This is a genomic window from [Muricauda] lutisoli (nom. illeg.) (assembly GCF_017313105.1).
Classification (GTDB): domain Bacteria; phylum Bacteroidota; class Bacteroidia; order Flavobacteriales; family Flavobacteriaceae; genus Flagellimonas; species Flagellimonas lutisoli.
Map to the genome: position 1 here is coordinate 173015 of NZ_JAFLND010000001.1, position 115343 is coordinate 288357.

Genomic DNA, 115343 nt, shown 5'->3' on the forward strand with positions numbered 1-115343 from the left:
GTTGGCCTAAGGTAAAACCGATGAGCTAAATAAGTATGAGTATTCTGGCAAAAAATATATGGAGTAGTATTATCCCGATGTTGTTTTTGGGGACAAGCCTTGTTTTTGCGCAAGAAGAATACAGGTTGTCCATCAATACGGATATTTCATATCAGACCATAGATAATTTTGGCGCTGCTGCATGCTGGTTTGGTGAAGGCATTGGAAAGTATTGGCCAACGGCCAAGAAAGAAGAAATTGCCAAATTGCTGTTTAGTAAAGAGAGCGACTCCAGCGGTAACCCTAAGGGAATAGGACTATCTGCTTGGAGGTTTAATATTGGAGCTGGAACCTTCGAGCAAGGCGAGCAAAGTGGTATCAGCGACTTTAGGAAACGAGTAGAGTGCTTTCAAAACCCGGATGGAACTTATGACTGGAGCAAGCAATCCGGTTATATGTGGTTGGTTCAAAAAGCAAAGGAATATGGAGTCGAAAAATTGATTGCATTTTCCAATTCGCCGCCTGTTCAATTCACTAAAAACGGTTTAGGTTTTAAAACCGAAAAAGATAAAAAGACCAATCTAAAGGAAGATAGGTTTGATGACTTTGCCGAGTTTTTGGCAACTGTTATTGATCATTTTGAAGGGGAAGGAATTCATTTTGATTATGTGAGTCCTGTAAACGAACCTCAATGGGATTGGTTTGGCGAAGTAGGTAAGGCCAAACAGGAAGGGTCTCCTTGGAGCAACAAAGACATTTCAAGACTTGCCAAATTGCTTAATGCAAATTTGGCTGATCGCGATTTGGACACCAAGATTTTATTGTCCGAGTCGGCCCAACTCAACTTTCTATATGATGGATACGGAACCGCAGCTGAGCAAGTGTCCTCATTGTATTCACCGAAGAGTTCGTTATATGTTGGGCATTTGAGCCACGTAGCTCCAGTAGTCGCTGGCCATAGTTACTTTACCGATACTCCGGATACTACCATGATCAATATTCGACAAAAGGTTCAAAATGTGATAAAGTCACATGAAATTGATTTTTGGCAATCCGAATATTCCATGTTGGCCAATGGATTTCGAGAGGGCGAAGAAGGAAAGCGTACTGCAATGGATTGTGCATTGTTTTTGGCCAAGGTCATTCATTTTGATTTGACAGTGGCAAATGCCAGTGCATGGCAATTTTGGAACAGTTTAGAACCTGGTAGCCCTGATTTTGATACCAGATATTATTTCATAGCCCTCGACCCTAACGAAGAACATACGGATGGTGAGTTTTACCCTGTAAAAACATTATGGGCCATGGGACATTACAGCTATTTCGTAAAACCCGGAATGAAACGCGTCCATGTTTCAAGTGGATCACAGCCCGAAGAGGAGGCCCAAAATTTAATGGTTTCTGCGTATTTGGACCCAACTAACGATGCTTTGACCATGATTCTGGTCAACTATTCCGAAGAGGAAGCTAAAGTGGCATTGGAAGGGAAGCAATGGAAAAACTATAAGTATTACAAGCATTACTTAACAAATGCTGATGAAAATATCAATTTGGATAAACAGGATGAAGGGGCAATGCCCGAACAAATAGAATTGCCTAAAAGGTCCATTTCGACTTTGGTACTCCAAAAAACGGATGAACTATGAAGAAGACAGTACTGGTCATATTCGGTATTTTCTTTGGGGCTGTGCACATGTTCGCACAGGGTCCAGGTGTTTTGGAGAAAGACTTGAGCGGATACTTGTTTACCTATTTTACAGGTAATAACGTAGAAAACGAATCGATTCATTTTGCAGTGAGTCCGGATGGGTTTAATTACTATGCCCTCAATGGGAACGAACCCGTATTGGATTCAAAAAAAATCAGTTCTACAGGAGGAGTACGGGATCCACATATACTAAGGGGCGAGGACGGAAAAATGTTCTACATGGTTGTTACGGACATGACATCCCATAAAGGATGGGACTCCAATAGGGCCATGGTATTGTTGAAATCAAACGACCTGGTCAATTGGGAATCCAGTGTAGTGAACATTCAGGAAAGGTTCGATGGACATGAAGATTTGAAACGTGTTTGGGCACCTCAAACCGTTTACGATAAAAGGGCAGGAAAGTACATGGTGTATTTCTCCATGAAACATGGGAATGAGCCAGATATAATATACTATGCCTACGCCAATGGGGATTTTACGAATTTGGAGAGTGAACCAAAGCAATTGTTCTTTCCCAAAAATGGGAAATCCTGTATTGATGGCGATATTGTAGAGAAGGATGGCATCTATCATTTGTTCTATAAGACCGAAGGACACGGAAATGGCATAAAGCACGCGACAACTCGGGATTTGACTTCAGGGAATTGGGTAGAGGATGATGATTACAAACAACAGACTACCGAAGCAGTGGAAGGCTCTTCCATTTTTAAGCTGAACAATACAGATACTTACATTTTGATGTACGATGTGTACATGAAAGGGAGCTACCAATTTACCAGTAGCACCGATTTGAATAGTTTTGAGATCATAGATGATAAAATATCCATGGATTTTCATCCGCGGCACGGTACCGTTTTGCCCGTTACAAGAACGGAGTTAAAGCGGCTGTTTGGTAAATGGGGCAAACCTTCAGCATATCCGGAATTAAAGGGCAATCCAATCTTGGAAGGCTATTATGCCGACCCTGAAATTTTGTATTCCAATAAAACCAATAAATTTTATCTGTATCCAACATCCGATGGTTTTACAGGTTGGAGCGGGGATTATTTCAAGACATTTTCTTCGGAAAACCTTATGGATTGGAAAGATGAAGGAACAATCTTGGATTTAAAAAAGGATGTGGCCTGGGCAGACAGGAATGCATGGGCACCCTCCGCCATTGAAAAAGTCACCAATGGCGAAACAAAATATTATTATTACTTCACCGCGGCCCAAAAAATTGGTGTTGCAGTTTCGGACAATCCGAATGGTCCATTTTTAGATTCCGGCAAGGCATTAATCGATTTTAAACCCAAGGGGGTTAAAGGCGGACAAGAAATAGATCCGGATGTGTTCACCGATCCCAAAACAGGAAAATCATATCTCTATTGGGGCAATGGCTATATGGCGGTGGCAGAACTTAACAACGATATGGTCTCCATAAAAAAGGAAACCATTAAAGTATTGACCCCGGATGCTACTTATAGGGAGGGAACAGAGGTTTTTTACAGAAATGGCATCTATTATTTCTTGTGGAGCGAGGACGATACCCGTAGCCCCGATTATAAGGTCAGGTATGCCATGTCGGATAGCCCAATAGGACCACTAACGATTCCTGAAGATAACATTGTATTGGAGAAAGCCCCGGAAAAAGGGTTTTATGGAACAGGACATAATTCGGTGATCAATGTTCCGAATACCGATGAATGGCATATCGTATATCACCGATTTTCGGTGCCAAACGGCATCAATATGGGAGATGCTGCCGGCTATCACCGGGAGGTATGCATGGACCAATTCAATTTTAAACAAACTGGACACATAATAAAGGTAAATTTTAATGATCAAGGACAATGAGAGCAATCAAGCACATACTATTAACCGCTACTACCATTGGACTATTCATTAGCTGTAGGCAAGAGGCCAAGCAGGATGTAGTTGAAGACAAAGGACCGGAAATGGCCGTGAGTTCCACGGGCTATCCTATTGAAGCTGTAGATATCAGAAACGTAAAGCTCAAGGATGAGTTTTGGCTTCCCATAATTGAAAGGGTGCAGAACAAGACTATTGAGTATGCTATCGAAAAATGTGAGGAAGAAGGAAGGTTCGACAACTTTTTGATAGCTGGTGGTGAAATGCAAGGTACCGTTAGAGGGGAAATGCCTTTTGATGATACCGACGTTTATAAAATTATTGAAGGTGCTTCCAATTCCTTGATCAGTTCACCAAATCCGCAGCTGGAAAAGTTAATGGATTCTTTGGTGTCCATTATCAAAGTGGGACAGGAAAAAGACGGTTATTTGACCACTTGGAGAACAATCGACCCTGCCAACCCACCTGCAGAGTGGGTAGAAGTGAAAAACGGAGAGCGATGGGAGTCCCTTTTTATGAGTCACGAATTGTACAATGCAGGTCACTTGTTCGAGGCTGCCGTAGTTCATTACAAAGCTACAGGTAAAAGAAACTTCCTGGATATCGCCATTAAAAATGCCGACTTAATGGTAGAGACTTTTGGCGATGGCGAAGGTAAAATTGCTGCTGTACCAGGTCACCAAATCATTGAAACAGGGTTGATCAAATTGTATCAGATTACCAGAAAAGAAGAGTATCTAAAACTCTCTAGATACTTTTTGGACAACAGGGGGAATCCTGAAAACCATGAACTCTTCGGCCCGTATTCGCAAGATCATGTTCCAGTAGTAGATCAGGATGAAGTAGTGGGTCACGCTGTACGTGCTGTTTATATGTACGCTGCAATGACGGATATTGCCGCCATTGAAAAGGATACGGCTTATTTAAAGGCTGTTAATGCTTTGTGGGACAACATGGTGAACAAGAAAATGTACGTAACCGGTGGTATAGGCGCATTGCACGAAGGAGAAGCCTTTGGAGAGAACTATGAATTGCCCAACCTTACTGCCTATAATGAGACCTGTGCTGCTATTGGAGATGTATATTGGAACCATAGGTTACACAATTTGACTGGGGATGTCAAGTATTTTGATGTAATCGAACGTACCCTTTATAATGGACTGATTTCCGGTCTTTCTTTGGACGGTCAAAAGTTTTTCTACCCAAATGCGTTGGAATCGGATGGAGTTTATAAGTTCAATCAGGGAGCATGTACTCGAAAAGATTGGTTCGATTGTTCTTGCTGCCCTACCAATGTGATCCGTTTTATTCCTGCTATGCCCGGTTTGATCTATTCCAAAAAAGGAAACACCATATATGCAAATCTTTACGCAAGCAATGAAGCAAGGGTGGAATTGGAAGAACAAGATGTATTGGTGACCCAGGACACATCTTACCCATGGGATGGGAAAGTGAAACTTACTGTAAAACCAGAAGAGGCTGGTGAGTTCACTATTAAACTTAGAATTCCAGGATGGGCCAGAAATGAAGTACTGCCAGGTAATCTATATCACTATGCCTCCCAAATGGAAGAAAATAATGTGGTTAGTGTAAATGGTGAAAAGGTTGAAGCTGCTGAAGAAGATGGATACTTTACTATTACAAGAACCTGGGAAAGCGGTGACGTTGTAACCTTGGATTTCCCAATGGAAGTAAGGAAAGTGATTGCAAATCCTTTGGTTGAGGAAGACAAGGGGGAAATGTCGTTGGAGTATGGCCCCATAGTGTATGCAGTGGAGGAAATCGATAACAAAAACTCTTTTGACCATATCCAATTAACGGCAAACGAAGAATTCAAAGTAGTAATGCAGCCCGAATTATTGGGGGGTGTCAACACGATATCAAACGAAATATTAAACGCAATCCCATATTACACATGGTCCAATCGTGGAATTGGCAAAATGAAGGTATGGTTGCCAACAGAAGGAAATTAAAATCTACAAACTAAACAACATGAAAAATATAACTAGAGTACTGCTTTTGGCACTGGTTACGGTTTCAAGTTTTTATAGCTGTAAAAATCAAGAGGAAACCAAGACCAATATTAACGAAGGAGAAATCAATCGGGGATTGGTGGTCAACATGGAAGATACGGGCATAAAAATTCAACCCACGATGTACGGAATCTTTTTTGAGGATATCAACTTTGCCGCAGATGGTGGGTTGTACGCCGAAATGATCAAAAACCGCTCTTTTGAGTTTACCCTCCCGAAAACGGGTTGGGTGGAGCCCAATAGTGATAGGCATTCCTATAACAATGAGTCGGGAATTTTATCGGTCATCAAATATTCGGAAGAAGGAACCAATCATAATTTTGCCCGTGTTGAGGTCAAGAACGATGAAGGCTACGTGCTTATAAATGAAGGCTTCCGTGGAATGGGAGTTAAAGAGGGTGCTCAATACGACTTCTCGGTAAATGCTGCCAAGCGTTCTGGGGACATCCAAAAAATTAAACTCCAAGTGATTGATTCCCTTGATAATGTTCTGGGAGAGACTTCAATTAGTCCCGATAGCGATTCTTGGAAAACTTATGAGTCAACCTTCGAAGTATCCGAAACAGAGATGAAGGCCAAGGTCAAAATCACTTTCGAGGGTGAAGGTGAAATCGACTTGGACATGATTTCCCTTTTTCCTCAAGATACATGGAAAGGCAGAAAGAAAGGGCTACGTAAGGATCTAGTTCAATTGTTGGACGATTTGAATCCTGGGTTCCTTCGTTTTCCTGGAGGATGTATTGTAGAGGGAAGAACATTGGCCAGAAGATACCAATGGAAAAAAACGGTTGGGGATATCGAGGATAGGGAAATATTGGTGAACCGTTGGAACACCGAATTTGCACACCGACCAACTCCGGATTACTATCAGAGTTTTGGTCTTGGGTTCTTTGAATATTTTCAATTATCGGAAGATATGGGAGCGGAGCCCCTTCCCATTTTGGGGTGTGGGATTGCTTGCCAATTCAACACGGGGGAACTGGTTCCAATGGATGAGTTGGGACCATACGTACAAGATGCCCTCGATTTGATTGAGTTCGCCAATGGGGACACCGACACGCCTTGGGGTCAGGTACGTGCAGATATGGGCCACCCAGAACCCTTCAACATGAAATACATTGGAATCGGGAATGAGCAGTGGGGACCAGCTTACATAGAAAGATATAAAGTTTTTGAAAAGGCCATCAAATCCGAATATCCGGAAATCATCATTGTTTCGGGTAGTGGCCCCTTTCCAGAAGGCGATTACTTTGAATATGGTTGGGAACAATTGAAGCAAATGAATGCCGAAATTGTAGATGAACATTATTACAAACCCCCAGAATGGTTCCGTGAAAATGCAGACCGTTACGATAGTTATGATCGTAATGGACCCAAGGTTTTTGCAGGGGAGTATGCTGCTCAAACCGTGGCTATAGCAAGCCCCGAAAATAAAAACAATTGGGAATCAGCACTTTCCGAGGCAGCCTTTATGACCGGTTTGGAAAGAAATGCAGAAGTGGTTCACTTAACTTCTTATGCACCGTTGATGGCCCATGCCGATGGTTGGCAATGGACGCCGGACATGATTTGGTTCAACAATTTGGAATCGTTCGGAACGCCTAACTATCAGGTACAAAAAATGTACTCCACCAATCCAGGAACAGACCTTTTAAAAATAACGGAAGATGGTGATAAGATCATTGGAAAGGATGGGCTTTATGCCAGTGCGGTTAAAGATTCCAAAACCAATGAACTTATTATCAAGATTGTGAATACATCCGAACAAAGTCAAAATCTTTCTGTTGAGGTAGCAGGAGGTAGCGTAAATGATAATGTTACGGTGTTGACAATGGGAATGGACGATTTAGAGGCCGAAAACTCCTTTGAAGAACCGATGAAAATCAGTCCTAAGGAAGGAACCGCTTCTATAAATGGTGACGTACTAGAAGCAGAAATCCCATCGATGACATTTTCAATCTATAAAATCAGCATGTAGAAAATGAAGCATAGGGTTGGTAACATCATGTGGCTGTTTGTTCTAACAGCATTCTTTTTCGGTTGTGAACCGGAAGGAAGTGGTGTGTCCATGACCAACCAAGAAGGAACGCTTCGGGCAGAGTTGTTTTTGGATAATGAAGGAAAACCTTTTTACCAACTGTTCCATAAGGACAGTATGGTTTTGGATACTTCATATATCGGGCTCATTTTGGAAAATGTTGATTTATCCAAAAATCTCACGCTTGACAAAAAGCAACCTGTTCAGCAAATCTCTGAATCCTACACCATGTTTCATGGAAAACAAAAGGATATTAGCTATAGTGCAAATAAATATGTGGTTAGCTTTTCTTCAGAAAGTGGAATAACATTGGAATGTCAATTTAACTTGTCCAATACAGGTTTTGCGTTTAGATATCGAGTTTTGGGAGCAGAGGATAAACCTATCACCATTACTGGAGAATCTTCCAGCTATGGTTTTCCTAAAAATACAATTTCTTGGATGCAGCCTATGTCAAAGGCAAAAACAGGATGGAGTGAGACCAACCCTTCCTATGAGGAACATTATATAATGGAGATTCCCGTAGATGAGCCATCACCTATTGGAGAAGGGTATGTTTGCCCAGCCTTGTTCAAAACTGGGGATTCTTGGTTATTGGTGAGCGAAACCGATTTGCATGAAGACTATTGTGGAACAAGACTCATTTATGAGGAGGATAAAAACGGATTAGCTGTCAGCTTTCCTCAAAAAGAAGAAGTATTCCCTGGAGGAGGTTTGTTGCCGAAAGGCGAATTGCCCTTCACAACCCCATGGAGAATCATTAGTGTTGGTGATTTAGATCAAATTGTAGAAAGTACCCTTGGAACTGATTTGGCAGCTCCGGCAATTACAATGGATACCGCTCCCGTAAAAGGTGGTTTGGCGACATGGAGCTGGGTGTTGTTGAAAGATGATAGGATCGATTATGAAACATCACATCAATTTATTGACTATGCCGCTTCGATGAACTGGCCCTATACCTTGATCGATGTGAATTGGGACCAAAAAATCGGATTTGATCGGATGCAGGAACTTATCGATTATGCAGACTCAAAAGGAGTAAAAGTTATCCTATGGTACAATTCTTCAGGGGATTGGAACAGTACGGAATATACCCCAAAAAGTAAACTGCTGAATTCAAAAGACAGAAGGGAAGAATTCGCCAAGCTTAAAAAAATGGGTGTGGGCGGATTAAAAATTGACTTTTTCGGAGGCGACGGACAATCCATGATTGCTTACTATCACGATATTTTGAAGGATGCCGCCGATTTTGGCCTGTTGATCAACTTTCATGGGGCTACTTTACCACGGGGATGGCACCGAACTTACCCAAACCTGATGACCATGGAATCCATAAAAGGGGAGGAGTTCGTTACATTTGATCAGGCAGTTGCCGATCTTCAACCTAGCCATTCTGCAGTAATTCCATTTACAAGAAATGTTTACGACCCCATGGATTTTACACCCATGGTATTGGATAGTATACCTCATATTGACCGAAGAACAACAACGACTTTTGAATTGGCACTGCCCATTTTGTTAACATCCGGCATACAGCATATTGCTGAAATACCTGATGGAATGGCCAAAATGCCCAAAGCAGTGGTCGAAATGTTAAAGCAAGTGCCTACCCAGTGGGATGAGATCAAATTTATCCAGGGTTATCCAGGTAAAGAAGTCATAATGGCCAGGCGCAAGGGACCTGAGTGGTATGTGGTTGGAATAAACGGTGAAAAAGTCCAAAAATCGTGGACAGTGGACCTTTCTTTTGCAGAAAATCAAGAGGGTACGCTATTTTACGATAATGGAACAAAAATTCCTGGAATTAAAGACATAGACAAATCCTTCACGAAAATAGAAGTGGAGCCCTATGGAGGATTCGTTATAAAAATATAAAGAACAATAGAAGTTAGTTAAAGAGCAATGAAAAAATACGTAATAGGACTTGATTATGGTTCCGACTCGGTAAGAGCGGTAATGATTGACGCCCAAAATGGGGCGGAGTTGGCGTCCGAAGTATTCTGGTACCCCAGATGGAAAGCACAAAAGTACTGTAAGCCTGCTATAAATCAATTCCGACAACACCCTTTGGACCATATTGAGGGACTGGAACACACCATAACATCGGTAATGGAGCAAAGTGGAGTTTCCCCAGAAACTGTGAAGGGTGTCTGTATTGATACCACAGGCTCTTCCCCAATGCCCGTGACCAAAGATGGTACGGCATTGGCCTGTGTGAAGGGATTTGAGGAAAATCCAAATGCCATGATGGTACTTTGGAAAGACCATACTGCTGTAAAGGAAGCAAACGAAATAAACGAATTGGCCAGAAATTGGGGAGGAGTGGATTATACCATGTTCGAAGGTGGAATATATTCTTCCGAGTGGTTCTGGGCCAAAATTCTACATGTGGCCAGAGAAGACAAAAGCGTAATCGATGCCACGCATACCTGGATGGAGCATTGTGATTTTATCACCTATCTCCTAGGGGACGAAAAGGATTTAAAGGATTTTAAAAGAAGTAGATGTGCGGCAGGGCATAAGGCCATGTGGCACGAGAGCTGGGGCGGACTTCCGGATAAAGAGTTTTTATCCAAATTGGATCCATACTTGGCATCACTTCGCGATGATTTGTATGAAGAAACATTTACATCCAACGAAATTGCTGGCCATTTAAATAAGGAGTGGGCGGACAAATTGGGACTCACTACCGACACAGTAATAGCCGTAGGAACCTTTGATGCCCATGCGGGAGCGGTAGGGGCCAAAGTGGACCATCATGCCCTAGTTCGGGTAATGGGAACCTCTACCTGCGATATCATGGTGTCCTCCAATGAAGCTGTGGGAGACAGAACCGTTAAGGGAATATGTGGACAGGTCGATGGTTCCGTAATTCCAGGAATGGTGGGTCTTGAAGCAGGTCAATCCGCTTTTGGCGATGTGTTGGCATGGTTCAAAAGCGTATTGCAATGGCCAATGGACAACCTTGTTTTAAATTCCAAGGTCCTTTCCGAAGCTCAAAAAAAAGAACTTAAGGCCGAAGTGGAATCAAAGTTTATTCGCTCCTTGGCCGAACAGGCTGAGGGAATTCCCTTGTCCGAAGCAATACCTGTTGCCTTGGATTGGGTGAATGGGCGAAGAACACCGGATGCCAATCAAGAATTGAAGAGTGCGATTTCAGGAATCTCGTTGGGAACCAAGGCACCACATATTTTTAAATCTTTGGTAAATGCCATTTGTTTTGGCGCCAAAATGATCGTGGATCGTTTTGAGGAAGAAGGCGTGAAAATCGAGACCGTAATCGGTATCGGTGGAGTGGCCAGAAAATCTCCGTTCATTATGCAAACTTTGGCAAATGTGTTGAACATGCCCATTAAAGTAGCTGAATCGGACCAGGCACCTGCATTGGGTGCGGCAATCTATGCAGCTGTTGCCTCCGGAATCTATGACAATGTGATCGAGGCCAGTAAAGTCATGGGAAGTGATTTTGAAGCAGAATATTTTCCACAATCCTCCCAAGTGGAAGTGTATGCCAAATTATTGGAAGAATACAAACAACTTGGAAACTTTGTGGAAGAACAAACCAATAAAAATAAGTAAGCATGAGCTCAAAATATAAATCGCTCAAAGAAGAATGCTATGAGGCCAACATGGAGCTCAATGCCCTAGGTCTTGTTATATATACCTTCGGTAATGTGAGCGCTGTGGACAGGGACAATGCTGTTTTCGCCATAAAACCCAGTGGCGTACCTTATGAAACTCTAAAACCAGATGATATTGTGATCATGGATTACGATAATAATGTGGTAGAGGGAGGATTGAGGCCATCATCCGATACGAAAACCCATAGCTATCTCTATAAAAACTGGGGAAATATTGGAGGTGTGGCCCATACGCATGCTATGTATTCCGTTTCTTGGGCACAAGCCCAAAAGGACATTCCAATTTTTGGAACTACACATGCCGATCACCTTACACAGGATATCCCTTGTGCACCACCAATGGCAGATGAATTGATCGAGGGAAATTATGAACACAATACGGGAATCCAGATTTTGGACTGTTTTAAAGAAAGAAATTTGGATTATAACGAGGTTGAAATGGTGCTTATCGGAAACCATGGTCCATTTGCTTGGGGAAAAAACGCTGCCAAGGCGGTTTATAATACCAAAGTACTGGAAACTGTGGCCCAAATGGCCTATTTAACCTTACAGATAAATCCTGAGGCACCTAGATTAAAAGATTCACTAATAAAAAAACACTACGAACGTAAACATGGCAAAAACGCCTATTACGGTCAATAATCAAATTACAGTTAAATGAAAATATCCGAAAAAGAAATCTGGTTTGTAACAGGAAGCCAACATTTGTATGGACCAGAGACTTTAAAACAAGTAGCCAGCAATTCAAAAGAGATCGTTGATGGTTTGAATGCAGCAGGTAAGTTGCCGGTTTCCTTGGTTTTTAAACCTATAGTTACTACCCCACAAGAGATCACCTCCTTTTGTCGTGAAGCAAGTAACAATCCATCCTGTATAGGTGTTGTTGCATGGATGCATACCTTTTCCCCAGCAAAAATGTGGATAGCGGGTCTTAAGATTTTAAGCAAGCCCATGTGCCATTTGCATACACAGTTTAATGCAGAAATTCCGTGGGATAGCATTGATATGGATTTTATGAACCTGAACCAGTCCGCACATGGTGACCGTGAGTTTGGATTTATGATGTCCAGAATGCGTAAAAACCGTAAAGTAGTGGTAGGTCACTGGAAAGATGAACGCGTTCAGAATAAACTTTCCATATGGGCACGTGTAGCGTTAGGCGCAAACGAGTTAAAGCACATGAAAGTTGCTAGGTTTGGTGACAATATGCGTGAAGTAGCCGTTACCGAAGGAGATAAAGTGGCTGCTCAAATGCGTTTTGGGGTGGCGGTAAACGGTTACGACTCCTCTGATATCACCAACATTATTGATGGATTGGACCAAAAAGCAGTGGATCAATTGTTGGAAGAATACGAAACCAGTTACAATTTGTCAGAATCACTTCAAAAGAATGGAGCGCAAAGACAATCTTTGATTGATTCAGCTAAAATAGAATTGGGACTTAGAACCTTTTTGGAAGATGGTGGATTCAAGGCTTTTACGGATACTTTTGAAAATCTAGGTGTTTTAAAGCAACTTCCTGGTCTCGCGGTTCAGCGTCTAATGGCCGATGGCTATGGTTTCGGAGCCGAAGGTGATTGGAAGATGGCGGCTTTGACAAGAGCAATGAAAGTGATGGCGGAAGGATTGGAAGGAGGAACTTCGTTTATGGAGGATTATACCTATCATTTCACCCCCAAAAAGGATTATGTTTTAGGTTCCCACATGTTGGAGATCTGCCCTTCCATTGCAAGTGCAAAACCCTCCTGTGAAGTACATCCGTTGGGTATTGGAGGCAAAGAGGATCCCGTAAGATTAGTTTTTGATTCCCCTGCTGGTGACGCATTGAACGCTTCATTGATCGATATGGGAAACAGGTTCCGTTTGATCGTAAACGAAGTAGAGGCCGTGGAACCAATGTCCGATTTGCCAAAACTGCCGGTGGCGCGTGTGCTTTGGGACGCCAAACCTAATTTGGAGGTTGCAGCGACTGCGTGGATCCATGCAGGAGGTGCGCACCATACGGTATATACCCAGGCATTGACTACGGAATATATGGAAGATTTTGCCGATATTTTCGGAATAGAACTATTAGTAATAGATTCGGACACCAAACTAAGAACATTCAAAGACCAACTCCACGCCAATGAGGCTTATTATCATTTGTTTCAACACGGCATGTAGTCAACTAATTTAAACCTAAGACAATGAGGATAACCAAACCTTCTATATTTTATTTCGTTTTATTTGTGGTCCTTATAAATATGGGCTGTAAGCAAAACAAAAAAGAAAGCCAGTCAGAAATGGAAACTGTAAAAACCGAGAGCAAAGAAAACCCCATTGAGGAATCAGTCTTTGGCGAAATGCCCGATGGGACCAAGGTGAAGAAATTCACACTTAAAAATGAAGCAGGAATGGAAGTTGATGTCATCACCTATGGTGGTATCATAACCCGTTGGACGGCCCCTGATAAAAATGGAGTTTACGATGATGTAGTGCTGGGCTTTGATAACCTGGGTCAATATCTGGAGAGCAACCCATACTTTGGTGCACTTATTGGCAGGTACGGAAATCGTATTGCCAATGGGAAGTTTTCTTTGGATGGAAATACGTATGATTTGGCAACCAATGATGGGGATAACCATCTGCACGGAGGTGAAAAGGGATTCGATAAAGTGGTCTGGAACGCTGTTGCGAAGAACACTGATGACGGCGCGGCAGTTGAGCTTTCCTATACAAGCAAGGATGGGGAAGAAGGATACCCGGGTAAATTGGATGTCAAGGTGACCTATACACTTACTGATGATAACGAATTGGATATACAGTACGAAGCTGTAACCGATAAACCCACCATTGTAAATCTTACGCAGCATAGTTATTTTAATCTTTCCGGAATGTTTACCAAAAAGGTATTGGACCATAAATTATACCTGAATGCCGATACTTTTCTTCCGGTAGATGGAGGTTTGATCCCGACCGGTGAGATGAGACCGGTGGTAGGAACACCTTTTGATTTTAAGGAACCCAAATTAATCGGACAAGAGATAGGAACAGATAACCAACAGCTCGACCTTGGTAAAGGATATGATCATTGCTGGGTGCTAAATGAAGAAGAAGAAAATTTCCGTTTGGCAGCGACCGTACATCATCCAAAAACCGGCCGTTTCATGGAAGTGTACACCGATGAACCAGGAATACAGTTTTATAGCGGGAACTTTTTGGATGGAACCTTGCCGGCAAAAAACGGAGGTACATATGTTCAAAGATCGGGTTTCTGTTTGGAAACCCAACATTTCCCTGATAGCCCTAATCAAAGTGATTTTCCTTCAGTAAGGTTAAATCCTGGAGAAACATATTCTTCTAGGACTTTATACAAACTATCAACCAAATAAAAAACTACTATGAAGACATTGGATACTTTTGATTGGATAACCATATCCATCTACTTTTTGGTCCTATTGGGTATAGCCCTTTGGGTGATCCGCAAAAAGGAGAACAACACAGAGGATTATTTTTTGGCAGGTAGAAATGTGGGCTGGTTTGTGGTCGGTGCTTCTATATTTGCTTCCAATATTGGGTCGGAACACGTTGTGGGCCTTGCGGGAGCTGGAGCGGGTAACCGATTGCCCATGTTGATTTATGAGATCCAGGCATGGGTAGTTCTGATTTTGGGTTGGGTATTCCTTCCATTTTATGCAAGGGCAGGAGTGTTTACCATGCCAGAATTTTTGGAAAAGCGTTTCGACGCCAGAGCTAGATGGATTTTATCGGTATTCTCCATTGTAGCCTACGTGCTTACCAAAATATCGGTAACCATTTATGCAGGTGGGGTAGTAGTTTCTGCCTTATTAGGTATTGATTTTTGGACAGGTGCAATCGCAACTGTGGTCTTGACAGGGGTTTATACGGTGCTGGGAGGTATGCGTGCAGTAGTTTATACTGAAACCCTCCAAGCTATTATTTTGGTTATAGGCGCCGCAGCATTGACCATAATAGGTCTTGATCATGTAGGTGGTTGGGAAAGTATGAAGCAAACAGTGACCCCAGAGTATTTAAATATGTGGAGGTCGGCTTCCGACCCCGATTTTCCTTGGCCATCGCTTTTGATTGCCAGTACCATTACAGGTATTTGGTATTGGTGTACCGACCAATATATTGTTCAACGGGCATTAACAGCAAAGAATATAAAAGAGGGTAGGAGAGGTACAATTTTCGGCGCTTTGTTGAAATTGTTGCCAGTATTCTTATTCTTGATCCCCGGGGTTATTGCATTGACCTTAAAAATGAGAGGGGAATTGGAATGGGATTCACCAGACCAAGCATTCCCTGTTTTGATGAGTAATTTATTGCCATCTGGATTAAGGGGGTTGGTGGCAGCTGGGCTCTTGGCAGCTTTAATGAGCTCTTTGGCATCGGTGTTCAATTCCTGTTCTACCCTGTTTACGGTGGATATCTATAAAAAATTGAGACCTAATACTCCCGAGAAAAAATTGGTGAGAACAGGTCAGATTGCAACTGTGATCGTTGTGTTCATTGGTATTATTTGGATACCGATTATGGCCAATATCTCTGGAGTATTGTATGAATATCTGCAAAGTGTACAGTCTTACATCGCCCCCCCGATTACCGCTGTTTTCTTATTGGGTATTTTCCATAAACGAATCAACGCCCAAGGAGCTTTTGTCACCATGGTTGTTGGATTTATCGTGGGTGCGTTGAGAATTGTACTGGAATTGGTAAAGGATTCGTTGGACCCTGGAAGCTTCTGGTTTCTACTCGGCGACATGAACTTCTTGTCCTTTGCGGCCTGGTTCTTCCTTTTCTGTATTATTCTGATATTGGTCGTGAGCTATGCTACCGCACCACCATCAGACGAGAAACTGAAGAATCTTACCTATGCTACCATTTCTGAAGAAGAAAGAAAGGAGAACAAAAGCAGTTACAATTGGAAAGATATTGCCATCTCACTTGTAATCATTGCTATTGTGGTTTATGTGATGATATGGTTTAACGGAAAATAATAAAGTTTAACTTCTAGTTTACAGCGCCCCTCTTTTAAGAGGGGCTTTTTTTTTAAAATCCGATTGAAGCATATTTCAAAGCTTTGTAGATTGACCAATGTCATTTTTTACATGTTCTCATAGGTATATCTTTGATAAAAGCCGTGCTACGATGAAAACAGTTTTGATTCCTACCGATTTCTCCAAGAATTCTCTGCATGCCCTGCAATATGCACAAGAACTATTTAAATGTGAACGTGCGTGCTTTTTTGTCCTACACGCTTATGGTGAAGAAGTATATGGGGAATACAAGACAGTGGACAAGGAGAATGCACAAAAGCTAAAAGAAGAAATAAAAACGAAAACAGAAAAAAAATTAGATGAACTAATTGACTCTGTAATAGGTGAACCCCCAAACCCGCTCCATAATTTTGAGACCATCGCATCTTTTGATAGTTTAATTGATGCTGTTAACGACTTTGTGGATGAAATGAACATTGATTTGGTGATCATGGGAACCAAAGGAGAGACCAGTGATCATAAGACCACCTTTGGTAGTTATACTATAGAAATTTTTAAATATGTAAAGTGTCCGGTATTGGCAGTGCCCGAAGATTTTGAGTATCGCCAACCCAAAGCAATACTTTTTCCAACAGATTATCTGCTCCCATACAAACGTAGGGAACTTAAACTCTTGGGTGACTTGGCCGGTAAATTCAAGTCCAAAGTGCATTGCTTGTACATCACGGATTTTGATGAGCTCAGCCCAAGGCAAGAGGATAATAAGTTGTTTTTGGAAGAAACGCTTACCAGACCTTATTTATATTTTGAGACAACCCCCATTAAAAATAAAGCCGAGGTTATCTTGGAGCAAATAAAAAAGAAGGATGCAGGGATGCTGGTAATGATGAATTCAAGACACTCTTTTTTCGAGGACATGCTCTATAGGTCAACCGTAGATCTACTTGGCTTAAAGATTAAAATACCATTTTTGGTAATGCAAAACCTTAAGCGATAAGCAATGAAAAAGAAACGAATTATATTGCCTACCGACTTTTCCAAAAACTCTTGGAATGCCATTGCCTATGCCTTAAAGGTTTTTAAAGATGTGCCTTGCGACTTTTTTGTACTCAATTCATATCAGGTAGGAGCTTCCGGTCTGTCTACCAAAATGGCCGGCGCCAACGATACCCGATTGTACAATTTAATAAAGGAGCAATCCGAGCGGGATTTAAAAAGGGAGCTGGAAAAGATAAAAAAGTTGGACAAAAACCCTGAGCATACATTTATTACAAGATCCTTGGCCGATACCTTGGTCAATGCCATTGGAAAAACAGTGTATAATGAAGAGATAGATTACATTATAATGGGAACCAAGGGAGCTTCTGGGTTAAAAGAAGTTTTTATGGGAAGCAATACCTATAAAATAATCAAGGAAATTGATTTTTGTCCTGTGTTGGCTGTTCCGGACGATTATGAGACCGATGGGAAAATAGATTCCATATTATTGGCAACCGGTTATGAGCATCTTTTTGAAAGCTACGAGCTAAAACCAGTGCTGAACTTTGCAGAATATTTCAATGCCAAACTTTGGATAACACATGTGGGAAGTTTGGATGCACTGACCTCCGAACAAAAAGCCTCTAAAATTTCACTGGAAAAACGTTTAAAAGCTATCAATTTTGAGTTTGTGGAGGTGGAAAAAGATACCTCCGTTAACCAGACCATTCAAAATGTAGTTGACAAGGACAATACCATAGATATGGTGGTGATGATCAATCAAGACCATTCATTTTTCGAAAGGCTTACCCGAGAACCTGTTATCAAAAAAGTGAGCTTCAACTCCAAAGTGCCTTTTTTGGTAGTCCATTTGTTTGAATAGGGAACAAGTATTTATAAAAAAGACTTTGCCAACTGCACAATTTCACCTTTTTGTAGTACTCCGGACTTTCTCCAGAGCTGTTCACCGTTTTTAAAGAATATCATGGTAGGCACACCTCTTACTTGGTAGGTGTTGGCAAGGCCTTGGTTCTTGTCGACATCAATTTTTACAATTTTCAAAGAATCTCCCATTTCATCTTTTACTTGCTTTAAAATGGGTGCCAACATTTTACAAGGACCACACCACTCTGCGGAAAAGTCGATAAGTGTTAATTGGTCACTGTTGATTAAAGCTGCAAAATTTCCTTTCATTGTTCTAAAAATTATACCCTGCAATTTATAAAAACCCGCATTTTTTAAAAGTGACTTATGTCACCTTGACCGCTAAAGTTTTTTAAGGCAGATAGAAGAGCGAGTTGGGTCGAATACTTTTTCTATCTTTAATCACTGCACAACTAATCAAACTACTTTGAACATGCACACTAAAATTACTGGATCTATCCTTGTCTTGTTTTTATTGGTATCCTGTAAAAGCGATAAGAAAAAAGAAGAACCCGATACTTGGCGCACCAAAAAAGCAGCAGTGGAAAACGCCACCCATAACCAATTACTGGATGTCGAAAAAGAGCAGGGCTGGGAGTTGCTGTTTGACGGAAAAACCATGGATGGATGGCATTTATATAATGACCCGAATGCCGATTCTGTTTGGGAGGTTGTTGATGGTGAGCTCCACAGTAATGCCAACGATGAATCATTGACCGCTGGTGACCTAGTGACTGATAAGGCGTACACCAATTACGAACTTTCGTTGGAATGGAAAATATCCGGAAATGGAAATAGTGGGGTCTTTATCAATGTACAGGAATTGCCGGAGGTTCCAACGGCATGGCAAACAGGACCGGAATATCAGATTTTGGGTGCTGACCATATGGATTATGATGTTCCTGAAAAACGACCAGGCTGCCTTTATGTTTTCTTGCCCCAGCAAAATGAAGTGGAAGTAAAACAAGGAGATTGGAACAAAACAACAATAAAGCAAGTAGATGGGAAAATATCGTTCTATTTGAATGGAGTTCTGACAGCTGAGCAAGATTTCAACTCACCTGAGTGGAAACAAATGATTGCGGAAAGCCGTTTCTCAAATTATCCTGAATTCGGTAAAACCACCGAAGGCAAAATAGCGCTACAATACTGGTATTTTGAAACTTGGTTCCGTAATATAAAAATCAGGGAGCTCTAAGTTTTTGTGCTTCGATAATATTTCTAGTTAGCGTCGTGTTTCAATAATCTTGGTTGGTCAATTCCAATAAGCCATCCAATATCTCATCATCTTCGTCCAGTAAATGGTCTTTGATGTATATGTCGGGAATTACACCTTCTTCTTTGGTACTTCCATTAACGCGGACCATTTTTCCTTTGGAAACATTCACGGAAATTCTGGTGTTCGGTAGCTCAAATTGAAATATGGAAGCATAAAGTGAGGGATATTCCCCGGTCTCCTCCCCAACAATGGTCCCAAACCCATAATCCTGGATTTGCGCTGCGGTCACCGTAGCCTGTGAGTGCGATTGTCGGTTGACCAAAACATAGACATTGCCCAGGAACCTTTTGCTTTCTGGTTGCGGTTGGTAGGTTTCGATTTCATATTCGTAAACCTCACCATTTTCATGGTTGAGCACACTTTGCCAAAATGTGCTGGTTGTATCGTAGTTTTTCCGGGTGTGTTCCTTTAAAAATGCACTGGTTTTTAACTGAAAGCTTGAATTCCATTTGAATGGCCTGTCGGCAAAATAGGAAACCAGATAATCACTATAGGAATCGTCGCCGCCTCCATTGTTCCTAAGGTCCACAACGAGATTTTTACTCTCTTTCTTTTTTATTGTAATGAACGCAGAATCAATAAACTTTTGATATTCTTCTTCATCCCCGCCAAAGTTGCCTGGCTTTAGATAGGCAGATTCCCCCAAGAATTTTAAGTTCCGTTCTGAATCGATCAATTCCCTTCTTTTCATTTCATAACCTTGGATTACGTCAACGGCATCAATCATATAGGTTTTTGTAACCCCGTTAGATTTTATTGCGACCTCAAAACTGTCCTGTTTACCATATACCTGCCAGTAATATCTAGGAAAGGAGTACAATTCCAATTTGGCGTTTTTAAAATAGGTGCGTTCAGCCGAAATCAAAGGGTATATGTCCGATAGGATATTGGCCATAGTAATACCATTGATACTAAGTATTTCAGAACCAATTTTAATTTCCTCGTTGTTGGACCAATTTTTCCGTATCAGGGATTTACCGTTTTCAAAGGCAATTTCCAATGGAAAAAGCGTACCCTTGGAATTTGCAAATTCACCGTAAGATTTTCCTGGAAAACCAATTTCGGTATGACCGTTATTTGCCTTGGAAATAATTTTTTGAAATAGGGAGGTAGCTTCCAATAAGCTAAAGCTATCTTTTTTCATTTCTTGTTTGATTTGGTCATAGTTTGCATCAAACTCCGATTTTGGGGTATAGGCATACAGGTTGTAATGTGTCTCTTCCAATGATTCTTTCAAAAATGCCATGTCTTCCAATAGTTCCTTTTTTGAGAAATGATTTTGAGCAACAAGGTTTGTACAGCAGAATAGGCCTGTGGCGAGTAAAAGTTTATACAACGGGATTGAGGTCGAAAAAATCGTTTTCATCAAATTCAAATTTTCCGCAAAACTAGATGTATGCTTACTACGGTGCGACCGAATGCTTCTTTTCGGACTCTTTTTTTTGTTGATTAGCATATTGGCTTGGGGTTTTACCCGTAGTTTTTTTGAAGGCATCGTTGAAAGTGGATTTGGATTTGAACCCACATTCAAAAGCAAGACCGAGCAAGGTCAATTTTCTATTTTCGGGCTTTGCCACAAGCTGTTTAAATTCTTCCACACGATACCCGTTGACGTACTCGTAAAAGTTTTTCGAAAAGCTACGATTAATGGTATGGGAAACTTGTTTGGGATTTAGGTCCGCAAGTTCGGATAACTTGGTCAGATCTAGTTCTGGGTCAAGGTATGGCTTTTTGCTTTCCATCACTTTGGTAATTTTACTGGCCCATTTGGGATTGTGTGTGCTGTCATCGGATTTTGTTTTTCTTGATGAGTAACCCGAAGTTTTGGTTCGTGCCTTTACATAGCCTTTGAAACCGATCCAATAGCTTACAATGGCCACTCCCACAAAAGCAGGTAGGAAATACATCTCTCTCAGGCCCCGGTCAAAAACAAAACGATCAATTTCGGACAAAATATTCCACCCGATCCAAAACGCAGAATAAATGATTATCGGAGCTTTTAACCAATTCAAGGATTTGTTTTCCAAATTGGAAAAGCGTTGTTTTAGCCAATTTTGATATCGGAACAAAACTACAAGCGATATTATGGTATAGAGGGTAATGGATAAAACCCCTAACCATTGCTCGGCCAAATAGTATTTGGTGTAGGGGTGTGCCGGTGTTTGATAGAGTCCATCGGAACCAAGTCGGTAAAATGCAGTTCTGTAGAAAATAAATTCCAGTACTACCGGAACAAAATGAATCAGGTCTTTTTTGGAAAATCTGAAATCATTGTCGGTAATACTTTTGGTATAGAAATACAATGCTGGGCCAATACCGTAGAGCAGTTCCAATTGCACATACCTAAATGTATCCATCATGTTATAGCTTCTCAGTACATTGACCAAGGCAATATTCAATGCCATCAAAGCAAAAAAGAAGATAAGGAGCGATAAAAAGGTGTTGGATTGGCTTCGCGGACGTTTGGTCAGCAATAAAACACCCAATACAATGGCCTGCGCGGCAAAAACAAATATAATTGTTGTTAAAATTGGATTTGGCGAACTCATCAGGTCGCTAAGTTAACCAATTCCCTAGGTAACTTAGTATTCCAATCTTTTCCGGTTCAGCAATACTTTGGCATAGTCACGGGCCATTCTATCCCCGAATTCTTGATAGGCACGTTGTGCCCATTCCAAAGCCAAATCGGTCTCACCCCTTACCTCGTAAGCCACGGCAACATTGTGCGCGGCTCTTCCTGCCGATTTACCTCGATTGTTGGCTACATCGGTCCATATTTTAATGGCATTGTCCCAGTTGGCCACTTCGCTGCTTCTCCAGCCCGCGGCAAATAGGTTTTTATCTCTCCCTATCCCTTTTTTGTACATATCACGCCTTACTCGATAGTAACTGGTGAAAAATCGACTGGTGTAGTCCATTCCTGCGGCATAGGCGGTTTCTGGGAGTGCGGATAAAGGTGCGGCCCCGCTAAAAAGGTCGAAATCCATAAAATAGGTCTGTTGATATTGATCCATAATGGTCTTGGAATATGGATCGTAAAGTCTCCAAAAGCTTCTAACGTTGACCCTTGCCCGTCTCGGAAACCGGGTATTGGTGCGCCCTGTCTCCAAAACCGAAGTAACCTGATTCACCGCATTGGCAATTACAAAATCTGAATTGGAATCAAAGTTTTCGAGCACCAAGAGTACATCGGCATCAGAGGATTCACAAATGTCGTTTACTTGTTCCCAGCTTAATATTTCAGGGGTTTTTCTCGTGCCGGTACCATACATACGAACTGTTGGGGGAATTACAGCTTTTAGATGGTTGCTGTTTTGAAGTCCATCAAAAATACCTTTAACAGCCTCGTCGGAGGCCAATTTGTCCGAACCAGCTATTTCTCCCGTAGCTATGGATTCCAGTGTTTTGTTGCTTTTGTCCTCTTCTTTGGTCAAGGAACGGTTCACTACGGCCACTTTTTCTATTTCTTGCGGTAAGACCAGTTCTGGTTCTTGTGGGTAATCCAAATAAACAAATCCTGAACTAGCGCAGGAAACCATACTTACGGTCGCTATGGAAAGCAATACAAGGTTGAAGTTTTTCATAATTGTAAGATTTTGGAAGGCATAGAGTGCAACAAGTGTGCCATTACATATTGCAAATGGCTTTCCTATACGCTTTAACGGAGAAGTATGTGTATTATTTTCAAGAGGTTATATGTATATGAAAAGGAAAAACCTGCAAATTTTATTTGCAGGTTTTACGCTAAAAAACAAACATGCTCTGTACTAACAAGAACAATCCGTTATACCAAAACTTCTTCTGGAATGTTTCTTTTGAGCGTTTTTTGCTTTGGTGTAACCTTCCCATTATCGGTTGATGACCATCCCTCACCCTTTTTATAGCGATAGAAAGTTCCTTCTTCCAATGGATCCATCACTATAAGATAAATCCATTCATTATCTGCCAATGTTTTTAAATTTTCATTTTTGGCCAGAATGGATTCAACTTTTTTCAAAGGTGCTTTAATAACCACTGAGAGTCGAAGGGGTGGGTGGTAAGGTGTGTCTTTGGAGGTATAAAGTGACTCCCATGGAAGCCCGGTTTTAAGGTCGCCTCCGTTACCTTGGACCACTCCGAATTTTCCGGTAATATTATGAGTGACTTTGGTTCCTCCTCCAAATTTATCATTATCTACTGTGGAGAAGTAGTAATGGTTGTTTATCCATTGTGTAACCACCATGGGGCCTTGCATAATGGTTTCCAAGATTTGCCCTTCTTTGTCGGTTTCCCAATCATAAGAATGAAGAAAGGAACGCCCATCCAGTGCTTGTGCTTTGGTTGCATTTCTGGGTGCAATTATAAAGCTGGCATTTTTGGCCAACCCCCATTCCGGTCTTGTCTCTCCCCAATTGCTGGCATTGGTGTTGGCATGTAAGACACTACTTTTGTTAACTCCCAATCTTTCTTGAGTGGCTGTTTCCTGTACGGTTTGCAGGTCTCTTTTCAATGAAAGCACTCTTTTTTGATGCGATTCGGGCAAACTGCTATCAAAAAGTACAATTTCGTCGGTTGTTGTGTTGTGTTCAGCACCTAGGAAAAAAGTGGCTTCAGGAATCTCTATTTGATATTCTTCTTTCAAAATGCGCCTTACTTCCAAGTCGTTGGCCAACTTGGCCAGCATTCGTGCGTTATGTCTTCCAGGGCTTGCAGCGCAAGCGCCACAATCCAGACTGGAACCAAAAGGATTGTTAGCTGAATGGCTTCCATGGCCTACGAACAGTACAAGTGGCGAGAACTGTTTCCATCCCATTAACTCAAAAGCCGACTTCACAATGATCGCTTTTTCTTCTTTTGGGATATTTATTTCTTCTCCGTTGGATTTATGAAGTTCTGGTTCACAAACAGACTCATATATGGAGTTATTTCTTTGCGAAATGCGATAAAGTGATGCAGGTGCCATGGTTCTCAACATCAATTGCGCCCCGTAGAAGACGCCCGAGCCTTCCACAAAACCGAATGTAGAGGGCAACATATTCTTCATTCGCTTTAAAAAATAGTTCCAGAACTTTCTTGTCTCGTTTTTCTTGTCTTGGACTTTTTTCTGGTCACCTTTATTTTTTTGCGCTATTTCGGTAACCGAATAAGATGAGTCTACAATTGGTGGGCACGACTTATGTGAGATGCCATCCTTGGAACTTTTATAGTCCATGGGAATTCCAAAAAAGCCGGCGTAACCGAAAGTTTCGTATTCCCCTACAGATTCTATGTGCCTTCTTATAAGTTCTGATCTGGTATCGATGCAAAAGACAAATTGAGCATCAGGTGTTTTGTTCAAAAATGACTCTTTTTGGGTAGATATGGACTCTTTGTCAAGCAGTTGTATAAGACGGTTTTGCCAGCTTCTCTCCCAAGCAGTTAGCCAAAGATGTTGTAGTTGCGTTATTTCCGAACCACTACTTTTTTCGACAATAGTTGGCAAGACCTCCATATTTAATTGTTTGGCAGTCCAGATTCTAACGGCTAGATAATCTTTCAGTTCAATAGGGTATACCTCTTGCCTTTCATTTTGCTGTGCGCTTCTATGTTTAATATACCCTGTCCAACCAGGTAGGGCTGCCAAATGATGGGTGAAAATTTTCAGTATTTCCTCTTCTGAATAGTTCGATAGTATTTCCGAAAGTGCGTTCTCACTTGTTTTTGGTATATCCTTAAGTTTTACTTTTCCGATTTCAGCATCATATGGGATGAGTTGCCTCCAGGCTGCGTAAAATCCTGATTTTTTAAACGGCATTTCCCATTCGGCCAAACCTTCGTCCATAAAAGCGGATAACCATTTCACCATGATCCGGTCCAAATCGTGGTTGTCGTTTTTGGTTTCTGTAGGCTTTTCGGATTCCAATTGGTCGAGATAGAATTCGGGTGTCTCCTCAAATCCATTTTCCTTTAAAGCTGGTAGCAGTTCAACTTTTTGGATATCACCTTTTTCCCATGCCTTCCGATAAATGGATGCATTTGGATATACCCGGGCATTCAATAGCTGTTTTGCTTGATCAACCGCCTCTGAAAATGGTAATTGCTCGTAGCCGCTCAATGGATTGGAAGTCACAAAGGAATACAGGGGCCATGTGTTTCCAACAATCTTGGAGGCTTCTTCAATATGACGTTTCAGGTGTATTAGCTTCATTGAAATTTGGATTTATACATTAAAATTGTTCGATTCTTGGGCTGTGACAGGTTGAGCAATTTGACATATAACCAAGGAATTCTGCGATAGATGCCAAGTTTCATCAAAAAGAAACCAACCAAGAATACGATTCCGAATACAATTTGTGTTGTTGATAGTTGAATGGGAGATACCACGAACGGCATGTCCGCCAGAAGTGCTGTAACTCCATTGTAGAACAGTGAATAGACCCCAATTCCTGAAATAAAAAGAACAGGAGGAAGCACTATTCGCTGGATTCCCGATAGAGGGTTTTGTTTTACGATATTATACGTGGCTTGCCCTACTGTTGTTGATACGATAAGGGTAAGGAAAATGCCACTGTCCATATGCATTCCCTTGCCGGTCAACAGGACAAAAAGGTATGCACCCAATAGACTGAACAATAGCACAACAAGGGCCTGTAGCCATTTTATTCGAATTACCGGCGGTTCGGTCGGTGTTGATTGTTCAATTTCTTCTCCAGAGGAAAGAAAAAGGTAAGCTTTGTAGAACCCGTGCAGAATCAAATGGGCAATTGCCGCATTGAAAAAGCCCAATCCACATTGCATTATCATGAAACCCATCTGGGCAATCGTGGAACATGCCAAACGTTGCTTTACATTAACCTGGATCAGCTTGGTAAATTGAGCTAAAATCGCTGTAAGCCCCCCTACGATCAGAAGAATTTCCAATGTGTTGGAAGCGAACAATAAAGGAGCGAACAGGGTTAGTAATATTCCGGAACCATTTACAAAGCCAGCATGCATTAATGCGGATGCCGGTGTAGGTGCGGTCATGGCGGAAAGCAACCATTTGTGAAATGGAAATATGGCTGATTGTACCAATGCGGCCATAATAATGCACAAGGCCGAAATAATTTTTATATAGCTCGGTGTTTGCGCAATGGAAGCGACCCATTCACTTAATGTGATGGTATTATTGTAAGATGCAGGCAACAGCAGGCCTATGCTTAAAAAAATAGTGCTGATGATAAAATATTGCCGTGTAAATCTTTTGGCTTCCCGTGCATCGCCCCATTTGGAATCCAGACCTATCAATGCCGACATGATGGTACCCATTAGCAACCAGCTTAGCAATAGTAAAACGAGGTGCTCGGATATCACAAATAGCATTACTCCTAAGGTGAATCCTAGGGACAATAACATAAATTTGGATTTTTGGTCCTTGTCCTTGAAGTAGGAGTTTGCATAGCTACCGATGATCGCACTAAAAAATGTTACGGTAGTCCAAAGCAATGCAGAAAATCCGTTTATCCTAAAAAGATTATCCCATCGCCAATCTGGAATATTGGGATAATATAAAACTGTAAAGATCAGATTCGTCAAAAAGATTGTCCAAAATAAAACCGGGATAATCCCGGTAATATCAATTTTTTTGGAAGAATTTCTGATTGTACGTGTTAACAATGTCATTATCTCTTGTTTTTAAAGAGTTATCGATTCTTTTTCTCTTCTTCGGGGATAACTCTACGAACCCCGCTTCGAATATTCGCCAATAGCACAGCACCTAGTATAAAGCTGCACAATAAAATACGATCTAGGAACAAGGATTCCTCCATGTAAGAGAGTAAAATAAACGATGCTATAAGCAGCACGCCAAGAAGGGTTGTTGTAACTTTTTTAAAGGATTGCATATGAAATTAAATTGAATTTATGTTGTGGTTTAGTATAGCTTATAAGTCAGTAGATCTCTCTCTGAACAGTGATGGTTCAATCTTCCAACGTAATTTCTAAAATGCCGTTTATCGTTAAGTTCTTTCCTTTGGTTCTAGCTTGGTTTATAATATCTCGTGCAATTTGTTTCTCTTGTTCCAATTCTTCAATGCGATTGTTGAGTACATTGGTATTGCAATGGTGATTACCTTCCCAAATTTTTAATCTTTGGATTTTGTGGAAGTTGATTTTTTCATCAATTAAGGAGGTAATGACATCAGAGGCTTCGGTTGGGTTGAATTTCCCATCTACCAATTGAATTCTTTTTGTGTCGATCACGATTTCAGCTAATTCTTTTGTTTCCATTCGTTTTTGGTTTTAGCAATAATTCGTTTGCAAAGGTTATAGATATTTATCATTAATTTTTATTTATATTTATAATATTAAACATTAATAATATTTATGGACTATACCTTGCACCAACTTCAAATCTTCCTTAAGATAACTGAATTACAGAGTATTACGAAAGCTTCGGAAGAGTTGCATTTAACCCAGCCAGCCGTATCCATACAGCTAAAAAATTTTCAGGATCAGTTTCCAATTCCACTGACAGAGGTGGTCGGTAGGCGACTTTTTATCACCGATTTTGGTAAAGAAATTGCCCGGGCGGCAGAAAAAATTCTCAATCAGGTTCATGAAATTAATTATAGGACCATGGCGTATCAGGGTAAGCTATCGGGACGCCTAAAAATATCAGTGGTCTCAACAGGGAAGTATGTGATGCCCTATTTTATGTCGGGTTTTATGAAAGAGAACGATGGAGTGGACCTTGTGATGGACGTTACCAACAAAAGCAAAGTAGTAACAAGCTTGGAACTCAACGAGGTTGATTTTGCCCTGGTCTCTGTTCTTCCGGATAAATTGAATGTTCAAGGAGTGGAATTAATGCCGAATAAACTCTTTTATGTAAGCGATTACCGCAGGGAATTCCCCAAGAGTATTACCAAAAGAAAATTGTTCGAACAAATACCATTGATTTACAGGGAACCTGGTTCGGCCACTCGAAATGCAATGGAAGGGTTTATCGAGCGCAACGATTTTAAGGTGCAAAAGAAAATGGAGTTGACCTCAAATGAAGCTGTTAAACAAGCCGTGGTTTCTGGACTTGGTTGCTCCATTATGCCTTTGATAGGGATAAAAAATGAGCTGCTCAACAAAGATTTGAAAATTGTACCGGTCAAAGGTTTGCCAATAATTACCACATGGAATTTAATATGGTTGAAGGCAAAAAATCTTTCTCCTGCTGCCGTTGCATTTTTGGAATATCTGGAGGTGAAAAAGGAAGAAATAATCCAAAAGAAGTTTGATTGGATCGATGATTTTTAAAGATATGGATCACCGTAATTGTAAGCGAGCTTTTTGGATGAGATTATCCCAATAAAGTTGTGTTGGAGGAATAATTTTACCCCGTAAAATGTGTAAATTTACGTTAGCTGTTCCTAGAAAAATTATGGATACAACCTTTCCACTAACCGCTGGACTTATAGCTTCCATACTTCACGTAATTGCCGGTCCAGATCATTTGGCTGCAGTGGCTCCTTTTGCCATAGAGTCAAAACGCAAAGCATGGAAAATAGGACTTTTTTGGGGCATCGGGCACTTGGTGGGAATGATTGCCATAGGCTTATTGTTCGCTATATTCAAGGAAATAATTCCCGTTGAGGAAATTTCCATGTATAGTGAGCAATTGGTGGGAGTTGTTTTGGTAGGAATTGGTTGTTGGGCTTTGTATCGCATCTTTAAAAAACGAAAAAGGCACAAACATTTCCACGTTCATGCCGAAAATGAACCTGTAATCCATTCTCACGAACACCACCATGACCATAACAGTTCGCACCACCATGTGCATAGTGGAAAATTAAAGCAGAACAATCTTGCATCGTTTTCCGTGGGTATTTTACATGGTCTGGCAGGAATTTCCCATTTTTTACTGTTCCTGCCTGTTTTGGGGTTCGAAACACAGTCCGATTCCATTGCTTACGTTATCGGTTTTGGGGCTGGAATACTTGTGGCAATGATCACATTTGCTTTTGTCATCGGTAAGGTGTCTTCCATTGCAAAGAACGGACATAGTGATATGTTTTTTAACGGTATCCGGATGGCAGGAGGACTCTTTGCCATCGTAATCGGTATTTATTGGATTTTTAGTTTTTAGCAGATTCGTGGCAATTGCTCTCCGATCATGGGAGTAACCATTCGTTTTCCTCCGATAACACTGTGCATTACAACCTTTTTGGGATGTTCCGTTGTAAATTCCCCAATGCAGACCGCCCTGGGACTTTTTTCGTGTTTCTTCATTAGTTCCTCTACTGCGTCAGCCACATCTGCGCTCACGATAGTAACGAAAATACCCTCATTCGCCACGAAGAGGGGGTCGAGACCTAAAATTTCACATGCTGCGGCTACTTGGTCATCCAATGGAATATCCGTTTCCTTAAGTGAAATACCCAAATTGGTGTCATCTGCCAATTCCGAAAGTACACTGGCCACACCACCTCTGGTAGGATCTCGGAACAAGTGGATTTTGTTTCCAAAGGCATCCAGGAGCTCATTTACCAAATAGTTGAGGTTGGTCGTATCGCTTTCAATGGTAGATTCAAATTCAAGTCCGTCCCTTTGGGACATAATGGCCATACCATGTTGTGCTATGGGTCCGCTGATGATTATTTTATCTCCAGGCCTTATTTTATCGGGAGAAATATGTGCCTTTGGATGAACCTTGCCAAATCCTGTGGTATTGATGAAGATTTTGTCTCCTTTTCCACGTTCCACAACCTTGGTATCACCCGTAATGATTTGAACTCCTGCAATATCTGCCGTTTCCTTGATGGATGTAACAATTTTCACAAAATCCTTCATGGGCAATCCCTCTTCCACTATAAATGCCAATGATAAAAATTTAGGGTCTGCTCCGCACATGGCTACATCGTTTACGGTACCGTTGACGGCCAGTTCACCAATGTTCCCTCCTTTGAAAAATATGGGGGATACCACAAAACTGTCGGTGGAAATGGCCATTTCACCATCCATTTTTATTATTGAACCGTCATGTTTTTGATTGAGATAGGGATTGTTGAAAGTTTCAAAAATAATGCGGTCCAACAAATCGCGGGTCATCAATCCTCCGCTTCCGTGTCCCAAGTTGATGGTATCGAACCCAAGGTCTTTATTGCTCATGGTTAGGATGTGATTAAGTTGTTAGAAAAATGATAGTATGCCGCACAAGCACCTTCGGAAGACACCATGGGGGCTCCTAAGGGATTTGAAGGTGTGCAGGCCTTTCCAAATTGTTCACATTGGTGCGGTTTTTTGATGCCTTTTAAAATCTGACCCGCTATGCATGCCGAATTTTCTGGGGTTGTAATGGAACTGATTCCGAATTTGGTTTCGGCATCATACGCAAGAAATTCTTCTTTAAGACGGTAACCACTATCGGGTATGGACCCGATGCCTCGCCATTCACGGTCTGAAATTTCAAAAACAGCTTCCATCATTTTTTTGGCCTCAACATTTCCTTCTTCTTTTACTACTCGAGAATATTGGTTTTCCAATTTATACTCACCTTTTTCCAGTTGCAAGAGCGCCATATAGATGCCTTGAACAAGATCTAAGGGCTCAAATCCGGTAATGACAATGGGTATTTTATATTTTTCGACCAATGGGTAATATTCTTTCATTCCCATAATAGCGCAAACATGACCTGCCCCTAGGAATGCGTCGATGGTACAGAGTTCGTCGTCCAAAATTCCTTCCATGGCCGGAGGAACAAGCACGTGGGAGACCAAAATGGAATAATTGGTAACGTTTTCCTTTTTGGCATGCATAATAGATAGGGCGTTTGCCGGTGCCGTGGTTTCAAACCCAACGGCAAAAAATACCACTTCTTTGTCCGGGTTTTGTTTGGCAATGTTCACAGCTTCCAATGGAGAATAAAGGATACGTAGGTCACCACCATCTGCTTTTGCTTCCAACAGGCTTTTTTTGCTACCGGGAACACGAACCATATCGCCAAATGAGCAAACGATGACCCCATTTTCCAATAGTTCAATGGTCTTGTCTATCAGGTTCATCGGAGTAACACAGACAGGGCACCCTGGACCATGAATCATTCGGACATTTTCAGGTAGCAGGTCAATGATGCCATTTTTTACCAATCCATGGGTCTGTCCACCACAGATTTCCATGATATTCCATGTTTGCTTGGCGGTTTTTGCTATCAGGTCCAAATACTTTTTGGTGTCCTCCAAGTTTCGATATTCGCTCAAATACTTCATCGTTCAATTTTTATATGTTGGTTATACATCAACTGCCCGAAAGAAATGTTTTCATCGTTTGGACTTAAGTTACGATTAAAATATAGCTTGTATTCGCCTCCGGATAATTCTTTTATCATATCCACCAAAACGGTGTTTTGAAACACCCCGCCGCTCATGGCAACCTGTTGAAGGTTCATTTGCTCTGCCATTTTTAAAACTACCGTTGCCAAGGTGTACAGAAAGTTCGTTACAATTTCTTCTTTCTTTTTACCAGTTTTAAAATCCAAGTATAGATTATTGAAGATCTCCTTCGTGGGAACTGTCCCGTTCACCATTTCCGATGCGTAAGATTTACAATCTTCAAGTTGATAATCCACAATTTGATTTTCCAAACGAATGGCAGCTTCGCCTTCGTAGGTATTAAAATCGCAAAGGTCCAAAAGGGAGGCTACTGCATCAAATAGTCTGCCCACCGATGAGGTTTTCAGGGATTCCACTTTCTTGAGATGATTGTAAACCGATATTTCCTGCTTGGAGAATTTTTTATCGATCTCACTTTGCATGGTGTCATTGGCCAAGGAGAAAAAAGAAATTCTGGGTTCTTTGGCCATTTTGTCCCCGGCCAACCAATCATAGTAGTCAAAATGCCCTACGCGCTTTATTTCTCCATTTTGATAGGTGAAAAACTCCCCTCCCCAAATCTGGGCATCATCCCCATAGCCGGTTCCATCCCAAACCACCCCCATAATGCCCGATTCATTATCAAAAAGGGCATGCTCTCCCAAAACTGAAGCAAAATGTGCTTTGTGATGTTGAACTTGTTTTAGATCGGCCTTGATCGATTTGGCAAGTTCAATGCCATGGCGAGTGCTGTTGTATCCAGGATGTTTGTCAACCAAAACAACTTCTGGTGTTACTTCAAATAGTTTTTGGAATCTTTCTACGGTCGATGTATAGCGGTCAAATACATCAAAATGGTCCAGATTTCCCAAATATTGACTAATATAAAGGTAATCATTGGGCAGAAAAGCAACGGTGCTTTTCAGGTGTCCGCCCATGGCCATAATTTTTTTATCGGTAGGGATATCGACATCAAAATTTGGACTGAGTCCCCTTGATCTTCTAAATGTGATTTTTTTGTTGAATTTTGGGCTGAACTTGACCACAGAATCGTCCTGAGGGTTGGTAATCTTTAGATTATGATCTAAGAAATAATCGGCGACCCCGTTCAATTCTTTATGCGCCATTGTCTCATCGTTGATGATTGGCGATGCATGTATGTTTCCGCTGGTTGCAACGATAGGTATTTCCAGCTCCTTGGCCAACAAATGCAAAATACCGGAGTAGGGGAGCATAACCCCCAATTGGTTAAGGTTGGGAGTAAGCTCATTTAAAGCCAAATCACCAGTAAAGTTGGTTTTTGGAATAATAACAATAGGACTTTCGGGAGAGGTGAGTGTTTTTTCTTGAATCTCGTTGATTTTTAAATCCCGTTTTAGCGAGGTCAATGAGGGATACAGAATGGCAAATGGTTTTGAGGGTCTGTTTTTCCTTTCCCGCAGTTTTTTGATGACTTCTCCATTGTTGGCATCACAGCACAAGAGGTAACCACTTGTATTTTTAATGGCGATGATATTACCTTCTTTAATCAGGATTGCAGTTTTTTGAATGGGATATTCTGCTGAAAGGATACTGCCATTGGCTATTGATAGTTTTAGCTGTATACCGCAATCAGAGCAGGTATTGGTCTGTGAATGAAACCGTCGGTTCGAAGGGTCTTCATATTCATCGGTGCAGGTATCGCACATTTCAAATACATCCAAATTGGTGTTGTCTCGTTCAAAAGGGAAGGAATTGGTGATCGCCCATCGGGGACCACAGTTCACACAGGTAGTGAAGGGGTAATGGTAACGCCTATTGTCTGAATTGGTGATCTCTTCCTTACAGTCATCACAAATGGCAAAATCGGGTGTGAGCTGTAAGTTGAGTCTCCCTGCTTTTTTGGAAGGAACAATAGAAAATCCATCAAAATGTTGTGGTTTTGTTTCGTACATATGGTGTTCCTTTATTTTGGATGCCTTGGGAGGGTGTTCTGTCAATATTCGGTAAAAGGAACGCACCACATCTTCATCACCGGCAAGGTAGATGATAACACCTTCCTCATTATTGGAAACGGTACCGTTCAATTGAAATTTAGTGGCCAAATTAAAGACATGGGGTCTAAACCCAACCCCCTGTACTCGACCGGTCACTATGATTTTGTAAGTTTTGGGCACTTTATAAAATTTGTTCGTGCAAAGTATTGCTCAGACGTATGATCTCTTCAATGGTCTTGGGGATTGCTTTTTTTACTTTTGGCGCCAGTTCGGTGGTCATTGGAACTACTTCTTCAATGGATATGGTAAATAGATAGAGGTCTGGTTGGTTTTCCATAAGGTAGACGGCTTCTATCATATCTTTTAAACCCACGTCATGTACACTAAGCGCAGAGGGAAAGTCACTGGCAAATTTTGGGCGTATAAGGGAGATGGCACCTTCTTTTTTACCGTCCATGGTAGCATCTACGAAAATTATTTTGTTGTAGCTTTCAAAACAGTTGAGGAGCAAAAATCCACCGGTTCCGCCATCGAGAATGTCAACATGGGCGGGCAACTTCATTTTATCCATTTCTTGAATCAAATGTACCCCAACGCCTTCGTCTCCCATAAGAAAGTTGCCCACCCCTAAAACCAAAATACTCTTGGATTTGTCTTTTTCAAAGAAAAAGGCATCACTGCTGATAGCAATAGGTTTTTTGTCAAAATCTGATTTGGGTTGTATTGATGCTGCCATTTTTTGGTCTTATTCTATGATTTCCAATTCCTCTTCATCAACAGGTTCTTCAGTTTCTTCCTCCTCCTCAATTTTTTTGAGACGTTCGTCGCAGACGAATTTATAACCTCCGAACATGGAAGAAACTTCACCTCTACCTTCCAGCCAATCGTGATAAAACACAAGATATACATGGATCAAGGTGAACAGAATGAATAGCCAAGTGGAGGTATGGTGAATGGTTCTCACAATAAAATCACCCCCTAAAAACGGCACTACCCAACTAAATAAGTTAGGCAACCACCAACTGGATGTGGCAGAGTACAGGCCGAAACCTGTAAATACCTGTACCAAGGCCAATAAAAATAGAATTACATAAGAGAAGGCAGCTACACTGTTATGACCGATGCTGATATCTCGAATGTCCGGTTTTTTTTCATTGGCAAGAAATACATCGACTTTGATCACGTGCAAAAAATTACGCCACATCTTCTTGCTGAAGGGCCAAAAGGCCCGCCAACTGGAAAACTTGTTCCCAACAAAGGACCAATAGATTCTGAGAATCATATTGAAAAAGAAAACATAGGCCGTGGCAAAGTGAATAAATCGAACTGTTCCAAACCAATAAAAATCGCTGGCTTCTTTGTTGGACAATATGGCGGGTGGGTCGGCAATTATAAAGCCCGTTATGGCCAATATTGTAATTGAGAACACGTTGATCCAGTGGAAAAACCGAACCGGAAGTTCCCAAACATATACCCGTCTAAATTTTCGTGTTTCCATGGTTTCTCATTTTCTAGATTTCGCAGCTTGAAACGTTCTGTACTTGAGAAATATGCTTGCCGTGTTCATCGTACAGGTGAACTGCACAGGCAATACAGGGGTCAAACGAATGGATCGTACGTATAATTTCCAATGGCAATTCTGGATCGGCAACCGGAGTTCCCAACAAGGTGGATTCATAGGCTGAACGTTGTCCTTTGGGGTCTCGGGGAGATGCGTTCCAGGTTGATGGCACTACGAGTTGATAATTTTCGGTCTTGCCGTCTTTTATTTGTATCCAGTGACCAAGAGCACCCCGTGGAGCTTCGGCAAAACCGACTCCTTTTGATTCGGCAGGCCATAAATCGGGCTCCCATTTGTCCATATTGGCCATTCGACTGTCCCCGTTTTTAATGTTTTGCAGTAAAGTATCATAAAATTCCATGGTCCAATTAGCGACCAGTTGCGTTTCAATACCTCTCGCTGCTGTTCTGCCCAATGTGGAGAACAACGCCTCAACGGGAACATCCAAATGACCTAAAGCACCATTTACAGCTTCTTGTATTTCTTTATTGCCACGAGCATAACCTACCAATAATCTGGCCAATGGCCCTACTTCCATAGGTTTTCCCCTCCATCGTGGTGTTTTGATGAAGCTGTATTTTTGACTTACGTCCAATTGGTCGTAAGGTGGTTTTGGACCGGAGTAATTGATGTTGGTCTCACCGTCCCATGGGTGTTTTCCATGTTCTTTTCCTTCGGAATATTCATCGTACCAAGAGTTGTTGATAAATTCCGCGATATCATCATTTCTATGGTCAACATCGTACACTTTGGATAAATCCCTATCCAAAATAATACCTTGAGGGAATTTAAAATTGGATATATCCCCATAACCATTGGTTGGAAAATCTCCGTAGGACATATAGTTGCCAAATCCTTTTCCAATGGCGCCCCAATCTTTATAGAAGGATGCAATGGCCAATAAATCAGGGATATAGACCTGTTCAATAAATTGTTTTCCTTCTTCCAATAAGCGTCCGACAAAGGCCAACCGTTCGGCATTTATTCCTCCAGGGCTTTCGGTGTTGATGGCACAGGCCATACCCCCGACCAAGTAGTTGGGGTGTGGGTTTTTACCACCAAAAATGGTATGCACCTTTACAATTTCTTTTTGCCATTCCAGAGCTTCTAAATAGTGGGCAACTGCCAAAAGATTAACTTCCGGGGGCAGTTTCATTTGGGGATGGCCCCAATAACCGTTTGCAAATATTCCCAGTTGCCCACTTTCAACAAACTTTGTAATTCTTTTTTTGATATCAGAAAAGTACCCCGGTGAACTTTTGGGCCAGTTGGATATGCTTTGGGCCAGTTTGGAGGTTTCCGCCGGGTCTGCTTTTAAGGCATTGACCACATCTACCCAGTCCAATGCATGCAAATGGTAAAAGTGCACGGTATGATCGTGCATGTAAAGAGCACCTTCCATAATGTTCCGAACCATTTCCGCATTGGGTGGAATCTCAATCCCAAGAGAATCTTCAACCGACCTTACCGAAGCCAGTGCATGTATCGTTGTACATACCCCACACGCACGCTGAACAAATGCCCAAACATCCCTGGGGTCTCTTCCTTTGACAATATTTTCAAGACCTCTTACCATAGGACTCGAACTGTAGGCATCGGTTATTTTTCCATCTTTAACCTCTACCTCAATTCTTAAATGCCCTTCAATCCTGGTAATGGGATCTACAACTATTCTATTTGCCATGATAATTTTATTAAGAATCTAGTTTCTTTTCATTTTGTTTTCCGCGTGTTGTACGGCTACGGAGTTCTTTTCTTTTAGAAATATTGGCTGCAACCGCGTGCACGGCGAGTCCACCTGCAACTACACCTGCAGCAACCTTACCTATGGTATCCGCAGTACTTTCGATGCCAAATCCGGCCAAACCTGTAAGCCTTTCATAAAATGGGCCATTATCCCAAAAGTCTTCTTCGCTACAACCAATACAACCATGACCTGATTGGATTGGGTAACTGACTCCATTGTTCCATTTGATAGTACCACAGGAATTATAGGTCATTGGACCTCGGCAACCTACTTTGTACAGGCAATAGCCTTCTTTTGCATTTTGATCGTCAAAGGTTTCGGCAAAGAGCCCGGCATCGTAGTAAGGTCTTCTGTAACAGGAATCATGTACTCTTTTTGAATAAAATGCTTTTGGTCTGCCCAATCCGTCCAATTCGGGCAAACGACCAAAGGTGATCATGTGCACGATGATACCGGCCATGACCTCGCCTATTGGAGGACATCCTGGAACCCTTATAATAGGCTTGTTTTTGATTATTTTGTGTATGGGGGTTGCTTCTGTTGGGTTTGGGTAGGCAGCTTGGACACATCCGTTGGATGCGCAGCTTCCCCATGCAATTATGGCTTTGGCCCCTTCAGCGGCCTCAACCAAAAGGTCTTTGGCCGATCTACCGGCAATACAGCAATAATTGCCATCGTCGCCAAGTGGAACCGAACCTTCAACACAAAGGATATATTCTCCTTTATATTTTTCCATTGTAGCCTGTTTGGCTGCTTCGGCCTGATGTCCGGAGGCGGCCATCAAGGTCAATGTGTAATCCAAAGAAATTTTGTCAAGAATTATATCTGAAACAATGGGGTGATCTGATCTGATAAATGATTCACTGCAGCATGTGCATTCTTGGTAATGTTCCCAAATAACAGGAATCCGGTACGTGTTCTCCAAGGATTTGGCCACCTGGCCGATCATTGAAGTTTCCAAGCCCATATAAGCAGCGATATAGGTGGCAAACTTCATAAAGTCCCTTCTGCTATATCCCTGTTTTATAATGCTTTCGTAATAGGTCTCTTTTACTGATTTTTCTATTGCCATGGCCCAATTATTTAAACCTAACTATTCATTTTAAAGGGTTTAACACTAAAAGTACCTAATAATCAATGCCTTGGAAATGACAAATGTCATGTTATTGAAAATTGATTTTCAATAATATTGTGTCTTATGTTGCTTATAATCAAAAGCTAAACAAGAAGCAGATGCATGAATTATCTGTAGCAATGGGAATCGTTAAAATCGCTGAGGACGAAACCAAAAAAGCCGAAGCGAAGAAGGTTACTTTGATTGAACTCGAAATAGGAAAACTAGCCGGTATTGAGTTCGAATCATTGGACTTTGTTTGGCCAGCCGCTGTTAAAAATACAGTACTTGAAAATGCCGAACGAAAAATTGATGTGAAAGAAGGTTTGGCCCAATGTGCAGATTGTGATTCGGTTTTTGAAGTTGAGCATTTTTATGATTCATGCCCAAAATGTGGCAGTAATTTAAAGGGAATAATTCAAGGTAAGGAATTAAGGGTAAAGGCCCTTGAAGTTGTTTAAATTAAAATATACAGTTATGTGCGGAACCTGCGGATGTGGTAGCGAAGAAAACGGGCCAAAAATATTGACCCCTACAATTGGCAAGGAAAAACATGGCCATGACCATGGGGAAAACCATTCCCATACACACGATCACCCTCATGATCATTCACATGGGCATCATCACGATCATGACCACCATCACCATCATCACGGCCACCATTCCCATGACCATTCGCATGGTCATGACCATCATCATAAAACGGTTTTGGAAGTGGAGCGGGACATTCTGCAGCAAAATGAAATCATGGCGGCAAGGAATAGGGGGTATTTTGATGCCAAGGATGTTTTTGCACTTAATCTGGTCAGCTCTCCGGGTTCTGGAAAGACCTCACTTTTAGAGCGTACACTGAAAGATCTTAAGGACAAGATTCCTTTTTATGTGATCGAGGGTGATCAACAAACCTTGAATGATGCCAACCGGATAGCAGCCTTGGATGTACCTGTTATTCAAATAAATACCGGTAAAGGATGCCATCTGGAAAGCGATATGATCCATGATGCGGTTAAGAAAATGAGTATTAAGAACAATTCGGTCTTGATGATTGAAAATGTAGGGAACCTGGTATGTCCATCCATGTTTAATTTAGGAGAACATAAACGTGTGGTAATTGTAAGTACGACGGAAGGGGATGATAAACCCATCAAATATCCGGATATGTTTCATACCTCCGATATCTGCATAATCAATAAAATTGACCTAGCACCTTATTTGGATACCAATATTGAAGAGTTAAAGAAGAACGCTTTGCAAGTGAATCCAAACTTGGAATTCTTCGAAGTTTCGGCTACCAAGGGTACAGGAATGGAACTGTGGTATGAGTGGTTGGAGCAAAACATTAAAACGAATCCTGAAAACCAATAAAAATAAAGAACAATGTGTTTGGCCATACCCGGGAAATTATTGGAGATAACTTCGGAACTGGATGAAACCTTTAGAATGGGGAGGGTCTCTTTCGGAGGTGTAAAAAAAGATGTAAGCCTTGCACTGGTGCCAGAGGCAAAGGTGGACGATTATGTGATGGTCCATGTAGGAGCAGCCATAAGCGTTGTTGATGAAGAAGAAGCCAAGAAAACATTCGAGGTTTTATCCCAATTGGGGGAACTGGAAGATTTGAACCAACAACCGGACGCCACCGGTTAATTTATATTCAAGTGCCATATTTTGAACTTAAAAAGGACGATACGAATTTCCCACCTGCCTATTTTGCAGATATAGAAGGGCTATTGGCCGTTGGAGGCACTATGTCCATTGAGCGTTTGCTCTTGGCCTATAATAGCGGAATTTTTTATTGGCACTACCCGCTAAAACACATTAAATGGTGGTCGCCCGACCCAAGAATCGTGGTAAAGCCAGAAAGCTTTCACATACCTAAATCAAGATGGGAATTTTTAAATAAGAAGTTCACGGTAACGGTCGACACTGATTTTGAGCAGATTTTGCGTGGCTGTCAAAAAGCATACAATATTGATGGCCAAATGGACAACAGATGGTTGACAGAGCGTATGGTGCGTATATTCTCAGAATTGAATGCCATGGGATACGCCCATTCCGTTGAGGTTTGGAATGGTGGAGAACTGGTCGGCGGTCTGTTTGGGGTAGCCGTAGGCAAACTGTTTTTCGGGGAGTATTTGTTTTCTGTAGATGAAGGTGCCGATGAGCTTGCCGCATTGTATTTGATCACTAAACTGAAGAATAAAAAGTATAGGTTGTTGGATATGCAAAAACAAACTTTTTTCTCCCCTGGCATCGATTATGATGAAATGCCCAGATTGGAATATGTGGACATCTGTAAGGAAAATGCCCATAAGCATAAAGATGTCCAAACTGAATTTTAATTAAAATCAAAAAACTATGAGACTTTCCTTTGCCGAACAGATACAAAATGCCAATGTACTCTTACACGAAAATGAAGTGGAAAGGTCCATTGAGAACTATCAAGAAGCATTGCAAATGGCTTCCGATCCAATGCAAAAACTTCATTTAAACAGTATTTTGGGGAGGTTGTACCAAAGAACAAAAAGCCCGAAAAAGGCTATTGAAGCTTTTAACAACGCTTTGACTTTGATGGAAGGAGATCCTAATCTGGGAACTTCGATAGATAGGGCCTCCATTTTGAACAATATTGCTGCCATACAATCCGAAACGGAGAAGGTAAAGGCCATTGAAAATTATAAAAAATCTTCTGCCATTTACGCTGAAGCAGTTGAAAAGGGGAAAATTGATTATTACCCACATTTGGCAAACACCCAATTTGCCCTTGCAGAGGTATATGCCAAGAAGAATGATTTCTACTTCGCCAAAAAATATTATAAAGAGGCGATTAAAATTTACGAAAACTTAAAGGATAGGGCTTATATAAAGCTTAGGGCAAGTGCCCACTATCAATTAGGTAACATTTATACGGAAGAATTCAATCTGTTCGATGCAAAAGTTCATTACATGAAGGCTCAGACCCTTTTTGAAAATTTGATAGAAGAGGGATATGAGACTTTAAAACCATATTTGGCCGCCGTACTTAATAATTTGGCGGTCACCTTTAACGCTATGGAGGAGCCTGAGAAATCGTTGCAATATTATGATATGGCATTAAAAGCGTATCAGGAATTGTCCGATCGAAATTTTGATGTATTTCAGCCCTATGTAGCGTCCACATTCAATAGTTTGGGCATTGTTCATTCCGAAATGCAGAATTTTGACCAGGCTATTCAGAATATAAGTGAGGCTGTAGATCGGTACAATGAGCTGGCAGATGCAAGACCTCAGGAGTACACCCATTATTTGGCCACAGGGTTACATAATTTGGGCTTGTTCCATTTTGAATTGAGGAACTACGATAAAGCGATGTGCCATTTTGACCAGGCTCTTGAAATCAGGAAAAAACTGGCTTCTGAACAACCTGAGGATTTTGATGCCGATTATTGTGCAACTGCCTTGAACCTGGTGGAACTCTATCAATCCGAATTGGAAAACAAGGTGGATTTCAATTTTAAGGTCAAAGCCTTGCAGTTATTGGCAGATGTGGAGATACGTTTGGGAAAATATGTAGACAATTTGCCGGTCATCAAAAACATGAAAAACGATCTCCAACATTATTTGGATTACTTTACAAGCATCAATGAGGAACGCTTGTCTTTACATCATGTTTTAAGAAAGGTCAATAATTTGAAAGAGCAGATAGATGAAACCATTTATCCCAAGGAAAAAATGGTCTTTCAAAAAGAAATAATGAAACTCCTTAAGTACACTTTAAACCAATATTCCAGTAATGACCGTTTAAAATATGAACTTGCCCTAGCCCATGTAAATATGAGCTGGCTTCAATTACGGCTAAAAGAGTTTCACAAGGCGGAGCAAACCATACTTGATGCTCCGATAATGGAGAGCCCGTTACTTTCTTTGACCTGTAATTTGGCACATAGTTATCTGTTGAAAGATCAGACGGATAAAGCAATGGTACTGTATGAGGAACTTTCTGAAAAAGTGAATAATCAGAATGAAAGTTATATGGAAATCATTTTAAAAGACTTTGAAACCCTAAGGAGGGATGGAATCGATCATGATGGTTTCAAAACGGTAACAGAGCGTTTCAAATAATCCTGACAGACAAAAAAAGAACTGACCAAAAAGTGTTTCTGTTTTTTTAAGCAGTATTGCACCTTTTGGCCAGTTCCCGTTAAATATAAAAAAGGTATTGTTTTTCTATATTCTTATATGAACAGCAATTGGGTTCCATCTTGATCGGCCCTGCTGTAGAAATCTCCAATGGTAAGGATGCCATCCAAATCATCGATAAGATCTTTTTCTTCTAAGTGGAACATGTCAACGGCTAATTTACATGCCCAAAGCTTACATCCGGAATCGGATAGAATTTCCAAGAACTCACCTACTGGTGGCATATCCAGTTTCTCCATTTCTTTTTTCATCATATTGGAGGCAAATGCTTCAACACCTGGCAGACCTCCCAGCATCGTAGGCATGTGCATTGCCGGGTTACCTACCGTGGCAACATGCAAGTGCTCCAATTTTTTCTTTTGAATGGCTTCCAAGCCGAAGAATGTAAAGAATATTTCAGATTCGATGCCTTCCATTCGGGCTCCATTGGCCATCACAAATGCTGCGTACACATTTTCAAGAGTGGCCTTGGAGAGTATAAAGAGCATTTTTTTGACTTTTGTATCGCTCATAATCTTAAGTTTAACCTTGTTTGTAAATCCGTTGAATTAACATTACCTGTAATCAAATACAGCTTTTTGGTTTTGGAATTCCAGCGATCATAGTGGCCTTTTTTAATGGTCCACCAGGGAAAAGTGCATAGAACTCCTTAATATTGATCACACCACTTTTTTTGATGCCCCTAATGGATAGTGGCTCTTCATTTTTATATTTATCCTGGATGTAATCTATAATTTCCCAGTGCTTATCGGTCATTTCAATACCTTGCTCTTTCGCTATCTCTGTAGCAATTTCTTTGCTCCATTGCGAAAAATCGGTTAGATATCCTTCTTGGTCCACTGAAATTGTTGCTTGTCCTATTGTCTTGTCCATTTTTTTAGTATTTAGGTTTAATAATTATGCTTCTGTTTCTTCAAAATGTTTTCCTTTTTCACTCATGGTCGCAGATACGAAAGGAATATGGATTCCTTTGATCAGCATGTTCCAATAGATCCATCTAAAGGCCATTTTTCCCATGTGGTTTGTCCTGCTTTCCTTGAGCAGGTTCAATGGTCCTACTCCTGGGAACGGGAACGTACCTTCAACTGGCTCATGCGTATAGTTAAAATCTATCAATAGTGCTTTACCTCCCCCTGTTTCGATAAAACAGTTGGCATGGCCATCGAACTCTTCTTTTAAAGGTTCTCCGTTGATGTATCTCAAAATGTTCTCTGTTAAAATTTCAGCTTCAAAGTGTGCTACAGATCCAGCTTTGGAAGCAGGTAGGTTGGTAGCATCGCCAAGGGCAAAAATGTTTTCATGATCATCGGTTTGTAGAGTAGCCTTGTTTGTTGGAACAAAGTTGAGGTCATCGCCCATTCCTGATCGTTCTATCAAGGCATCTCCCATATTGGTGGGCACTGTTACCAAAATATCGTAAGGAACTTCTGTTTCAGCATAGTCAATGATCTTGTTGTTTTCATAATCGACTCGCTCGATATTAAAATCGGTCACTTCTTTTATTCCTTTATCCGTTAGTAAGTGGTGCAGTGCTTCGGTAGCTTTTGGCTTGGTAAAAGCACCTCCCAAAGGAGTTACAAAAGTAATGTCCACTTTGTCTCGCATCCCTTTGTTTTTAAAGTAGGAATCTGCCAAGAAAGCAAACTCTAAAGGAGCTACGGGGCATTTGATGGGCATTTCGGTGATGTGAACCACCAATTTACCACCCTCCCATTCACGGAATTTATCACGAAGGGCTTTTGCTCCTTCATAAGTATAAAAGTCAAATACACTTTTGTGCCATTCGGGCCCCTTCATGCCTTCAACTTCCTCTGGGGCAATCTTGGTACCAGTGGCGATGATCAAGATATCGTAAGCGAGTTCGGTCCCATTTTCGAGCAATACTTTATTATCCTCAGGTTGGATAAGTTCAATTTTTTCGTTGATGTAATTGACTCCTTTAGGAATAAATTTGGCACCTTTTTTCTTGACTTGTTTGGTCGTATAAATATCAAAGGGAAGAAACAAGAACCCAGGTTGATAGTAGTGGGTTTTATATTGATCTACCACAGTGATTTTCCATTCATCTTTAGGTAGTTTTGATACAAGATGGTTGGACATCATTGTTCCGGCTGTTCCTGCTCCTAATATGACTAAATTTTTCATGATTTCTGGTTTCTATGATTTACTGGAGTAAAAGTACTCAATGGTTAAATCTGTAAATATGACAATTGTCAGTTTTTGACTATTTTCTGTGTAACTTAAGTTACATAAGGTGTTGTTTTATAGCGTATTAGGTCTTTAAGTGTCTGTTAGTTAGACATAAATCCGGATTTGAACATACATCACGATAATATTTCCAGGGGAACATGGATTGCTTTATAAATTGTCCATAAATTCATTTTACCAAGTTAGGTGACCGTAACATCGAACAAATAACCGACCAATGCCGTTAGACCCATGGCAATGGTACCCCAAAATGTTATTCGAGCAACGGCTTTTAAAATACTTGAACCTCCGGTTTTGGCAGCCATGGCCCCCAACGATATAAGGAAGAAAATCCCAAAAGCATATAAGTAGTATTCCAAATGCTCCAATGGTAAAAATAGGGTCACTATTAATGGTAACAAGGCACCAAAGGTAAATGCCCCACCCGAGGCAAGAGCTGCTTGTATCGGTTTCGCCTGATTGATTTCGTTGATTCCAAGTTCATCACGGATATGTGCACCAAGGGCATCTTTCTCGGTTAATTCCTTGGCCACTGTCCGCGCTGTTTCCCTTTTGAGCCCCCTTTCCTGATATATCTGTGTGAGCATCTCCAATTCCATTTCCGGTGTTTCCTCCAATTCTTTTTTTTCCCTTTCAATGTCAGCTTTTTCCACATCGGTTTGGGAACTAACAGAAACATATTCCCCGGCAGCCATGGATAAAGCACCTGCAACCAACCCGGCCAAGGTGGCCAAAACAACAGGTTCTTTACTATGGCTGGCGGCAGCAACACCAATAGCGATACTGGTTGTGGAGAGTATACCATCATTTGCACCAAGTACAGCGGCGCGTAGCCAATTGCTCCTTGTAATGTAATGTGGATCTAAGTAATCTTGTAATTTGGGTTCACTATCTTTCATGGTAACTAATTGGAGAGTTGTAGCTTAACCTTAACAAGATACTAAAAACGGAAAATAGCACAGGTGATTTTTATCAGCTTGTGCTTGACAAGAAATTATGTGGTTGAGTAAAAAAATGAAAAACCTTTAAATTACTTTTTTACGGGTTTTATGTATTGTTTTGATGATGTTTTTAGTAGAGCTAGAGGCACTAGACCTACCCAAGTAAAGTCTAATAAATAAAAGGTTTGAAAAACTTGATATCAAGCCTTCAAAAAAGGACAAATTCATAACAAAAAGGGGTCGGCAACCCAGTTGAAAACAAAAGGGGTTTGCTTTTGTGTATTAGATATAGTTATTTCGTAGCTAATCAGGTGTTGTAATACCAAATTTGACTAGAGTGTTCGGGATTGGGGATGATTATGACACAAATCCGTAATTATATTTCCAAGACATTCGATGAAAAGTATGGGTGTGGGGGGTATAACAATAATTGTGTAAATAGAATGAAAGAAATACGTAAGATGCCAATAGGCTTTAAGGGTGTTGCAATGCTTGCACTGCTTACCCTTATCCTTGTTGGATGCAAGGAAAGCAGCAAACCGGAAAAGACTGACAAGGAAATGGAGGTCAAAGAACCTTTGGGAGCGGACAATGTAGCCTACCAATGGAGCGAAATGGCGATTTTGGGAACTGCTCATGATACCGAAAAATTCAATCCAAGGCCCACGGTGACATCACGGTTTCTTGGACTGATTTTTGTCTCGGTATTTGATGCATGGAGCCGGTATGATGCCCAAGCAATCCCTGTATATTTAAAAGATGTAGATAGAAGACCCGCAGGAGAACGTACATTGGAGAACAAGGAGATAGCAGTCAGCTATGCGGCTTATCGTGCCTTAAGTGAGTATTATTATACCGATGAGCCTATGTTTGCCGATTTTATGGTGGAATTGGGTCTGGACCCGGACAATACTTCGTTGGATCCCAATACTCCCGAAGGAATCGGTAACTTGGCAGCTAAGGCTGTCATCGAAGCAAGAAAAGGGGACGGTGCCAACCAGTATGCGGAAGAAGAGGGATCCGATGGTGTTCCTTATTTTGATTATACCGGTTATGAGCCGGTCAACCCTGTGGATGAAAGTACAGACCCCAATCGCTGGCAACCCAAATATTTTTCTGATGGAAAGGGCGGTCGGTTTGCGCCTTCTTGCCTCACGCCATTTTGGGACAAGGTGGAACCTGTTGCATTAAAATCCGGGGACCAATTTCGCCCCGGGCCACCCCCTAAGATTGGATCGGAACAACTGGAGAAGGAAGTGAGGGAGGTTGTGGAACTGCAGGCCAATCTTACGGATTACCAAAAGGCTTTGGTGGAGTTCATGAGGGACGGACCACAATCCGTGCAACAAGCGGGGCACTGGCTTCATTTTGCACAGGAGGTTTCTCTTAGGGACAATCATACATTGGACGAGGATGTGAAGATGTTCTTTTACAATCAAGTTGTTGCAATGGACGCGTTCATTGCTTCTTGGGACAGCAAGATGTACTATGACTTTGCAAGGCCTTTTGCTTTAGTGCATGAATATTACTCGGGCCAAAAAATCAAGGCTTGGGGAGGAGTTGGCAAGGGCATGGTGGAAATGGACGGGAGTCAGTGGAGGCCCTATTCGCCGGATACTTTTCTTTGTCCGCCATTCCCCAGTTATACTTCCGGACACAGTACCATTAGTGGTGGATGTGCCGAAGCATTAAGGCTGTGGACCGGTAGTGATGAATTCGGATATGAAACGGAACTTGTCGCAGGAGCATTGACCGAACCTAATAATTTAGGTGACACCATTACTTTGAAATTTCCAACATTTACGGAAACGGCCAATATGGCTGGTATTTCAAGGGTACTCGGGGGGTACCATATCCAATCCGATAACATAGCAGGCCTGGAACTGGGGAAAGATGTGGCCAGAGAGGCTTGGAAGTTCTATGAAAAACACATTGGAAAAGAATAGCTATCTTTCTAAAATACAGAAAGCATATGATGTGGAAACAAATCAGGGTTTTACCAATTACTTCTTATATAAACTTTTTCAGGAAACTTTATTTTAATCCCGGTTTTCTCGCTTTTCTTCTGCTGGTTATGGGGTCTTGCAAAAATGGAGGAGAATCAAAACCAAGTAGTCAACTCGATGGAGAAACTGCAAATAGGGTCTTTGAATTCACAAATGACCTGGTTGATGAGAGCAGTCCCTATTTACTGCAACACGCACATAACCCTGTGGATTGGAGGCCTTGGGCGCCTGACGCCCTCGACACTGCTCAAAAGACCGATCAACTGATTGTTTTGAGTATTGGTTATTCCTCCTGCCATTGGTGTCATGTTATGGAAGAAGAATCTTTTGAGGATATCGAAGTTGCTGCCTTGATGAACGAAAATTTTGTAAATATCAAGGTGGACCGAGAAGAGCGGCCAGATTTAGATCAGGTATATCAAACGGCATTAAAACTGGTCAGTGGAAATGGAGGTTGGCCATTGAATGCGATACTGTTGCCTGATGGTAAGCCTGTGTATTTGGGTACATACCATACAAAGGAAGAATGGATGGCAGTACTTTCTAAATTTAGCAGCGAGTATAAAAACAATCCAGATAAAATAAAGGAATATGCAGCCCTACTTACCGAGGGGGTCCAGGACTTTTATGAACTGCCGACATCTACCAAAGGATTAACGGATAGCAGGGTGATAGTGGAATCGGGAATTGCCAAGTGGTCCAATTCATGGGACAAAACCTGGGGAGGTGATACGGGGAATCAAAAATTTGTTGGCCCAGCTAAATTGAACATGTTGCTGGATTATGGTGTTTTGGAAAATGACGAATCCGCAGAACACCATGTGGAACTTACGCTGGAAAAGGTGGCCATGGGTGGCATTTACGATCATATTGGTGGTGGTTTTTTTAGATATAGTACCGATCCATACTGGAAAACACCTCATTTTGAAAAAATGCTATACGACAATGCACAGCTGATTCAAATTTATGCAAAGGCCTATCAAGTAATGTCTAATCCCCTTTTCAAAGATGTGGTATACAAAACTTTTGGATTCTTAAAAGATGAAATGAGAAATCCCAATGGAGGATACTACAGTTCCATGGATGCCGATTCAAATGGAAAAGAAGGTGGCTATTATATATGGCAAAAAGATGACCTAAGGTCCGTTCTACAAGAGGGTTATCCATTGTTTGCGGAGTATTTCAATATCAAAGATGAGGAGGAACTTCAAGAGGGAGGCTTTGTTCCTTATACCACCATGCAGGGCAGTGCGTTTGCCGATGCTAACGATTTAAGTGCAGAAGAATTTAATAAAAAGAAAGAAACTTGGGAGAAAGCCCTCGTCTCCCATCGAGAAAGCCGAAAACGACCTTCCATTGATGATAAGGTCATTACCTCTTGGAACGCATTGTTGATAGACGGTTATATCCAAGCTTACAGGACTTTTGATGATCAAGTTTTTCTGACCGAGGCGCAAAAGGTATTTGACTTTTTGATGTCCCATAATTATGACGGGAAAAGGCTGTTACATTCGTTTAAGGAAGAAGGTAGCCGTCAAGAAGTTTTTTTGGAAGATTATGCTTTTATGGCCAAAAGCGCACTGGGTCTATACGAAGTTACCTTAAAGCCAAACTATCTGGATGTGGCCAAAAGGCTGCTCAATATGGCGATGGCAAGGTTTACGGATGAATCGGGCATGTATGCCTACAGTGAATCGGATGAATTGATTACAAAAATCATCAACATTCCCGATGGTGTTCTCCCTTCTGCAAATGCCATAATGGCACAACTACTTTTTAAAATAGGCCATATGGAGTACAACAAAGGGTTTTTGCAAAAATCGGACGACATGCTTTCCATGACTACAAATGGTATAAATGAAAATATCGAATTTTATGGCACCTGGGCTTCGTTGATGTTGCATAAGGCCTACCCGTATTTGGAAATAGTAGTGGTCGGGGAAAATGCAGCGTCCGTAATTTCGGAAATTGACAATTATCCGTTTTCAAACACTCTATTGGTAGGCAGTTTAACGGAAAGTGACCTGTCTATTTTTGATGGACGCTATGTGGAAGGGGAAACCTTTATTTATGTTTGCGAAAACAAGACCTGTAAACTTCCGGTAACCACTATCCCCGACTTTTTAAAACAAATGGCATCTTTTGGGCATCCTTCCTTTTAGGATATTCCGCTTTGTAAAGTAGCACAGGTTTAATGTATTGTTTTGATGGTGTTACAGTGAAGTAGGGGACAACCGAGCATTCAAAAGGTCTAGTAGATAGAACTTTTGGGCGCAGGAGGGGCTATACAATGCTGGCTTTCGATCCAGTAGTCTTAATAAAAAAAAGCTACCCAAAAGGTAGCTTTTTGAAGTGGAGCCGGAGGGATTCGAACCCTCGTCCAAACAAGCAATAACCATGCTTTCTACATGCTTAGTATCTGTTTGATTTTCGATGCATGCCTGACCAGATACGGCCTAACATACACTTATCTTCTTTAGGTTTTAGAGGTGTCGCCAAAGCGAACGAACACCCTTGTGTTGACTTTTTTGGTGCTCCTAAACGAATCGCCGTCAACAAGGGCTATTCAGGAACATCTCGCTTCCCTACCTTGTAGGGACGAGGCATATCTTACTATAATTCAGATTATGCGGCAAGAGCGTAATTATTTTCGCCAATTAAAAGTGTGAAACATGAGATTAACGAGCTGTATCCCAGCGCTCGGCATGCTTACATCGCCATTGGTCTTGCTGTCAAAACCGGTCGGCCCCGTAATGTTATTCCTGTGAAGGCAGGAATCTCTCACTTTCTTATCAAAGAACGCTTTTTGGGCGTTTCCCAGAACTTGCTTGGCAAGTTCTAGGTCGGGCTATCGGCCGTACATGGTACCTGCCTCTATCCCTAACGCGGTCGGCAAAGGTAACTCATATCCATCAAACAATAAAAAGTTTGCTTACCCTGCCTATTACCCTTAATTTGGTCAACAATTATACCAAAATACCATATGAAGTTCGGAATCATCAGGGAACGTAAAAATCCGCCCGATCGCAGGGTGGTGCTATCACCAGAGGAATGTCAAAATGTCCTTTCCAATTTTCCTAAAGCTGAAATTTTAGTGGAATCGTCCCCCATTCGGGTTTTCGCCGATAAAGAGTATGCCGATAGGGGAATCCAGGTAGTCGATGATATGAGTTCCTGCGAAGTACTTCTTGGTGTCAAAGAAGTTCCTATCGATGCGTTGATTCCCAACAAAAAGTATTTTTTCTTTTCGCACACCATTAAAAAACAACCATATAACCGAGAGTTGCTCCGAGCAATACTGGACAAAAACATCGAATTGTACGATCACGAAGTCATCACCAACGCAAAAGGAGCTAGATTGGTGGCCTTTGGTCGTTATGCCGGCATAGTTGGGGCCTATAACGGATTCAGGGCGTATGGGTTAAAATATAATTTGTACCGATTGCCCAAGGCCGAGTCCCTTTTGGACCAACAGGCATTGATTGCCGAGCTTAAAAAAATACAACTGCCCAATATCAAAATATTGCTTACCGGAAAAGGCAGAGTGGGTAATGGAGCTAAGGAAATGATCGATGCCATGGGATTGGAACAAGTCGGTGTTGCAGAGTACTTGAAGGAGGAATTCGATTATCCGGTATATTGCCAGATAGATGCCTCTGAATATAACAAACGAAAAGATGGGGTACGTGGAAACAAAGCCGATTTTTTTCAGAACCCCGAGGCATATAAATCCAACTTTTTCAGGTTTGCCAAAGTCACCGACTTCTACATTGCAGGACATTTTTATGGCGACGGCGCCCCCTATCTCTATACACGGGAGGATGCGAAACAACCCGAGTTCAACATAAAAGTAGTGGCCGATATCAGTTGCGATATCGATGGTCCAGTGGCATCCACCATTCGTCCATCCACTATTGCTGACCCCATCTATGGTTACGAGCCCAAATCCGAAACAGAGACTGATTTTATGGCTGAAAATGCCATCGCCGTAATGGCAGTGGACAATCTGCCATGTGAGTTGCCGCGCGATGCCAGTGTAGGATTTGGTGAGGCATTTTCCAAATATGTAATTCCGTCATTCTTTAACAACGATAAAGATGGTCTTCTCCATCGGGCACGTATGACCCAAAATGGTAAATTGACCTCTCGCTACGCCTATTTGCAGGACTACGTAGATGGCAAAGAATAACCTTGTATCCAAAATTCAAGTGCAAAAGTTGGTAATGGGTTGTTTTTTAGTATATTGTATGTCCTAATTATCAAAAGCCAGTGACATTCAATTGGGTATTTTCTGGAGATGACAATCCAGCAATGCAACGGACCTGTATCGATTTGGAATACAGTCTCAGACCAAGGATTATGCGATTCTTGTTATCCCGATTGGATGTGGATACGGACTTTTCCATGTTTTACTTTGATGTGGACGTAGATAAAAAATGGGTCTCCATCTCAGATAAAACTCCCCAAGAATATATGGTCAAAATATCGCCCGATTTTGATCAAACGATCAATGGGTCTTCTTTTTCTTCTGTGGCTTAAGCCTATGCTTAATCTTTTAATTCAATGTTCCAAGTAATTACAGGGTGCTCTTTGGGAGCAATATAGGTACCCAGGGCCTTAAGTTTTATTTGAAGGTCGGCCTTTTTTTCGAGCGTCTTTATTTGAAGGGTTTTGGTGCCGCCGGCAGGTATGGTGAATACTGGGGAACTGGAATAGAATGTGTACGACATTTGATTTTCAAAAATGAGGTCGCTACTGGTAACGTTCTTTAAAGTAACTTCCAAAATAGATGTGTTGTTGATGTATTTGGCCTTCTCAAATTGAACAGAGGCATTCAGCAAAGGAACCAGGTTTTCCTCTTTCCCCACCAATAGCGAATTGAAGACTGCCACTGTTCTGCCGGCAAATAAAGCTTCTTTCAGCGATTCTTCTGATTTTTCCTTGGCAAAGACCAAGGTTATGGGACGTGTATGCCCCTTTTCCACATAATCCCAATCTATTAGTCCATGAACATCGCTAGTGCCCATAATCGTCAAATTATTCTCAAGGGCAAGGGCCAATGATTCTTCGGAATAATCTCCGGTATTGATCACTTCGATACCGTGCAGCTCGCCGCTGCTGATACGTTCTTTTTGAAAATCACTCAAAACAGGATTTCCTTTTGGCGATTGCGCATACCAGGCAGGGTGGTTCCAAAAAACAAATGCAGTCTGCTTTTTTGCCTCTGCAAAAGAATCCTCGGCATTAGCCACCAGTAGTTGGTTGGCATCTGTGATAAATATGGCATTGTTATGCCCGATAGGCGCTTGGCGCGTGATTTCCGATCCATGGACAAGCAAAAGATCATGGTCCTTGGCTTCTTGCATGGCAATTTCATAGGAACGGTTCCTGTCTGGGTGTGGTATATCTTCCTTGTGGGGTTGATATTCGATATGCTCGGTAAGTGAAATTACATCCAAGTTGTCTCGGAGCGCTTCCATAACTCGAATACTGGGCCACACATTGCCATCGGAAAAAACGGTATGTTGGTGTAAATCTGTTTTCAAGGTTACATAACCAGGAATGTCCGGAAACTCAAGAGCTCGGGTGCTTTGATGTGTATGTTCTTGGGCAAATAGAAACGAAACGGTAAAAAGAGCAATAAAAAATGGTTGGAATTTCATGTTGATGGTTTTATCAAAACTATGAAACCTCCGCATGAGTTTCAATGCCAAAGCGTACATCTTACAAACTGTTAACCTGAAGATAAAGTAGTTGGGAAGTCAGGTCTGAAAATAGCATTTACAACAAATCACAATTAATAAATATTTAAGGATCTAAAGAGGCATACAACGCAAATTCCTTGTTAGGTTTGCCAGCTTAAAACCTAGGTATTTTGCACATCGATTTGATTATAGCGGCACTTTGGAGCCTATCACCATTCGGAGAGGCCAAAGTTGGCATACCTTATGGAATGTACCAAGGAGTCAATGAGTACCTGGTTTTTATTGTTTGTTTTGGTGCCAATGTATTGGTGTTTCCGATGATGATGTTCTTTTTGGAGTACGTTAACCGTCATCTGATCAAATGGCGTTTCTATAAAAAGTCCGCGGTTTTTGTTGGACAAAGGGCCAAAAAGGGGTCGGGTAAAAAAGTACAGCGTTTCGGTTTTTTGGGTATTGTCCTCTTTGTTATGATACCACTGCCAGGTACGGGAGTTTATGCTGGAAGTATTGCAGCCTATCTCTTCAAAATGAAAAAACGTGAGGCCTTTGCCGCCAATACAATCGGTATCTTCTTTTCCTCGGTAATTATTTGGGTCGCTACTTTAATGTCGATAGAGGGCATATAGCACAATAGTTTTATCGAATTTCACCCATCTTAAGGAGGGATTTGTTTATTTTGCCTCCAACTTGATCGTTAACCTAAAAAGAGTAGTATGGCATCTGGTTTTTTTGCTGTTTTGGATGATATTTCCGCACTTATGGACGATGTAGCGACCATGAGCAAAGTCGCAACCAAAAAAACGGCAGGTATTTTGGGTGATGATTTAGCGGTGAATGCCGAGAAAGCAACCGGTTTTTTGTCAAGTCGTGAAATCCCCGTACTATGGGCCATTACCAAAGGTTCTTTATTGAACAAACTGATTATTCTCCCCATCGCTTTTTTGTTGAGTGCCTATCTGCCCATAGCTATTACTGTGATATTGATTTTGGGTGGGATTTATTTGGCCTATGAAGGAGCGGAAAAGGTATACGAATATGTTTTTCATAGGAATGAAGAAGGTCATGCAAAAGACCCCATTGATATTCCTGAAGCGGAATTGCCCGAACTGGAGAAGAAGAAGATAAAACAGGCCATTATCACGGATTTTATTCTGTCCGTTGAGATTGTCATTATCGCATTGAGTACAGTGGTCAAAGAACCTTTGACTATACAAATAGCAACGGTTTCTGTGGTGGCATTATTGGCGACTGTTGGAGTCTACGGTATTGTAGCGTTGATCGTTCGTATGGATGATTACGGTTACAGGCTCATTAATCTGAATGAGGAGCATAACAGTTTTTCCGATCAGGTTGGAAGAGTTTTGGTGAATGCACTTCCCAAGATCATCAAAGGTTTGTCAATCGTGGGCACACTGGCGTTACTGTTGGTGTCTGGGGGTATTTTTAACCATAACATTGAGTTTTTCCATCAATTGTTCCCGAGCATGCCGACCTTGCTCAAGGACTTTATTTTTGGGTTGGTCATAGGTTTTGTTGCACTTTTTTTACTGAAGTTGGTTAAAAAGCTGTTCAAGCGTAAATAACAAGTAAGCTGTTTTATGAACCCAGCGGAAGATTATATTATCAACCAGGAAGAGCCATTCAAAAGTATATTGCTACAACTACAGGTCTTAGTGGAGACTTCCGTTGCCAATCTGGAATTGAAATATAAATACCGACTGCCCTTTTACTACTTGAACGGTAAACCATTTTGCTATTTCAACGTATCCCGAAAAAAGGGGTATGTGGATGTGGGCTTTTGGAGTTCGGCCCACCTGAGCGTTCATCTGGATAAAATGATCACCGAGGGCAGAAAAGTGATGAAGTCGCTCCGTTACCATACCTTGGATGATATTGATGCCGAAGTTTTTGTGGCGGTCATCAAAGATGCGGAATCCGTCAACCATAAAGGTTTTTGGAAGTGATCAGCCTTTGCCCGGGACCAGTTCGGACCTCTTTGTTTTCAGTTTGAAAAAAGCTATCCAGAGGGATATAATCCCCAAAATCAACCATAGCAAATCCACTAAAAGAATGTGTTGATGTCCTTTTTGATAAGCAATCCATATCCAATTGCCTGTTGTAATTCCGTTTGCAATTGGAACCAACAATCCCAAAATACCACCGGAGATCAACGTCCATGTATTGGTAAAGGCAATATCCTTTTTAAGGATAAAGAACACCGTTGTCACCAACCAGATAGGAAAATAAGTTTGGTACAGGAAACCCATATCCACTGTTGGTGCAAATTTTACGATGATAAATTCCAAAGCGGTAACAGGTAGCAAGGTAAGACAGATGGCCATATACCAATTGGCCACTTGTTGGTTGAACCTTCTGCGTTTTTCCGGTATGTTCTTTTTATCACGAGCCACAAGCCAGATCATAATTCCCGATAGAATCACAAAGCACGAAACCAATCCCAGGATAAAGGAAATCACTCGAAGCCCATAACCGGCATAATCCCCAAAATGTAGGCGGAACATCATATTTTTCACCCCATCCAAATACGAAGTCTGGGCAATTGGCACTTTTTCTTTTGCAATGGAACCATCGGCAATTTTGTAAATACGGTATCCCAAACCGTTCAGCTTGGTTTCATAACCGAGATGTCCGCTAATGGCGGCATGCATATTTCGGTCGCCGTAGTTGAAAATGTGCGTCTCCGTAACCCGAAAGTCGCCCCATTCCTCTTTCATTTCCTGGACATATTGGTCTAAGTTGATGGTGTTATCCAATTTTTGATTTTGGAATTCGTACACGGGATGGTTGTACTCCAAATCTTCGTACAATTGGTTTTGGTCACCATCATACAATCCCATCACCATGGGAAGCACCAAAATACCTTTGAGCAAAAAGAAGGCTCCGGTTACAGCATATACAAACTGAAATGGAAACCCTATCACCCCAAGAGCGGTATGGGCATCTGTCCACATGGTTTTGAGTTTGGCCCATGGCCTGAAAGTATAAAAGTTGGAAACGATCTTTTTCCAATGTACTAAAATCCCTGTAATGATAGCGAATAGGAAAAAGAAGGCCACAAACCCTGCCAAAGTTCTGCCGTAAGGGTAGGGGATTTGGTCTAAAAAATGAAGCCGGTACAAGAATTCCCCCAAATGATAATTACTTGCATAGCTATCGGTTTTGGTCTTGGCTTCAGGGTCCAAATAGAAAAATACGGGAGCTTTGTCTTCCTCAAGTGCCAATGAATCTTTTGAAGCCCCTAAGGTGACGGAAATGCTCCGTTCGTTGTAATAATGTCTCAATTCCACATCCCGGCCGAACAAGTTGTACTCTTTGGAAAGGTCGTTAAGGTGTCCGTCCACGCTACCGGGCAACTCATCTTTCTGACTCACGGAGTGGCCATGTTGCCAATTGGCAATTTCATCCCTAAAAAACGAGAAAGACCCCGTAAAGAAAATGACATAAAGCGCTACGCTGATAACGATACCGCTTACGGTATGTGTATGAAATAATATATTGTAGATACGGTTTCCCATAGTTTAAACAAGTGGGTTGGTTTGGTTACCAAGATGGTATATGACAAAGAGTACTAAACTGGTCAAAAGGTAAATGCCCCATACTTTCCAGCCGTTTTCGCCTAAAAAGGCAACGACCATTAAAACGGCCCAAAGAATAAAGGCAGAAAATGTACTGGTAATGATCACCGCTACGTGGTTGAACCAACTGGCCAAGGCCAAATGGAACATCACGGCCACAATGAGACCACCTAAAATAGCTGCGGTAATTTTGGCAAAACGTTGCGAGGGCGATGGGTTCAAATATTTTTTATTGGCTGGCATAGGTTAAAACAAAAAGGTTTCAAAAAAGACTGCGCACAAAAAAAGAATGCCCAAAAAGCGGTAGTTCAAAAATCTTAATGGAGCAAGAAGAATCACTAAACTGGCTACCGTCATCAAAAGGACTAAGAAAGAGAATGTTCCTGAACCGAGGCCCCAGTAAAAGCAGCTGAGCCCCAATGAGAAAATCATTAGGGCCAAACCGGTCAATTGTGCTATTTTTTTATATTCCCCCGCCCATTTCTCGGAGCCCAGCTCTCCTACAAAGGCCATCTTTTTGGAGGTGCCATAAAGCAGATAAAAGGCAATAAATGTGAGTAATGAAATAAGGGTCACCATAGCTTATCGTTTTATGCAATAGGTGGCACAATGCCAAATAAATTCATAAGCCTCACCATTGTAGGTGCCTGGGATTTCTTCCTTGGCGGTTGTCTCCACAATGTACTTGGTATCCCAGGGCAGGGCAAAGGAAACCTCTCCATTGTCGTCCGTGTACAAGGTTTTGGACCACAGGTCGGAAACATAGACTTTAAGCTCGTTTTTTGCAATAGGCTCGCCTTTGTACAAAACTTGAAGCCTGATTTCCTCTCCATCGTTTTCCAACTGCTTTACCACGATTCCATCGGGATTCATGGTTTTGGTATCACCATCGGTACCTACCTGAACTTTTGCGGTGGAATGATAATGGGTCTTGAAAATCCCAAAGTCGTATTGGGTATAATCGATCACATCGATTTCACTGTTGTTCACGGCAATGGTGTACACACCACGCTGAGAGGGGATAAAACTCGCCAAATAATGGTCTTCTTTGGCTATGGTGCTCAATTTGGTCTTTGTCCCATCTGGACCAATTACCCAAAGGGTAAACTCTGAAACCAAAGGAAAAGCTTCGCCTCCCACTTTTTCAATCACACCGTAGGTGTACTCCCCATAATGCACACGGACTTCCTGCACTTGGCCCAAGTGTCCTGTGCCATTGGTCTCTATCCATAAATAGTGAGCTGAGACCGACAGCACAGGCAGGGTGATGAGCAATAAGGTTACTATTAGTTTCTTCATTACGTTTTCTTAGAATTTATAAGTGAAATTGGCAGAAAGACTTCTTAAGTTTTGAGGGCTGATGGTAGACCATCCTTTGTAATAGTCCTTGTTTGCGATGTTGTCCAACTTCAACGTGATTCTGAAATCGCTTGCATCGTAAAAGGCAGAGGCGTTGAGAATGGTGTACTCGTCAATAGTGAACGTACCGTTTGATCTATTGAAGATTTTGTTCTCGCTGGCGTAGTTACCTCCAAATCCAAGTCCAAAGTTTTCCAAGGTACCTTGAGTAAATCTGTAGCTTGCCCACAAATTGGCCAAGTTCATCGGGCCTGCACTCTCGGGTCTAAAACCGGTAAAACTGGCGTTTCCTTCAACCAATTTGCTGTCGTTATAGCTATAGCCGGCAATAATGTTCAATCCTTCAATGGGGGAAGCGATAATGCTCGCCTCAAAACCCTTGCTGGTCTGCTCACCATCTTGGGTATAGAAATAGTTGTTGGCATCGGTATCGATTCGTTGTGCCATATCGCTCACGGTAATGTTGTAGTAGCTCAAAGTGGCAGAAAGCTTGTCGTTGAACAGGTTCAATTTGGTACCGAACTCGAATTGGTTGGCGTGCTCTGGGTTCAATGCTCTTACCGAAGTGTTCCCATCAGATAGTTCTGTTACGGGAGCAACATTGCTGAATCCGTTCATGTAGTTGGCAAACACCGATACTTTATTCAAGATCGGCTGGTACACCAAACCAAATTTTGGTGAAAATGCAGTTTGATTGTATCCGTCGTTGGAAAAACGGTCCACACGCAAACTGGCCATTGCGGACAATTCCGGTAATAGATTAATCACGTTGGAGGCATAGGCACTAAAGATTTCTTGTTGTGCTTCGCTGAACTGTGCTCCTGGATTGGCCAAGGTGGCTATTCCAGCATCGGCACCGGCCTGGGTCAAAACACCGGAGTCGTACAAACCGGTTCCCATTGGGGTTCCAAAGTAATCGTGTAGGGCAGGGGCAACGGCTTGGAACTCATCTGGGTTTCTCCCAACATAGATAAAACCTTGGTTTCCATAGCCTGTGCTGTTGTTGATGGTCCTTGTTTTAAGGTAATCCAATCCTACAACCAAGCGGTTGCGCATGTTTCCGATATTGAAATCACCGATAAAGTTTTGTTGAATATCGGTTCCTAAAGTTTCGGAGTTTTGATTGCTCGTATAGCGTGCCAAGATGATGCCGTCTTCGAGTGGAGCCCCGGAAAGACCTTCTACCGTTGAGGTTGTCTCGTACAAGTAAGAGTAGTATCCATCAGACTTGGCATTAGATCTCGAAATTACGGTTTGAGATGTCCATGAATCGCTCAAAATATAGTTCATTTGACCTTGCAGGCTGTATGTTGGTGTATCGATATACAAATCGTTGCTGGTGTAGGAGCGTTTGAAATCGTAACCCAATTCATCCAAATTGGTCACACGAAGTGGCGAACCACGGTCCACAAACAACATGGTCTGGTTGGTGCTTCTACCGTTGTAAAACTCGGTATTGATGTTAAAAGAAAGCCTATCAGTTGCCTGAAATGCCAAAGATGGCGCAAAGAAGAACGACTTTCTGAATCCAGCATCCTGATAGCTGTTTTGTGTATGGTACGAAGTATTTACCCGAAGTGCGATATTGTTTTGGTTGCCCAAGGTTGTGTTTACATCGGCGCTTACCCTGTTCAATCCATAACTGCCAGAAGTATAAGAGATATTTCCTCCAAAACCGTAGAATGGTTTTTTGGTGTTGATGTTGATCAAACCACCGTAGGAAATCAAGCTGCTACCATACAAAGTTCCTGAAGGTCCTTTGATGACCTCAATGGATTCAATGTTGGCTGGATCGGGACTTCCGTTGGTCAGGCCAGGTAATCCGTTGATCATTGTTGGTTGCACGGGAAAACCACGTAATGAGAAATATCCAGCTCCATCATTTCCTCTACCTGTAGACTCCCAAAGTTTATCGATGCCGGGTGCGTTTTTAAGGGCATCATCAAAATTGGTCACTACTTGGTCTTGTAACAACTCGGTTGAAATAGAATTGTACACTTGAGGATTTTCAATGTCTTTTAATGGCATTTTGGATACATATACGCTTGCTTTGCGCCCAAATTTGTTTATTTGGTTCCCTTCGACCACAACTTCGTTCAGTTGTTCTTGTCGCTCCACCATAACAATGGTTTGTACGGTTGTAGTCTGGTTGGCATAAACGGTAACGGTTTTATTCTGTGCGCCAAAACCTACCATTGAAAATGTCAGAGTATAGGAGCCGGGGGCAAGGTCGGATATTTCATAGTCCCCTGAATAATTTGTATTTGTTCCTAAACCAGTATTGGAAACTGCAATATTAACATTGGCCAAAGGATGGCTTCTTTGATCTGTTACTTTTCCGGAGATGTTCCCTGATTGAGCTTGTGCCAAAGAATAAAAAGCCAAGCTTAGCATGAGTAGTATACGTTTCATTTTATTATTTGTAATTAGTCTAAATAAATTTTTAAGCAAATGTAAATGTCAACGATTGCTTCTCCAAAATATATTTAGACTAATTATAAATAATGTTTTTAACTGAAACTTATTTCACTGTTAAACAGGGGGTTGCTCGTTAAATTTTAACAGTTTTAAGCTACTTAAAGGGAATTGATGGTTTTTCGGATAGCGGTTAAATCGGTAAGCAGTTTTTCCAATAAACTTAAATCCAACATGTTGGCACCATCACTTTTGGCGTTGGCTGGATCAAAATGGGTTTCCATAAAAAGACCGTCAACGCCTGCAGCAATTCCTGCTCGGGCCATAGTGCCGATCAAGGCCGGTCTACCGCCAGTTACGCCGGAAGATTGGTTGGGTTGTTGAAGTGAGTGGGTAACATCCAGAACCACAGGGGCATATTGTTTCATGGTGGGAACGCCACGAAAATCCACGATCATATCCTGATAACCGAACATCGTACCGCGATCGGTAATCCAAACTTGCTCATTGCCGGAATCGGTTACCTTTTTCACAGCATGCTGCATACTTTCAGGGCTCATAAACTGCCCCTTTTTTAAGTTGACCACTTTTCCTGTTTCGGCAGCTGCAACTAACAAGTCGGTCTGTCTCACCAAAAAGGCGGGTATCTGCAATACGTCTACATATTCCGCAGCCATAGCGGCATCCGATATTTCATGAATATCCGTTATGGTGGGCACTTTAAAGGTTTCCGAGACCTTTTTTAAAATTTTCAGGGCTTTTTCATCACCTATTCCGGTAAAGGAATCAATACGGCTCCGGTTCGCTTTTTTAAAACTTCCTTTAAAGACATAAGGAATATTAAGCTTGTCCGTAATGGCTACGACCTTTTCTGCAATGCGCATGGCCATATCCTCACCCTCGATGGCACAAGGTCCTGCCAACAAAAAAAAGTTATCGCTGTCCGTGTGTTTTATCTGTGGAATTTTGGTGATGTCCATTTCTTAAAGTTTGCACAAATATAGCATTAAACAATGGTAATCCTTTTTAGATTTATCAAACTAAACCATCAACTATGAAGTACAGAATAATTTTGTTGACCCTATGTTTGATTCCGATAATTTGCAATGCACAATGGCAGGAACGGGGAGGTACCTTTGATCTTGCACATTTGGAGCGCCATCAGTTTAAATTGAACTTGTTGAGCCCCGGATTCACCTATGAGCTGGGCCTTTTTAAAAATCAAATTGTATCCATTGATTTAGGTTTGGCCACTGCCACGTACGAAGAAGGTTATGTGTTTGGACTGGCGACCAACAACCGATACCGATATTACCATAATTTCAATAGAAGGGATAGGTTGGGCAAAAATACTTCTGGAAATTCTGGGAACTATATTGCGGCGGCCCAGGCCATTTTCTTTTCACAGTTGCGGATTTCCACAAATGTTGAAGGTCCCAATGATTTTAATTTGGGATTTTATGGAATGGTCTATGGCATTCAACGAACCTATGAAAAAGGCTTCAATTTTAATTTGGAGCTTGGTGCAGGATATTACCGAGGCGATGGTGTTCCAAATGGGTATGGACCATTGCTGAACATTACTTTTGGATGGGTGGCTACCAAAAGAAAGAAAAAGGACCCTTATCTTGATTAAATAAAGCCATCAAAACATACTATTTTGGTGAAGTTTGGGTTATACTATTACCAAATTAACCTACAATGCGCCGCTCACTACTTTTGGCATTTCTGTCAACAAGCTTTTTTATGCACGCCCAATACGGGACAAACTGCGAGGTTCGACAGTTTAAGCTAAATGCCTTTAACCCTGGCATAGAATACGAAATGGCTCTGGGCGTAAACAGTACATTGGATATTCGGGTGGCATACCAAGCAGCTTTGGAACCGGCCAGTTCCCAACCGTTGGAGGATTTCGATTTTTTCCCTGCCATTACCGTTCAAAACCGTTATTATCATAACCTAAATAGTCGGGAAAGGCGCAGAAGGTCCATTTATGGGAATTCAGGTAATTACTTTGCACCCTCAGCGGCAGTTTTTTCTCCAGGTAGCCGCGTTGTCGAGGGTAGGTTGGTCGATGGAATTCACGGTTATGGTGGATTGGTTTACGGGATTCAGCGTAGTTATGATTCTGGTTTTAGCTTCTCCATTGATGCAGGGGCTGGTTACTATGTAGGGCCGTTCAAAGGCACCATCCAACCTGTGGTAAACCTAAGTATTGGTTGGATTATCAGCGAGAAGCGATGGTGTGTTGGTTTGTAAATTTGGAACTCCCACTAAATCAATAAGATAAAAATAACATTTAGGTGTGCCAACAAGTAAAAAATAGCAGTATCTTTGCGGGCTTAAAATTTAGGTTATGTCCAAAATCAAAAACATTGCAATCATTGCACACGTAGACCATGGTAAAACTACTTTGGTCGATAAAATCATGTACCATTGCCAGTTGTTCCGAGAAAACGAGAACAAGGGCGACCTGATATTGGATAACAACGACCTGGAAAGGGAACGTGGGATCACCATTGTTTCCAAAAACGTTTCCGTTGTTTACAAGGATACAAAAATCAATATTATAGATACCCCTGGTCACGCCGATTTCGGGGGTGAAGTAGAACGTGTTTTGAACATGGCAGATGGGGTTTTGTTGTTGGTGGATGCCTTTGAAGGACCCATGCCACAGACCCGTTTTGTACTTCAAAAAGCCATTGACCTAGGTTTGAAGCCATGTGTGGTCATCAACAAAGTTGATAAGGAAAACTGTACCCCGGAAGAAGTGCACGAAAAAGTGTTCGATCTAATGTTTGAACTGGGTGCGGAAGAATGGCAGCTCGATTTCCCAACCGTTTATGGTTCTGCAAAGAACAATTGGATGGGCGAGGATTGGAAAACGCCTACCGAGAATATCGAGCCATTATTGGATATGGTGATTGAACATGTTCCTGAATTTAAACCTGAGGAAGGCTCAACTCAAATGTTGATCACTTCCTTGGACTTCTCTTCTTTTACGGGCCGAATCGCCATTGGAAGATTGCAAAGAGGAACGCTCCGTGAAGGGCAACAAGTTTCTTTGGTAAAAAGAGATGGTTCCGTTGTAAAAACCAGAATCAAGGAGCTTTACACTTTTGAAGGACTTGGACGCTTAAAAGTGGAAGAAGTTGTAGCAGGGGATATTTGTGCCATTGTTGGTATGGAAGGTTTTGAAATCGGTGATACCGTTGCCGATCTTGAAAACCCCGAGAAATTGAAGACTATAGCCATTGATGAGCCAACCATGAGTATGCTTTTCACCATTAACGATAGTCCGTTTTTTGGTAAGGATGGAAAGTTTGTTACTTCCAGACACATTAAAGAGCGTTTGGAAAAAGAATTGGAAAAAAACTTGGCACTTCGTGTTCAAGAAACCGACAGTGCCGATAAATTTTTAGTGTATGGCCGAGGTGTTTTGCACCTTTCTGTATTGATTGAAACCATGCGTCGCGAAGGTTACGAGCTTCAGATTGGTCAGCCACAAGTAATCATTAAAGAGATTGATGGTGTAAAATGTGAGCCTGTGGAACATTTGACCATCGATTTACCAGAGGAAGTATCCGGAAAAGCTGTGGAAATGGTATCCATCCGAAAAGGGGAGATGACCAGTATGGAGGCCAGAGGTTCCAGAATGGTTTGTGAATTCATCATTCCATCGAGGGGAATCATCGGTCTTAGGAACCAACTGTTGACCGCTACGGCGGGAGAGGCCATAATGGCACACAGGTTTTTTGAATATCAGCCATTGAAAGGGGATATCGCACAACGATTGAACGGGTCTTTGGTTTCTATGGAAAACGGAACTGCGATTCCTTATTCCATTGATAAGCTTCAGGAAAGAGGTAAATTCTTTATCGATCCGGGAGAGGATATCTACGAAGGACAGGTAATTGGTGAAAACTCCCGCCAGGATGATATGACGGTGAACGTAACCAAGACCAAAAAACTTTCCAACGTACGTTCTGCAGGTGCTGATGATAAGGCCAAGATTGTTCCGGCCATCAAATTCTCTTTGGAAGAAGCCTTGGAATACATCCAAAAGGATGAATACGTAGAGGTAACGCCCAACCACCTTAGGATTCGAAAAATCTATCTTAAGGAAGTGGACAGAAAGAGAAACAAAGTAGTGTAAGCGAGCTTACTTTAAACATAGTAGGAAAGCGAGTGAGGAAAACAATCTTCATTCGCTTTTCTTTTTTTAAAAGACTGCTGGGAGTCTTGATCCTACCGACCGTGAAAACTAGTGTAAATGCCCGTGGTGCTGTTCCCGTAAACATGCTACGGCAGCTCCAATGATACCGGCATGGTTCATAAGTTCAGCTTTTACCACTTCCGTATCAATTTTGATGTATTGGTTGAACTCTTCCCATTTTTTTGAGGTTCCACCCCCTACGATGATAAGGTCTGGACATACAATAAGCTCTACTAACTTCAAGAATTTATTAAAACGCTTGCCCCATTTCTTAAAACTAAGGTCCTCTCTTTCTTTGGCAGAAGCAGCTGCCCATTTTTCAATCTTCTTGTATTTTTTGTAAGGAATCTGTCCTAATTCAAAATTTGGGATGAGCACTCCATTATAAAAGGCCCCGCTACCAAGACCTGTTCCAATGGTAATCATGATTACCAAGCCATTTTTGCCTTTTCCTACCCCGTAGTTCATGGAAGCATAGCCTGCGGCATCTGCATCGTTCAACACCGTAAATTCGTGACCTGTATACTCGGTGAACAATTCATCCACGTTAACACCCACCCAACTTGGGTCTAGGTTTCCAGGAGACTTGCAGACCCCATTTTTAACGATAGAGGGAAATCCACAACCCACAGGACCTTCATAATTAAAATGGTCAACAATTTCGGCCACCACTTTGGCCATGTCCTTCGGCTTTTTTGATTTTGGGGTTGGAATTCGGAAACGTTCGGTCAACATTTCTCCGGTTTCGGCGTTTACGAGGGCACCTTTTATGCCCGATCCGCCTATATCAATACCAAGAATTTCCATATATAGGAAGCAAAATTAGTTTTAACAAAGTAACAAAAACTTTTATTGATCAAGCAATTCCATTGTAAATCAATGTACTGCGCGGATATTTCGGTGATTAAATCGCTTTTTGAATTACTTCAAAAACTTTGCTGCCATCGCATTTTAGAGTTTTGTGTGGATATTTTAGGATTAGGGCATAATCGTGTGTGGCCATTATGATAGTTCTACCATTCTTATTGATATCCTGTAAAACCTTCATTACTTCCACACTGGTCTGAGGGTCCAAATTCCCAGTGGGTTCATCCGCAAGTATAAGCTCAGGGTCGTTCAAGAGGGCGCGGGCAATGGCAATGCGTTGTTGCTCACCGCCTGAAAGTTCATGAGGAAACTTAAAGCCTTTGGTTTTCATACCCACTTTGTCGAGGACCTCCTCGATTTTGTCATCCATTTTTTTTGGGTCCGTCCATCCCGTTGCCTTAAGGACAAATTTCAGGTTGTTGTTGACATTTCTATCGGGCAGCAATTTAAAATCCTGAAAAACGATGCCCAATTTCCTCCGCAAATAGGGAATGTCCTTTTCTTTCATTTTTTTCAGGTCAAAATCCACGACCTGGCCAGCCCCTTGTTTAAGTGGTAAATCCGCATAAAGAGTTTTCATAAAACTACTCTTACCGCTTCCCGTTTTACCAATAATGTATACAAACTCCCCTTTTTTTACCTCAAGGTCGATATGGTTCAAAATCAGGTTCTCGTTTTGGAACACGGCAGCGTCCTGTAATTTTAAGATAGTCTCGGGCATAATTAGTTCAATAAGCTTTACAAAAGTATTTGAAATTACACGAACAGAATCAAAAATTAAAGATCAAAGCATATTTTTCCAAAAAATATGATGGCATCATTATCGCCAAACCTGAGTGTTCAAGTTCAGGTCTTCCACAATGCCAATAGCTGTTGTAATGTCATCATAAAATAGTTCAAGCACATTGGAGTCGATCAGATTTTTGTTCTCTTGTAGACTAAAAAAGCCATACGGATGATGAACTGCCATATATAGCTTACCGCCTTTAAACGATAGTATGACGGGTTTGTTGATTTTTTGTTTTAACAATGTGATTCTACGCATTAAGGAAGTGGATAAAATATATCTCGCCTCAACTTGGTCAGTGCTGTACACCACAAATTCTTTTTCAAATTCTGAATCTTCAAGATTTACCAATTGGTCGCGACCAAAATTTAAGGACTGTATGGTTTTTGCCAAATATCCAATTCTCTTTTCGAATTGATCGGGCAGTACAATGGTGGTTCCATTGCATTTTTTGTTAAAGTCAACTATGGCGAACATGCCCGATAAACTGCTCCCTATTTGTTCAATGCTTTTCTCTTTTTTGAACATAGGGCGTATATAGGTGTATGCAATGTATATGTGTGCAAAGAAGGGAATGTACATGAGATAAGAACCATAACGTTGGTCAATAATGTTAACATTACCGATGGTAATGGAAGTATCCTTGACCTTTCCAGAAAGAAGTCCTTGGCCTCGATTGTATACCGGTACATGCGTTTTTTTGTCAAAAGGTCGTCGGCACATGGTCACCAATTCACTATTTATTAATTCTTCGGTTTTGATCTGTTCATGTTCATAGAACTCAAATGTGGGAACCATTTTGTCCAAAAGCACTCGTATCAGCCTCTTTTCAATTGTGACGTATTTGTTTTTGAATGTTTGGAATATTGTTAAACTGATGAAAAACAAGAACCAAAAAAACAGTACCAACATTTGGGGAGTAAAGGTCCATGGTGTGTTGGGGGACAAACTAGCGATCCATTCGGTAAATTTGGAGTTGAACAAGTACACGAACAAAACAAGGGCAATGCCACATATAAGGAAAAGTTGTATAAGGAAAGTGTATGTCAACTTATAGAAACGGTAGGTTTTCCTCAGCTTTTCTGCTTCTTGCAGTAATGGCAATAGCTCTTTCTTTAGGTTTTGGAAGTCCATCATATCCGTCTATGATTAAAATGAAACTTTAGGGAGGTCCGCTTCGGAAGTTTTTATTGTGAACATGGTCTTTGGGGAATATCCCATGAACTTGGCAACAATATTGGAAGGGAACATCTCCAAGGTATTGTTGAATGCGTACACGGCCGCATTATATGCCCTTCTTGAGGCAGAAAGCTGTTCTTCCACTTCGTTTAAACTTGATTGGAGAAGCATAAAATTTTCGCTGGCCCTTAAATCGGGATACGCTTCCACCGTTATTTGAAGTTTTCCCAATAGCCGATCCATCTGGCTTTCGAGGTTAAGCCTTAATTCGGATGGTGGGTCTCTATCCACAATGTTATTTCTCAGTTTGGTGATCGAGATCAGTGTCTCACTTTCATGTTTGGTGTACCCTTTAATGGTGTTGACCAGTTGTGGGATTAAATCAGTTCTTTTTTTTAGCATTACATCTATGCTCCTATATGCCTCCTCAACCTTGTTCTTTTTACTGATTAAGTTGTTGTACAAAAGCACACAGATCAATAAAAAGGATAAGGGAATAATAAATAAGTATGTCATCTCAACAAAAATTAAATTGAACAATAGGGCAATGCACGAGTATTGCCTGATTTAAAATCGAAAAAAGGTTTTTACGCCTTTTATGTTGAGGTTGAAAATGAAATCCTAAATTATCTGGAACAGAAATTTCATATGATTTCTAGGAATTAGGATTGTTGTTGCCAATGAGGTTTTTTGGCATGAGTGCTAAAATTACTATTTCGAGGTGATAAATCAAGTCTAGAAGCGTAAATTTCGGTAAATGACCAATTAAATATACTTTGGCCTTAATTTTGACGTTATGAGTAAAGTCAATCGAGAAGAGCGTAGAACACTATGAATCGAAAAAACCTCCTTTTAATTCCCATTTTAATGGGAACTTTTTTTGTGCTTTCCGCACAGGAAACCAAAATATACACCCACGAAAACAAAGCCTATCAAGATGCCTTGGCGCTCTACAACAACGAGCAGTACCAAGCGGCGCAGCAAATTTTCGAGTCCATTAAGACCACTACCAAGGATGAGGAAACAGAAGCCAACAGTGCTTACTATGCAGCCAACGCAGCCATTCGTTTGAACCAGCGTGGAGCGGATAAAATGATGGAAGATTTTGTGGAACGTTACCCTACATCCACCAAAAGGAATTCTGCTTTTTTGGATGTGGCCGACTACTATTTTGAAACGGGAAAATACCCCTACGCTCTAAAATGGTACAAAAAAGTTGATGAAAATTCGATGCCTTATTCAGAACGCGACCGTTTTAACTTTAACAACGGATACGCCTTGTACGCATCCAAACGTCCACAAGAAGCAGAGCGTTATTTGAACAAGGTGACCACCTCTCAAAAATATGGCTCGCAAGCCAAATATTATTTGGGGTACATTGCTTACGAACAAGACGATTACAACTCAGCCAGCGCCCGTTTCGACCAAATTCAGGACCCAGAATTGCTTGATGAAAAGCTCACGTACTATCAGGCCGACCTGAATTTTAAATTGGGAAAGTTTGAAGAAGCCATCACAATGGCAAAAAAACAACTTCCCAAATCCAATCGTCAGGAAGTCTCTGAATTGAACAAGATCATTGGTGAAAGCTATTTCAATTTGGAACAATATGCCGAGGCCATACCCTACTTGGAAGAATACAGGGGCAAACGTGGCAAATGGAACAACACCGATTATTATTTATTGGGGTACAGCCATTACAAATTGGGCGATTACCAAAAAGCGATTCAGCAGTTCAACAAAATCATAGGAGGTGCCAATGCCGTTTCCCAAAATGCATATTATCACTTGGCAGAGTGCTACTTGAAACTGGATAAAAAGTCCGAAGCCTTGAATGCGTTCAGAAATGCTTCGCAAATGGAGTTTAGTCCGGAAATCCAAAAAGATGCTTGGTTGAACTATGCCCGTTTGAGCTACGAAGTCGGTAATGCATACGAGCCCGTTCCACAGGTGCTGACCAATTATTTGGAAAAATATCCAAAGGATGGACATCAAATGGAAATCCAAGAACTTTTGGTGGACTCCTACATCACATCCCGTAATTTCGAGGGTGCTATGCAACTTTTAGAGGAGAACCAGAACTACGCCAGTAAGGAAACTTATCAAAAAGTGGCCTACTACCGTGGGGTGGAACTGTTTATTGATGGTGATTTCGAAGGTGCTCGGGAGCGATTCGATAAATCCTTGAAAAGTGCGGAAAATTCAAATTTTGAAGCTAGAGCTCTTTATTGGAAAGCTGAGTCGGCCTACAGATTGAACCGATTTGAGGAGGCCTTGGTGGATTTCGTTCGATTCCAGAACTTTCCGGCAGCCAGATCACTTCCCGAATATGAGCAGCTGGATTACAATTTGGGCTACTCGTACTTTAAATTAAAGGACTACAACAACGCCATATCCTATTTTCAGAATGTGGTGAGCTCCAATGCCATTGACGACCAAAGAAAGAACGATGGTTATTTGCGTTTGGGCGATAGCTATTTTGTGAACAGCAAGTATCAATTAGCCAAGAAAGCCTACGATGCATCATCAAAGATGAACGGTCCAGAACGTGATTATGCGGCCTTCCAGAAAACTCTATGTGATGGATTTTTGGGTAACAATTCAGCAAAAATTGATGGCCTTAACGAATTCTTGAGGATGTTCCCTACCTCCTCATTACGGGATGATGCACTTTTTGAACTGGGCAATTCCTATATCAATAATAGCCAAGAAAGTTTGGGGCTGCAGACCTACGACCGTATCGTGGCGGAGTATTCGGGCAGTAAATTTGCACCACGTGGATTGTTGCGTTCCGGATTGGTGTACTACAATTCCAGTCGTAATGATCAAGCATTGGCCAAACTTAAAGAAGTGGTTCAAAAATATCCGAACACCCAAGAGGCCAAACAAGCGGTGGCCACCGCCAAATTGGTGTATGTGGACGAAGGTCGGGTGAGCGAGTATGCCGCCTGGGCCCGTAACTTGGATTTTGTTGAAGTGACCGATGCCGAACTGGACAACGCCAGTTTTGAATCTGCCGAACGAAAACAAATTGAAGGTAAAACTCCTGCGGCTATCCGGGGATATGAAGATTATTTAAAAGAATTCCCTAATGGGTTGCATGCGCAGAATGCCAACTTTGCCTTGGCACAATTGTATTTTGCAAATGGAGAAAAAGAAAAGGCCTTGCCAAAATACAAAGCAGTCGCCGATGGTGGGAACGGAACGTATACGGAACAGGCTTTGACCCGTGTTTGCGAAATCTATGTGGATAAGCAGGACTACAATAGCGCTATTCCTTATTTGAAAAGGTTGGAAAACACGGCAGATATCTCAGAGAACAAAACTTTTGCCCAGTCCAATTTAATGAAAGGTTTTTATGGTCAAAAGAATTATTCCCAGACCATCGCTTACGCCGAAAAGGTGTTGAACGCTCCTAAAATTGATGATCGTATTAGAAGTGACGCACAGATAATGATCGCACGTTCCGCCATTGCTACGGAAAACGAGAGTTTGGCCAAAACTGCCTACCAAGACGTAAGACAAATTGCATCTGGCGAGCTCGCCGCTGAAGCTTGGTATTACGATGCTTATTTCAAGAATAAGGAAGAAGATTTTGAAGCATCCAACGAGTCCGTTCAAAAATTGGCCAAGGATTATGCCGCCTACAAAGAATGGGCAGGAAAAGGCTTGGTTATCATGGCCAAGAACTTTTACAATTTGGGAGATGCCTTCCAGGCCACTTACATTTTGGAAAGTGTCATTTCCAATTTTTCCGAATTTGAGGATATCGTTTCGGATGCAGAAAGTGAACTGGCCACCATCAAGGCCAAGGAAGCAGAGAGCAATTCATCCGTAGACCCCAACGAAAACTAAACGAGACACAAGATGCAAAAGAGAACCTATTATATATTTTCATTGCTTTATTTGAGCCTTTGCGGAATGGTTATCGCCCAAGAAGAGGATAACATTGGTACAGAAACGGTAACGGTGGTAAAACCGTATTCCCCGACCGTTTCGGATGCCTTTAAGATCAAATCTTCCCCAAGTTTGAACGATTCCATTGTGCTTCAAAAGAAGAAAATCAATTACAGTATATTCTCTGTGCCCGTTGCGTCCACCTTTACCCCGGCAAAGGGTAAGGCTTCGGGGGTGGAAAAAACACCACCGCCCACTTTGTATAATTCCTATGCTTCGGTGGGTTTAGGTAACTACAATAATGCCTTGGTGGATTTTTACACGAGTCGGGAATTCAACAGGGGAGAAGATTTGTTGGACTTTGGGCTAACCCACAATTCATCCCGCGGAGATTTGGACTCCACACCCTTGGAAACTGATTTCTACGACACCAAGGTCAATGCTTCCTATGCTAAAAAGGACCGTTATATGGATTGGGGAGCCGCCATAGGATTACAGCACCAACTGTACAATTGGTATGGAATACAGAGTGAATTGTTCAGTGAGGATGAGATCAATGCGATGGATGAAACGCAAAACTATTTCAATGCTGAAGCGAAGGCCCATTTCAATATGGAGGACTCTTATTTTAAGAGCGGGAATATCTTGTTGAGGCGCTTTTGGGATGCTACGGAATCTGCTGAGAATCGGGCAGTGATCAATCCAACTTTTGAATTGCCCATTACCGAGGAATTGATCACGATTTCTACCAAGGTTGATTATGTGGGAGGTAATTTTAAGAATGGCACCATAACAGAATCTGTGAACGATGGAGAAAAGAATTATAGCCATCTACAGGCGGGATTGAACCCAAGCTTGTTGATTTTGCGTGATGACCTTACTTTAAATTTGGGTGCCAACATCGTCTACGGACTGGATATGGAAAATAGCGAGAACAATTTTTATATCTATCCAGCCGTAACTGCATCCTATCGTGTGATGGACGAAAATGTGATCGCTTATGGAGGAATAGAAGGAGAGTTGAAGCAAAATTCCTATCATGACTTTGTGGATAACAACCCTTATGTATCCCCGACCTTGGATATTGTCCCGACGGACCAACAATATGAAGGGTATTTAGGTCTAAAAGGACAGTTGACCTCCAATGTGGGGTATAACATCAAAGGTTCTTACATGGCGGAAAACAGAAAACCGTTGTTCTACCAAAATACGGTAAACACGACCAGAACCGATGAAAAGAGTTATTACTATGGCAATTCCTTTCAAGTTTTTTATGATGATGTAAAAACCTTGGGTGTATTTGGGGAAATCAATGTGGATGTGAACCGTAATTTTTCTTTGGGTGTTAACGCGGAATTTTATGATTACGATACCGAAACCGATAACCCTGCTTGGAACTTGCCATCGATCAAAGGATCCCTCTTTATGGATTATCAGATTACCGACCAATGGTATATGGGTGCCAATTTGTTTTATGTAGGAGAAAGGGATGCGTTGACCTCCGTTGCCCTAACCAATAATGTGCCTCCGACCATTTCTTATACTCAGCTTACGTTGGACAGCTTTTTTGATGCCAATGCCCATGTAGGGTACAGGTTCAACGAGCAGCTCTCCATTTTTGTAAAAGCATCCAATATTGCCAACAATAATTACCAGCGTTGGGCCAATTTTAGGGTCCAGGGATTCCAGGCTTTGGCAGGGGTATCCTATAAGTTTGATTTTTAGCCTGTAGGAGAATACGCAATAAAAAGGTATAAATACCGTTCATTGTTTTCAGTTAACTCATTGATGTTCCAATGGTTGGCTACTGCCATTTAAATGGAAATAATGCAACTAAGACCAATACATACGCTGGTTATTCACTTGTTTTTGATGATTTTCACCATTGGATCTGGTCAAAATATGGTGCAAAATGGCGGTTTTGAAGACTTTGTATCTTGTCCCGTTAAAATGAGCAATCTGAACAAGGATGCGGAGCATTGGAGTGCCCCGACCCTGGGAACGACCGATTATTTTAACGAATGTAGCCGAACCAAGTTGGGAGTCCCGATGAACTTTAAGGGCAAACAGGAACCGTATGAGGGTGCTGCTTATGCGGGACTCTATCTCTTTGCTCCACGAGATTATCGCGAATACATTCAAGTGCCACTCACGGAAACACTTGAAAAAGGAAGTCGATACCGATTGACCTTATTCATCAGTCTTTCCGAAAAGTCCGATGGAGCAGTTATGGATATGGGGGCAGTGTTTTCCGAAAAGCCACTTTCAGTGCATACCAAACGAGAACTTTCACAAAGCGATCTTTTGTCAGCTTCTCCACAAACTACCCATATCAAACAATTTCCCGTTACTGATTACTATCAGGATAAGCAGAACTGGATGGAATTGAGTTTTGATATGGTTGCTAAAGGTTTTGAAAATCATTTGATTTTAGGGAACTTCAAAAGTAATGCAGGTACTTCCTACTTGGATACACAAAATCCATCAGAAAATGAGGAAGGCTATGCCTATTATTATTTGGACGATATTTCATTGACCTACCTGGGCCCAGAATATAAAACCGATGAGGTGTATGTGTTGGATCACGTCAATTTTAATTTTGACCGTTTTGATCTTCAGCCCAAAGCAGAGCAAAGTCTTAAAGATATATATGAATATTTAGAAAAACATCCCAGCCTGAAGGTTGCCATTAGCGGACATACCGATGATTTGGGTTCCGATGAGTACAACGATGTCCTCTCTCGAGAACGTGCTGCTTCCGTTGCACAATATTTGATTGATTTGGGATTGGATAAAAACAGAATAACCTCCAAGGGGTATGGGGATAGTAAACCACTGGACACTACCCGCACAGACGAAGCCCGAAGAAAGAACCGAAGAGTGGAGTTTGTGATGACAAAGTTTGAAGACGAAAACCCTTAAACATATCCTTGCTTTTTCTATTTTTGATGGAAACCAACAGAAATGAAAAAGTTCTTATTGTTCGTCACGGGTCTAGTCGTGTTTTCTTGCACAACCAAAGAAGAGGTAGACCTGATCGTTACCAATGCAAATATTTATACCGTGGACGATGCCTTCTCCAAAGCATCGAGTATAGCCATCAAAGATGGAAAGTTTGTTGCCGTTGGCGATTCCGAAGAAATCTCAAAAAAATATAATTCCCAAAAACAGTTGGACGCAGAGGGCAAGACCATTGTTCCGGGCCTTATCGATGCCCATTGCCATTTTTATGGATTGGGCCAAAACCAACAGGTTGTTGATTTGGTCGGGACCCAAAGTTTTGATGAGATACTGGAAAAAGTAGTGGCATTTCAAAACGACCGTCCATCCAATTTTATTTTGGGAAGGGGATGGGACCAAAATGATTGGGAGGTTAAAGAATTCCCGACCAAGGACAAATTGGATGAATTGTTCCCCAATATCCCTGTGGCTTTGGAACGCATAGATGGCCATGCGTATCTCGTGAACCAAAAGGCATTGGATATGGCGGGCATTACTGCAGATACCGAAACGGAGGGCGGAGAAATTGTCAAAGAAGATGGTGAGGTTACAGGCGTTTTGGTCGATAACCCGATGGGATTGATCAATAATGTGATTCCACGGCCCAGTCTGGAACAAAACATTCAAGCTCTTAAGGATGCCGAGAAAATCTCTTTGGATTATGGGCTGACCACAGTAAACGACGCTGGACTGTCCCGGGATATAATTGAATTGATAGATAGTCTGCAACAAGCTGACGAACTATCCATTAGAGTGTACGCAATGGTCTCCAATTATCCCGAAAATCTGGATTACTTTTTGGATAAGGGCATTATCAAAACGGAAGGGTTGAATGTCCGTTCCGTAAAAGTATATGGCGATGGTGCTTTGGGTTCTCGGGGAGCTGCGTTACGAGCACCCTACTCCGATAAACCAGGTCATTTTGGGGCTATGGTAACTCCTGTGGACCAAATTGAAGCTTTGGCACAACGAATTGCAGCCACCGATTATCAAATGAACACCCATGCTATCGGGGATTCTGCCAATATTGTGGTTTTAAGGGCTTATGAAAAAGCCTTGGAGGGTAAGACCGACCGCAGATGGAAAGTAGAACACGCACAGGTAATTTCGCAATCCGATTTCGATTATTTTGAAAATGGTATTATTCCATCCGTTCAGCCGACCCACGCTACCAGCGATATGTACTGGGCAGAGGATAGGTTGGGGCCTGAGCGTGTAAAAGGCGCCTATGCCTACAAAGATTTATTGGAGAAAGCCGGGGTGGTAGCATTGGGCACCGACTTCCCTGTGGAACAAGTTAATCCATTTTTGACCTTCTATGCTGCGGTGGCCCGACAGGATATGGAACAATACCCCGAAGGCGGATTTCAAATGGAGAATGCCTTGAGCAGGGAGGAAACCTTGAAAGGTATGACCATTTGGGCAGCCTATTCCAATTTTGAGGAAGATGAAAAGGGCAGTATAGAAACAGGTAAATTTGCTGATTTTGTGATATTGAGCGATGATATTATGACGATTCCATCCGAAGAGATTCCCAATGTGACCGCAGAACATGTTTTCTTGGGCGGGGTCCAGAAAAAATAATACCCTCTTGTCATTCTGAACGAAGTGAAGAATCTACTTGAACTTTTTTAAGTTGTGAAGAGAAATAAAAAAAGCCCCAAAATGGGGCTTTTATATTTTTAAGACTAAAACTTTTTAGTAGCTGATAGGCAAGGTAACCCTTGTGGTTCCCCAACCCATAACCAAGTTTCCATCATCATCGAAAGCCATTCCAAAAGCTTCCAATTCTTCGCTGTCGGTAGAAGCTGTTGCCGTGGCTCTAACTACATCACCATCGCTATCGTAGGAATAAGCACCCCATTGGTGTAGGTTGCTGTTCAGGATTACTGTCCACTCATCTTCGCCGGGAATGGAAAACAAAGAGTAGGAACCGGCTTTAATGGTTTTGCCGCCAACTTTGGCATCCTTGTAAAATGTAATTTCAGTAGCTTCGTTTGCACCTGTTCTCCAAACTTTTCCAACGGGGGCCAATTCGGCAAGGCTACGTCCTTTTAATTGTGGGCGACTGTAAATAACACGAGCAGCTTTATCGGCTTCCCTGGAGCTCGAAGGGTAATACGCAATATCCGCAGGACTCGCATCAAGTCCACTGAATTTTTGGGCCGTAGCTTCTGTTGTGAATACCAAACTGGTACAAAGCACTAAAAGTAGTAATGTTAATTTCTTCATGATTGTGATTTAAGTTCCTTGTAAAACTAATTAATTCTAATGTTGCTTTAAATATACAGACGAGAAAATTAAACAACCTTACAAAGCGTTGGGGTTAAAAGCATAAAAGAATAAAAAAGTTACATTTTATATTTTTTTAGACATAAAAATATATTAATTGTAATATAAAATAGCTTTAGGGTTTTATATATTAATCTTTAAGTTCATTTTTGTTTTAAAATTGTTACTAAATTATTTGTTATGTGTGGTATTGTATGCGCATTTGATGTAAAGGAAAGTACGGAGGTACTTAGGCCCCAATTGTTGGAGATGTCGAAGAAAGTTAGGCACCGCGGGCCAGATTGGAGTGGCATTTACTCCGATGATAAAGCCATTTTGGCCCATGAAAGATTGGCTATTGTGGACCCAGCTTCAGGAAAACAACCATTGTTCAGTGCCGATGGTAAATTGGTTTTGGCCGCCAATGGTGAAATATATAACCATCAAGAGTTGAGAAAACAATTTGATGGGAAATACGATTTTCAAACCCAGTCCGACTGTGAGGTGATTTTGTCACTTTATCAAGAAAAGGGACCTGATTTTGTGGATGAAATGAACGGAATATTTGGTTTTGCCATTTATGATTCCGAAAAGGACGAGTATTTCATCGCCCGTGACCATATGGGGATTATCCCGTTGTATATTGGATGGGATAAGAACGGAACCTTTTATGTGGCTTCCGAGTTGAAAGCTTTGGAAGGAACTTGTTCCAAAATCCAACTGTTTCCTCCGGGGCACTATATGCACAGTTCCGATGGGGAGTTTGTAAAATGGTACAAGCGTGATTGGATGGAGTATGATGCCGTAAAGGAAAACGAAACCAGCATTGCCAAGATAAAAGAAGCACTGGAAGCTGCCGTACACCGTCAGTTGATGTCCGATGTGCCTTATGGGGTATTGTTATCTGGTGGATTGGATTCTTCAGTGACCTCCGCAATTGCAAAAAAATATTCTCAAAAACGAGTAGAGTCTGGTGATACTGCAGATGCATGGTGGCCACAATTGCACTCTTTCTCTGTTGGATTGGAGGGTTCGCCCGATTTGGCCGCCGCTCAAAAAGTGGCTGATCATATTGGTACGGTGCATCACGAGATCAAATTTACCATTCAAGAAGGCTTGGATGCGATAAAAGATGTTGTATATAACCTGGAAACTTACGATATTACGACTATAAGAGCCTCAACACCAATGTATTTAATGGCCAGGGTAATCAAATCCATGGGGATTAAGATGGTCCTATCGGGTGAAGGTGCGGACGAATTGTTCGGCGGATATCTGTATTTTCACAAGGCGCCAAGCCCAAAGGATTTTCATGAGGAGACCGTGAGAAAACTGGATAAACTTCACATGTACGATTGCCTAAGAGCCAATAAATCCTTGGCTGCATGGGGTATAGAAGGTCGCGTTCCTTTCTTGGACAAAGAGTTTATGGATGTAGCGATGAGCATCAACCCAAAAGATAAAATGATCAACGGTGAACGTATGGAGAAATGGGTAGTGCGAAAAGCATTTGAAGATTATTTGCCAGAAAGTGTGGCCTGGAGGCAAAAAGAACAATTTTCGGATGGTGTCGGATATAGCTGGATAGATACCTTGAAAGCTTTGGTGGAAGAAGAAATTACAGATGAGCAATTGGAAAATGCCCATTTTAAATTCCCGATTCAGACCCCGACCTCGAAAGAAGAATATTATTATCGTTCAATTTTTGAAAGTCACTTCCCGTCGGATGCGGCAGCATTGAGCGTGCCACAGGAGCCATCGGTGGCCTGTAGTACCAAGATTGCCCTTGAGTGGGATGAAGCATTCAAGAACATGAACGACCCATCGGGAAGAGCTGTGGCCAAGGTTCATACCGATGCGTATGTGAAATAAACAGTGTATAAACCAACCAAACGATATGAAGCAGTAAATCTAACTTGTTTCATTTTTTAATTAGTCCGAAAAGCCCCTTATCCAAGGGGCTTTTTAGTTGTTTCAGGGTTAGTTGCCAAACCCATTTTACATCGGTCCGTTTTCCACAGGATTTGTTGATAACTTAAGCTGTTCAATAGGCTCTTAAAGGCCATTTGCACGGGGTATTGATTATATTTGTAAGATTTGAAAAATTGAGGCAAATACCTAAAAATATATGAGCGAAGAAGCGAACAAGAAACAATACTCGGCGGATAGTATCCAGGCCCTTGAGGGAATGGAGCACGTACGTATGAGACCTTCCATGTATATTGGAGATGTAGGGGTCAGAGGATTGCACCATTTGGTGTACGAAGTAGTGGATAACTCCATTGATGAGGCCATGGCCGGCCATTGTGATAGAATTGATGTGATCATCAATGAGGATAACTCCATAACAACCCAGGATAACGGTAGGGGTATCCCAGTGGACCTGCATAAAAAAGAAGGTGTTTCTGCATTGGAAGTGGTTATGACCAAGATTGGTGCCGGAGGTAAGTTCGATAAAGATTCCTACAAGGTTTCCGGTGGACTTCACGGTGTAGGTGTATCTTGTGTGAATGCCTTATCCTCTCACTTAAAAGCCACAGTTTACAGGGATGGCAAAATTTGGGAACAGGAATACGAAAGAGGTAAGACTTTATACCCTGTTAAAAGTGTAGGTGAGAGCAAGGAAACAGGAACCATTGTAACCTTTATTCCAGATACCACGATCTTTACCCAAACCACGGAATATAGTTATGAGACCCTTGCCAATAGAATGCGTGAGCTAGCCTATTTGAACAAAGGGGTTACCATAACGCTTACCGATAAAAGAAACAAAGACGAAAAAGGGGAATTCATCTCCGAGACATTCCACTCGGAGGAAGGTCTTAAGGAATTTATCAAATTCTTGGACGGTACACGGGAGCCATTGATACAGAATGTCATCTCCATGGAAGGGGAAAAGAATGGTATTCCTGTGGAAGTGGCCATGGTTTACAATACAGGGTACACGGAGAACCTTCATTCCTATGTGAACAATATCAATACCCACGAAGGGGGTACCCACCTCTCTGGGTTTAGAAGAGGTTTGACGACCACACTTAAAAAGTATGCCGACAACTCTGGAATGCTCGACAAGCTAAAGTTTGAAATTTCGGGAGATGATTTCCGTGAGGGACTTACCGCTATTGTTTCCGTTAAAGTCGCAGAACCGCAGTTCGAGGGGCAGACCAAGACCAAATTGGGTAACCGTGAGGTGACCAGTGCCGTTAGTCAGGCTGTTTCCGAAATGTTGACGGATTATCTGGAAGAGAATCCGGATGACGCCAAGCAAATCGTGGAAAAGGTGAAGCTGGCCGCCCAAGCGAGACATGCAGCTGCAAAAGCTCGTGAAATGGTCCAGCGTAAAAATCCAATGAGTGTAGGTGGATTACCTGGGAAATTATCCGATTGTTCCGAACAGGACCCGACCAAATGCGAAGTGTTCTTGGTAGAGGGGGATTCCGCAGGAGGTACGGCCAAACAAGGTAGGGACAGGAACTTCCAGGCCATTCTACCATTGCGGGGTAAAATCCTTAACGTGGAAAAAGCCATGCAGCACAAGGTTTTTGAAAACGAAGAAATCAAAAACATCTATACCGCTCTCGGAGTGACCATTGGAACCGAGGAAGACAGTAAAGCATTGAACCTGGACAAACTTCGCTACCATAAAGTAGTGATCATGTGTGATGCGGATGTCGATGGTAGCCACATTGAAACGTTGATCTTGACCTTCTTCTTCCGTTATATGCGGGAGTTGATAGAGGGAGGACATGTCTACATTGCCACACCACCACTTTATTTGTTGAAAAAAGGTTCCAAAAAACGGTACGCTTGGACCGATAAGGAACGTGATCAAATAAATAAAGAAATGAACGGTGGCGCGAGTATCCAACGGTACAAAGGTCTTGGGGAAATGAATGCGGAGCAGCTTTGGGATACCACCATGAACCCGGAACACAGAACATTGCGTCAAGTAAGTATTGATAATGCAACAGAATCTGACCGTATATTCTCTATGTTGATGGGTGATGAAGTACCTCCAAGACGTGAATTTATAGAGAAAAATGCCGTCTATGCGAATATAGATGTATAGATAACAGGCATTTCACAACAAAAACTCGCCCTTAAAAGGCGAGTTTTTTAGTTTTGGGTAAAACTTCAACATTATGAAAAGAATAATTTTAGCGCTAGCGCTGGTTTCTGTCACTATGGGAAAAGCCCAAGATTTGAACGATATCTTTGTATCCGGTGTGGCAGATGCCGAACAATTTGCCAATGCATATTTGGCACCAGTATCCGAGGCATCCATTTATAGTATATCCAATGGGTGGTACAATACAGCGGATGCCAAACCCTTGGGAGGATTCGAAATTTCCATTATTGGAAACATGACCGGATTCAAGAATAAGGACGATAAAAATGCGTTTTTATTGGATCCCGCTGATTATGAAAACCTTGATTTCGTGGATAATCCAGGACAAGCCAGAATGGTCGCTACCGGCTTAGGTGATATTGAGGGGGTAAATGTTTTCGTAGAGGATGAAAGCGGATTTTTCCGAGAAGAGTTTGAGCTGCCAACAGGGCTTTCAGCCGAAAATCTGAACTTTATTCCTTCTGGATACCTTCAGGGAAGCGTTGGCCTGATCAAAGGATTGGAAGTGAAAGCGCGTTTTTTGCCTAAGATCAAATTTGACGATGATGCCAAGATCGGCCTTTTTGGAGCTGGTCTGCAATATGATTTCACAAAGATGTTGCCAGCCGATAAATTATTGCCGGTGGCCATTTCTGCAGTTATAGGTTATACAAACTTGAATGGTGAGTATGATTTTACGGAGTCTTCTACCATTAATGGTAGTGATCAACGTATAGATGCCTCTTTCAAAACATGGAATTTCAGTGCAGTCGTATCCACAAGAAATATTCCTGTAATTAATTTTTATGGGGGAGTTGGGTATATTACCGGTACGTCCGATATCGATTTGTTGGGTACTTACGAAGCCAACGGACCTTTCTTTTCTGAAACCGTTGTGGATCCATTTTCTGTTAGTAAAAAAGCAAGCGGCGTTTCTGCCAATCTGGGTACCAAGTTAAAATTGGGCTTCTTTAGGCTAAACGCAGAATATAATATCTCTGAATTCAGCACCTTTACCTTTGGTGTCAACTTTGGGTTCAGGTAGAATAATACCGAATTAACCATGCAATAATAAAGAAGGCCCCGATTACGGGGCCTCCTATTTTCATATATGTAGTCTTCACGTCATTCCCTGGTGGCGAAGACCGAGCCATTGTCCAAGGTCAATACTTCAGGTTCTTTTGCTTTTTCCAAGCTAACGGTAATATCGGTCACTTGTGGGTCTCCATAAACAATGGAATAGTTTCCATTTTTCTGGGACCATTTAAAATCGGTATAAAAAATCAATTCGGAGTTGGAATATCTCTGGTACCTGCCTAGGTAGACATCGTTAAAAATCCATTCTTCACGGATAGAGCTATCGCTTTTGCCATCAATACTGGAAGATTGGGTTCTTGCCCAAACACCCAAAATAGGGTCGTTGTTTTCTGGTACACGGGTACAGTTGCTTATGGCGATAATGCCTATAATGGACAACAATGAAAAGAGCTTTTTCATAGGTCAAGTAGGTTAAAATGATTTTGGGACTATTAGAACGCAAATTTGTAAGAATCTATTGCATAAAAAAGATAAAATATTTGTGCTTGGCTTTTATCTCCGATTCTCCGAAATGTTTCTTTTCATTTTATAATGGATATCAACTTTGCGGAATTCGGTTGAATAAGGCCGCTAAAACTGGTAAAAGTCAACCTTTTTCTGAGTCAAATGCCTTATTTTTGAAGACTAAAATTTAAATCTATACAAATGAAAGTTACCGTAGTTGGAGCAGGCGCAGTGGGAGCAAGCTGTGCTGAGTACATAGCAATGAAAAATTTTGCATCAGAAGTAGTTTTATTGGATATCAAAGAAGGATATGCCGAAGGTAAGGCCATGGATTTAATGCAAACGGCCTCCTTGAACAAATTTGACACCAAAATCTCGGGAAGCACCAGCGATTATAGCAAAACTGCGGGTAGTGATATTGCAGTGATCACCTCTGGCATACCACGTAAACCGGGAATGACCCGTGAAGAATTGATCGGAATCAACGCCGGAATTGTGAAAACCGTAGCGACCAGCCTTTTGGAGCACTCTCCGGACGTAACCATTATTGTGGTAAGTAATCCAATGGACACCATGACTTATTTGGTACATAAAGCAACCGGATTGCCAAAGAACAGAATTATAGGTATGGGCGGTGCTTTGGATAGTGCCCGTTTCAAGTATAGATTGGCCCAGGCGTTGGAAGCGCCAATATCCGATGTAGATGGCATGGTAATCGGCGGACATAGTGATAAAGGAATGGTTCCTTTGATCGGTCATGCTACCAGAAACAGTGTAAAAGTTTCCGAGTTCTTATCCAAAGATAAAATGAACTGGGTGGTGGAAGAGACCAAAGTAGGTGGAGCTACCCTTACAGGTTTGTTGGGGACCAGTGCATGGTATGCGCCAGGTGCTGCAGTATCTGGATTGGTTCAGGCCATTGCTTGTGATCAAAAGAAAATGTTCCCATGTTCCGCTTTGTTGGAAGGAGAATATGATTTGAATGATATCTGCATAGGTGTGCCGGTAATTTTGGGTAAAAACGGAATCGAGAAGATTGTTGAAATCGAATTGTCCGATGCCGAAAAGGCCAAAATGCAGGAAAGCGCCGAAGGTGTAAAGAAAACCAACGGGTTGCTAGAGGTTTAATCCGAAAAATATAGTCTTACGGAAATGTCATTTTGGATGCGACCTAAAAAAGATTTCTCTTGAATTTGCATTGGAATCTCTAGGTTTGTCCAGAATGACATTTTCATTTTAACAGCTTAACCGTAGCGTGTAATTGCAATTACATTAATTTCTATTGTCAAATCTTATCGGAAATGATATATTTGCACGCTGTTTAAGAAAACTTCTAAAAAATTAACAATCAATGCAGAATAAAGGACTTATAAGGCTTTTCGCTATCCTTTTTGGCTTGGTGAGCATCTATCAGTTGTCTTATACTTTCATCACTAATAAGTTGGAAGGAGACGCTGAAGCATACGCTGTTAGCCAAATTTCGGAGGCTGAGGAAGACTATGTTGCAAAGCGTGAAGCTTTAGAAGCATCGTATTTGGACTCCATCAGTGACAACACTGTTTTGGGCTTTACGAGCTATGAGGAAGCCAAGACCAAAGAGTTGAACAAAGGATTGGACCTTAAGGGAGGTATCAACGTTACCTTGCAGATTTCCGTGAAGGATATCTTGAAAGGCTTGGCCAACAATACCAAAAACCCGGTTTTCAACAAAGCATTGGCCGATGCCGATGAAGCTTCAACAAATAGTGACGATACGTATTTGGAGCTATTCTTTGATGCCTTTGATAATATTAAGGGCGATACCAAATTGGCTTCCCCTGATATTTTTGCGAACAAGGGACTTAGTGATGATGTCAATTTTCAAATGACGGATGATGAGGTAAAACCTATCATCAGGAGAAAAATTGATGAATCCATTGTTTCTGCATTTGAAGTACTTCGTGAGCGTATTGACGGATTCGGGGTAACCCAACCAAACATTCAAAGAGAAGGAAACTCCGGAAGGATCGTAGTGGAGCTTCCCGGTGCAAAGGATATTGCTCGTGCACAAGAGCTGTTGTCCAGTACGGCACAATTGGAGTTTTGGGAAACGTATCCACAAAGTAACCAAAGCCTTGGGAACTTTTTGGTTAACGCCAACGAACGTTTAAAAGAGATTTTGGAGCCTGAAGCTACCGAAGAGGAAGTTTCCAAACCAGAATCTGAGATTGACTCCCTGCTTTCTGATGTTTCGCAAGATTCATTGGACATGGCTCAGGACGTTAACCCAATATTGGGCAAATTGCTACCGGCCAACCCAGGTAGCCACGCAATAGCCCGTGCTATGGTTTCCGATACTGCCGAATTGGGCGGTTATTTGAGAATGCCAGAGATCAAAAGATTATTGCCAAACGATATTCAATTTACCAAGTTCCTTTGGGAGCGTCCATCCAAGGATGCTGAGGTAGTTGATTTGTATGCATTAAAATCCAATAGGGAAGGTACTCCAAGAATAAGCGGTGACGTAGTTTCCGATGCACAGGATACTTTTGACCAGTTCAACAAACCTGCTGTTAGCATGACGATGAATACACGTGGTGCCAAGGAGTGGGAAGAATTAACAGGTGATGCCTACAACAACCAAACTGGTATTGCCATTGTTTTGGATAACAAGGTATATACGGCACCCGGTGTTTCTTCAGGACCTATTTCTGGTGGACGTTCAGAAATCACAGGTACATTTACCGTAAACGAAACCAAAGATATCGCCAACGTATTGCGTGCAGGTAAACTTCCTGCCTCTGCAGAGATTATAGACTCTTTTGTAGTAGGGCCTTCATTGGGTCAAGAAGCGATCAACAGTGGTTTGATGTCCTTCGTAATAGCTATGCTATTTGTATTGGTGTGGATGATTTTCTATTATGGAAGAGCAGGAGTTTTTGCCGATATCGCACTATTGTTCAACATTCTTTTGATTTTTGGGGTGTTGACCAGCCTTGGAGCTGTGCTAACGTTGCCAGGTATTGCGGGTATCGTATTAACCATTGGTATGTCGGTGGATGCCAACGTACTTATTTTTGAAAGGGTAAAAGAAGAATTGGAGCGTGGAAAAGGAAAGGCACAGGCCATTGCCGACGGTTTTGGAAATGCTTTGTCCTCTATTTTGGATGCCAATATTACCACAGGGCTTACCGCGATCATCCTCTTTATTTTTGGTTCAGGACCCATTAAAGGTTTTGCCACGACTTTGATGATTGGTATTGTAACCTCATTGTTCACAGCGATTTTTGTGACTCGTCTGATGATCAATGCCTATACCAGCAAAAAAGGCCGTCGATTGGATTTCAGTACAGGAATCACCAAGAACCTGTTCAAGAACTTGAGCATAGATTTCTTGTCCAAGCGTAAAGTAGCTTACATCATTTCTGGAATCTTGTTGGCAGTAAGTATCTTTTCATTGGCAACAAATGGTCTTCAACAAGGTGTGGATTTTGTAGGTGGACGTTCCTACCAAATTCGATTTGAACAAGCAGTGAACCCTTCCGAGATAGCTGGTGACTTAAATTCGGTATTTGGAAGCGGAACCAATGCAAAAACTTTTGGAGCTGCCAATCAAATTATAATAACAACCAATTATAGGTTCGAAGAAAATGGACCGGAAGTGGATACTGCAATTTTGAACGAAATGTTCACACATCTTCAAAAATACTTCCCTGACGGTACCACTTATGATGATTTTAAACCCGGAGGTACAGCAGAAGACCTTGGTGTGTTGAAATACCGTAAGGTTGGTCCTACCATTGCCGATGATATTAAAAAGAGCGCCATTTTGGCCATTATAGGCTCATTGGCAGTAGTTTTCCTATACATCTTATTGCGATTTAGAAAATGGCAATTCTCTTTGGGTGCTGTTGTTGCGGTATTCCACGATGTGATGATTGTATTGGGTATATTCTCCTTGACCGGAAGCATTATGCCTTTTAATATGGAAATTGATCAAGCCTTTATTGCGGCTATCCTAACGGTAATTGGATATTCCCTTAACGATACGGTGGTAGTATTCGACCGTATTCGTGAAGTTACCGGCCTAAAGGGTTGGAAAGGTGGAGAACATATCAACCTGGCGTTGAACAGTACATTGAGTAGAACATTGAATACATCTTTGACAACATTGATCGTGTTGTTGGCCATCTTCATCTTCGGTGGGGAAAGCTTGAGAGGATTTATGTTCGCCATGATCGTAGGTGTGGTTGTAGGTACGTATTCTTCCGTATTTATTGCAACACCCGTGATGTTCGACTCATTAAAGAAGAAAATTGCTGCTGCTACAGGAGCATAGTTTTTCGTTTTTTTACATTACACTTATAAGAAAGGCCCTCATTTTTGAGGGCCTTTGTTTTATACTTTGTTTGCTGATAATGTCCCTAGCCACGATAATAATTGACTGAACAAGGTAAAGTTTTGGATTACCCTGAGCTGACCGTTAAAGCCCCATTTATCTCTTTCTTTTGGGTGGTTGAGCATATAGGCCAAAGTTTTGGCTAAACTTTCAATATCCGTAGGGTCTGGGTTTATTTGCCCCGTTTGATTGTGGACTACTTGATATTTGAGCCCGGCAGCGTTGGATACCAAAACGGGCTTTCTTTTCCACATGGCCTCTGTTGCGGTAAGCCCAAATCCTTCTTGGATAGAGTTCTGGACAATAATGCTCGATGTTCGCTGAAGCGCATTTACGATCAAAGCATTCTGTTTCGGATTATCAAGGGGTAACAGTAATATGGCAATATCATTTTGCATACTGCTATCCACTTTTTTATAGGTTTCGGTAAGTTCCTTTAAAACTTCTTTGCCCTCGGGGTCATCGGATACAAAAGCAGGGTCAGGTCCACCCATCACCAATAAGGTCATTTCAATACGCTTGTATTCCAAACTTTTTGGGTCACCGTATTTTCGGTTGTCCAATTTCATTTTAATGAAGGCTTCCATCAACTCCTTAAAACCTTTTAGGCGATCCCATCTGGAGATTTCAGTAACGATCGGGCGATAGATTAAATCTAGGTTTTGACCTGCATCCAAAACATCGAACGAACCATCTGGCATTACCTTTCTTACCAAATGTTCATATCGATGATAAAGAATGGCTTTATGGTCGTCCAAAATTCCGGACTGATATAAAATTCCAATGCACTTGTGCAACTGAAGTTCCCTGTTCTTATGGCTCAAAGGGTCAATGGCCGGTGGAATGATGGAGGTCCTATTTTTCAATGGCTTGGGAACATAGGAGGGGAGACTGAACACAAAATGGTCATAGTCATTTGTATATGGTTCCAAAAACTTCCAAACAGCATCTGTAACATCGGTATCTTCTTCCAGGCCGATATGGCATCTCCAAATAATGGAAACGTTTTTTTCTTTTTTGATCATGGCCGCCAAGGGCATGGGCTGTGGGTCATGTACCACAACAATATCGCCATCATTGATAAGTTCGAGGGCTTTGGAAAGGTTGTTGCGGTTAACTTCTTCGTAAATTTTGCGGTCTTCCTCTGTAAAAACACCGTTGCCACTGCCGTGAATGGCATTGTGAATGCGTTTGGTCAAATCAAAAAAGGCATCTTTTTTCGCTTCGATAACGAGCCATTCGATAGACACGCCCAACTCTCGCAATATGCGCATTTGACTTGGAAGCATTTCGGCTACACCTCCACCAATGGCCGTCGAGTTGATCATCCAAATGGTTCGCCCTTTAAGGGATTCGATAGGGTCTTTGGCCTGTTCCATAAAATCCAGAACAGAGGAGTAAAGGGAGCCGTATGCCTTGTAATCCACAAGTTTGGCACCTGGCTTGACATTTATTTTTTGCATGTATGGGAAAAGTTAATGATTGAATTCCCTATAAGATAGCAAAAAAACGGATGGGTTATCTAAGTAGTTGTTTTTTAATTGTTTAATGATCTAACCTGATTCCTTTTGAGCCATTTTCTGAGAGATGGAGCTCATAAATATATTCAGGTTCCAACTGTGGCTCTTTTCGGTGGGAGACAAAAACAATGGCAGAATCACTTTCTTTGGCTATTTTGTTCACCAAGGCTACAAATAAGTTGGCGCTGGCATCGTCCAAACCAGCTGTGGGCTCATCCAAAATTAGTAAAGGTGGATGCTTTACCATGGCGCGGGCCATCATTACCAAACGTTTGTCCCCGACAGATAAGTCCCGAAAGTGTTCGTTTTTTCTATGTTCTAGGTTTAAAAGATCTAGCCATTGGTTGGCCAGTTGTTTTTCGCTATCGGTTGGCAGCACATAAAGTCCAATGGAGTCATGTAATCCGGAAATAATCATATTTTCCAAGCTGTGGTAACCACGAAATTTATTGGTGATGGCAGGGGTATAGTATCCAATTTTTTGTTTCAGGTCCCAAACACTTTCACCGCTTCCTTTTTTTTGTCCAAAAATGGTGAGGTCTTGGCCGTAGCCTTTATGACTGTCACCTGTAATCATGGACAATAAAGTGGATTTCCCGCTCCCATTGGGGCCGATCAGTTGCCAGAACTCTCCCTTTTTGATGGTCCAATCTATTTTGTCCAGCACTTGGCGGCCATCAAAACCAACGGAGACCTTTTTAAAGCTCACCAATTCCTTTAGGTCAACAGCAATCGGGGACAAGGGTGGCGGTATGGAACCTTTAAAATTGATGGATTCGGTTTTGTTTTCTTCCCAAAAGACATCGGGGGATTCATAGAGATGCAAGCTATCCCCATCCAGTTTAAAAAAGTGGTTGGTATGGGGCAATATATCATCCAATCTGCTTGCTAATTGAACCACAATTTTACGGGAAGCAATATCCGAAAGCTGTTCTTTAAGTTTGGCTTGGGTGGCCACATCCAAATTGTCAAAAGGATTTACAAGCACCATAAAATCAGGGTTCTGCTGCAACAAGTAGTTGAGTAGTGCCTTTTTCTGTTCACCGCTGCTCATGGTTTTTAAGGGTTGTTCGCCGTTCTTGGTCAAAATTTTGATATCGTGACGGTCTTCTTCGTCCATGTATCGATTGATTTCCGATCGCGAAAAGAGAAGCCCTTTTAAAGGTTGTAGCGCTTGCAATCCGTCAACGGGACGATTACTGAGCAAGTCCTGGACCAATTGGTCGGTGTTGGACTTGTTCTGTGTAAGAATAGCGTAGCTTTTGGGTGGCTTCATGTGGCAAAACGTATGACCCTAAAATTACGATTATCCTTGGTTCACCCGAAAAATATTAACCGGATTATTCTTGTATGTGGTGGTTTTGTCCAACAACATACCATTTTTAAGTGCTACTTTTTGCGATGGCAGATTGTCCACATGGATAATGGAAATCAATGAATCTGCAAGATTGTTTTCAAAGGCAAACTCCTTACATTTTTTAGCAGCTTCGAAAGCAAACCCTTGTAGCCAAAAATTTGGTAATACCGAATACCCAATTTCCAGTTCTTTTACATTATCCACGGTTTGAACAAGGAGCCCACAGATTCCGACCAGCTCTCTAGATTCTTTTAAAATAAGAGCGTTCATTCCACCCAAATCATTGTTGTAGCGTTCAAAAATTCGATCAAACTGTGTTCTGCATGCTTCAACGGGGTTAGTGGGAAGTCCTTGCCAATATTGGGTGGATTTTGGGTTGAGCTAAAAGGGTAGCCAATCCTCAAAATCCGACTCCTCGAGCTTTCGAAAAATCAAACGATTCGAAACTTGGTTTTCTAAGAGATATTTAGGCATTTAATTACGCGAAAATGAGATGCTATCCCCAACTTGCAAACCTAATTGGTCGGAAAGCCCTGCATTGATTTCCAACACATATTTTGCGGGCGCATTGGAAGGAAGCGTATCTTCATTGAAGGGTTCAGCGTTTTTTTGGAAGCTCACAATCTTCATTCCCGAATTAATGTAAATAATATCCAAAGGTATTTCGGTGTTCTTCATGTAAAAGTACTGTAAAGACTCTGTAGGCTGAATGAAGAGCATACCTCGATCTTGTTTCATGGATTTTCGGTACATAAGCCCAGTTTGGGTCTCGTACTCCGTTTCGGCTATCTCAATATCAAAATTGGCCTTGATGGAATCTGTTTCTGTTGCCAGCACGGCAAGTTCACCTTCTTTGGTAAATGTGATGGTCTCTGTTTTAATCGATTGTTTGGACTCCGTTTTACACGATGCCAAAACAAAGGTGAACGCCAGAAGGGCTACTTTTAAAATTTGTATCATCAAATTACAGTTCTACGGGTGCTGGTTTAATCATAAAGTATACCCCGATTAAAATCATTGGGATGCTGAGCCACTGCCCTGTAGAAAGCATCCCCAAAGCATCTTCGAATCCACCTTGACTTTTCTTGTAGAATTCCACAAAGAACCGTACCACGAACAAGAGTACCATGAATAACCCAAAAAGGAAGCCTGGTTTGTCCTTCCAATCCGTTTTCCAATACAACAGGTAAAGTGCTATAAATACAAAAACGTAGCAAAAAGCCTCGTACAATTGAGCTGGGTGACGGTAGGGAATGGATTGTAACACCTCCGAAAATTCCGGATTGTGCTGAATGGCCTTGTAAGCCGCGTTCGGGGTTTGTTCTTTAGTGAGTGCCATGGCCTGATAAGCCGGCATATCGTCCGAATCGCGGATAAAACGAGTTGCAAGAAAATAGGACTCATCTACTTTTTTACCGTTGATTTCGGAGTTGAAAAAATTACCGAACCTCACGAAAGCCGCACCAATGGCGGACGGAATTACCAATCTGTCCAACAGCCATAGCATTTTAATGTCTTTCCATTTACGGGTATACAACCATATACCGATAATGGCCGCAATGGTAGCACCATGACTGGCCAAGCCCGTAAACCCGGTAAACTCATAACCATTGATGATACCGAATAGAGAGCTGTTCGCACTTTCTCGAATAGGTAACAGGATTTCCGCCAAATGGTCTTTGTAGTAGTCCCAATCATAAAAGAAAACATGTCCCAAACGGGCACCCAACATAATCGAGACGACGGTATAAATAAAAAGGGAATCCAGTTTCTCCATGGATTTCTTTTCATTCAGGAAGATTTTCTTCATGATGAACCACCCAAGGACAAAGGCGGCAATCCATAACAAATTGTAATATTTTATCTGTAGAAAACCCAGTTTGAAAAGGGTTCCTTCGGGGTTCCAATCAAATCCGAGGAAATACATTTATCTAAATTTTGGACTAATATAACTACTTTGAACGGTTGCACGGTATTAATTGAAGTTCAATTTTTTAGGGAACGGGGTCAAATCCGCTTCCGCCCCAGGGGTTGCAACTGGCGATGCGTTTAATGGAAAGCCATCCCCCTTTAAAAAGCCCATGCTTTTTTAAGGCTTCCAAGGTGTATTGGGAGCATGTAGGGGTATAGCGGCATGTGGAGGGAAACATGGGGGAGATAAAAAGCTGGTAAAACCTTACCAGCAAAACAAATGGCGCTATCAAAATTTTCTTCATGCTTTCTATGGAACAAAACAAAGAACAAGGTATGAAAAAGCCCCGACAAAGTCGGGGCTTGGGTTAAACTTCTTCAGCGGGTTGCACGGGCTCCAAATGTTCCCGTTCCTCGTCCGTGTACAATCGTGACTTAATGACAAAACGGAGTCCTAGCGGAATTTCCAGACTAAAACTGGCACCACGTCCTGTAGTCACATCGACTGTAAGCTGTGTGTGTTTCCAGTATTCGAACTGGTCCTTGCTCATGAAAAAATCGCATCCGTGGATGGTACCCAATTTAACATCGTTTTCATTGAGCATCAATTCACCTTTTGGAAAGCACATAGGGGAGGAGCCGTCGCAGCAACCACCACTTTGATGAAACATAAGTTCACCATGGCGTTCCCTGAGCTGATCAATGATTTCAGTAGCCTTGTCCGAAACCAATACGCGTTTTATCAAATTTTCCATCCTAGAAAAAGCCCAATTTGTTCTTATCGTAAGAAATAAGCATGTTTTTGGTCTGGGTGTAATGGCTGAGCATCATTTTATGGTTTTCTCGTCCAATACCCGACTTTTTGTATCCTCCAAACGGTGCATGGGCAGGGTAGTTGTGATAGCAATTCACCCAAACTCTACCAGCTTGAATCTGCCTGGAGATTTTATAGGCTTGGTGCATGTCGCGTGTCCAAACCCCTGCACCCAAACCATAAAGGGTATCGTTGGCTATTTCCAGAGCTTCGGCTTCATCCTTAAAAGTGGTGACACAGACCACAGGACCAAAAATTTCTTCTTGAAAGACACGCATTTTGTTGTTTCCTTTCAAAATAGTGGGTTGGATGTAATATCCACCTTCCAAACCTTCGTTAAAGGCAGCTTCGCCTCCTGCCAGAACCTCACATCCTTCTTCTTTGCCAATTTGGATGTAGTTCATGATTTTCTCGAACTGATCGTTGGATGCTTGGGCCCCCATCATGGTGGTTGGGTCTAGAGGGTGACCAAGTTTAATGGCTTTGGTGCGTTCCACGACACGCTCAATGAATTTATCATAAATACTTTCCTGTACCAAGATTCTGGATGGGCAGGTACAAACTTCACCTTGGTTCAAGGCGAACATAACCGCGCCTTCCAAACATTTGTCGAAGAACTCATCATCTGCATCCATAATGCTTTCGAAGAAAACGTTCGGGGATTTACCGCCCAACTCCAATGTCACAGGAATTATGTTCTTAGAAGCATATTGCATGATCAATTGTCCTGTAGTGGTCTCTCCCGTGAAGGCAATTTTTTTAATCCGTGGACTGGAGGCCAATGGTTTTCCTGCCTCCAAACCAAATCCGTTAACAATATTGAGTACGCCTGCTGGTAAAATATCCTCGATCAGTTCCATTAAAATAAGAATTCCAACAGGCGTTTGCTCTGCAGGCTTGAGTACTACACAGTTTCCTGCGGCCAATGCTGGCGCCAATTTCCAAGCGGCCATCAAAATGGGGAAGTTCCAAGGAATAATTTGCCCTACTACACCAAGTGGCTCCATTACATTCATGGAAACAGTGTTGCTGTCCAATTCGCTTACCGAACCTTCTTCTGCACGAATTACTCCTGCAAAATACCTGAAGTGGTCAATGGCCAATGGCATATCCGCAGCACGGGTTTCACGTATCGCCTTCCCATTGTCCCAAGTTTCGGCGCGGGCCAAAGCCTCAAGGTTATTCTCCATCACATCGGCAATCTTCAATAATAGATTGCTGCGGTATGTGGCGGAGGAATTGTTCCATTCTGGAGCTGCTGCCCATGCAGCATCAATGGCCTTGTCTACATCTTCGGCAGTGGACCGTGCAATTTTGGTGAATGCGTTTCCATCTACAGGGGAAATATTGTCAAAATATCCTCCTTTGGTCGGTGGGGTCCATTTTCCACCGATGTAATTTTCATACTGATCTTTGAACTTTGGTTTTTCCAAAACACTACGTTCAGTAGTTTGTACATTGCTCATAATACATGTTGTTAAAGTTAATTTTTATGTTCGTTCACACTTTGTTCAAGTGGCTGATTTTAAAAGTATTGATTTTGAACCCCGTACATCTGACGTATTCTATTAATGACATGACCAATCCTCTTTGTTTTTATATTTTTAACAAAATATCATATCATATTTTTTATATTTAGTAAGTATTTACACAATATATTAAGGAGTAGATATTTTATATGCGGTTACCAGAACGATTTTATAAGGAGAGAAAACTTGAGCATTTGGTCGAGAACCAAACATCGTACACGTTGAATAACGCATCTATGCACGTTTTTGAGACGCATCTACAGGCCGAAAAAGTGCTACTTCAATTTGACCAACCTGTACTTGCCTCCATGTTGATAGGAAAAAAGGTAATGCATCTGAGAGACAAAAACTCGTTTGATTTTCTTCCGGGGGAATCCTTGATACTTCCATCCAACGAAGTCATGTGCATTGATTTTCCCGAAGCGAACGAAGAGAATCCGACACGTTGTTTGGCCATGGCCATTTCTGATGAGAAAATAAATAAGGTCATTAATTTGATGAACGAGGTAATGCCCAAACACGACGGTTCCGAATGGGCTTTGATGGATTACAACTACCACTTCACCAACGATGCCAGTATTTATGGCATTATCCAACGGTTGTTGTATCTGTTCACGGAGAACCATCCGTCCAAGGATTATTTTGTGGACAATATGCTCCAAGAACTGATTATTCGGATTTTGCAGGGCAACATGCGAGAAAAATATACTCAGAACGCCTCCAAATTAAGCTCAAACAATAGGTTGGCCTATGTGATCGAATATATCTCCCAGCACTTGCACGAACCTTTGTCCGTTAGTGACTTGAGCAAGAAGGCCTGTATGAGCGAATCCCACTTCCATAAGACATTTAAGGAAGAATTGGGGGTAACGCCGATTGACTACATCAACAGCGAACGCATAAAAATGGCCATCAACCTTTTAAAAGATCCGGATAGGAAAATAAAGGAAATTTATTTGGAATGTGGGTTTGAAAACCGTTCCTATTTCAACCGTTTGTTCAAGCGAAAAATTCATGTGTCGCCTGGGGAGTACCAATCAAAATTTGTGAAACACTAATTTACGCTGAAGGTAGTCCCGTCCTTGCCATCTTTGATCTGAATACCCAATTCGACCAATTGATCTCTAATTTTGTCAGAAGTAGCGAAGTCCTTGTTCGCGCGAGCTTCGTTTCTAATATCGATCAATAATTCCATCACTCCGTTGAGTGTATTGGAATCATCTTTGGTCATGGATTGGTTTTCAATACCAAGCACATCGTAAACAAAGGCTTTGAGCGAACCTGCAAGAACCTCCCTATCTTCTGCGGAAATAGTTTCCTTGTCCTCCTTGATCAAGTTGATATGTTTAACGGCCTCGAACAACTGGGCAATCAAAATCGGTGTATTGAAGTCGTCGTTCATGGCATCGTAGCATTTCTGCTTCCAAGCGGCCACATCAAAATCTGATGTGGCACCTGTTTTTAGCGTATCGACACTATCAAGGGCATCCATCAAACGGTTATATCCTTTTTCGGAGGCTTGCAAAGCTTCATCACTAAGGTCCAAAATACTGGTGTAGTGGGCCTGCATCATAAAAAAGCGAACAACTGCAGGTGTATATGGCTTGCTCAAAATGTTATTGTCACCACTAAAAATCTCTGCAGGGTAAATATTGTTGTCCGTGGATTTGGACATTTTTCTGCCGTTTAGGGTCAGCATATTGGCATGCATCCAATAGTTTACAGGCGATTTTCCCGTGCTGGCCTCTGCCTGTGCAATCTCGCACTCATGGTGGGGAAATTTAAGGTCCATTCCTCCGCCGTGAATATCAAAGGTTTCGCCCAAATATTTGGTGCTCATGGCAGTACACTCCAAATGCCATCCTGGGAAACCATCTCCCCAAGGGGAAGGCCAACGCATGATGTGCTGTGGTTCCGCTTTTTTCCAAAGGGCAAAATCCTGTGGGTTTCTTTTTTCGTCCTGGGCGGTAAGTTCGCGGGTGTTGGTGATCATATCCTCCAACTTTCTACCGCTCAATTTGCCGTAATCATGGTCTTTGTTGAACTTGATCACGTCAAAATAAACCGAACCGTTTGCCTCGTAGGCCAATCCTTTTTCAAGAATCTCTTTGATGATCTCTATCTGTTCAATGATATGACCTGTAGCAGTTGGTTCAATGCTCGGTGGCAGTAAGTTGAATAATTGGAGGGTGTTGTGGAAGTCCACAGTGTAGCGTTGTACCACCTCCATCGGCTCAATCTGCTCCAATTTGGCTTTTTTGGCAATTTTGTCCTCACCTTCGTCCGCATCGTTTTCCAAATGCCCGGCATCTGTAATGTTTCGCACGTAGCGAACCTTGTACCCCAAATGTTTGAAGTATCGGAAAATCATATCAAAAGACATGAAAGTACGGCAATTGCCCAAGTGTACATTGCTGTAAACGGTGGGTCCGCAGACGTACATACCTACATGACCTTCATTTATAGGTTTGAATATGTCTTTTTTTCCAGTAAGTGAATTATGGATTCTTAAGGTTTGGTCTTTGTACAATTGCATTTAAACAGTTGGTGTTTAAAATTCGGTATCTAGGTTGATGTAATCCAAAAATTCTCTTCGTGTGGCTTCTTCCTTGAACTTTCCACCATATTCAGCGGTCACTGTGCTGCTATCGATATCCCGTATTCCTCTGGAATTCACACAAAGGTGTTTGGCATCGATAACGCAAGCAACATCTTCTGTACCCAATACTTTTTGAAGCTCTTTTACAATTTGGATGTTCATACGTTCCTGAACTTGTGGTCGCTTTGCAAAATAATCCACCACGCGGTTCATTTTGGAAAGGCCCACAACGGTTCCGTTGGAAATATAGGCAATGTGTGCCCGCCCAACAATGGGCAATAAGTGGTGCTCACAAGTGGAATAGACCACAATGTTTTTTTCCACTAACATTTCACCATATTTGTACTTATTGTCAAAAGTTGACGATTTTGGCTTTCTGTCGGGATGCAATCCGCCAAAGATTTCCTGTACATACATTTTGGCCACTCTTTTTGGAGTGCCCTTTAAACTGTCGTCATCCAAATCGAGACCCAGCGTAAGCATAATTTCCCTTACGTTTTTTTGTATTCTTTCGATTTTTTCTTCATCGCTCAATACAAAAGCATCGTCCCTCATTGGGGTATCCGTTGAGGAACCAACGTGGTCGTTTCCTCTTTCTTCATATTGTTCTTCCAATGCCTGCTCTAGTTTCATAGCTACTGCTTAAGAGGAGCAAAGATATACATTAATGACCGATTTAACATCTGCTATCGGGGGTTTGACAACATAAATTATTGTTAACCCTAGCACCACGGTACTTTTATAATGCCCAAACCTACAGTCTTTTATGTTTAGAACCTTAACAAAGACCTTACTGATACTATTATTTTGGCAGACTGCACAAGGGCAGGTGGCCCAAGATTGTGCAGATGCTATTCCTATTTGTAGCAATACACCGATCAATGGGGGAACCAGTGGTTTTGGTTCGGACGACTTTAATGGTGCAACGGCCAGTGGGTGTTTGGAACCGACGGTTGCGGGTACTATCGAATCCAATTCTGCTTGGTATCGTTTTAGGACGGCCGAAGCTGGGCAATTGGGTTTCAACATTGGGCACAATAGTAACGAAGACTGGGACTTTGCCCTATACCAAGCTACGGATTGCAGTGATTTGGGCGAACCTGTCCGTTGTAACTTTTTTGATAATAGTGAAAATACCACTTTCATTGGGGTAGGGGAAGACCCTACAGGTAATGAGGATTCCGTACATTATGAAGACTGGCTTCAAGTGGAGGCTGGCGAGGAATACTACCTTTTCATAAATAACTTTAGCAATGTAAATTCTGGATTTTCCATTCAGTTTACGGGTAATATTTGGGTGGATTATCCCAATAGCGCATTGGATTGTGCCATTGTAAGTAATTTATTGGGGCCGCCGATTTCTGCTTGCGAGGGAGATGATGTGGTGTTGGACGCCACTACTTCCGGGGCCATCAATTATGAGTGGTATAGTGATACGGGAAGTGGTTATCAACTTATCATTGGAGCCAACGGTGCAACGTACAATGTTCAGAATACGGGGCAGTACCGGGTTGTGGTCATCACATCTACCGAAAACATTGTGAGTGATGTACAAGTTGGATTCAATGAAGTGCCCGTTACAGGTATGCTTGCAGATGAAACCTTTTGCCACGAGGTTGATATGGTCTTTGACCTGAACAGTAAAAACACGGAAGCCTTGGGAGGTATGGATCCTGATGATTTTGTTGTCAGTTACCACGGTTCGCAAACCGATGCGGACATGGGTATCCATCCTTTGGAAAAACAATATCCGTTGATGGGAGGTTCTGAAACCATATATGTTAGAACAACCTCCTTGGCAAACCCAGATTGTTACGATGCATCGCAACGCTTTGTTTTGAACGCCATTGAAACCCCATTCTTAACTTTTGATGAGCAAGCGGTAATCTGCGAAGCTGTTGGAAGTATAGAAATAGGGGAAACACAGCCCAACCCCAATTATATCTATCTGTGGAGTACGGGAGAGCAGACCCCGTCCATAACAGTGTCCGATGCGGGAGAATATACTTTAACAGTTACTAATCAATCCAACGGAATTAGTTGTGAAGCTAGCCGCACGGTATCTGTCGAAATTTCGACGAATCCCCAAATCTCCAGTATCGATATAGAGGATATGAGTGTGAACAACACGGTAACCATCAATACGGAAAACAATGGTATGTACGAATTTAGTATGGATGGGGGGGAGTATCAGAACAGTAATGTTTTTGAAGCTGTTTCTCCTGGTGTACACACCGTAAACATGCGCGATCTTTTTGGTTGTGGGGTGGTCGAAGAAGATATTGTGGTAGTAGGGTATTTGGCCATTTTTTCACCCAATGGCGATGTGTTGAACGAAACTTGGCAGATAGAAGGTCTTTCTACCTTGAATTCGCCCATTGTTACGATTTATGATCGGTATGGCAAACTCATCAAGCAAATGAACGAGTTCGACGCCGGTTGGGATGGAAGTTTTCAAGGGAAGCCTTTACCGTCCACCGATTATTGGTTCAAACTATCTTACATTGATGATGATGGGAACCGTACGTATGCCAAATATTTACAGAGTCATTTTTCTTTAAGACGATAATAGCTTGTTCGTTCATCGATTAACTACAAATTTCTTCGATAAAAACATACTAAAAGAATGAATTGGGGAGTTATACTGCATATAGAATAACCAATAGCCCCAAAATTCTATGCGAGCTCTATTTAGCGCTATTTGTTTCTTTTTTCTTGCACAAGTGGTTAGCGCACAAAACTCTCCGGATTGCAGAACAGCAATACCAGTTTGTGCAGATGCGCCTATTTTGGGAACTACCGATGGTGGTGGTGATATTGATGATTTCGATCCTGAAGTCATTACTCAGACCGGATGTTTGGAAAAGGGAAGTGTCAGTTCCGCCAATATTGAGAACAATACGGGATGGTTTGTATTTAGGGCTGGTATGGATGGTCAGATCGGTTTTGATATTGAAGCCCTACCTGTAAACCCTGGTAGTCCAATTACCGCGGAATGGGATTTTGCACTGTATGGCCCTTTTGATGAAACTTCCAATGAAAACTTTTGTACCATTATTGGGGATGGTTCCGCGCAGCCGATACGATGTAATTACGAATACAATGAGACCAATTTTACCGGAATAGGTGTAAATCCAGTTGATGGTCGGGAAGGGGCCCCGTTTGTAAAAGGAAGCCAGAACACTTATGATGAATGGTTGAATGTTAGGCAGGGAGAGGTTTATTACCTCTACATCAACAACTACAATACCAATTTTGATGATGAGCCAGAGGACTTTATCTTAACCTTTACGGGCAGCTCGGTGGATGAAGATCAGAATACTGCATTGGATTGTACGCTAAGGGATGAGTTCTTAGGGTTCGATATTGTTGCTTGTGAAGGTGATCCCGATATTGTGCTTTCTGCCTTAAACTCTCCTGTAGGGCCAAGCATTGCGAATATTACTTGGGAATTGGACGCAGAAGATAATGGTACTTACGAAACAATTTTGGCTTCAGGGGCCGGAGAAACTGAACTGACGGTCTCAAGCCCAAATTCCGGTCGTTATCGCGTTACTATTGAATCTACATTTGGAACAACCGTTACCGATGATATCCTCATTACCTTTTATGGGACGCCCGAACTTGATGAAGTTAGAGTGATCGATGATTTGGTGAATAGTGAACAAACAGATCCTTACAATATTGAGATCGTTCCCGTGGGAGATGGTAACTACGAATATGCGATTAACGGAGGTGAATTTCAGGACGACCCAATGTTCTATGATGTGCCACCTGGTACCAATACGGTTGTAATAAACGATAAAAATGGTTGTGGTGCTACCGAACCCATTGAGTTTTTAGTAGTGGGATACCCAAAATTCTTCACGCCAAATAGCGACGGTGTCCACGATAACTGGAATGTTTATGGGGTAGAACAGTTGATTAACCCCGTTGTGTTCATTTTTGATCGTTATGGAAAACTATTAAAACAAATTGATGTAAACATTGGATGGGACGGCACCTTTAATGGTAGGGATATGCCCTCTTCGGATTACTGGTTTAGATTGGATTATGAACGGGACGATGATGGTGTTTTGGTCGCTACATCAGTTCGTAGGCATTTTTCATTGGTGCGATAAAAAAAAGGCCGGAATTTCTTCCAGCCTTGTATATAATTTTCTTTTTCACTTTTTAGAATTTCAAGGTATAGCCCAAAGAAATGTTGGTGTTTATTCTATTGATCAGTGCAGCGCTATCAATACCGCCATCAAAGAAGTAAGAGTTTATATCTTGTTCTGTTCTGCTATAGGCCAAATCTAATCGGCTTGCTCCAAAGTTGTAGCCTATACCTGCGGAAAAACCGTTTAGGTCACCAATAAAATCACTGTTTTCATAAGGACTTTCTTCGAACCTGTAACCTGCCCTAAGACTAACCTCTTCTATTCGGTATTCCCCTCCCAAACGATATGAGTTCACAGCTCCCAAGGTACTGGCAATAAAATCGTTTTCCGCGGTAAAATTTGGATCGGAAGTAGGCCTAAGCTCTGCTTTGGACATATCTTGATAGGTATAATCCAAACTTATGAGTCCGTCTTGCCCAAATACAAGAGCAACACTACCGGTGTATTTTTCCGGTGTTTTTATTCTATATTCATCATAAAGATTTACAATGTTAAAGTTGATGAAATCAATGTCCGATACCGCTAGGTTACTATTGATTCGTTGGCTGGTGTCATCTGTCAATGTATACCATGTTGGTGATTGATAACTACCGCCAATCCGAATGGACTGGTTTACTTTTGCAATTGCTCCCAAGCTAAAAGAGAAACCATAGCCTTCGGTATGAAGCAAATTATCGAAAGAGGTGTACTGTATCGGTGAGTCCGCATCGTAACCATCTTCATCAAGATAGGAGACCCTATCATATATAACATTGTGGAAGTTCACCGATGCACCTAAGTACAAATCTTCCTTATACTGACCGGCAAAATTTAAAGTGAATTTGCTATTGTAGCCAGATGTGTTCTGTAAATATCTTTGATTTACACTTCCGTATTGTGCATTGGAGAAATAGGAAGTGTTTTGATCATCGTCTTCAACAGATTCTATAATACCGGATTGAAACCCTAAAAATGCTTGTTGGGCCGAGTATCCCAGATTGGCACCGATATCCAAATAAGCATCCTCTATGAATTCTCCCTGTTGCGTACGTAGTGGCCCCAAGGGCTCTCCTTGTGCAAAGTTGAGGAAATAATTGTCTACACCTACAGCGGTGTTCCCAGATGCGGTAAACTCATTATCAAAATTTTGCACCATGTCGTAGTTGAATGCCAATGCGATTTTTTTCCAGGGACTATCTGTCGACGAATTGAATACAAATACACCACCAACTTGATTGAAATCCAAAGAATTGGAAGTGGTATTTCTTAGGCCATTGCCATAAAATGCATCATTGTTTACATGATAGTTGGAGCCTGTGAACCCTATCTCACTAAAATTAAAGACTGCTGAACCGGCAGGGTTAACATTAAGTGCGGACAAATCTCCTCCCAATGCTCCAAATGCTCCTCCCATTGCCTGAAACCTCGCGGTTCCTTGAAGGTTTTCCGTACTGTAGCGGAGAACATCGTCAATGGTCTGTGCACTTGCGAAAGTGCATGCCAATACCATGATGAAAGTCAATATTCTTTTCATTTCTTCTGATTTAGATTAATCGATAAGTTTATGGAATTATGGTCTACCGCCACCTCTACCACCTCTTCCCCCGGAAGAACGTGATGATCCTGAAGATCTGGAACCACCGGAAGACCTGCTTACTCCGGAGCTTCCTCTGGAACTACTTCCTGAGCTTCGATAACTTCCTCGGGAACTACTTCTGGATGAACCACTGCTGCGGTAACTTCTAGAACTGGACCTGCTTGAAGACCTGTTGTAATTTCTGCTAGGTACAGCACTTCTTGATTGGTAGCTTCTCGTACTTCGTCCAGAACTTCTGTAACTTCTGGATGAAGGTGAACTACTTCTATTATAGCTTCTGCTGCTTCTAGTTGAAGAAGTTCCGTAAGAACGTCGTGCAGTTCTTGAGCTTCCACTATAACTTGGGGAAGTTCTGGTGCTTCTGCTTGTTCTGTAATTTCTGTTTCTGGCAACGGCATCGGCGCTTATAGATCTTCTAACGTTAGACCTGTTGCTATATCCTTGAGAGCTTCTCCTTGCCAAATTGTTATTGCTGCGGGACAAGTTCGCATTGGAACGTCCACTGTTGTTTCGTATCCTACTGGTGTAGCCATTTGATCTGGATGTGAGCGTAGTTCCGGGTATGCGGGAGGAGTATCCCCTTCTTCCTGTCATATAAGCATAGTCTCTATACCCTCTGCCATAATACGGACGGTTCCAATAGTTGTTGTAGTATCCGCCCCAACCGTAGTATCCGGCCCAGCCCCAGCCATTGTATGGGTATCCCCATCCGTAGTATCCGGCCCAGCCCCAACGATTATATCTCCATGGGTTGTTCCAACCCCATCCCCAACTGTAGTAAGGGCTGTTCCAGCCCCATCCCCAATTATAATATGGGTTGTTCCAACCCCATCCGCCATTCCATAGCCATGGGTCGTTCCAACCCCAACCGAGACCGCCCCATCCCCAAGTATTGTCATAAACGTTGATGGAGATATTTGTGGGGTTATCACCCCAACCAGGGTTTCCGTTATAGTTATTGTTGTAAGCAAAATAATCGGTTTGCTCACCATAAGGAACAGTGTCGTTTTGAACTTGGCTGGAATAGCTGTCAATGTCGGTAAAAACCTCGCTGTCCAAAATTTCACCATACTCGTTCGCCTTATCCCCGAAATAATCACCGTAGATATTACTTTCTTGTTCTTCAATTCTTACCGCTTCGGCATTTTTCTTTTCAACCCTTACAACTCGATCGTTGGTGGAATAAATTCCATCATCGTAATATGAGGCTTGTTGGTAGGAACCACAAGAAGCCATAAAGAGGGCAATAACCATCAATACGGCGGAGGTTCTGAATTTATTATGGAGTAAAGACTTTAACATGGCGCAATTTTTATTGTTGAACATACTAAAAATAATTAGTTTTACCCAATCATTACATGATTAAAGTCACAAGTTTTGTGCCAAACTACAATAGATGGGTAAAAATTTAACGAGCAGAGCAGAAGATTATTCCAAATGGTATAATGAACTAGTAGTAAAGTCAGATTTGGCTGAAAACTCAGGTGTTAGGGGGTGTATGGTCATAAAGCCCTATGGGTACGCCATCTGGGAAAAAATGCAGGGTCAATTGGACAAGATGTTCAAGGAAACAGGTCACGAGAATGCATATTTCCCATTGTTTATTCCAAAATCATATCTGAGCAAAGAGGCCAGTCATGTAGAGGGGTTTGCCAAGGAGTGCGCCGTTGTTACCCATTACCGATTGAAAAATGCCGAGGACGGCAGTGGTATTGTGGTGGATGAGAACGCCAAACTCGAGGAGGAGCTGATCGTTCGTCCAACTTCTGAAACCATTATTTGGGATACTTTTAGAAAATGGGTGCAATCTTACAGGGATTTGCCGCTAAAAATAAATCAGTGGGCCAATGTGGTGCGCTGGGAGATGAGAACACGACTTTTTTTAAGAACTGCCGAATTTTTGTGGCAGGAAGGCCATACCGCACACGCTACTAGGGAGGAAGCTGTGGAAGAAGCAGAACTTATGATGAATGTTTATGCGGATTTTGCCGAAAAATATATGGGTGTTCCCGTGATCAAGGGGACCAAAACCGAGAGCGAACGTTTTGCCGGTGCGGAGGAAACCTACTGTATAGAGGCTTTGATGCAGGACGGTAAAGCATTGCAGGCGGGAACTTCACACTTTTTGGGCCAGAATTTTGCAAAGGCTTTTGATGTTAAGTTTGCCAACAAAGAAGGTAAGCAAGAATACGTTTGGGCCACATCATGGGGTGTTTCCACGAGATTGATGGGCGCTTTGGTCATGACGCACAGTGATGATAATGGGTTGGTGCTGCCACCACAATTGGCACCGATTCAAGTTGTAATTGTGCCGATTTATAAAGGATTGGATCAGTTGGATGCCATTTCGCAGAAAGTGGATCCATTGGTAAAGGCATTACGAGATAAAGGTGTTACCGTTAAATATGACACTCGAGATACCCATAAGCCCGGCTTTAAATTCAATGAGTATGAATTAAAGGGTGTTCCCGTGCGCTTGGCGGTTGGGCAGCGTGATTTGGCCAACGGTACCTTTGAGGTAGCGCGTAGGGATACATTGACCAAGGAAATCGTAAAGGCGGAAGAGATTGTGGACAAGGTAGTTTCCTTAATGGATGAGATTCAGGAAAACATCTTTAAAAAAGCCCTTGATTATAGAAAGGAGCATATTACCAAAGTGGATTCCTATGATGAGTTTAAAAAAGTTATCGAGGAAAAAGGTGGTTTTGTTTCCGCCCATTGGGATGGAACCGTCGAAACCGAAGACAGAATAAAAGAGGAGACCAAAGCCACTATTCGCTGTATTCCTTTGGATGCAGAAAACGAGGAGGGCAAGTGCATGGTAACAGGAAAACCTTCCCATAAGAGGGTGTTGTTCGCAAAGGCCTACTAAACAGCTTGCAAAAAATAAAAAATACTGTTGCAAGACTTAAAAATAGTTGTATTTTTGCATCCGCAATTATGCAACCATATGGCCCGTTCGTCTAGGGGTTAGGACGCCAGGTTTTCATCCTGGTAACAGGGGTTCGATTCCCCTACGGGCTACTAAGAAGAGTTTTAAGCTAAAAAATTAGTTTTTTAACTTTGTAGTTTAAAATTTTGAAATTGAAATAATGGCCCGTTCGTCTAGGGGTTAGGACGCCAGGTTTTCATCCTGGTAACAGGGGTTCGATTCCCCTACGGGCTACAAAAAAAGGATTTAGAAAGAATTAAATTTAAGCAATGGCAAACCATAAGTCAGCATTAAAGAGAATCAGAAGAAACGAAGCAGTACGTTTGCGTAACAGGTATCAGCACAAAACTGTGCGTAATGCCATCAAAAAATTGCGTAACGAGGAAGATAAAAAAGCTGCTGAAGCTTTGTTGCCTACTGTAGTTGGTATGATTGATAAATTGGCCAAGAAAAACATCATTCATAACAATAAGGCCGCAAACCTTAAGAGCAAGTTGATGACCAAGGTTGCAGCAATGTAATTCTTGTCAAACAAAAATATATTGAACGCCTCCACTTTGGGGGCGTTTTTGTTTTGGTCCAATTCCAAGCTATCTAAATGCTTTTCTTCTTCCGGCAATTGCGCCGATAATAAATGAGGAATACATAAATACCACTGCTATCATCAATATTTGGAATATGGGGTATTCGAGGTAAATTTTCGGTATTTCGTGAACTATAAAATATACTATGGGAAAGCAGGTGTAAAAAACTGCCAGTCCCATGCTGGTCCAGAACATAGTGTTGTGTATTTGAGAATATGAACTTTGTTCGAACCTCTTTTCCTTGATATACAATCCAATGGAGAACAGTAAAATAAAGGATGAAATGATATCCGCATAATAGAGACTGACATGAAACGGATTTTGGAAGAACAGGCTGACCATGAATGCCAAAATACTTATGAATGCTCCATACAATACCCAAGCTTTATGTTTTTTGACCTTTAAAACATGCCAATAGATATAATAATAGAACAGGAAAGAAACCAACGCATAGATATTATAGACAATTACATTGTAGTTGCTGTAGCTGTCATCTGAAAAAAATTGGAATTCTTCATAGCGCAAAATCAATGCCGCCAACATTTCGGATAGAAATGTGTACATGATAAAGATGGGGAAATATTGCAAAGGCGTATCATAATAAGTGCGGTATCGTAAAACCACGACAATCCATGTCACAAGGTAGATTGGAATAGTATAATTGTCGATAAGAAAATCGTAGAATTCTTTCATTGGGCTTGTTCCCGTGCCGTTAATTCTAAAAATACAGCAATTTTCCTGTTCTTGGAAACTTTGTTTTTTATCTTGGAATCAAGATCAAGGAAATGGTTTTATCGAAATGCTTTTCTGCTGTGGATAAGAACACCGACCAAAAAGGTACCGTACATAAATAAAATCAATATCCGCAATACGGACCTAAGGTGATAATCAATCCAGATTTGTGGGATTTCATAGCCTATCCAAAACAGGAAAGGGAAAATGGAATAAAAGATCACCAATCCCAGGCTCATCCAAAACATGAGGTTGTGTTTGCTGGGGTAGGGCGAAGATTCACTTCTTTTATCTTTAAAATAGAGCCAGATATTAAAAAGTAAAATAAAGGAAGCGAGCATATCCGCATAGTAAAGGTTGCTATACAATGGATTTTGAAAAAATAGACTTACCACATACCCGATAATGCTTGTCAAGGCTCCTATTTTTATCCATTTTCTGTACGTCTGGTTTTTAACAACTCTCCAGTAGATGTAATAAAAAAACAAAAAGGATATCACCGAATAGATATTGAATATAATCACATTGTACCAACTGTACTTTTCAATATCAATAATCTGGAATTCATCAAAATATTTAATAAAATAACCCAATAACTCCGTAAGGAAGGTATACATTAAATACATGGGATAATACTTTAATGGAGTATCAAAATAGGTGCGGTATCGGGCCATGGCCACAATCCATACGATAAGATAGAATGGAAGAATGTATTGCTCTGAGATAAATGTATAAAATTCTTCCATTGTTCTCTGGCCAACCAGTTAGCTTTCAGTGCTTTTGTCGAAAACCAAAAATAACGTAAAAAAGCTGTGGAAGTGAATCTATGTTAAAGGCCTTTGATTTTTGATCATCTAAATGCTTTTCGTTCACCTAATAAAAGTCCCAACATATAAAAGCCATACATAATTGCTATGAGTACAAATAATATTTTTTGAAAGTGATAATCATACCATACATGATCATCTATAGACCCCAGTAAAAAAATGTATGGAGTTATGGCATAAAAGATAAATGAACCCGAGCTTACCCAAAAAAGCAAATTTTTCCCTTGATGGTAGGAGGAGTTTTCATTTTTCTTTTCTTTAAAATAAAATATTATGCATCCCAATAATACCCATGATCCAACAAGTTCTGCATAGTATAGACCTCTATACAATGGATTTTGGAAAATCAAACTTGTCAAATAACTCACAAGAACCAGAAAAGCTCCATACTTTACAAGTTTTTTATGTTGAGTTCTTTTTAAGGTTTTAAAGTAAACCCAATAAAAAAACGCATATGCAATCAACTGATAGATATTGTAGATTATAATGTTTAAAGAGGCATATTTTCCTTCGGAAAAAAATTGAAAACTATCATTGAACTTAATAAAGTACCCTAATAAATCAGTAAAAAAGGTATAGGCGATAAACATCGGGAAATATTTTAGGGTCGTGTCAAAATATTTCCTGTAAGTCAACACCGAGATTATCCATGTCACTAAATAAGTAACTAGGAAAAATTGCTCTTTAAGAAAAGAAATTAGATCTTCGATTACATTCCGGTTTAGTAATCACTATTTGGGGGAGGGGAGGAATTCCCTTTGTTCAAAACAAGGCTTTGAGGGTCATCCTGAACCATATTTGGCAGCATGCTTGCATAGGACTTGCCTCCTTTTTTATTTTGGCCTACAGCATTACCGCCCACAGCATCCTTGATCAATTTGGCACTACCGTCGGCTCCGATATAAAATCCGTATTCTGCACCATCTACAATCATAGTGGGAACAACAAAAATAGAATTTTGCCTAGGGTGCACTATTTTTTTTCCATCTGGAAAATCCGGTTTGTCAGGATAATTTGCGAAATAAAATCGAAAAGAACTTATTTCTACTCCAGCACTATCAGCTTCTTGTTCAGCAAAAGCGATATAAGTTTTTAGTTTATCATAGCTAAAGGAAGTAAATCGAGCCGGAATAAATTTTTCTTCCGATTCGCGTCCATCTTCAAATTGCTGAATCATGTCCACCCTGTTTTTGGTGTAGTTGTCGTACAAGGTCTTCGACTCTTCTAGGGAAATAATGCCCTCGGGTGGTGCAATAGGTTCTTTTTGAGTGGTTTTAACATCCTTTGTTTCGGTGGATTCTTCCTTTTTAGGACCTTGCTGGCAAGCTCCCAACATCAAAAATGTGGCCCCGAAAAGTGCAAGAAAGGCCTTTCTGTAATTTATCATAGTTAAGTGTTTATAGTTCGGTTTTTGGGGAAACTGAACTAAAGATATGCCTTTTCTATAAATTGACTCAACAAAAAGCCCTTCAAAAAACTTGAAGGGCTTTTAATACTATGATATAGAACCTTGTCGGATTTTACTCGTTCATAGTGAGTAAGAATTCCTCGTTGTTCTTGGTTTGCTTTATGCGTTGCTCCATAAACTCCATTGCCTCTACCGGGTTCATGTCCGCCAAGTATTTGCGTAAGATCCACATGCGCTGAATGGTATTTTCGTCCAACAACAAATCATCTCTTCGTGTGGAGGAAGAAATAAGGTCGATAGCAGGGAAGATTCTTCTGTTGGATATTCTTCTATCCAACTGAAGTTCCATGTTGCCCGTACCTTTGAATTCCTCAAAGATAACCTCGTCCATTTTGGAGCCTGTTTCCGTTAATGCCGTAGCGATAATGGAAAGTGAACCTCCATTTTCAATGTTACGCGCAGCACCAAAGAAACGTTTTGGCTTGTGCAGTGCGTTCGCATCCACACCACCACTCAATACTTTACCAGATGCTGGTTGTACGGTGTTGTAGGCGCGGGCCAAACGGGTAATGGAATCCAACAGGATCACTACATCATGACCGCACTCTACCAATCGTTTTGCTTTTTCCAATACAATATTGGCAACCCTTACGTGCTCGGTGGCTTCCTTGTCAAAAGTAGAAGCAACCACTTCGCCCCGTACATTGCGTTGCATATCGGTAACCTCCTCTGGACGTTCATCGATCAATAAAATGATTTGATACACCTCTGGGTGATTGGCCGCTATCGCATTGGCAATATCCTTCAACAACATGGTTTTACCCGTTTTGGGCTGGGATACGATCATACCCCTTTGTCCTTTCCCGATGGGGGAGAACAAATCCATGATTCTTGTGGAAATGGTGCTTTGCTTTTCCGCTAATTTGAATTTTTCCTTTGGGAACAAAGGGGTAAGATGTTCAAAAGCAACCCTGTCACGAACCACTTGTGGGTCGAGTCCGTTGATTTTGTTCACTTTGATCAACGGGAAATATTTCTCACCTTCTTTGGGAGGTCTAATGTTTCCCAAGATAGTGTCCCCGGATTTAAGACCAAACAGTCTTATCTGTGATTGGGAAACGTATATATCGTCGGGGGAAGAAAGATAGTTGTAATCGGAAGACCTAAGGAACCCGTATCCATCTTGCATAATATCCAACACACCTTCACTTTCAATAATGCTGTCGAACTCGTACTCAGGTTCTTTGTACCTGTTTCTCAAGTCCTTGTCAAAATTGCTGTTCTTTTTGTCGTGGTGGCTTTTGTTATGTTGGTTGTTTCTCCTGTTGTTTTGACTCTTTTGGGGGTTATTGCTGCCCTGTGACTTGTTGTCTTGAGGCTTGTTCTCCTTTTTTTGAGGTTTTCCCTGTGGTTTGGAGTCGTCTTTTTTGTCCCTTGGCTCTCTTTTCTGAGGCGCTTTTTCAGGTTTGTCCCCTGTGGTGTCTTTTTTGGCCTCAGTGGTTTTGGGGCGCGGAGCCCTTGTTTTTTTCGGTTTTGGAGCCGGTTTTTCTTCTTTGGTCGCAGCAACAGTTTCTGCAACAGCTTTAGGGTTGGAAGCCTGTACGTCCAATATTTGGTATACCAGGTCCAGTTTTTTCAATGATTTGAATTTGGGAACATTAAGATCCTTTGCAATCTCTTGCAACTCAGGAAGCTTTTTAGCTTTTAGATCTGAAATCTCGAACATTAAGTAATGGAATAAGTTAAACTTGTGATTCTAAAATTTGAAGTAAAGTTATCTTTGGATACTACTGGAGAAAGAATTCCGAGGTAGGCGCTTGATAATAACAAGACAATATTACAAATAATTTTTCAAGAATAAAGCCTTATTTATCAAAAAGACGCCTATTTTTGCCATTCGAAATCGATTTGAACAATGATTCAGCGGATACAAACGTTATATTTACTCATAGTAGGCCTTATTTCGGGAATACTTCCGTTCTTTCTGAATCTGTGGGTCGAAGTGGGCGGCAAAGAAGTGTTTGCCCAGGATGAAGTTATGTTAAGCCTCGTCTTTTATTTAATTACCGTATTGGCCGTGGTATCGATTGTGATGTACAAGAAACGACAAAATCAATTTGTGGTGAACAGATTGAATATGATATTGAACCTTTTTTTACTAGGATTTTTCGTTTATCGATCGCTAAGCTTATCCGGAGAAACTGTGGTTTCTGAGAAGGGTATTGGGATGCTGATTCCTGTATTTTCTATCGTTTTTCTGGTCCTGGCCAACAGGGCTATCAAAAAGGATGAAGATCTTGTAAAATCTGTTGATCGCTTGCGTTGAACCTAACATCTTAGTAGTATTAGTGCGAAAAAACCCTGGCTTCGGCCGGGGTTTTTATGTTTGTAAGGTCTACAGGTTGACTTTTTGATCAAAAGCTGAGATATGGAAACCTGCTTCCATAACTTTTTTATGGGAATCACTGTTTTTGTTCAAAAGTGCGTTGGTATGATTAAAATGGATGAAGTGAACTTTGGATTTTTCACTTTTGGGTAGGTTTTTGAACAAACTCATGCTTTCAATAACAAAAGGGTGGGGGATTTCGGAAATATTTCTTGAGTCGATCTCAGGACCATCAAAAAATGTGGCATCCAAAAAAGCAAAATCCACACTTTTTATTTCTTTCAAAATATCCTTTTCCCATTTGGACCATTTATCGATGTCGGGAATGAACAAAACCGATTTGTTCGGCCCAATGATCCGATAACCTACGGTTTCGGAATATTCATCTCGGTGCGGTACGGTGAAAGGAACAACTTTTATGTTTGGGGTAAGTTGAGCGGTCACCTCATTTTTTAAGGGTCGTATTTCCATGTTTTTCAATGAGACAAGCTGTTCCCAAGGTCCGTTGGACTCCAAGAACGCTTTCATTCGTGGCATTGCATATACAGGTACTTTGTTTCCTCCCAGGGCTTCCCTGCCCAAATACATCAAACCAGTGTAATGGCCAATATGAGCATGTGTGACAAAAATTCCGTCAGGGGTTTCCCTGTTACTACGGGCATGTTCCTTTAAGAGTTTCAGTTGGGAGGACATATCGGGAGTGGCCTCAAAAAGATAGCTTTTTTTATTTTTATGATCTACCAACCCCAAGGAAACTACTTTTCGGGTGGGGTCGGGATTGTTAAAGAGTTCTGCACAACACGATTTTTGACAACCTATGTGGGGACTGCCGCCATCTTGAACGGTTCCCAAAATATGAAGCGTGACCGCACTTTGTTCGGGTTGGGATGTGGAATCCTCATTTTTGGAGGACTTGGTCGAACAGCTTGCCAAGAAAATTGCCAGTATGATCAGATTGTATTTCATTCTTTATCTTTTTCCCAATTCAATAACCTCTAGATCCGTAATCTTTTCGCCATCAATTACAAAGCGCAGCATGGTCCGCATTTGATGAAAACCATGTTTTCCGCATGCCCCTGGATTCATGTGCAGCAGCCCAAGCTTTTTGTCGTGCATTACTTTTAGTATGTGGGAGTGCCCACAAATAAAAAGTTTGGGCGGATTGTTTCTGATTTCATCCCGAACACGAATGTTGTAGCGGTTGGGGTAGCCGCCAATATGGGTGATCCAAACATCGACCCCTTCGCACATAAACCTGTTGTTTTCCGGAAATTCTTTTTGAATCACATGGTCATCAATATTTCCATGCACCCCCCTTACAGGCTTAATGGCTTCCAGTTGATCGGTTACACTAAGACTGCCAATATCGCCCGCATGCCAAATCTCATCGGCTTGGGCCGCATACTTTAAAATGGTTTTGTCCATGTGCCCATGGGTATCGGAAAGCAGTAAAATCTTCGTCATTTCGCTAAAAATATGCTAAAAACTATCCGTTGGATTTGTGTTGGAAAGGATTGAATTATCTTTATCGACTTAAAAGTAAGGGATCCCGTTGAGATATTTTATCCAATTTTCTTATTTCGGTAAGGCATACCACGGATGGCAGAACCAACCCAACGCCATCACCGTGCAAGAGGTTTTGGAAAAGGCCTTGTCCACATTGCTCCGTGCAAAGGTCGAAGTTGTAGGTGCTGGAAGGACGGATTCAGGGGTACACGCCAAACAAATGTTCTGTCATTTTGATGTTGATGCCATTTCGGATATTGATGAGCTGGTGTACAGATTAAATGCCTTTTTGCCCGATGATATTGCCGTACAGGCAATTATTCCAGTTGCACAAGATGCCCATGCCCGTTTTGATGCGGTGGAACGTACGTACGAATATTGGTTGGTTAAGGAAAAGGACCCTTTTTTGTTTGATCATGCCCATTTTGTAAAACATCCTTTGGATGTGGATTCCATGAACAAAGCGGCTAAAATGTTGTTGGACTACACCGACTTTGAATGTTTTTCCAAATCCAATACCGATGTAAAAACATTTGATTGCGATGTCCGCGAGGCATTTTGGACCGTTGGTAAGGAGAAATGGGTGTTCACCATTACCGCCGACCGTTTTTTACGAAATATGGTCCGCGCGGTGGTAGGTACATTGTTGGATGTGGGCATGGGGAAAATGGCTCCAGAACGCATCCATCAAATTATTGCAAGTAAAGATAGGGGAGAGGCAGGCGTCTCCGTCCCCGCAAAAGGATTATATTTGACCAAGGTTTCATATCCAAAAGAAATTTTTGATGAGCAAAAAGGATGATGTAGGAAAAGCGTTTGATTTTAGACTGTTCAAGCGGGTTTTTTCACGTACCAGGCCCTATAGGGGGATTTTTTGGTTAGTGGCCATTGTGGCCATTTTGTCCGCAGGATTTGCCATCGGAATACCATTGTTGGTAAAAACCATCATCAATGAATCGTTGGAAAACAAGGATGCAGGTCAATTGCTCAACAATGTTTTATTCATGTTGGCCTTTCTGCTCGGTCAGGTAACCACGCAGTTATTGTTCAATTATTTTGCAAACCTATTGGGCGAGTCGGTGATCCGGGATATCCGGATCGACCTTTTTGAAAAGATGACCAGCTTTAAAATGACCTACTTCGACAACTCTTCTATAGGGGTGCTGGTGACAAGAGCGGTAGCGGATATGCAACGTATTGGCGAAATTTTCAGTCAGGGCTTTTTTATGATTGTGGCCGATGCCCTAAAAATGTTGTCCGCAGCCATAATTATGGTGGTTATCAACTGGAAATTGGCGCTGATTGTCTTTGCCATCCTCCCAGTTATTTTGATAGCTACGCGTCTCTTCCAGCAAGCCATGAAAGTGGCTTTCATCGAGGTAAGGGCACAAGTGTCCAATCTTAACTCTTTTGTACAGGAACGTATTGCCGGGATGAAGATCGTTCAACTGTTCAACCGCGAGGAGATCGAAAAGGAAAAGTTCCGTGTCATCAACGAAAAGCATCAGAACGCTTGGTTGAAGACGGTTTGGTACAACTCCATATTTTTCCCTGTGGCCGAAATTTCCAACTCCATTGGTATTGGTTTGGTGGTATATTTTGGGGTGATTCAAAACATTGAAAATGTTGGGATGGACAACAAAGGGGCTATTGTGGCCTTCTTTTTCTTGATGGATCTATTGTTCCGCCCGCTACGTCAAATCGCCGATAAGTTCAATACCCTTCAAATGGGAATGGTAGCTGCCAATCGAGTATTCAAAATTTTGGATACCGATAGCCATATTGATGATAAGGGTACCGTAGAGAAGAAAGATGTAAAGGGGGATATCGAGTTTAAGGATGTACACTTTGGCTATGTACCCGATGAAGAGGTGTTGCACGGTATATCGTTTAATGTAAAGGCTGGTGAAACCGTGGCCATTGTAGGTGCCACCGGAGCGGGAAAATCCACTATTATTAATTTGCTCAACCGATTCTACGAAATCAACTCTGGTAAAATCTTGGTGGACGATGTCTGCTTGGAAGATTACACCCTACGTTCGTTACGTTCACATATTGCCATAGTGTTGCAAGATGTTTTCTTGTTTGCCGATACCATTGCGCATAACATTTCCCTGCGGGATGAATCCATTACCGAGGAAGAGATAGAGGTTGCTGCCAAGCAAATTGGGGTGCATGAGTTTATTTCCAGTCTTCCGGGTGGTTACCAATACAATGTGAAGGAGCGTGGAACCATGTTATCCAGCGGCCAACGTCAATTAATTGCCTTCTTGCGCGCCTACGTAAGCAATCCAAGTATCCTGATTTTGGATGAGGCCACATCTTCTGTGGATACGTATTCCGAGCAATTGATCCAACAAGCCACGGACAAGATTACCGAAGGCAGGACTTCCATTATTATCGCTCACCGTTTGGCGACCATCAAAAAAGCGGATAAGATCATTGTGATGGATGCAGGCAAGATCATTGAAATTGGGACCCACAAAGAGCTTTTACAAAAAGGCGGCTACTACAACGATTTGTACAATGCCCAGTTCTTGGCGGAAGAAGTTGCCTAATTTGGTGGTTTAAAATCTTCAAGGTTTATGTTCCCAGTTAGATAACCGATCAGGAATATGAGTATGCCAATTCCTATCATAAGGATGATAAGCATCACCATATAGGCCAGTGCCCTAAGCAACGTACTTACCGGTTCTGTATGGTGGACCTTACTGAAGACA

99 protein-coding genes, 2 tRNA genes, 1 other RNA gene and 1 pseudogene (2 of these 103 running past the window's edge) are annotated in these 115343 nt (G+C 41.7%); 50 read left to right on the top strand and 53 right to left on the bottom strand.

Annotation, left to right across the window (positions count from 1 at the left end; translation table 11 throughout):
* From J0X13_RS00850 to J0X13_RS00910, 13 genes are all read left to right on the top strand, one after another.
* Positions 1 to 29 carry the final stretch of an arabinan endo-1,5-alpha-L-arabinosidase gene (locus tag J0X13_RS00850; RefSeq protein WP_207069602.1) on the top strand. It extends 967 nt beyond the left edge of the window, so the window shows 29 of its 996 coding nt (coding positions 968–996); its start codon lies beyond the left edge, outside the window; the stop codon is at positions 27 to 29.
* 6 nt (positions 30 to 35) lie between these two features.
* Positions 36 to 1625 carry a glycoside hydrolase gene (locus tag J0X13_RS00855; RefSeq protein ID WP_207069603.1) on the top strand — a complete coding sequence of 530 codons (1590 nt, stop codon included), beginning with the start codon at positions 36 to 38 and terminating at the stop codon, positions 1623 to 1625.
* A gap of 47 nt (positions 1626 to 1672) precedes the next feature.
* Positions 1673 to 3526 carry a glycoside hydrolase family 43 protein gene (locus tag J0X13_RS00860; RefSeq protein ID WP_390821963.1) on the top strand — a complete coding sequence of 618 codons (1854 nt, stop codon included), beginning with the start codon at positions 1673 to 1675 and terminating at the stop codon, positions 3524 to 3526.
* Positions 3523 to 5514, top strand: coding sequence for a glycoside hydrolase family 127 protein (locus J0X13_RS00865; protein WP_207069605.1), 1992 nt, complete (start codon positions 3523 to 3525; stop codon positions 5512 to 5514). Before J0X13_RS00860 ends, J0X13_RS00865 begins: the two co-directional genes overlap by 4 nt.
* Before the next feature lie 19 nt (positions 5515 to 5533).
* Positions 5534 to 7552, top strand: coding sequence for an alpha-L-arabinofuranosidase family protein (locus J0X13_RS00870; RefSeq protein ID WP_207069606.1), 2019 nt, complete (start codon positions 5534 to 5536; stop codon positions 7550 to 7552).
* Between the two features lie 3 nt (positions 7553 to 7555).
* Positions 7556 to 9487: a glycoside hydrolase family 97 protein gene (locus J0X13_RS00875; RefSeq protein ID WP_207069607.1), complete on the top strand. Its 1932-nt coding sequence runs from the start codon at positions 7556 to 7558 to the stop codon at positions 9485 to 9487.
* Positions 9488 to 9514: 27 nt separating this feature from the next.
* Positions 9515 to 11191, top strand: coding sequence for a ribulokinase (locus J0X13_RS00880; RefSeq protein ID WP_207069608.1), 1677 nt, complete (start codon positions 9515 to 9517; stop codon positions 11189 to 11191).
* 2 nt (positions 11192 to 11193) lie between these two features.
* Positions 11194 to 11895 (top strand): L-ribulose-5-phosphate 4-epimerase, encoded by a 702-nt coding sequence (locus J0X13_RS00885; protein WP_207069609.1) that lies wholly within the window; start codon positions 11194 to 11196, stop codon positions 11893 to 11895.
* Between the two features lie 15 nt (positions 11896 to 11910).
* Positions 11911 to 13416: an L-arabinose isomerase gene (gene araA / locus J0X13_RS00890; protein ID WP_207069610.1), complete on the top strand. Its 1506-nt coding sequence runs from the start codon at positions 11911 to 11913 to the stop codon at positions 13414 to 13416.
* A gap of 23 nt (positions 13417 to 13439) precedes the next feature.
* A complete protein-coding gene (locus J0X13_RS00895) occupies positions 13440 to 14624 on the top strand; it encodes an aldose epimerase family protein (protein WP_207069611.1) in 1185 nt (394 codons plus the stop codon).
* A gap of 9 nt (positions 14625 to 14633) precedes the next feature.
* Positions 14634 to 16253 carry a sodium:solute symporter gene (locus tag J0X13_RS00900; protein WP_207069612.1) on the top strand — a complete coding sequence of 540 codons (1620 nt, stop codon included), beginning with the start codon at positions 14634 to 14636 and terminating at the stop codon, positions 16251 to 16253.
* A gap of 151 nt (positions 16254 to 16404) precedes the next feature.
* Positions 16405 to 17250 (top strand): universal stress protein, encoded by an 846-nt coding sequence (locus J0X13_RS00905; RefSeq protein ID WP_207069613.1) that lies wholly within the window; start codon positions 16405 to 16407, stop codon positions 17248 to 17250.
* A gap of 3 nt (positions 17251 to 17253) precedes the next feature.
* Positions 17254 to 18114 carry a universal stress protein gene (locus tag J0X13_RS00910; protein ID WP_207069614.1) on the top strand — a complete coding sequence of 287 codons (861 nt, stop codon included), beginning with the start codon at positions 17254 to 17256 and terminating at the stop codon, positions 18112 to 18114.
* An 11-nt stretch (positions 18115 to 18125) separates the two neighbouring features.
* Here J0X13_RS00910 and trxA read toward each other — a convergent pair whose 3' ends face one another.
* The gene (trxA, locus tag J0X13_RS00915; RefSeq protein WP_207069615.1) at positions 18126 to 18425 is read right to left on the bottom strand and encodes a thioredoxin; all 300 of its coding nucleotides are present in this window, start codon (positions 18423 to 18425) and stop codon (positions 18126 to 18128) included.
* A 163-nt stretch (positions 18426 to 18588) separates the two neighbouring features.
* On the opposite strand from trxA, the gene J0X13_RS00920 reads away from it, so the two are divergent.
* Positions 18589 to 19353: a 3-keto-disaccharide hydrolase gene (locus J0X13_RS00920; protein WP_207069616.1), complete on the top strand. Its 765-nt coding sequence runs from the start codon at positions 18589 to 18591 to the stop codon at positions 19351 to 19353.
* Between the two features lie 40 nt (positions 19354 to 19393).
* On the opposite strand, the gene J0X13_RS00925 is transcribed toward J0X13_RS00920, so the two are convergent.
* The 7 genes from J0X13_RS00925 to J0X13_RS00955 form a co-directional block, all read right to left on the bottom strand.
* On the bottom strand, positions 19394 to 20680 hold the full coding sequence (locus tag J0X13_RS00925) for a S41 family peptidase (protein WP_242535586.1): 1287 nt from the start codon (positions 20678 to 20680) through the stop codon (positions 19394 to 19396).
* A 157-nt stretch (positions 20681 to 20837) separates the two neighbouring features.
* Complete coding sequence (locus J0X13_RS00930) at positions 20838 to 21983, bottom strand: helix-turn-helix domain-containing protein (RefSeq protein WP_207069618.1); 1146 nt, start codon at positions 21981 to 21983, stop codon at positions 20838 to 20840.
* Positions 21984 to 22016: 33 nt separating this feature from the next.
* Entirely contained in the window at positions 22017 to 23018 is a 1002-nt protein-coding gene (locus tag J0X13_RS00935; RefSeq protein WP_207069619.1) for a DUF6340 family protein, read from the bottom strand.
* A gap of 200 nt (positions 23019 to 23218) precedes the next feature.
* Entirely contained in the window at positions 23219 to 25600 is a 2382-nt protein-coding gene (locus J0X13_RS00940; RefSeq protein WP_207069620.1) for a DUF2309 domain-containing protein, read from the bottom strand.
* Positions 25597 to 27054, bottom strand: coding sequence for a proton-conducting transporter transmembrane domain-containing protein (locus tag J0X13_RS00945; protein WP_207069621.1), 1458 nt, complete (start codon positions 27052 to 27054; stop codon positions 25597 to 25599). Before J0X13_RS00945 ends, J0X13_RS00940 begins: the two co-directional genes overlap by 4 nt.
* A gap of 20 nt (positions 27055 to 27074) precedes the next feature.
* On the bottom strand, positions 27075 to 27275 hold the full coding sequence (locus J0X13_RS00950; protein ID WP_207069622.1) for a hypothetical protein: 201 nt from the start codon (positions 27273 to 27275) through the stop codon (positions 27075 to 27077).
* A 76-nt stretch (positions 27276 to 27351) separates the two neighbouring features.
* Positions 27352 to 27660 (bottom strand): hypothetical protein, encoded by a 309-nt coding sequence (locus tag J0X13_RS00955; RefSeq protein WP_207069623.1) that lies wholly within the window; start codon positions 27658 to 27660, stop codon positions 27352 to 27354.
* A gap of 96 nt (positions 27661 to 27756) precedes the next feature.
* On the opposite strand from J0X13_RS00955, the gene J0X13_RS00960 reads away from it, so the two are divergent.
* Positions 27757 to 28680, top strand: coding sequence for a LysR family transcriptional regulator (locus J0X13_RS00960; RefSeq protein WP_207069624.1), 924 nt, complete (start codon positions 27757 to 27759; stop codon positions 28678 to 28680).
* Positions 28681 to 28804: 124 nt separating this feature from the next.
* Positions 28805 to 29509 carry a sulfite exporter TauE/SafE family protein gene (locus J0X13_RS00965; protein ID WP_207069625.1) on the top strand — a complete coding sequence of 235 codons (705 nt, stop codon included), beginning with the start codon at positions 28805 to 28807 and terminating at the stop codon, positions 29507 to 29509.
* Here the strand turns inward: J0X13_RS00965 and hypE are convergent.
* From hypE to J0X13_RS01000, 7 genes are read right to left on the bottom strand one after another with little or no spacing between them, the layout of a single operon-like run.
* A complete protein-coding gene (hypE, locus tag J0X13_RS00970) occupies positions 29506 to 30531 on the bottom strand; it encodes a hydrogenase expression/formation protein HypE (protein WP_207069626.1) in 1026 nt (341 codons plus the stop codon). The genes J0X13_RS00965 and hypE overlap by 4 nt on opposite strands.
* 2 nt (positions 30532 to 30533) lie before the next feature.
* Complete coding sequence (hypD, locus tag J0X13_RS00975) at positions 30534 to 31628, bottom strand: hydrogenase formation protein HypD (RefSeq protein ID WP_207069627.1); 1095 nt, start codon at positions 31626 to 31628, stop codon at positions 30534 to 30536.
* Entirely contained in the window at positions 31625 to 33886 is a 2262-nt protein-coding gene (gene hypF, locus J0X13_RS00980; RefSeq protein WP_207069628.1) for a carbamoyltransferase HypF, read from the bottom strand. The genes hypD and hypF overlap by 4 nt, the downstream gene beginning before the upstream one ends.
* Position 33887: 1 nt before the next feature.
* Complete coding sequence (locus tag J0X13_RS00985; RefSeq protein ID WP_207069629.1) at positions 33888 to 34442, bottom strand: hydrogenase maturation protease; 555 nt, start codon at positions 34440 to 34442, stop codon at positions 33888 to 33890.
* Between the two features lie 9 nt (positions 34443 to 34451).
* Positions 34452 to 35204, bottom strand: coding sequence for a Ni/Fe-hydrogenase, b-type cytochrome subunit (cybH, locus tag J0X13_RS00990; protein ID WP_207069630.1), 753 nt, complete (start codon positions 35202 to 35204; stop codon positions 34452 to 34454).
* Positions 35205 to 35217: 13 nt separating this feature from the next.
* Entirely contained in the window at positions 35218 to 36951 is a 1734-nt protein-coding gene (locus J0X13_RS00995) for a nickel-dependent hydrogenase large subunit (protein ID WP_207069631.1), read from the bottom strand.
* A gap of 10 nt (positions 36952 to 36961) precedes the next feature.
* A complete protein-coding gene (locus J0X13_RS01000; protein ID WP_207069632.1) occupies positions 36962 to 38086 on the bottom strand; it encodes a hydrogenase small subunit in 1125 nt (374 codons plus the stop codon).
* A gap of 161 nt (positions 38087 to 38247) precedes the next feature.
* Here J0X13_RS01000 and hypA point away from each other — a divergent pair, with 161 nt between their 5' ends.
* Genes hypA through J0X13_RS01025 form a run of 5 tightly spaced genes read left to right on the top strand, consistent with a single transcriptional unit; the run spans position 38248 to position 42226 of the window.
* Complete coding sequence (gene hypA, locus J0X13_RS01005; RefSeq protein WP_207069633.1) at positions 38248 to 38589, top strand: hydrogenase maturation nickel metallochaperone HypA; 342 nt, start codon at positions 38248 to 38250, stop codon at positions 38587 to 38589.
* Between the two features lie 16 nt (positions 38590 to 38605).
* Positions 38606 to 39493 (top strand): hydrogenase nickel incorporation protein HypB, encoded by an 888-nt coding sequence (hypB, locus tag J0X13_RS01010; RefSeq protein ID WP_207069634.1) that lies wholly within the window; start codon positions 38606 to 38608, stop codon positions 39491 to 39493.
* A 12-nt stretch (positions 39494 to 39505) separates the two neighbouring features.
* Positions 39506 to 39772, top strand: a complete 267-nt coding sequence (locus J0X13_RS01015) for a HypC/HybG/HupF family hydrogenase formation chaperone (protein WP_207069635.1) — start codon at positions 39506 to 39508, stop codon at positions 39770 to 39772.
* A gap of 11 nt (positions 39773 to 39783) precedes the next feature.
* Positions 39784 to 40467, top strand: coding sequence for a leucyl/phenylalanyl-tRNA--protein transferase (locus tag J0X13_RS01020; protein WP_207069636.1), 684 nt, complete (start codon positions 39784 to 39786; stop codon positions 40465 to 40467).
* A gap of 16 nt (positions 40468 to 40483) precedes the next feature.
* Positions 40484 to 42226 (top strand): tetratricopeptide repeat protein, encoded by a 1743-nt coding sequence (locus J0X13_RS01025; RefSeq protein WP_207069637.1) that lies wholly within the window; start codon positions 40484 to 40486, stop codon positions 42224 to 42226.
* A gap of 113 nt (positions 42227 to 42339) precedes the next feature.
* Here J0X13_RS01025 and J0X13_RS01030 read toward each other — a convergent pair whose 3' ends face one another.
* The 4 genes from J0X13_RS01030 to J0X13_RS01045 form a co-directional block, all read right to left on the bottom strand.
* The gene (locus tag J0X13_RS01030; protein ID WP_207069638.1) at positions 42340 to 42816 is read right to left on the bottom strand and encodes a DsrE/DsrF/DrsH-like family protein; all 477 of its coding nucleotides are present in this window, start codon (positions 42814 to 42816) and stop codon (positions 42340 to 42342) included.
* A 52-nt stretch (positions 42817 to 42868) separates the two neighbouring features.
* Positions 42869 to 43177: a TusE/DsrC/DsvC family sulfur relay protein gene (locus J0X13_RS01035; RefSeq protein ID WP_207069639.1), complete on the bottom strand. Its 309-nt coding sequence runs from the start codon at positions 43175 to 43177 to the stop codon at positions 42869 to 42871.
* Between the two features lie 24 nt (positions 43178 to 43201).
* Positions 43202 to 44449, bottom strand: coding sequence for a type III sulfide quinone reductase, selenoprotein subtype (gene sqr / locus J0X13_RS01040; RefSeq protein ID WP_207069640.1), 1248 nt, complete (start codon positions 44447 to 44449; stop codon positions 43202 to 43204).
* Positions 44450 to 44694: 245 nt separating this feature from the next.
* Positions 44695 to 45411: a VIT1/CCC1 transporter family protein gene (locus J0X13_RS01045; RefSeq protein WP_207069641.1), complete on the bottom strand. Its 717-nt coding sequence runs from the start codon at positions 45409 to 45411 to the stop codon at positions 44695 to 44697.
* Positions 45412 to 45896: 485 nt separating this feature from the next.
* On the opposite strand from J0X13_RS01045, the gene J0X13_RS01050 reads away from it, so the two are divergent.
* Both J0X13_RS01050 and J0X13_RS01055 read left to right on the top strand, forming a co-directional pair.
* Positions 45897 to 47399 carry a vanadium-dependent haloperoxidase gene (locus J0X13_RS01050; protein WP_242535587.1) on the top strand — a complete coding sequence of 501 codons (1503 nt, stop codon included), beginning with the start codon at positions 45897 to 45899 and terminating at the stop codon, positions 47397 to 47399.
* 128 nt (positions 47400 to 47527) lie between these two features.
* On the top strand, positions 47528 to 49621 hold the full coding sequence (locus tag J0X13_RS01055; protein WP_207069642.1) for a thioredoxin domain-containing protein: 2094 nt from the start codon (positions 47528 to 47530) through the stop codon (positions 49619 to 49621).
* 188 nt (positions 49622 to 49809) lie between these two features.
* Here J0X13_RS01055 and ssrA read toward each other — a convergent pair.
* Positions 49810 to 50209: a transfer-messenger RNA gene (ssrA, locus tag J0X13_RS01060) on the bottom strand.
* 233 nt (positions 50210 to 50442) lie between these two features.
* Here ssrA and J0X13_RS01065 point away from each other — a divergent pair.
* On the top strand, positions 50443 to 51648 hold the full coding sequence (locus tag J0X13_RS01065; RefSeq protein WP_207069643.1) for an NAD(P)-dependent oxidoreductase: 1206 nt from the start codon (positions 50443 to 50445) through the stop codon (positions 51646 to 51648).
* Between the two features lie 170 nt (positions 51649 to 51818).
* Positions 51819 to 51998: a hypothetical protein gene (locus J0X13_RS01070; protein ID WP_207069644.1), complete on the top strand. Its 180-nt coding sequence runs from the start codon at positions 51819 to 51821 to the stop codon at positions 51996 to 51998.
* Between the two features lie 8 nt (positions 51999 to 52006).
* Here J0X13_RS01070 and J0X13_RS01075 read toward each other — a convergent pair whose 3' ends face one another.
* Positions 52007 to 53122, bottom strand: coding sequence for an Sb-PDE family phosphodiesterase (locus tag J0X13_RS01075; RefSeq protein WP_207069645.1), 1116 nt, complete (start codon positions 53120 to 53122; stop codon positions 52007 to 52009).
* Positions 53123 to 53334: 212 nt separating this feature from the next.
* Between J0X13_RS01075 and J0X13_RS01080 the strand changes: the two genes are divergently transcribed.
* The 3 genes from J0X13_RS01080 to J0X13_RS01090 all read left to right on the top strand — a co-directional run bounded on the left by J0X13_RS01080 (position 53335) and on the right by J0X13_RS01090 (position 55128).
* On the top strand, positions 53335 to 53790 hold the full coding sequence (locus tag J0X13_RS01080; protein ID WP_207069646.1) for a COG2426 family protein: 456 nt from the start codon (positions 53335 to 53337) through the stop codon (positions 53788 to 53790).
* An 87-nt stretch (positions 53791 to 53877) separates the two neighbouring features.
* Positions 53878 to 54747, top strand: coding sequence for a DUF808 domain-containing protein (locus J0X13_RS01085; protein ID WP_207069647.1), 870 nt, complete (start codon positions 53878 to 53880; stop codon positions 54745 to 54747).
* Positions 54748 to 54762: 15 nt separating this feature from the next.
* Complete coding sequence (locus J0X13_RS01090; protein ID WP_207069648.1) at positions 54763 to 55128, top strand: DUF1801 domain-containing protein; 366 nt, start codon at positions 54763 to 54765, stop codon at positions 55126 to 55128.
* On the opposite strand, the gene J0X13_RS01095 is transcribed toward J0X13_RS01090, so the two are convergent.
* The 6 genes from J0X13_RS01095 to kdsA all read right to left on the bottom strand — a co-directional run bounded on the left by J0X13_RS01095 (position 55129) and on the right by kdsA (position 61514).
* A complete protein-coding gene (locus J0X13_RS01095; protein WP_207069649.1) occupies positions 55129 to 56700 on the bottom strand; it encodes a PepSY-associated TM helix domain-containing protein in 1572 nt (523 codons plus the stop codon).
* Between the two features lie 3 nt (positions 56701 to 56703).
* The gene (locus J0X13_RS01100) at positions 56704 to 57003 is read right to left on the bottom strand and encodes a hypothetical protein (RefSeq protein ID WP_207069650.1); all 300 of its coding nucleotides are present in this window, start codon (positions 57001 to 57003) and stop codon (positions 56704 to 56706) included.
* Between the two features lie 3 nt (positions 57004 to 57006).
* Positions 57007 to 57339 carry a hypothetical protein gene (locus tag J0X13_RS01105; RefSeq protein WP_207069651.1) on the bottom strand — a complete coding sequence of 111 codons (333 nt, stop codon included), beginning with the start codon at positions 57337 to 57339 and terminating at the stop codon, positions 57007 to 57009.
* Positions 57340 to 57342: 3 nt separating this feature from the next.
* Positions 57343 to 58059 carry a DUF4198 domain-containing protein gene (locus J0X13_RS01110; RefSeq protein WP_207069652.1) on the bottom strand — a complete coding sequence of 239 codons (717 nt, stop codon included), beginning with the start codon at positions 58057 to 58059 and terminating at the stop codon, positions 57343 to 57345.
* Between the two features lie 9 nt (positions 58060 to 58068).
* Entirely contained in the window at positions 58069 to 60531 is a 2463-nt protein-coding gene (locus J0X13_RS01115) for a TonB-dependent receptor (RefSeq protein WP_207069653.1), read from the bottom strand.
* Between the two features lie 164 nt (positions 60532 to 60695).
* The gene (gene kdsA / locus J0X13_RS01120; protein WP_207069654.1) at positions 60696 to 61514 is read right to left on the bottom strand and encodes a 3-deoxy-8-phosphooctulonate synthase; all 819 of its coding nucleotides are present in this window, start codon (positions 61512 to 61514) and stop codon (positions 60696 to 60698) included.
* 74 nt (positions 61515 to 61588) lie between these two features.
* Here kdsA and J0X13_RS01125 point away from each other — a divergent pair, with 74 nt between their 5' ends.
* The 3 genes from J0X13_RS01125 to typA all read left to right on the top strand — a co-directional run bounded on the left by J0X13_RS01125 (position 61589) and on the right by typA (position 64690).
* Complete coding sequence (locus J0X13_RS01125; protein ID WP_207069655.1) at positions 61589 to 62170, top strand: hypothetical protein; 582 nt, start codon at positions 61589 to 61591, stop codon at positions 62168 to 62170.
* Between the two features lie 65 nt (positions 62171 to 62235).
* Positions 62236 to 62793, top strand: a complete 558-nt coding sequence (locus J0X13_RS01130; RefSeq protein WP_207069656.1) for a hypothetical protein — start codon at positions 62236 to 62238, stop codon at positions 62791 to 62793.
* Between the two features lie 97 nt (positions 62794 to 62890).
* Entirely contained in the window at positions 62891 to 64690 is a 1800-nt protein-coding gene (typA, locus tag J0X13_RS01135; RefSeq protein ID WP_207069657.1) for a translational GTPase TypA, read from the top strand.
* Positions 64691 to 64798: 108 nt separating this feature from the next.
* Here the strand turns inward: typA and ppgK are convergent, their stop codons facing one another.
* From ppgK to J0X13_RS01155, 4 genes are all read right to left on the bottom strand, one after another.
* A complete protein-coding gene (gene ppgK, locus J0X13_RS01140; RefSeq protein ID WP_207030474.1) occupies positions 64799 to 65557 on the bottom strand; it encodes a polyphosphate--glucose phosphotransferase in 759 nt (252 codons plus the stop codon).
* Positions 65558 to 65654: 97 nt separating this feature from the next.
* The gene (locus J0X13_RS01145) at positions 65655 to 66338 is read right to left on the bottom strand and encodes a cell division ATP-binding protein FtsE (protein ID WP_207069658.1); all 684 of its coding nucleotides are present in this window, start codon (positions 66336 to 66338) and stop codon (positions 65655 to 65657) included.
* A 99-nt stretch (positions 66339 to 66437) separates the two neighbouring features.
* Entirely contained in the window at positions 66438 to 67541 is a 1104-nt protein-coding gene (locus tag J0X13_RS01150) for a DUF3137 domain-containing protein (RefSeq protein WP_207069659.1), read from the bottom strand.
* A gap of 12 nt (positions 67542 to 67553) precedes the next feature.
* Complete coding sequence (locus J0X13_RS01155) at positions 67554 to 68099, bottom strand: LemA family protein (RefSeq protein ID WP_207069660.1); 546 nt, start codon at positions 68097 to 68099, stop codon at positions 67554 to 67556.
* A gap of 315 nt (positions 68100 to 68414) precedes the next feature.
* On the opposite strand from J0X13_RS01155, the gene J0X13_RS01160 reads away from it, so the two are divergent.
* The 4 genes from J0X13_RS01160 (at position 68415) to J0X13_RS01175 (ending at position 76064) form a co-directional block, all read left to right on the top strand.
* Positions 68415 to 71438, top strand: coding sequence for a tetratricopeptide repeat protein (locus tag J0X13_RS01160; protein ID WP_207069661.1), 3024 nt, complete (start codon positions 68415 to 68417; stop codon positions 71436 to 71438).
* 12 nt (positions 71439 to 71450) lie between these two features.
* A complete protein-coding gene (locus tag J0X13_RS01165) occupies positions 71451 to 73205 on the top strand; it encodes a TonB-dependent receptor (protein ID WP_207069662.1) in 1755 nt (584 codons plus the stop codon).
* 102 nt (positions 73206 to 73307) lie between these two features.
* A complete protein-coding gene (locus J0X13_RS01170) occupies positions 73308 to 74402 on the top strand; it encodes an OmpA family protein (protein ID WP_207069663.1) in 1095 nt (364 codons plus the stop codon).
* Positions 74403 to 74444: 42 nt separating this feature from the next.
* On the top strand, positions 74445 to 76064 hold the full coding sequence (locus J0X13_RS01175) for an amidohydrolase (protein WP_207069664.1): 1620 nt from the start codon (positions 74445 to 74447) through the stop codon (positions 76062 to 76064).
* A 114-nt stretch (positions 76065 to 76178) separates the two neighbouring features.
* Here J0X13_RS01175 and J0X13_RS01180 read toward each other — a convergent pair whose 3' ends face one another.
* Positions 76179 to 76712, bottom strand: coding sequence for a DUF2911 domain-containing protein (locus J0X13_RS01180; protein ID WP_207069665.1), 534 nt, complete (start codon positions 76710 to 76712; stop codon positions 76179 to 76181).
* 240 nt (positions 76713 to 76952) lie between these two features.
* Between J0X13_RS01180 and asnB the strand changes: the two genes are divergently transcribed.
* The 3 genes from asnB (at position 76953) to J0X13_RS01195 (ending at position 81904) form a co-directional block, all read left to right on the top strand.
* The gene (gene asnB / locus J0X13_RS01185; protein ID WP_207069666.1) at positions 76953 to 78623 is read left to right on the top strand and encodes an asparagine synthase B; all 1671 of its coding nucleotides are present in this window, start codon (positions 76953 to 76955) and stop codon (positions 78621 to 78623) included.
* A 256-nt stretch (positions 78624 to 78879) separates the two neighbouring features.
* Positions 78880 to 80820: a DNA topoisomerase (ATP-hydrolyzing) subunit B gene (gene gyrB / locus J0X13_RS01190; RefSeq protein ID WP_207069667.1), complete on the top strand. Its 1941-nt coding sequence runs from the start codon at positions 78880 to 78882 to the stop codon at positions 80818 to 80820.
* A 73-nt stretch (positions 80821 to 80893) separates the two neighbouring features.
* A complete protein-coding gene (locus J0X13_RS01195; protein ID WP_207069668.1) occupies positions 80894 to 81904 on the top strand; it encodes a DUF6588 family protein in 1011 nt (336 codons plus the stop codon).
* 80 nt (positions 81905 to 81984) lie between these two features.
* Here the strand turns inward: J0X13_RS01195 and J0X13_RS01200 are convergent, their stop codons facing one another.
* Positions 81985 to 82356, bottom strand: coding sequence for a hypothetical protein (locus J0X13_RS01200; RefSeq protein ID WP_207069669.1), 372 nt, complete (start codon positions 82354 to 82356; stop codon positions 81985 to 81987).
* Positions 82357 to 82602: 246 nt separating this feature from the next.
* On the opposite strand from J0X13_RS01200, the gene J0X13_RS01205 reads away from it, so the two are divergent.
* Positions 82603 to 83529 (top strand): malate dehydrogenase, encoded by a 927-nt coding sequence (locus J0X13_RS01205; RefSeq protein ID WP_207069670.1) that lies wholly within the window; start codon positions 82603 to 82605, stop codon positions 83527 to 83529.
* 223 nt (positions 83530 to 83752) lie between these two features.
* Entirely contained in the window at positions 83753 to 86719 is a 2967-nt protein-coding gene (gene secDF / locus J0X13_RS01210) for a protein translocase subunit SecDF (protein WP_207069671.1), read from the top strand.
* 59 nt (positions 86720 to 86778) lie between these two features.
* Here the strand turns inward: secDF and J0X13_RS01215 are convergent, their stop codons facing one another.
* The 8 genes and pseudogenes from J0X13_RS01215 to exaC form a co-directional block, all read right to left on the bottom strand.
* On the bottom strand, positions 86779 to 88242 hold the full coding sequence (locus J0X13_RS01215; RefSeq protein WP_207069672.1) for a glycosyltransferase: 1464 nt from the start codon (positions 88240 to 88242) through the stop codon (positions 86779 to 86781).
* 82 nt (positions 88243 to 88324) lie between these two features.
* Positions 88325 to 89575, bottom strand: a complete 1251-nt coding sequence (locus tag J0X13_RS01220) for an ATP-binding cassette domain-containing protein (protein WP_207069673.1) — start codon at positions 89573 to 89575, stop codon at positions 88325 to 88327.
* A 30-nt stretch (positions 89576 to 89605) separates the two neighbouring features.
* Positions 89606 to 90019 (bottom strand): annotated as a pseudogene (locus tag J0X13_RS01225) (GNAT family N-acetyltransferase); the annotation flags it as partial.
* 111 nt (positions 90020 to 90130) lie between these two features.
* Positions 90131 to 90616: a DUF192 domain-containing protein gene (locus tag J0X13_RS01230; RefSeq protein WP_207069674.1), complete on the bottom strand. Its 486-nt coding sequence runs from the start codon at positions 90614 to 90616 to the stop codon at positions 90131 to 90133.
* Positions 90617 to 90620: 4 nt separating this feature from the next.
* Positions 90621 to 91583 (bottom strand): prolipoprotein diacylglyceryl transferase, encoded by a 963-nt coding sequence (gene lgt, locus J0X13_RS01235; RefSeq protein WP_207069675.1) that lies wholly within the window; start codon positions 91581 to 91583, stop codon positions 90621 to 90623.
* Positions 91584 to 91650: 67 nt separating this feature from the next.
* Positions 91651 to 91872 (bottom strand): membrane protein insertion efficiency factor YidD, encoded by a 222-nt coding sequence (yidD, locus tag J0X13_RS01240; protein ID WP_207030494.1) that lies wholly within the window; start codon positions 91870 to 91872, stop codon positions 91651 to 91653.
* Positions 91873 to 91935: 63 nt separating this feature from the next.
* A complete protein-coding gene (locus J0X13_RS01245) occupies positions 91936 to 92322 on the bottom strand; it encodes a DUF779 domain-containing protein (protein ID WP_207069676.1) in 387 nt (128 codons plus the stop codon).
* 1 nt (position 92323) lies between these two features.
* Complete coding sequence (exaC, locus tag J0X13_RS01250) at positions 92324 to 93847, bottom strand: acetaldehyde dehydrogenase ExaC (protein WP_207069677.1); 1524 nt, start codon at positions 93845 to 93847, stop codon at positions 92324 to 92326.
* A 212-nt stretch (positions 93848 to 94059) separates the two neighbouring features.
* Between exaC and J0X13_RS01255 the strand changes: the two genes are divergently transcribed.
* Entirely contained in the window at positions 94060 to 94968 is a 909-nt protein-coding gene (locus J0X13_RS01255; protein WP_207069678.1) for an AraC family transcriptional regulator, read from the top strand.
* On the opposite strand, the gene cysS is transcribed toward J0X13_RS01255, so the two are convergent.
* Complete coding sequence (gene cysS / locus J0X13_RS01260) at positions 94965 to 96446, bottom strand: cysteine--tRNA ligase (protein ID WP_207069679.1); 1482 nt, start codon at positions 96444 to 96446, stop codon at positions 94965 to 94967. The two genes, J0X13_RS01255 and cysS, sit on opposite strands and share 4 nt — an antisense overlap.
* Positions 96447 to 96461: 15 nt before the next feature.
* A complete protein-coding gene (folE, locus tag J0X13_RS01265) occupies positions 96462 to 97142 on the bottom strand; it encodes a GTP cyclohydrolase I FolE (RefSeq protein WP_207069680.1) in 681 nt (226 codons plus the stop codon).
* Between the two features lie 133 nt (positions 97143 to 97275).
* On the opposite strand from folE, the gene J0X13_RS01270 reads away from it, so the two are divergent.
* Together J0X13_RS01270 and J0X13_RS01275 are read left to right on the top strand one after the other, a co-directional pair.
* Complete coding sequence (locus J0X13_RS01270; protein WP_207069681.1) at positions 97276 to 99078, top strand: T9SS type B sorting domain-containing protein; 1803 nt, start codon at positions 97276 to 97278, stop codon at positions 99076 to 99078.
* A gap of 109 nt (positions 99079 to 99187) precedes the next feature.
* On the top strand, positions 99188 to 100630 hold the full coding sequence (locus J0X13_RS01275) for a T9SS type B sorting domain-containing protein (protein ID WP_207069682.1): 1443 nt from the start codon (positions 99188 to 99190) through the stop codon (positions 100628 to 100630).
* Between the two features lie 52 nt (positions 100631 to 100682).
* Here the strand turns inward: J0X13_RS01275 and J0X13_RS01280 are convergent, their stop codons facing one another.
* Both J0X13_RS01280 and J0X13_RS15675 read right to left on the bottom strand, forming a co-directional pair.
* The gene (locus tag J0X13_RS01280) at positions 100683 to 102185 is read right to left on the bottom strand and encodes an OmpP1/FadL family transporter (protein WP_207069683.1); all 1503 of its coding nucleotides are present in this window, start codon (positions 102183 to 102185) and stop codon (positions 100683 to 100685) included.
* Between the two features lie 36 nt (positions 102186 to 102221).
* Complete coding sequence (locus J0X13_RS15675) at positions 102222 to 103550, bottom strand: hypothetical protein (RefSeq protein WP_207069684.1); 1329 nt, start codon at positions 103548 to 103550, stop codon at positions 102222 to 102224.
* Between the two features lie 94 nt (positions 103551 to 103644).
* Between J0X13_RS15675 and proS the strand changes: the two genes are divergently transcribed.
* The 4 genes from proS to rpsT all read left to right on the top strand — a co-directional run bounded on the left by proS (position 103645) and on the right by rpsT (position 105701).
* Positions 103645 to 105120, top strand: coding sequence for a proline--tRNA ligase (proS, locus tag J0X13_RS01290; RefSeq protein ID WP_207069685.1), 1476 nt, complete (start codon positions 103645 to 103647; stop codon positions 105118 to 105120).
* 80 nt (positions 105121 to 105200) lie between these two features.
* Positions 105201 to 105272 (top strand) — tRNA-Glu (locus J0X13_RS01295).
* A 70-nt stretch (positions 105273 to 105342) separates the two neighbouring features.
* Positions 105343 to 105414: transfer RNA gene (locus J0X13_RS01300), tRNA-Glu, on the top strand.
* Between the two features lie 35 nt (positions 105415 to 105449).
* A complete protein-coding gene (gene rpsT / locus J0X13_RS01305) occupies positions 105450 to 105701 on the top strand; it encodes a 30S ribosomal protein S20 (RefSeq protein WP_207069686.1) in 252 nt (83 codons plus the stop codon).
* 69 nt (positions 105702 to 105770) lie between these two features.
* Here the strand turns inward: rpsT and J0X13_RS01310 are convergent, their stop codons facing one another.
* The 5 genes from J0X13_RS01310 to rho form a co-directional block, all read right to left on the bottom strand.
* A complete protein-coding gene (locus J0X13_RS01310) occupies positions 105771 to 106457 on the bottom strand; it encodes a hypothetical protein (RefSeq protein ID WP_207069687.1) in 687 nt (228 codons plus the stop codon).
* A gap of 98 nt (positions 106458 to 106555) precedes the next feature.
* Complete coding sequence (locus J0X13_RS01315; protein ID WP_207069688.1) at positions 106556 to 107242, bottom strand: hypothetical protein; 687 nt, start codon at positions 107240 to 107242, stop codon at positions 106556 to 106558.
* A gap of 104 nt (positions 107243 to 107346) precedes the next feature.
* The gene (locus J0X13_RS01320) at positions 107347 to 107913 is read right to left on the bottom strand and encodes a hypothetical protein (RefSeq protein WP_207030508.1); all 567 of its coding nucleotides are present in this window, start codon (positions 107911 to 107913) and stop codon (positions 107347 to 107349) included.
* A 131-nt stretch (positions 107914 to 108044) separates the two neighbouring features.
* Positions 108045 to 108710 carry a hypothetical protein gene (locus tag J0X13_RS01325; RefSeq protein ID WP_207069689.1) on the bottom strand — a complete coding sequence of 222 codons (666 nt, stop codon included), beginning with the start codon at positions 108708 to 108710 and terminating at the stop codon, positions 108045 to 108047.
* Positions 108711 to 108843: 133 nt separating this feature from the next.
* Complete coding sequence (rho, locus tag J0X13_RS01330) at positions 108844 to 110457, bottom strand: transcription termination factor Rho (protein WP_207069690.1); 1614 nt, start codon at positions 110455 to 110457, stop codon at positions 108844 to 108846.
* 189 nt (positions 110458 to 110646) lie between these two features.
* On the opposite strand from rho, the gene J0X13_RS01335 reads away from it, so the two are divergent.
* Positions 110647 to 111057: a DUF4293 domain-containing protein gene (locus tag J0X13_RS01335; RefSeq protein ID WP_207069691.1), complete on the top strand. Its 411-nt coding sequence runs from the start codon at positions 110647 to 110649 to the stop codon at positions 111055 to 111057.
* Positions 111058 to 111126: 69 nt separating this feature from the next.
* Here the strand turns inward: J0X13_RS01335 and J0X13_RS01340 are convergent, their stop codons facing one another.
* Positions 111127 to 112083 carry an MBL fold metallo-hydrolase gene (locus tag J0X13_RS01340; RefSeq protein WP_207069692.1) on the bottom strand — a complete coding sequence of 319 codons (957 nt, stop codon included), beginning with the start codon at positions 112081 to 112083 and terminating at the stop codon, positions 111127 to 111129.
* A gap of 3 nt (positions 112084 to 112086) precedes the next feature.
* Entirely contained in the window at positions 112087 to 112581 is a 495-nt protein-coding gene (locus J0X13_RS01345) for a metallophosphoesterase family protein (protein ID WP_207030513.1), read from the bottom strand.
* A gap of 88 nt (positions 112582 to 112669) precedes the next feature.
* Between J0X13_RS01345 and truA the strand changes: the two genes are divergently transcribed.
* Together truA and J0X13_RS01355 are read left to right on the top strand one after the other, a co-directional pair.
* Positions 112670 to 113425: a tRNA pseudouridine(38-40) synthase TruA gene (gene truA / locus J0X13_RS01350; protein ID WP_207069693.1), complete on the top strand. Its 756-nt coding sequence runs from the start codon at positions 112670 to 112672 to the stop codon at positions 113423 to 113425.
* Positions 113409 to 115181, top strand: a complete 1773-nt coding sequence (locus J0X13_RS01355; protein WP_207069694.1) for an ABC transporter ATP-binding protein — start codon at positions 113409 to 113411, stop codon at positions 115179 to 115181. The genes truA and J0X13_RS01355 overlap by 17 nt, the downstream gene beginning before the upstream one ends.
* Here the strand turns inward: J0X13_RS01355 and J0X13_RS01360 are convergent.
* On the bottom strand, positions 115178 to 115343 hold the 3' end of the coding sequence (locus J0X13_RS01360; protein WP_207069695.1) for a DUF3667 domain-containing protein. It continues 602 nt past the right edge of the window; the window shows 166 of its 768 coding nt (coding positions 603–768); its start codon lies beyond the right edge, outside the window; its stop codon occupies positions 115178 to 115180. The genes J0X13_RS01355 and J0X13_RS01360 overlap by 4 nt on opposite strands.

Excerpts from the sequence above, each read along its gene's own strand:
- J0X13_RS00855 (WP_207069603.1), top strand. The coding sequence starts at position 36 with ATGAGTATTCTGGCAAAAAATATATGGAGTAGTATTATCCCGATGTTG.
- J0X13_RS00860 (WP_390821963.1), top strand. The coding sequence starts at position 1,673 with ATGTTCGCACAGGGTCCAGGTGTTTTGGAGAAAGACTTGAGCGGATAC.
- J0X13_RS00865 (WP_207069605.1), top strand. The coding sequence starts at position 3,523 with ATGAGAGCAATCAAGCACATACTATTAACCGCTACTACCATTGGACTA.
- J0X13_RS00870 (WP_207069606.1), top strand. The coding sequence starts at position 5,534 with ATGAAAAATATAACTAGAGTACTGCTTTTGGCACTGGTTACGGTTTCA.
- J0X13_RS00875 (WP_207069607.1), top strand. The coding sequence starts at position 7,556 with ATGAAGCATAGGGTTGGTAACATCATGTGGCTGTTTGTTCTAACAGCA.
- J0X13_RS00880 (WP_207069608.1), top strand. The coding sequence starts at position 9,515 with ATGAAAAAATACGTAATAGGACTTGATTATGGTTCCGACTCGGTAAGA.
- J0X13_RS00885 (WP_207069609.1), top strand. The coding sequence starts at position 11,194 with ATGAGCTCAAAATATAAATCGCTCAAAGAAGAATGCTATGAGGCCAAC.
- araA (WP_207069610.1), top strand. The coding sequence starts at position 11,911 with ATGAAAATATCCGAAAAAGAAATCTGGTTTGTAACAGGAAGCCAACAT.
- J0X13_RS00895 (WP_207069611.1), top strand. The coding sequence starts at position 13,440 with ATGAGGATAACCAAACCTTCTATATTTTATTTCGTTTTATTTGTGGTC.
- J0X13_RS00900 (WP_207069612.1), top strand. The coding sequence starts at position 14,634 with ATGAAGACATTGGATACTTTTGATTGGATAACCATATCCATCTACTTT.
- J0X13_RS00905 (WP_207069613.1), top strand. The coding sequence starts at position 16,405 with ATGAAAACAGTTTTGATTCCTACCGATTTCTCCAAGAATTCTCTGCAT.
- J0X13_RS00910 (WP_207069614.1), top strand. The coding sequence starts at position 17,254 with ATGAAAAAGAAACGAATTATATTGCCTACCGACTTTTCCAAAAACTCT.
- trxA (WP_207069615.1), bottom strand. The coding sequence starts at position 18,425 with ATGAAAGGAAATTTTGCAGCTTTAATCAACAGTGACCAATTAACACTT.
- J0X13_RS00920 (WP_207069616.1), top strand. The coding sequence starts at position 18,589 with ATGCACACTAAAATTACTGGATCTATCCTTGTCTTGTTTTTATTGGTA.
- J0X13_RS00925 (WP_242535586.1), bottom strand. The coding sequence starts at position 20,680 with ATGGCATTTTTGAAAGAATCATTGGAAGAGACACATTACAACCTGTAT.
- J0X13_RS00930 (WP_207069618.1), bottom strand. The coding sequence starts at position 21,983 with ATGAGTTCGCCAAATCCAATTTTAACAACAATTATATTTGTTTTTGCC.
- J0X13_RS00935 (WP_207069619.1), bottom strand. The coding sequence starts at position 23,018 with ATGAAAAACTTCAACCTTGTATTGCTTTCCATAGCGACCGTAAGTATG.
- J0X13_RS00940 (WP_207069620.1), bottom strand. The coding sequence starts at position 25,600 with ATGAAGCTAATACACCTGAAACGTCATATTGAAGAAGCCTCCAAGATT.
- J0X13_RS00945 (WP_207069621.1), bottom strand. The coding sequence starts at position 27,054 with ATGACATTGTTAACACGTACAATCAGAAATTCTTCCAAAAAAATTGAT.
- J0X13_RS00950 (WP_207069622.1), bottom strand. The coding sequence starts at position 27,275 with ATGCAATCCTTTAAAAAAGTTACAACAACCCTTCTTGGCGTGCTGCTT.
- J0X13_RS00955 (WP_207069623.1), bottom strand. The coding sequence starts at position 27,660 with ATGGAAACAAAAGAATTAGCTGAAATCGTGATCGACACAAAAAGAATT.
- J0X13_RS00960 (WP_207069624.1), top strand. The coding sequence starts at position 27,757 with ATGGACTATACCTTGCACCAACTTCAAATCTTCCTTAAGATAACTGAA.
- J0X13_RS00965 (WP_207069625.1), top strand. The coding sequence starts at position 28,805 with ATGGATACAACCTTTCCACTAACCGCTGGACTTATAGCTTCCATACTT.
- hypE (WP_207069626.1), bottom strand. The coding sequence starts at position 30,531 with ATGAGCAATAAAGACCTTGGGTTCGATACCATCAACTTGGGACACGGA.
- hypD (WP_207069627.1), bottom strand. The coding sequence starts at position 31,628 with ATGAAGTATTTGAGCGAATATCGAAACTTGGAGGACACCAAAAAGTAT.
- J0X13_RS00985 (WP_207069629.1), bottom strand. The coding sequence starts at position 34,442 with ATGGCAGCATCAATACAACCCAAATCAGATTTTGACAAAAAACCTATT.
- cybH (WP_207069630.1), bottom strand. The coding sequence starts at position 35,204 with ATGGAAACACGAAAATTTAGACGGGTATATGTTTGGGAACTTCCGGTT.
- J0X13_RS00995 (WP_207069631.1), bottom strand. The coding sequence starts at position 36,951 with ATGGCAAATAGAATAGTTGTAGATCCCATTACCAGGATTGAAGGGCAT.
- J0X13_RS01000 (WP_207069632.1), bottom strand. The coding sequence starts at position 38,086 with ATGGCAATAGAAAAATCAGTAAAAGAGACCTATTACGAAAGCATTATA.
- hypA (WP_207069633.1), top strand. The coding sequence starts at position 38,248 with ATGCATGAATTATCTGTAGCAATGGGAATCGTTAAAATCGCTGAGGAC.
- hypB (WP_207069634.1), top strand. The coding sequence starts at position 38,606 with ATGTGCGGAACCTGCGGATGTGGTAGCGAAGAAAACGGGCCAAAAATA.
- J0X13_RS01015 (WP_207069635.1), top strand. The coding sequence starts at position 39,506 with ATGTGTTTGGCCATACCCGGGAAATTATTGGAGATAACTTCGGAACTG.
- J0X13_RS01025 (WP_207069637.1), top strand. The coding sequence starts at position 40,484 with ATGAGACTTTCCTTTGCCGAACAGATACAAAATGCCAATGTACTCTTA.
- J0X13_RS01030 (WP_207069638.1), bottom strand. The coding sequence starts at position 42,816 with ATGAGCGATACAAAAGTCAAAAAAATGCTCTTTATACTCTCCAAGGCC.
- J0X13_RS01035 (WP_207069639.1), bottom strand. The coding sequence starts at position 43,177 with ATGGACAAGACAATAGGACAAGCAACAATTTCAGTGGACCAAGAAGGA.
- sqr (WP_207069640.1), bottom strand. The coding sequence starts at position 44,449 with ATGAAAAATTTAGTCATATTAGGAGCAGGAACAGCCGGAACAATGATG.
- J0X13_RS01045 (WP_207069641.1), bottom strand. The coding sequence starts at position 45,411 with ATGAAAGATAGTGAACCCAAATTACAAGATTACTTAGATCCACATTAC.
- J0X13_RS01050 (WP_242535587.1), top strand. The coding sequence starts at position 45,897 with ATGAAAGAAATACGTAAGATGCCAATAGGCTTTAAGGGTGTTGCAATG.
- J0X13_RS01055 (WP_207069642.1), top strand. The coding sequence starts at position 47,528 with ATGGGGTCTTGCAAAAATGGAGGAGAATCAAAACCAAGTAGTCAACTC.
- J0X13_RS01065 (WP_207069643.1), top strand. The coding sequence starts at position 50,443 with ATGAAGTTCGGAATCATCAGGGAACGTAAAAATCCGCCCGATCGCAGG.
- J0X13_RS01070 (WP_207069644.1), top strand. The coding sequence starts at position 51,819 with ATGCGATTCTTGTTATCCCGATTGGATGTGGATACGGACTTTTCCATG.
- J0X13_RS01075 (WP_207069645.1), bottom strand. The coding sequence starts at position 53,122 with ATGAAATTCCAACCATTTTTTATTGCTCTTTTTACCGTTTCGTTTCTA.
- J0X13_RS01085 (WP_207069647.1), top strand. The coding sequence starts at position 53,878 with ATGGCATCTGGTTTTTTTGCTGTTTTGGATGATATTTCCGCACTTATG.
- J0X13_RS01090 (WP_207069648.1), top strand. The coding sequence starts at position 54,763 with ATGAACCCAGCGGAAGATTATATTATCAACCAGGAAGAGCCATTCAAA.
- J0X13_RS01095 (WP_207069649.1), bottom strand. The coding sequence starts at position 56,700 with ATGGGAAACCGTATCTACAATATATTATTTCATACACATACCGTAAGC.
- J0X13_RS01100 (WP_207069650.1), bottom strand. The coding sequence starts at position 57,003 with ATGCCAGCCAATAAAAAATATTTGAACCCATCGCCCTCGCAACGTTTT.
- J0X13_RS01105 (WP_207069651.1), bottom strand. The coding sequence starts at position 57,339 with ATGGTGACCCTTATTTCATTACTCACATTTATTGCCTTTTATCTGCTT.
- J0X13_RS01110 (WP_207069652.1), bottom strand. The coding sequence starts at position 58,059 with ATGAAGAAACTAATAGTAACCTTATTGCTCATCACCCTGCCTGTGCTG.
- J0X13_RS01115 (WP_207069653.1), bottom strand. The coding sequence starts at position 60,531 with ATGAAACGTATACTACTCATGCTAAGCTTGGCTTTTTATTCTTTGGCA.
- kdsA (WP_207069654.1), bottom strand. The coding sequence starts at position 61,514 with ATGGACATCACCAAAATTCCACAGATAAAACACACGGACAGCGATAAC.
- J0X13_RS01125 (WP_207069655.1), top strand. The coding sequence starts at position 61,589 with ATGAAGTACAGAATAATTTTGTTGACCCTATGTTTGATTCCGATAATT.
- J0X13_RS01130 (WP_207069656.1), top strand. The coding sequence starts at position 62,236 with ATGCGCCGCTCACTACTTTTGGCATTTCTGTCAACAAGCTTTTTTATG.
- typA (WP_207069657.1), top strand. The coding sequence starts at position 62,891 with ATGTCCAAAATCAAAAACATTGCAATCATTGCACACGTAGACCATGGT.
- ppgK (WP_207030474.1), bottom strand. The coding sequence starts at position 65,557 with ATGGAAATTCTTGGTATTGATATAGGCGGATCGGGCATAAAAGGTGCC.
- J0X13_RS01145 (WP_207069658.1), bottom strand. The coding sequence starts at position 66,338 with ATGCCCGAGACTATCTTAAAATTACAGGACGCTGCCGTGTTCCAAAAC.
- J0X13_RS01150 (WP_207069659.1), bottom strand. The coding sequence starts at position 67,541 with ATGATGGACTTCCAAAACCTAAAGAAAGAGCTATTGCCATTACTGCAA.
- J0X13_RS01155 (WP_207069660.1), bottom strand. The coding sequence starts at position 68,099 with ATGACATACTTATTTATTATTCCCTTATCCTTTTTATTGATCTGTGTG.
- J0X13_RS01160 (WP_207069661.1), top strand. The coding sequence starts at position 68,415 with ATGAATCGAAAAAACCTCCTTTTAATTCCCATTTTAATGGGAACTTTT.
- J0X13_RS01165 (WP_207069662.1), top strand. The coding sequence starts at position 71,451 with ATGCAAAAGAGAACCTATTATATATTTTCATTGCTTTATTTGAGCCTT.
- J0X13_RS01170 (WP_207069663.1), top strand. The coding sequence starts at position 73,308 with ATGCAACTAAGACCAATACATACGCTGGTTATTCACTTGTTTTTGATG.
- J0X13_RS01175 (WP_207069664.1), top strand. The coding sequence starts at position 74,445 with ATGAAAAAGTTCTTATTGTTCGTCACGGGTCTAGTCGTGTTTTCTTGC.
- J0X13_RS01180 (WP_207069665.1), bottom strand. The coding sequence starts at position 76,712 with ATGAAGAAATTAACATTACTACTTTTAGTGCTTTGTACCAGTTTGGTA.
- asnB (WP_207069666.1), top strand. The coding sequence starts at position 76,953 with ATGTGTGGTATTGTATGCGCATTTGATGTAAAGGAAAGTACGGAGGTA.
- gyrB (WP_207069667.1), top strand. The coding sequence starts at position 78,880 with ATGAGCGAAGAAGCGAACAAGAAACAATACTCGGCGGATAGTATCCAG.
- J0X13_RS01195 (WP_207069668.1), top strand. The coding sequence starts at position 80,894 with ATGAAAAGAATAATTTTAGCGCTAGCGCTGGTTTCTGTCACTATGGGA.
- J0X13_RS01200 (WP_207069669.1), bottom strand. The coding sequence starts at position 82,356 with ATGAAAAAGCTCTTTTCATTGTTGTCCATTATAGGCATTATCGCCATA.
- J0X13_RS01205 (WP_207069670.1), top strand. The coding sequence starts at position 82,603 with ATGAAAGTTACCGTAGTTGGAGCAGGCGCAGTGGGAGCAAGCTGTGCT.
- secDF (WP_207069671.1), top strand. The coding sequence starts at position 83,753 with ATGCAGAATAAAGGACTTATAAGGCTTTTCGCTATCCTTTTTGGCTTG.
- J0X13_RS01215 (WP_207069672.1), bottom strand. The coding sequence starts at position 88,242 with ATGCAAAAAATAAATGTCAAGCCAGGTGCCAAACTTGTGGATTACAAG.
- J0X13_RS01220 (WP_207069673.1), bottom strand. The coding sequence starts at position 89,575 with ATGAAGCCACCCAAAAGCTACGCTATTCTTACACAGAACAAGTCCAAC.
- J0X13_RS01230 (WP_207069674.1), bottom strand. The coding sequence starts at position 90,616 with ATGATACAAATTTTAAAAGTAGCCCTTCTGGCGTTCACCTTTGTTTTG.
- lgt (WP_207069675.1), bottom strand. The coding sequence starts at position 91,583 with ATGTATTTCCTCGGATTTGATTGGAACCCCGAAGGAACCCTTTTCAAA.
- yidD (WP_207030494.1), bottom strand. The coding sequence starts at position 91,872 with ATGAAGAAAATTTTGATAGCGCCATTTGTTTTGCTGGTAAGGTTTTAC.
- J0X13_RS01245 (WP_207069676.1), bottom strand. The coding sequence starts at position 92,322 with ATGGAAAATTTGATAAAACGCGTATTGGTTTCGGACAAGGCTACTGAA.
- exaC (WP_207069677.1), bottom strand. The coding sequence starts at position 93,847 with ATGAGCAATGTACAAACTACTGAACGTAGTGTTTTGGAAAAACCAAAG.
- J0X13_RS01255 (WP_207069678.1), top strand. The coding sequence starts at position 94,060 with ATGCGGTTACCAGAACGATTTTATAAGGAGAGAAAACTTGAGCATTTG.
- cysS (WP_207069679.1), bottom strand. The coding sequence starts at position 96,446 with ATGCAATTGTACAAAGACCAAACCTTAAGAATCCATAATTCACTTACT.
- folE (WP_207069680.1), bottom strand. The coding sequence starts at position 97,142 with ATGAAACTAGAGCAGGCATTGGAAGAACAATATGAAGAAAGAGGAAAC.
- J0X13_RS01270 (WP_207069681.1), top strand. The coding sequence starts at position 97,276 with ATGTTTAGAACCTTAACAAAGACCTTACTGATACTATTATTTTGGCAG.
- J0X13_RS01275 (WP_207069682.1), top strand. The coding sequence starts at position 99,188 with ATGCGAGCTCTATTTAGCGCTATTTGTTTCTTTTTTCTTGCACAAGTG.
- J0X13_RS01280 (WP_207069683.1), bottom strand. The coding sequence starts at position 102,185 with ATGAAAAGAATATTGACTTTCATCATGGTATTGGCATGCACTTTCGCA.
- J0X13_RS15675 (WP_207069684.1), bottom strand. The coding sequence starts at position 103,550 with ATGTTAAAGTCTTTACTCCATAATAAATTCAGAACCTCCGCCGTATTG.
- proS (WP_207069685.1), top strand. The coding sequence starts at position 103,645 with ATGGGTAAAAATTTAACGAGCAGAGCAGAAGATTATTCCAAATGGTAT.
- rpsT (WP_207069686.1), top strand. The coding sequence starts at position 105,450 with ATGGCAAACCATAAGTCAGCATTAAAGAGAATCAGAAGAAACGAAGCA.
- J0X13_RS01310 (WP_207069687.1), bottom strand. The coding sequence starts at position 106,457 with ATGAAAGAATTCTACGATTTTCTTATCGACAATTATACTATTCCAATC.
- J0X13_RS01315 (WP_207069688.1), bottom strand. The coding sequence starts at position 107,242 with ATGGAAGAATTTTATACATTTATCTCAGAGCAATACATTCTTCCATTC.
- J0X13_RS01320 (WP_207030508.1), bottom strand. The coding sequence starts at position 107,913 with ATGTTTATCGCCTATACCTTTTTTACTGATTTATTAGGGTACTTTATT.
- J0X13_RS01325 (WP_207069689.1), bottom strand. The coding sequence starts at position 108,710 with ATGATAAATTACAGAAAGGCCTTTCTTGCACTTTTCGGGGCCACATTT.
- rho (WP_207069690.1), bottom strand. The coding sequence starts at position 110,457 with ATGTTCGAGATTTCAGATCTAAAAGCTAAAAAGCTTCCTGAGTTGCAA.
- J0X13_RS01335 (WP_207069691.1), top strand. The coding sequence starts at position 110,647 with ATGATTCAGCGGATACAAACGTTATATTTACTCATAGTAGGCCTTATT.
- J0X13_RS01340 (WP_207069692.1), bottom strand. The coding sequence starts at position 112,083 with ATGAAATACAATCTGATCATACTGGCAATTTTCTTGGCAAGCTGTTCG.
- J0X13_RS01345 (WP_207030513.1), bottom strand. The coding sequence starts at position 112,581 with ATGACGAAGATTTTACTGCTTTCCGATACCCATGGGCACATGGACAAA.
- J0X13_RS01355 (WP_207069694.1), top strand. The coding sequence starts at position 113,409 with ATGAGCAAAAAGGATGATGTAGGAAAAGCGTTTGATTTTAGACTGTTC.